Genomic DNA, 93,269 nt, shown 5'->3' on the forward strand with positions numbered 1-93,269 from the left:
CGGGGGGGGGGGGGGGGGGGGGGGGGGGGGGGGGGGGGAGGGGGGGGGGGGGAGGGAGGGGGGGGGGGGGGGGGGGGGGGGGGGGGGGGGAAAAAAACCCCCCCCCCCCACCACCCTTTGGTCGACCGCCCAAAAACTGCGTTGTACGGTGTATAGGAACCGTTCTACGGTGTAGAACATGTCGACCGCCACCCTCCCCACCACCCCCTCCATCCAAGGCCATCCCCGACGCTGGCTGATCCTCGGCGTCATCTGTCTCGCGCAACTCACCGTGCTGCTGGACAACACCGTGCTGAACGTGGCGATCCCCTCGCTCACCGAGGAGTTGGGCGCGGGAACGTCCGACATCCAGTGGATGATCAACGCGTACTCGCTCGTGCAGTCGGGTCTGCTGCTCACCGCGGGCAGCGCGGCCGACCGCTACGGCCGCAAGAGGATGCTGCTCGCGGGGCTCGCGCTGTTCGGCATCGGCTCGCTGGTGGCCGGACTCGCCCAATCGACCGGGCAGTTGATCGCCGCCCGGGCGGGGATGGGCGTCGGCGGGGCGCTGCTGCTCACCACGACCCTCGCCGTCGCCATGCAGATCTTCACGCCCGAGGAGCAGCCGAAGGCGATCGGCATCTGGAGCGCGGTCAACGCGCTCGGGTTCGCGGCCGGCCCGCTCCTCGGCGGATTCATGCTGGGCCACTTCCCGTGGGGCGCGATCTTTCTGATCAACCTGCCGGTCGCCGTGCTGGGGCTGGTCGCCGTCGTCGCCCTCGTCCCCGAGTCCAGGAACCCGCGGGGCGACCGGCCCGATCTGCTGGGCGCGCTGCTGTCGACGGTCGGGATGACCTCACTGGTCTACGCGATCATCTCGGGCCCGGAGCACGGCTGGACCTCCGGGCGGGTCCTGGCCACGGCCGCCGTCGCCGTGGTGGTGCTCGCGGCCTTCGCGTACTGGGAGAGCCGGGTCCCGTACCCGATGCTCGACCTGTACTTCTTCCGTGACCGCCGGTTCACGGGCGCCGTGGCCGGGGCGGTCCTCATCACGTTCGGCATGGGCGGGGCGCTGTTCCTGCTCACCCAGCACCTGCAGTTCGTCCTCGGGTACGACGCGCTGGAGGCCGGGCTCAGGACCGCGCCCCTCGCCCTGGTCGTCGTGGCGCTCAACTTCTCCGGGCTGTCGGCCGGATGGACGGGCCGGCTCGGTGTGCCGGCGTCGATCGTGCTGGGCATGGCGCTGATGTCGGGCGGGCTGGTCTGCATCGCGACCGGCCCCGGAGGTTACGGTGCCACGCTGGCCGGACTGATACTGATCGGCGCCGGGGCGGCGATCGCCAATCCCGCCATGGCCCACGCGATCATGAGCGCGATTCCGCCGGCCAAGGCGGGGGTGGGGGCCGGCGTCAACGGGACGCTCGCGGAGTTCGGCACGGGGTTGGGTGTGGCCGTGCTGGGCGCAGTGCTGAACTCCCGGTTCGCGGCGCTGATCCCGGTGGCGGCGACGTCGTTGCCCGCAGCGCTGGGGGCGGCGGGGTCGGGGGAGGAGAAGCGGGAGATCGTGGCCGCGTTCTCCTCCGGGTTGGAGACGAGTCTGCTGGTGGGGGCGTTGGCTGTGCTGCTAGGGGGGTTGGTGGCGGCGGGGCTGCTGCGCAGGGCGGAGAAAGGGGAGGGGGAAGGGGAGGCAGGGGGCGCCCAGTAGCTCGGCGGGTGCGGGTGCGTCTGCGGGTGCGTGGGGGTTGATCGCGCAGTTCCCCGCGCCCCTGAAGGCGCCCGCTGCCCTCCACCGGCCCCGCCGGCCCCGCAGGCCGCGCCGGGCGCGCCGCAACAACGGCGCGCGCCTAGCATCTTCACCGGGAAACGAAACCGCGTCGTCGGGTCTGGGAAGGTGCTCATGGTGGAGGCTGCCGGTCGGGCCGGAGGCCGTGGTCGGGCCAGTGTCTGGCTGGAGGACGAGGCGCGGGCGCGGCGGGGAAGGCAGCCGTCGGGGCTGGACCGGGAGCGGATCACCGAGACCGCCGTACGGCTGCTGGACGCGGAGGGCCTGGCCAAGTTCTCGATGCGGCGGCTGGCGGCCGAGCTGCAGGTGACGGCGATGTCGGTGTACTGGTACGTCGAGACCAAGGACGACCTGCTGGAGCTGGCCCTCGACCGGGCCTTCGGCGACGTGCGGCTGCCCCCGGCGGACTCCGACGAGGACTGGCGGGACCAACTCCGCACGCTCGCCGAGCAGTACCGGGCGCTGCTCGTCCGGCACCCCTGGGTGTCGCCGCTCGCCGGCACCTTTCTCAACATCGGCCCGCACGCGATGGGCTTCTCCCTGGCCGTGCAGCGCGTGATCCGCCGGACGGGGCTGCCGGCGCACGGCCAGGCCGGGGCGATCGCGGCGGTCTTCCAGTTCGTGTACGGCTTCGGCACCATCGAGGGCCACTACATCCAGCGCTGCGCGAGCGCGGGCATGACCCAGGACGAGTACTTCCGGCACGCCATGACCGCCGTGACCGTCGACCCCGAACTCCACGAGGTGGTCCGGCACTCCGCGGACCTCATGGAGGCCCGCGGTGGCGACACCGTCGAGGAGATGCGTGAACGGGACTTCGGCTACGCGCTGGACACCCTGGTCGCCGGTATCGAGGCGATGGTGGAACGCGGCTGACCGGGGCAGGGCAAGGGTCCCGGCGCCCGGTGCTCAGTCCTCCCGCGCCAGCCGCGCCGGGAAGCCGCCCGTGGCCACCGGGCCCCAGCGCTCCGGTGTGATCCGGATGATCGACTTGCCCTGCTTGACCATCGCCTCGCGGTACTCGTCCCAGTTCGGGTGCTCGCCGGCGATGTTGCGGAAGTACTCCACCAGCGGCTCCACCGACTCCGGGGAGTCGATGACCTCGGCTGTTCCGTCGATCTGGACCCAGGGGCCGTCCCAGTCGTCGCTGAGGACGACCACGCTGACCCGCTCGTCGCGCTTGGCGTTGCGGGTCTTGGCGCGCTCGGGGTACGTGGAGATCACGATGCGGCCCGAGTCGTCGACCCCGCAGGTCAGCGGTGAGGCCTGGGGACCGCCGTCGGCCCGACGGGTCAGCAGGAGCGCCCGGTGCCGGGGGCGCACGAAGTCGAGGAGCTCTTCGAGGGAGACCTTGGTGTTGGTCGCGATGTTCCGTGCCATGCGCACAGGGTAGGGCCGGGGGCGCCTACTGGCCGCCGTGCAGGCTGTCCCCCTGTACCGCCTGGACGTCCAGTTCCACCCGCAGTGTCGTACCGATGGCCGTGAGGCCCGCCTGGAGGACCTGGTTGTAGTTCATCGCGAAGTCCTCGCGGCGCAGTTCCGTCGTCGCCCGGAACGCGGCGCGGGTGCCGCCCCCCGGTCGGGGCCCGTGCCGAGGTACGCGAGGTCGAGGTCGACCGGGCGGACGACGCCGTGCATCGTCAGCTCGCCGTGGACCGTCCAGCGGTCCGGGGCGACGGGGGTGAGTCCCGTCGACACGTAGGTGATCTCCGGATGGCGTTCCACGTCCAGGAAGTCCGGGGACCGCAGATGGTCGTCCCGCATGCCGTTGCCCGTGTCGATCGAGGCGGCCCGGATCACCGCCGCCACACGGGACTTGGTGCCCTCGTCCGGTGCCGGGGCGATCTCGATCGAGCCGGAGAACTCGGTGAAGCGGCCGTGGACGCTGGAGATGCCCAGGTGCTGGGCGAGTGCCGCCACGGACGAGTGGGCCGGGTCGATGGTCCAGGGGCCGGGCGGCGGCAGTTCGGTGCCGCCGAGCCGGGCGAGGGTGACCGTGCCGACCTCCGCCCGGCCGCTCGCCGTGACGAGCGCGCTCGAGGCGACCGGCCCGTAGCCGACGGCTGTGACGATCACCGTGTACGCGCCGGGGGCGAGCGCGGTGGGATCGCGCACCACGCCTTCCGCGTCGGCCTCGGCCCGCAGTACCTGCGTACCGGCCCTGTCGGTCACCGTGACGACCGCGTGCGACACGGCCCAGCCGTCCCTCGTACGGATCCTCGCGGTCAGTCCCATGTGCGCGTCACTCCTCGGATACGACCGGTCGGCGGGGCGGCAGCCGCCCCGCCGACCGGGGTGGGAACTACTCGCCGGGGTGGGCGAGTTCGATGTCGTGGCCGTCGATTCCGGTGCCGGAGACCGTCAGGGCCGTGGCCACGGGCGGGTACCCGGTGGCGATGACCGTGTAGTCGCCGCCGTCCAGGTCGGCGAAGGCGTACGCCCCGTCCGAACCGGTGGTGGCGGTGGCGACGACGTTGCCCGCCGCGTCGACGAGCGTCACGCGGGCGTCGGCCAGCGGTCCGCCCGGCGCCCGTACCACCCCCTGGAGCCGGGCCCCGGCCTCCAGGTCGATCTCGACGCGGGTGACGCCGGTGCCGCCGACCTCGACGGGCAGGGCACGCGGGCGGAAGCCGGTGGCGTTCACCGCGACCGTGACGGGACCGGGCACGAGTTCGCCGAAGCCGAACTCGCCCTGCTCATCGGTGGTTCCGGTGGCCAGCACGTCCCCGCGCACATCGGTCACCACGACCATCGCGTCCTTTACGGCCAGCGTGGCCCCGGCGGCCCGCACCACACCGTTCAGCCCGCTCGTGCCGCTCAGCAGGATGTCGTGGCCGACCGGCTCGCCGTTCACGACGATGGTGGACGCCTGCGGCTGGAACCCGTCGGCGGCGGCGATCAGCACATACGATCCGGCGCCGGGCGCGTCCACCGCGTAGACCCCGTCAGGGCCTGCGACGGAACGGCCGAGCTGCCGGCCCCCGAGCGAGATCAGCGTGACCGCGGCCCCCGGCACGGGCGCCTCCTCGGCCCCGCGCACATGTCCCCGTACGGCCACTCCGCCCGCACCCGGCGCCGGGGCGGAGCCGGCGGTCACCGCGGCCGCAGCCTCAACCGAAGGAGCCGCAGCCGCAGTAGCCGTGGTCGAAGAGGGCGAAGCCGGGGCCGGTGCCGACGCCGCGCTCTCCGTCCCCTCCTCGGCCGCCGCCTGGGCGAGCGCGCCGTGGGTCCGCAGCGGCACCTCCTTGATGAAGACGGAGAAGATCAGCGCGAGGACGGCGAAGGGCGCGGCGTAGAGGAAGACGTCGCCTATACCGTGGCCGTAGGAGCTCTCGATGACGGTGCGGATCGGCGCGGGCAGCGCGTCCAGGTCGGGGATCTCGCCGTGGCCCATGGAGGATCCGGACACCCCGAGCCCCGCGAGGCCCTCCTTTGCGTAGTGCGTGATCCGGTGGCTGAGCACCGCGCCCAGCGCGGAGACGCCGATCGCGCCGCCGAGGGAGCGGAAGAACGTGACGACGGAGCTCGCGGCGCCCAGGTCGCCCGGAGCCACCTGGTTCTGGGTGCACAGCACCAGGTTCTGCATCATCATGCCGACGCCGAGGCCGAGCAGCGCCATGAAGACCGCCACGTGCCAGTACGGGGTGTCGTACCGGAGCGTGCCCAGCAGACCGAGGCCCGCGGTCACCAGCACACCGCCGGCGAGCAGCCAGGCCTTCCAGCGGCCGGTGCGGGTGATGACCTGACCGGATACGGTCGACGAGACGAACAGGCCGGCGATCATCGGGATGGTCAGGACGCCGGACATGGTCGGGGACTTGTCGCGGGCGAGCTGGAAGTACTGGCTGAAGAAGATGGTGCCCGCGAACATCGCGACACCGACGAAGAGCGAGGCCAGCGAGGCCAGGGCGATCGTCCGGTTGCGGAACAGCCGAAGCGGGATGATCGGCTCGCTCGCCTTCGCCTCGACGAGGACGAAGAGCGCGAGCAGCACCAGCGTGCCGCCCACCATCGCGTACGTCTGCCACGAGACCCAGTCGTACTTGTCACCGGCGAAGGTCACCCAGATCAGCAGCAGGCAGACCGCGGCGGTGATCAGGAACGCGCCCGCCCAGTCGACCTTGACCCTGCGCCGGACGACGGGCAGGTGAAGGGTCCGCTGGAGGACGATCAGGGCGATCACCGCGAAGGGCACGCCGACGTAGAAGCACCAGCGCCAGCCGAGCCAGTCGGTGTCGGTGATCACACCGCCGACCAGCGGGCCGCCGACCATGGCCGTCGCGAACGTGGCGCCGAGGTAGCCGTTGTACCGGCCGCGCTCCCGCGGGGAGATCATCGCGGCGAGGATGATCTGCGCCAGCGACGACAGCCCGCCCATGCCGATGCCCTGGACCGCGCGGAACCCGATGAGCATCCCGGCGTTCTGGGACAGTCCGGCCGCGGCCGAGCCGAGCACGAAGATGACGAGCGCCAGCTGGATCAGCAGCTTCTTGGAGAACAGGTCGGCGAGCTTGCCCCACAGCGGGGTGGACGCGGTCATCGCCAGCAGCGACGCGGTCACGACCCAGGTGTACGCGCTCTGCCCGCCGCCCAGGTCCTTGATGATGTCGGGCAGGGCGTTCGAGACGATCGTCGACGACAGGATCGCCACGAACATGCCGAGCAGCAGTCCGGTCAGCGCTTCCATGATCTGCCGGTGCGTCATCGGAGCGCCGCCGCCGTGCGAGGCCCCCCTGGCGGGGCCGTGGCCGTGCTTGGCGTGAGCCCGCACACCGGCTGGTGTGGTCGTTGCCATGGGCTTCCTTCTCTTACGTGGTCTTCGCGGGTGTACGGGTTGTGGTGGTGGTCTTTCAGGTGGCCGGAGGGGAGCCGGCGGCCGCGTCGAAGCTGTGGCGCAGCCGGCCGAGGAGCCGGACCAGTTCGCCGACCTCCGCGTCGGGCCAGTCGCTCAGCCGATGGGCCATCACCCGACTGGTTCGCCGGTGGAGTTCGGCCACCAGGGCCCGGCCCTCGGGAGTCAGGCGCAGGATGCGCGAGCGTCTGTCCGCCGGGTCGGGGAGGCGTTCGATCCAGCCCCGCTCGGCGACGTGCGCGACATGGCGGCTGGTGACCGACATGTCCACCGAGAGCAGCTCGGCGAGCCTGCTCATCCGCATCTCGCCGTTCCGGTCGAGCAGGGTGAGGACTCCCGCCGATCCGCCGGGGCAGTCGTACGGCAGCATCCGCGCGATCTCCCGCTTCACGACCCCGATGGCGCTGAGCTGGCGGGCCAGCTCCTCGTACTGCGCTCGCTCGGCCATGGGAGCCCCTCCGTGTTTGTTGCTTAGGGCAACCATAGAACTGGATGGTTGCTGCAGGCAAACGAATTCGGGCGGGCGCGGCCCAAGTCTTGGCAAAGGAGAGCGGTGCGGCCGGGGCCGCTCCGTCCCACCCCCCTTGGGTGCCACCTCGCGGATTCGCTAAGGTCTCGGGCCATGGCTGACAACCAGGGCCCCCAGGGCAACTACGACCCCGCGGGGAGCACGCAGATGTTCCGCGCGTTCGTTGACGAGACCCCGCGGGGTGGCCGTGCGGAGGCGGCGTCCTCCGGACCCCGCGTCGGTCTGATCGTCGGGATCGTCGCGGCGGTGGCGGTGGTCGCTGCGGTGGTGTGGCTGGCGCTGGGCTGAGCGGTTCCCGCCCGGTGGGCGGCGGCCACCTACGCGTTCCGCCGGTTTCTGTGATCTTGAGGCTGCGGGTCGGTCCGTGGCCGGTCGCGCGGTCCCCGCACGCCCTGACGGAATGGCGGCGCCCGGCGTCCTCAAAGGGCGCGGGGAACCGCGCGAGCAGCCACGCACCACCCGCACGCACCCACCCGGGTACTCCGCCCCCGCCACCGGCACGCACGATGACCGCCGGGATGGCCTGAACGAACAGGCATCCCGGCGGTCATCGCTCTGTCTGTGTGGTGTCCCCTGTGCCTTGACGGGGACTCAGTCGGAGATGAGGCCCTCGCGCAGCTGGGCCAGGGTGCGGGTGAGGAGGCGGGAGACGTGCATCTGGGAGATGCCGACCTCTTCGCCGATCTGGGACTGGGTCATGTTCGCGAAGAAGCGGAGCATGATGATCCGGCGCTCACGGGGCGGGAGTTTGGCGAGCAGCGGCTTGAGGGACTCGCGGTACTCGACACCTTCGAGCGCGCTGTCCTCGTAGCCGAGGCGGTCCGCCAGCGAGCCCTCGCCTCCGTCGTCCTCGGGGGCGGGTGAGTCGAGCGACGACGCCGTGTACGCGTTGCCGACGGCGAGGCCGTCGACGACGTCCTCCTCCGACACGCCCAGCACGGCGGCGAGTTCGGTGACCGTCGGGGAGCGGTCGAGCTTCTGGGAGAGCTCGTCGCTGGCCTTGGTGAGGGCCAGACGCAGCTCCTGGAGGCGGCGCGGGACCCGGACCGACCACGAGGTGTCGCGGAAGAACCGCTTGATCTCGCCCACGACCGTCGGCATCGCGAACGTCGGGAACTCCACGCCCCGTTCGCAGTCGAAGCGGTCGATCGCCTTGATCAGGCCGATGGTGCCGACCTGGACGATGTCCTCCATCGGTTCGTTGCGCGACCGGAAACGGGCGGCGGCGTAGCGCACCAGCGGGAGGTTGAGCTCGATGAGGGTGTCCCGGACGTAGGCGCGCTCGGGGCTGTTCTCGTCGAGGGCGGCGAGCCGCAGGAACAGGGAGCGGGACAGGGTGCGGGTGTCGATGTTCGCCGAGGCCGGCAAGGCCGGGAACTCAGGCGCGGGAGCCTCGGTGCCGGGAAGGTCCTCGAGCTCCTGAAGGTCCTGAGGGGCCTGGATAGCGTCGGGCGCGGTCTCGCTCTTGGCGAGCGTGAGCACCTTCGAGCTGCCCTGGTCTGCGGACATGCCACCCCCTTTGGGTCGCGGACGGTCGCGGCGGACGCTCCGTCGTAGGGAACGCAGCCTCCACCTGAATACCGGCGGCGAGGCCACGGCAAACGCGCTGGGGGAAGAATGTCACACGTCGGCAACGCGATGTAGTGACATGTCGACATGGAGAGGGGTAATTCGCCCTGTAAAAAGGCGGTCTGACGGCATTTCGGCCTACAACTGTCGGTAAGAGCATTCATGAGTGATTCGCTCTCAGCGGTGATGTCTCGACAGCGCATTCGGTTAGGCCAGATGGCCTGGGCACGTGTGCTCGTGGCCCAATCTGTGCGCCCCGCCTGCCTTCGTGCGCCCCGTGTGCCCCACGGTCCCTCCGGGGCGGAACGTGGGCCGCTTGTTACCAACGGTCACATGGCGATCCCGGTCCTGCGTGCCCGGAAGGCGGCAGCATCAGGCCCGGGGCTAGGACTCGATGCGGTTCGCGGACCGCAGCCTCGCGAAGCTCCGGGCCAGCAGCCGGGAGACATGCATCTGGGAGACACCCAGTTCCGCGCTGATCTGGGACTGCGTCAGATTGCTGTAGTAGCGGAGCAGCAGGATGCGTTGTTCGCGTTCGGGGAGCTGTACGAGGAGGTGCCGGACGAGATCGCGGTGTTCGACGCCGACGAGTTCGGGGTCCTCGTACCCGAGCCGGTCGAGGAGCCCCGGCATTCCGTCGCCCTCCTGGGCGGCCTCCAGCGAGGTCGCGTGGTAGGAGCGGCCGGCCTCGATGCAGGACAGCACCTCGTCCTCGGTGATCCGGAGCCGCTCGGCGATCTCGGCGGTCGTGGGGCTGCGGCCGAACGCTGTCGTGAGGTCCTCGGTGGCCCCGTTCACCTGGACCCAGAGCTCGTGCAGCCGGCGGGGGACGTGGACCGTGCGGACGTTGTCGCGGAAGTAGCGCTTGATCTCGCCGACGACGGTCGGCATCGCGAAGGTCGGGAACTGCACGCCCCGGTCGGGGTCGAAGCGGTCGATGGCGTTGATCAGGCCGATGGTGCCGACCTGGACGACGTCCTCCATGGGCTCGTTGCGGGAGCGGAAACGGGAGGCCGCGTATCGCACGAGCGGGAGGTTCGCCTCGATGAGCGCCCCACGTACGCGGTTGTGCTCCGGGGTGCCGGGCTCCAGGTGCTTCAGCTGGCCGAAGAGGACCTGGGTGAGGGCGCGGGTGTCGGCGCCGCGACGTTTCTCCGGAACGGAAGCCTGGGCCTCTTCCTGGGGTGGCGCAGTACTGGCCGACACGGTCAACGCCACCTCTTCATCGATCAACTCATCAATTCAACCGTCAAAAGCGGTCATAGCATCACAAGACATGTGCACTGTGATCAAGCACCGCATATCGCCGTGTTGAGGGAGAGTCGAGACCGTGACGCAATCGGGGGAACGGCGCACGGCAAAGCCCCGCACCGTTCGAGTGGCGCGGGGCGGGTCGTACGGACGTACGAGCGAGAAGTCAGTACTCGTAGTCGGCGATCACCCACGTGGCGAACTCCCGCCACAGGGCGACGCCGGCCTGGTGGTCGGGGTGCTCGACGTACCGGCGCAGGGAGTCCGCGTCGTCGAAGGCCGAGTTGATCGCGAAGTCGTACGCGATGGGCCGGTCGCTGATGTTCCAGCCCAGCTCCCAGTGGCGCAGCTCAGGGATCCTGCCGTCGAGCGCCTTGAAGGCCTTCTCGCCGGCGAGGACACGGGGATCGTCGCGCTCGACGCCCTCATTGAGCTTGAACAGGACCAGGTGGCGGATCATGAGGGTGCTCCGGGAAGTCGTACGACGCCAGGGTGCTGCTCGTCAGTCGGCCCCGTTGGCGATCCACGTGAAGAAGTCGCCGATGGACTGGGCGGCCATCGAGACGCCTTCGAACCCTATCTCGACGTAGCCGGCGGCGTTCTTCGGGTCGGTGATGATCACGTACAGCACGAAGACCACGAGCACGAACAGCACGATCTTCTTTCCCTGCACCGCCACAGCGGCCTCCCCCGCCTCATATGTCCCTGTCCACCGGCGGCGAGTGTAACCCGATCATGCGTTCGCAGGAGATGCCCGGAACGCAGGAAGGGCCCCGCCTGTCGGCGGGACCCTTCTTCAGCGGTAGCGGAGGGATTCGAACCCTCGGCGACTTGCGCCCCACTCGCTTTCGAGGTCTGTTCGTACTGGTCAGGGCATGATCCGGGGCCGTTCAGACCCGTTCATTCCCGTACTCCCGCCGTCTCGCGAACGGCCGTGAACGGCGGTGGACCATGGTGAATGAGACGGAAAGCGAGACGGGGCGGCGCACCGCCACGTGCAGCTGACGCGTAAAGAGCAGCAGGTCAGAGCGTTGCGATCGTCGTGCAGGCTGCTCGATTCGTGGGGACGGTGGGGTCAGGAAGGCTTGACCGCCGAGACCGGGGTGGCGGTCACCTTGTCGTCGCACTCGGCCCACACCCCGTCCTTCAGGGCGACCTGGTGCTTCCCGGAGCGCGGCAGCCCGATGACCATCGTCGGATACGCCTTCGGGGTCTTGCCCGACTTGCAGTAGCCGTCGCCCTCCCCCTGGACCTGGACGAAGGTCAGCTTCACCCACGCCTTGCCGTGCGGCCGGACCTTCACGGTGGTCGCCTTGCCGGTGCGGGTGACCTTGAGCGGGGTGTTGTGGGCGGGGGAGCCGTTGCCGGCGCCCGCGACCGTCGGATGGCCCTTCAGGACGCAGGTCCTCCCGGAGACGTTGGTGAACTTCACGATCGCCGCCCCGGTCCCGGTCCCGACGGGCGGGTGGGCGGCCTGCCGGGCGCTGACCTGGAGGGCGGAGGCCCGGCAGGCGGGCGGCGGGGTGGAGGTGGTGGTGCTCGCCGCCATGGCGGTGCCGGGCAGGATGCCGGTCACCGCCGCCGCGACGGCCGTGACCGCCGTCGTCGCCAGAGCCGCCCTGCGAATGCCGTTGCTGTGCCGCATGCTGTCGTCCCCCTGAGTCGTCTCGTCCGCGGGTTTCGGTCGTCGGTTGTTGCCCCGCGGTACGCGTGGTCGTCGTACGTGAGTGCAGATAGGGCGGGAGAGCGGCAGGGTTCCGTGCGGCGACTCCTGTGACGGAACGGTGACGATCAGGCTGCACCCGTGCAGATGACCGTCAGGGCAGACAGAAGCACCTCCAGCGCGCCACGGTTTTTACCACGCCCCCGGCGCGCACCGAAGGCGCGCTGAGGCTGACCTGGGGCAATCACCACTGGCAGAGGCAACGGAGGCATCGTCGCCCGACTTGTAGCGCGGCCGTCATCGCCCTGTCGGGTCCGTCGCTTCCACCTTCCGGACGGTGTCGATCAACTGGGCTGGTTGCTCGCGGCCGCGGGGGTGCTGGTCTGCCCGTCGTGATGAGAGGCCCAATGGGTTCCCCGGACCTTGTGGGCAACCGAGACGGAACAGCACGAAGGGCCCGGTCCATCGGACCGGGCCCCTCATCCACCAGCGGTAGCGGAGGGATTTGAACCCTCGGTGACTTGCGCCACACTCGCTTTCGAGGCGAGCTCCTTCGGCCGCTCGGACACGCTACCGAGGGAGACCTTACAGCAAGGTGGGGCGTGCTTTGAAATCGGTATTCGGGGATGCCCGGATGCCTGCCGCGGGCGGGTCAGCGGAGGCGGAAGAAGTCCGTGAGGAGCCGGGCGCAGTCGTCGGCGAGGACGCCGTCGATGACCTCGGGGCGGTGGTTGAGGCGGCGGTCGCGTACGACGTCCCAGAGGGAGCCGGCCGCGCCGGCCTTCTCGTCGCGGGCGCCGTAGACGACCCGGTCGACCCGGGACTGCACGATCGCGCCCGCGCACATCGTGCAGGGTTCGAGGGTGACGACCAGTGTGCAGCCGGTCAGCCGCCACTCGCCGAGGGCCGCGGCGGCCCGCCGGACGGCCAGCACCTCGGCGTGGGCTGTCGGATCGCCGGTCGCCTCGCGTTCGTTGTGCCCGGCGGCCAGTACGGTCGTACCGTCCGGGGACAGTACGACGGCACCGACCGGGACGTCTCCGCCGTCGGCGGCCCGCCCGGCCTCGTCCAGGGCGAGCCGCATCGCGGCCCGCCAGCGGTCGCGTACCGGATCGGGGCCCGGTGCCTCTGCGTCGGTTGCTTCGGTCACCCGGGGAACCTAGCGGATCGGCCGCCCGGCGGCCGACGGGTACGTCCCCCGGGGGCCTAGCGGACCGTCTCCAGGACCTCCGAGGCGCCGAGGGCCTCGGCGATGGAGCTGAGGGCGTCGTCGGCGTCGAGGGCGCGCAGTTCCTTCTCGCTCACACCCAGGTCGTCGAGGATCTCGGTGTCGCCGACCGGGCCGTGCGGCACGGTCTCGGCGGCCGTGTCGTCGTCATCGTCGTCGGGCTCACCGTCCTCCGTACCGTCGAGGTCGAGGGAGTCCAGGTCGGGACCGTCGTCTCCGGGCTCCTTTCCGAGCAGTTCGTCGGTGAGCAGGATCTCGCCGTAGCTGCTGCGGGCAGCGGCGGCGGCGTCCGAGATGTAGATACGAGGGTCGTCCTCGCCATCGATGCGGACGACGCCGAACCAGGCGTCCTCCTGCTCGATGAGCACCAGCACCGTGTCGTCGTCGGGCGAGGCGTCACGGGCCAGGTCGGCCAGATCCGACAGGGTCTCCACATCGTCGAGCTCTGTGTCGCTCGCTTCCCACCCGTCTTCGGTGCGCGCGAGCAGTGCGGCGAAGTACACCGTGACTCTCCCACTGGTCATAGGTGTGCCGGTTGGGGGTCCCCCCGGCGGAGGTCGATGGGCGGGGAGGCTGTCCGAGCCCCCACCCACTCGGAATCGTGGCAGAAACAGAGCGCCCAGGGGACGTCTTCGGCGCCCTGTGTCCGGCAGTTTTGATTGCCGGCCGGGCAAGGCGTTCACCTGCACACCTGTTGCCGCCACCTGCGGATCGTACGCGGACTTCCCCGCCGCATCAGCACGGCCACCCCGTGAGTGCCCCGCGCATGCCCCGTGAGCACCCCGCGTGGGGGGTGCGGGGCGCGTCGTACGGGGTGTCGGCGGAGCTACCAGCGGAAGGTGCGCATACGCATGGCGTGCCTGAGCCGCGCCGCCTTGGCCCGGCGCGGCTGCACCCGGTCGCGCAGTTCCCGCGCCTCCGTCAGCTCCCGCAGGAACTGGGCCCGGCGCCGCCGGCGCGCGGCATCGCCCTGCTCGTCGGCGTCGGTGTCCGCCTGGGCCGGCTCTCTCCGGTCCGTCCCGCGCGGTCGTTCGTCGGCCACCGTGCGCGGCGGCTCTCCGTCCGTCGCTCGTGGGCCTTCCCGGTTCGTCCCCCGTGACCGGGTCCCGCCCGTCCTGCGTGGACGCAGGGACTCGTCGTCCACTCCCGCCATGGGTTCACCACCGTCCGGCATCGGCTCACCACCCCCCGCCATGTCCCTCCCACTTTCCCTCCGGTGGCGGGTTTGATGCCATCGGACGGGTGAACTGCGCGGGTCGGGGTTGCTGCGCGACGGGTGGACGGTTCACCGGCCGGGGACGGGGAGCCCGGCGCTGTTGCCCCGGTTACTGTTGTGGTCATGCGTCTCCACGTCGTCGACCACCCCCTGGTCGCCCACAAGCTCACCACGCTGCGCGACCAGCGCACCGACTCCCCGACCTTCCGTCGTCTCGCGGACGAGCTGGTCACCCTGCTCGCCTACGAGGCCACCCGTGACGTGCGCACGGAGCAGGTCGACATCGAGACGCCGGTCGCCCGGACCACGGGCGTCAAGCTCTCCCACCCGCGCCCGCTGGTCGTGCCGATCCTGCGCGCCGGCCTCGGCATGCTCGACGGCATGGTCCGGCTGCTGCCGACCGCCGAGGTGGGCTTCCTGGGCATGATCCGCAACGAGGAGACGCTGGAGGCCTCCACGTACGCCACGCGGATGCCCGAGGACCTCTCGGGGCGTCAGGTGTACGTCCTCGACCCGATGCTCGCCACCGGCGGCACCCTGGTCGCCGCGATCCGCGAGCTGATCGCCCGGGGTGCCGACGACGTGACCGCCGTGGTGCTCCTCGCCGCGCCCGAGGGCGTGGAGGTCATGGAGCGGGAGCTCGCGGGCACCCCGGTGACCGTCGTGACCGCCGCGGTCGACCGGCACCTGAACGAGCACGGCTACATCGTGCCGGGCCTCGGGGACGCGGGGGACCGGCTGTACGGGGCGGCCGAGTAGGGACCGCCCGGGTCCCTCGCGGGGCTCAGCAGGTCTTCGTCGGAGTGGGCGTCGGTTCGGGCCTGGTCAGTTCGGCCAGGGCCGTGCCGGCGTCCTTCTGCTTGCTGAGGGCCTTGAACCCGGTGCCGATGATGAGGTCGACCTCGGTGGCCTTCCGGCGTCCGTCGGTCTTCAGCCGGGCCCCGGTGAGCTGGGTGTTCAGGACCGGCAGCGCCGTGTCCTCGGCCGCCTTCGCGCCGAGCAGCAGGGCGACGCCCTTGATCTTCTTGTCGTACTCCTCGGTCGCGTTGCCCACGTCCCCGATGCGGAAGCCGCGCTTCTTGAGTTCCTTTGCGGTGTCCTTGGCGAGGCCCGATCGGGGTGTCGCGTTGAGGACGTTGACGGTGATGCTGCCGGGCGCCGGGTACGACTTGGGCTTCCCGGTGGTCTTGCCGCCGGCCCCGCCCGCCGTCGGGGAAGGGCTCACCCGGCCCGAGCAGTCCGCCTTGGGGCCGGCCGCCGCGGCCTGGTCGTCGCCGGTGAAGACGTCGATGAGCTGCAGGGTCCCCCATCCGGCCAGGCCCAGCGCGGTCGTGGACGCGACGACCGCCAGCACGAGCCTGCGGCGCCTCCTCGGTCGGCGCAGCCGCGGGTACTTGTCCCCCGTGATCCGGTACTGGCCGCCCATGCCGGGAGGAGTCAGCATGCTCATGGGCGCAGCGTAGTGCCGTTGGGCGGCAATGCCTACTAGATGATCATTGGCTGTGTGGCAGTCCAACCCGAAAGGGTCAACTGGCGTCCCGGAGGGAGCGGGAGCGCCGCGTGAAGCGGCTGGGCGTGCCGCAGCGGAGCACGTGGGCACACCCGGTGCGGTCCGCGACGGCGCCCCGGAGCGTGCCGGCCATCCGGGACGTGGCGGCCACAGTGGCTGCGCCCGTGGTGGTCCGGCCGGTGGGACCGGTCAGTCCAGTTCGAGGACGCGGGCGTGCAGGACCTGGCGCTGCTGGAGGGCCGCGCGTACGGCGCGGTGGAGGCCGTCCTCCAGATACAGGTCGCCCTGCCACTTCACCACGTGCGCGAAGAGGTCGCCGTAGAACGTGGAGTCCTCGGCGAGGAGGGTTTCCAGGTCCAGCTGCCCCTTGGTCGTCACGAGCTGATCGAGGCGGACCGGGCGCGGCGCGACGTCCGCCCACTGCCGGGTGCTTTCCCGGCCGTGGTCGGGGTACGGCCGGCCGTTTCCGATGCGCTTGAAGATCACACGGAAAGCCTACCGGTCGAGACGTTCCGGGCGCAGCCATGGCGACGGAGTGCGACCCGGGAAAAGGTTCCGTGAATCGGTCAAACAGCGCATTACTTGTCGCCCGGTGGCCTGCGGCTCCTGGGTCTCCGACGGCCCGAGGGCCCTGGAACCCGCGGCTCCAGGGCCCTCGGGCCGGGGTCGGTTCAGTCGCTTTCGGGGGCCTTCGGGCGGTGCCGTTCCTGGCCTCCGGGTTCCCCGCCCCGTTCCGGGTGCTGCTGGGGGCGTGTCTTGGACGCGCTGCGCACGGCCTCCGCGCGGAGGAGGGCGCGCAGGACCGTGTACGGGTCGCTGGGCATGGCTGTGGGTCCTGTCCTGTGCTGGGTTCCTGCCGGTTTCTCGCTGGTGGGTGAGCTGCGGGAACGGCTCTCTCAGCAGCGCAGGACCACGGAGCGCAGGACGCGCGGGGCGGACGGGGGCCGGGGCCGGGCCGGTGCGGGCAGGGGGCGCGCGGTCGTGGCCGGGGGCGGGGCGCAAGCGGCAGGGTCGGCCGGGTGGGCCGCGGTGGCCGGACGGTGGCCGTGCCGGGACGGCGGCCGGGGGGCCGTCTCCAGGAGGTCGTACTCGGCGAGGGCCGTCTCGCCCGACACGGGCAGCGCGCAACGCCCGTGAGCGGTGCCGTGGGCGGCCGGGAGAGCCAGGGCGAGGGCCAGTACGAGCACACGCAGCCACATCCGTACGGCGACGGGGGCGTGCGGGGTCGTGCTCACAGGCACTGTCTGCCCGCCGAGCGCCCCTGTCGCATCGAGCCGACCGCAGAACCGCCCACTCGGCGTACGGGGCCCGAACGGGTCGGCGAAGCCCGTTCCACGGCGCGGGGACCGGACGGGCGACCGCGAACGAGCCGCAGCCGCCGCCCGCCGCACGAACCGACCCGTGCGAGATCCGGGGCGGGGCGGAGGCGCCCGCACCCCCTACTTCTTCGCCTTGGCCGCCGCCTTCATCTCCTGCTTGTGCGCCCGGACCTTGGCCAGCGACTCGGGCCCCTTGATGTCGGCCACGGAACGGAACGTGTCCGGCTCGCCGTACGCCCCCGCCGCCTCCCGCCACCCCTCCGGCCGGACGCCCAGCTGCTTGCCCAGGAGCGCGAGGAAGATCTGTGCCTTCTGGCGGCCGAAGCCGGGCAGGGCCTCCAGCCGGGCCAGGAGCTCCCGGCCGGTCCCCGCGTCCTTCCAGACCCCGCTCGCGTCACCGTCGTAGTGCTCCACGAGGTACTGGCACAGCTGCTGGATCCGCTTGGCCATGGAGCCGGGGTAGCGGTGGACCGCCGGCTTGGTGGAGAGGATCTCGGCGAACGACTCCGGGGACATCGCGGCGATCTCATGGGCGTCGAGGTCGTCCGCGCCGAGCCGCCCCGCGATGGTCGAGGGACCCTTGAACGCCCACTCCATCGGCACCTGCTGGTCCAGCAGCATGCCGACCAAGGCGGCGAGCGGACTGCGCCCGAGGAGTTCGTCCGCCTCGGGGTCCTGGGCGAGGTGAAGGGTGACGTTCATGCCCCCGATGATGGCGCGGACACCGGCCCGGCGCAGCCCGGCCCCCTTCTCCGCCCTACGGCCGCCAGTACCCCAGGGCCTGTATCCGCTGCTTCGGCAGGCCCAGCTCCTTGCGGAAGCAGGCGGTGAGCGAGCGGGTCGTGGCGGTGTCGCAGGCGATCCATACGTACGGGGCGGGGGTGTCCTCCAGCAGGGCGGGAGCGTCCGACCTCACCCGGTCGACGAGGTGGGCGCCGGCGTCCCGGCGGGGGACCGGGCGGAGGTCGTGGTGGGCGGGGTCGCGGCGGAGCGGGAGGCCGCCCACGCCGTCGGGCCCGGCCTCGGCCGGGGTCTCGAACCATATGGTCGTGGGGGTCGGGGGCAGCGCGCCCAGCAGCGAGTTGATGGCCGGGAGCGAGGCCGGGTCACCGATGGCGAGGATGCGGGAGGGGGCCGGGTCGGGGTCGGTGAAGCCCGTGCCGTGGACGGTCGCCTCGATCGTGTCGCCCGGCTGCGCGGAGCGCGCCCAGTCGCTGGCGCGGCCCTCGTGGAGGGCGAACTCCAGGCTGAGGGTCCCGGCGGCCGGGTCGGGGTCGACGAGGGTGTACGCGCGCTGGTGCGGCCGGGCGGCGGCCCCCGTCTCCCCGGTGGGGGCGAACCAGAGCCGTACCCACATCGTGGGGTGGACGCCGGTCGTCGCGAGCATGCCGCCGTCGGTGAGGTGGATCCGCCGGTAGTCGTCGGTGACCTGTTCGGCACCGGTGACGGTGAAGACGAAGTCCTTCGCGCGCAGCAGTTTGAGGACCGCGCCCTCCCAGCCGTGACCCTGCCCCATGACGCCCGCACCCTTCACGTACGCTTCCCTGACGACTGCTTAGGTGAGGCTAACCTAAATCACAGTGCACCACAGGGACAGACATGAGCACCGAGACCTACCGGGACGCCTGGGGCATCCCCCACCTCCGCACGGCCGACGCCCGTGCGCTCGCCCGCGCCCAGGGCCGGGTCACCGCACACGACCGGGCGTGGCAGCTGGAGGTCGAACGCCACCGGTCCCAGGGCACCTCGGCGGCCTTCCTCGGTGCGGACGCGCTCGGCTGGGACCTGTTCGCGAGACGGGCGCGACTCGACGACACCGCGAGACGCTGCTTCGCCCGGCTGGAGAGACGGGACCCCGAGACCGCCGACTGGATCCGCGCGTACGTCGACGGGGTCAACGAAGGGCTCGCCGAAGGGGCCCGGCGCGCACCCGAGTTCGAGCGGGCCGGGCTCGCCCCGGGGCGCTGGGGGGCCTGGCATCCGCTCGGCGTCTGGCTGGCCACGCACATCCTGTTCGCCGGGTTCCCCGCCAAGCTCTGGCGCGAGGAGGCCGTCCGGCACCTGGGTGCCGACGCGGTGGGGCTCTTCGCCACCGACGGGCCCGCCACCGCCGGGAGCAACGGCTGGCTGGTCGACGGGTCCCGTACGGCCACGGGGCACGCCGTCATCGCCGGTGACCCGCACCGGTTCATCGAGGAACCCGGCGTCTACCAGCAGATCCGCCTCTCCTGCCCCGAGTTCGACGTCGTCGGGCTCGCCGTCCCCGGCATGCCCGGCATCGCCCACTTCGGCCACACCGGGCACGTGGCCTGGGCGATCACCAACGCCATGGCCGACTACCAGGACCTCTACCGCGAGCGGCTGCGCCGCGGTGCCGGGGACATCGTCGAGGCGCTCGACCCGGACGGGCGGTGGCGGCCCGCGCACCGGCACGTCGAGACCGTCGACGTCGCCGGCGCGGAACCCGTCGAGGTGGAGATCATCGAGACCGCCCGGGGACCGGTCGTCATCGGGGGCTGCGACGGGGGCGCCGACGGCGACCGTGGTGCCGACGCCCTGGGCCCCGTCAGCCTCCGCTGCCCGCCCCGCGTCACCGAGGACCTCGGCATGAGCGCGCTGCTCCCCCTGCTCCGGGCGCGCGAGGTCGCCGACGTGGACCGGGCACTCGATCTGTGGGCCGAGCCGGTGAACGTCGTACAGGCCGCGGACACCAGGGGCGGGGTGCTGCACCGGGTGGCGGGGCGGGTGCCGGTCCGGAGCGAGGACAACCGCCGGGGAATCGTGCCCGCATGGGAGCCGGGCCACGCCTGGGAGGGCTGGCACGAGACGCCGTACGGCACCTTTGAGGACGGGGTCGCCGTCATGGCGAACCAGCGGGGCCCGGCGACCCCGCTCGGCGTGGAGTTCGCGCCCCCGCACCGGGCCGACCGCATCCGGGAGTTGCTGGCCGAGAAGCCCCTCTGGTCGGCGTCGGACATGCCGGCCCTCCACATGGACACTCATCTCGCCTCCGCGGGGCCGCTGCTGGACCGTCTCGCCGCGCTGCCCGACGGCCCGGACGGCCTCACCCCGGCCGCCGCTGGCCTGCGCGCACGGCTGCTCGGCTGGGACCGGCGGATGGCGGCCGACAGCGTCCAGGCGACGGCGTACGCGGCGGTGCGCGGCGCGGTCGTACGACGGCTCGCCGCCCACCCCGCCTTCGCGGCGCTGGCCGTACCGCCGGCGTACCCGGAGGTCTTCCGGCCATGGCTCTCGCTCACCGTCCGGATCGGCTTCGCGCTCGAACACCTGCTGCGGGCCGAGGAGTTGTACGGCATCGACCGCGCGGGGCTCGTGCGGGAGGCGGTGGAGGAGGTGGCCGGCGGCGCGTTCGGGCCGTGGGGCGACAGCCACCGGCTCGCGCCGTGGCGGGCGCTCGACCCCGCCGACCCGTCCGCCGCGGCCGTCGAGCCGGGACTCGGCGGTGACCACGACTGCGTGCTGTGCACCTCCGCCGTCCCCGGGATCACCGACCTCAGCGCGCGCGGCCCCGCCGCCCGTTACGTCTGGGACCTCGCCCGCCGCGAGGACAGCCTCTGGGTGGTGCCGTTTGGGGCGTCCGGCGTGATCGGCTCCGCCCACCACCGCGACCAGCTCCCCCTCTGGCTCCAGGGGCAGCTCGTACCGGTGGTGACCGACTGGGACCGGCTCACCAAGGACGGCGAGCACGGCGAGTACAGCGAGTACAGCGAGTACAGCGAGGGGAACGAGGAGAACGAGGAGAACGACGATGAGCGTTGAAGCGTACGGCGGTCGCGTGGCCGTCCACGAGCAGGTGATCGACGGCTTCGGGACCGTACGCGTCCTGCCGCTGGACCCGAAGGCCGACGCGGGCGTCGTCCACGGCTGGGTGAGCGAACCCCGGGCCGGGTTCTGGGGCATGAACGGGCTCACCGAGGAGCAGGTCCGGGAGATCTACGCCCATCTCGACACCCTCGACACCCACCACGCCTTCCTCGCGCTGCGCGACGGCGAGCCCGTCGGACTGCTCCAGACGTACGAGCCGGAGGCGGACCGGGTCAGCGAGTGCTACGAGGTCGAACCCGGCGACATCGGCGTCCACGTACTGCTGGCGCCCGCCGGACGGGACGGGGCACGGCCGGGGTGGTCGGCCTCGGTGCTGGCGGCCTTCACCTCGTACGTGCTGGTCGGGCTGGACCGGCGGCGGGTGGTCGTCGACCCGGACGTGCGGAACGAGAAGGCGATCGCGCGGTTCCTGCGCCAGGGCTTCGAACGCGGGCCGGTGGTCGTGCTCCCGGAGATCGATCTGCCCGGCGTGTATCTGCCAGAGAAGCGGGCGCAGCTGGCGTTCCTGCGGCGGGAGAAGGTGTTCGCGCGGCAGGGGCCGGACGTAGCGTGGGCGGGTGACTCCTGACGAGCTGATCGCGCACTACGCGTTGGAGCCCATTCCCCGGGAGGGCGGACGCTTCCGCCAGACGTGGGCGGGGCCCGAGCGGGACGACGGGCGGCCGGAGGGGACCGCGATCGTCGCCCTGCTCACCACCGAGCCGGGGGACTACTCGGCGCTGCACCGGCTGCCGACCGACGAGATCTGGCACTTCCACCTCGGCGATCCCCTCCAGCTGCTGCTCCTGCGCCCTGACGGTTCCTCGACGGTCGCCGTCCTCGGGCCGGACGTGCTCGGCGGGCAGTACGTGCAGTACGTCGTGCCCGCGGGAACCTGGATGGGCGCGCGGGTGCTGGGCGGCGGCGGGGCCTGGACGCTGTTCGGCTGCACGATGGCGCCGGGGTTCACCTATGAGGGCTATGAGCACGGCGACGCCGGGGAGTTGGCCCGGCTGTACCCCGAGCGGGCCGAGCTGATCGCCGAGCTGGGGAGGGCGTGAGAGCGGGCGCCCGGGTTGCGTGGTGAACACACGCTTCCCGGCGCCCGTACCTAAGCGGAGGAATCCGAGAGCCGGCGACAGTGGATCCGGAGCGCGACGTGGGCCGACGCAGTGACAGGGACGAGAGTCGACAGGGCGGAACGGGCGGCAGGGGCCGCCCGTATGTGCGGCGCCTGGTGCTGCTCGGCACCGTACTCGTCCTGTTCCTCCTCGGCGGGGCGGGGACCGCCTCCGCGCACGCCGCGCTCAAGGGCACCGATCCCGCCGACGGCAGCGTCCTCGACTCCGCCCCGAAGGACGTCACCCTCACCTTCACGGAACCGGTGAGCCTCCTCGAGGACTCCGTCCGCGTCATCGACCCGGAGAACCGCGCGGTCGACACGGGCAGGCCGGGGCGGTCCGGCGACCGGTCCGACACGGCCCGCGTCACCCTGCCCGAAGGGCTGGCCGACGGCACGTACACCGTCGCCTGGCGGGTGGTCTCCGCCGACAGCCACCCCATCTCCGGAGCCCTGATCTTCTCGGTCGGCGAACCCTCCGCCACCTCCGCGAACCTGCCCGCCGGTCTCACCGAGGACCCGCTCACCGCCTCCTTCTACGACATCACCCGCTACTTCGCGTACGGTGCCCTCGCCCTGCTCATCGGTGTCACCGTCTTCGTCACCGGCGTCCTCGGCCGGGCCAACGAGACGCTCCGCAGGCTGCTCCTGTCCGGCTGGCTGGCGCTGTCCCTGGCCTCGGTGGTCCTGTTGCTGCTGCGCGGACCGTACGAGCGGGGCAGCGGCATCGGGGCCGCCCTCGACCCGTCCGTCCTCGGCGGCACGGTCGCCACCAGGCCGGGCCTGGCGCTGCTGGTGAGGCTCGCGCTGCTCGCGGTGGCCCTCTTCCTCCTCCTGCGGGTCCGCCGTCAGGAGCGCTGGGAGCGGGGCGCGGCCGGTGCCGGGGCCCTGCTCGCGGTCGGGCTCGCCGGGACCTGGGCCGCAGCCGAGCACGCCTCCGCCGGTATCCAGGTGCCGGTGGCGATGACCTCCTCCGTGCTCCACCTGCTCGCCACGGCCGTCTGGCTGGGCGGCCTGACGGCCCTGCTGACCGTGCTGTACCGGGCCCCGGAGACGCTGTCGGCCGCCGTGGTGACCCGTTTCTCCCGCCTGGCCTTCGCCTCGGTGGTCGTCCTGGCCGTCACCGGTGTCTACCAGTCCTGGCGCGGCCTCGGCTCCTGGTCCGCCTTCACCACCACGGCGTACGGCCAGGTCCTCCTCGCCAAACTGGCGGCGGTCGCCCTGCTGCTGGCCGCGGCCGGTTTCTCACGGCGGTGGACGGGCCGACTGGTGACGGCGGCTGCCGAGGACGCCGGGCAGGAGCGGAAGGCCGAGACGTCCGAGGGGGGCGAGAGCGCAGAGGTCGCCGAGAACGCCGAGAACGCCGAGAACGCCGAGGTCGGCGAGAGCGTCGGGAACGCCGGGAAGGCGTCGGTCGCGGTGGGGGCTCGGGTGCCTCAACCGGTGGGGGCGGTGGCCCGGGCGGACGGGGGGCCCGCGGCCGGGGCGTCCGCGCTCACCATCGTGGGCTCCGGCACCGCCACGGACGCCGGCACCGCCACGGACGCCGGCACCGGCACCGGCACCGGCTCCGGCTCCGGCACGGACGCCGACACCGGCTCCGGCTCCGGCTCCGGCTCCGGCTCCGGCACGGACGCCGACACCGCCACGGACGCCGACACCGGCTCCGGCTCCGGCACCGACACCGGCTCCGGCTCCGGCTCCGGCACGGACGCCGACACCGCCACGGACGCCGACACCGCCACGGACGCCGACACCGGCTCGGGCACCGCTGCCGCCGTTTCCGCGGTCCCGGGCGGCGACTGCGCCGATCACGACCCCGGCACCCCTGCCGACCGGCACCGTCTCGCCCTGCGGCGCAGTGTGCTCGCCGAGTTCACCGTGGCGGTGGTGGTGCTGGTGATCACGACCGTGCTGACGGGCACCCTGCCCGGCCGTGCGGCGGCGGAGAGCGCGCTGGGGGCGGGCGCGGCCGCGCCGGGGGAGATCACGGCCTCCTCGACCGTCGTGCCGTTCGACGTGGGCACCCCGAACGGCCACGGCAAGGTGCAGATCGACCTCGGCCCGGGCAAGGTCGGCAAGAACTCCGTGCAGGCCGTGGTGTTCGGCCCCGACGACGGCATCGCGACCGTCCCCGAGCTGCGCCTCACCTTCACCCTGAAGGCGCAGAAGGTCGGCCCGATCGACGCCAAGCTGACCAACCGGGGCGGCTACTGGGCCACGGACACCCTCCAGATCCCCCTGCCGGGCACCTGGACGATGAAGCTGACGGTCCGTACGACGGACATCGACCAGGTGACGGTGGAGAAGAACGTCCGGGTCGGCTAGCACTGTGAGCCGGAAAGGTGCACCGGCTCGGCAAACCTCTCCGGTCACAGCACTGGCCGCTCACACAGCCAGCAGACCGCGCATCGTCTCCGCCGCTCGTACGGCCGCGTCGGCGCAGCAGTTGTTGAAGAGGACGTGCACCTCGTCGACCTGTTCGGCGGCCGTCCTCAACCGCGGCAGCCACTCGGTGAGTTCGGCCTCCGAGTAGTCATGGCGGAAACGGTCCTCCTTGCTGCCGGTGCCCCAGGCGGGGCTCCGGCCGTGGAACCGTACGACGGCCAGCTCCGGCGAGCTGACCGGGGCCAGGGGCGGCAGGGACGTGCCGAGGCCCTGGGCCATGTCGACGCCGACGGCGACCAGACCGAGGCGGGACAGCAGGGCCGTCGTCTCGTCCGCCTGTCCGGGGCGCCACCACGCCGGGTGCCGGAACTCGACCGAGACGGGCCAGCCCGCCGTGCGCTCCGCGCACTCGGTCAGCGTCTTCTCCGCCCGCGGACCCGGCGCCAGCCACGGAGGGAACTGGAACAGCACGGCCCCCAGCCGGTCCGCCATCCGCAACGGCTCCACGGCGTGGGCGAAGCGCTCCCATATCCGGTCGAGCAGGCCGGGCAGATGTGACGTCCGGCCGCGCAGGTCCTCGGGGAGCGCCGACGGACGGGTCGGATGGCCGGTCAGGAGCGAGAACGCCTTGACGTCGAAACGGAATCCGGGCGGTGTCCGCTCGGCCCAGAGGCCGGCGTTGCGGCGGCTGGGCAGCGCGTAGTAGCTGGAGTCGACCTCGACGACCGGGAACTGCTCGGCGTAGTACCGCAGTCGGGACTCGGCGTCGCGCCGGCCGCGCGGATACCAGCCGCCGGCCAGTAACGCGCGGTCCGTCCAGGAACAGGTACCGACCAGCAGTTCACCCATGGGGTGCCGGTTACCCGGATTCGCGCGGACGACTACTCGTCGTGCGGGTCGTGCAGCGGCGCGCCCACGAGCGACTTCGACGGGGTGCCGTCCACACCGACGGGCGGCTCCCCGGCCACCATCACCCGGTGCATGATGCGCGGGAAGCCCAGGTGGGCGGTGTCGTTGGGGGCCAGGTGGACGGTGGCCCGGTTGTCCCAGAGGGCCACGGAGCCCGGCTCCCAGCGGAAGCGGACGGTGTACTCGGGGCGGGTGATCTGCTCCACGAACATCTCGAGGAGGAGCCGGCTCTCCGCCCTGGTCACGTCGACGATGTTCTCGACGTAGTACGGGTTGACGAAGAGGACGCGTTCGCCGGTCTCGGGATGGACGCGGACGACCGGGTGCACCGAGGCGACCTGGTGGTCCTGGAGGTGGCGCAGATACGGGTCCGGCCCGGAGCGGGCGAGATAGCCGACACCGAGACGGTGCTCGGCGCGCAGACCGTCGGCGAACCGGCGTACGGGTTCGGAGAGCCCGGCGTAGGCGGTGGCGAGGTTGGCCCAGGTGGTGTCGCCGCCGTAGGGGGGCAACTGTTCGGCGCGGAGGAGGGTGAGGGCGGGCGGGTCGATGCGGGCGGTGTGGTCGCCGTGCCAGCCGCGAAGGGTCGAGTGGCGGCGGCGCTCCAGCCATTCGGCCTGGTCCATGCCGTGCTTGCGGCCCAGTTCCTGGCGGTCGGCGGTCGTCTCGATCTCGGGGTGGTCGGCGGGCGACACCGAGCCGCGGGAGCGGAGCCGGATCGGCTCCCCGAAGCGCCGTGCGAACGCGATCTGCCCGGCGTGGTCCAGCCGCTGCCCTCGGAAGAACACGACCTTCCAGCGCAGCAGCGCCGAGCGGATGCCGTCGACCGTGCGGTCGTCCAGGGGCCCTGCGAGGTCCACCCCGTGGATCTCGGCGCCGATGTGCCCCGAGGCGGGCCGTACGTCGAGCCCGTCGACGGCTCCCGTGCTGTCGCTGTTCATCGCTCGCCCTTCACCGCTCGTCACGACTGTCGTACACGTCCTACCCGCCGGGCGGGTCCTTTCAGACGGGAGTGCGAGCGGCGGCACCACCAGGGCTCCGCCGCTCCTTCCTGCCGCCGTTTCCCGTCGGCCGCGCCGTACGGGAGACGCCGGCCGGAGCGGTCGGAAAGTAGGCTCCGAAGGCAGGAAGTTGATGGGAGATCACGTCATGAGCGACAAACCGACCGTCGGCGTCCTGGGCACCGGCATCATGGGGGCCGCCATGGCCCGCAACCTCGCCCGGGCCGGACACCCCGTGCGCGCCTGGAACCGCACCCGCGAGAAGGCCGATCCGCTGGCCGCCGACGGCGCCCAGGTCGTCGGCACCCCCGCCGAGGCCGTGCGGGGCGCCGATGTCCTCCTCACGATGCTGTACGACGGGGGCAGCGTGCTGGACGTGATGCGCGAGGCGGCGTCGGCCCTGCGCGCGGGCGCCGCCTGGGTCCAGTCCACCACCGCCGGACTCGAGGCCGTCGCCGAACTGGCCGCCCTGGCGGGCGAACACGGGCTGGTCTTCTACGACGCACCCGTCCTCGGCACGAGGCAGCCCGCAGAGGCGGGGCAGCTGACGGTCCTCGCGGCCGGCCCGGTGTCCGGGCGGGAGGCGGTGACCCCCGTGTTCGACGCCGTGGGCGCCCGCACGGTGTGGACCGGCGAGGAGGGCGCGGCGGGCACCGCCACCCGGCTCAAGCTCGTGACCAACAGCTGGGTGCTCGCCGCCACCAACGCGGCCGGCGAGACCCTCGCCCTGGCCAAGGCCCTCGGCGTCGACCCGCGGTCCTTCTTCGAGGTCATCGACGGCGGCCCCCTCGACATGGGCTATCTGCGCGCCAAGTCCGCCCTCATCCTGGACGACAAGCTCTCCCCGGCGTCCTTCGCCGTGGCCACTGCAGCCAAGGACGCCCGGCTGATCGTCGAGGCCGGACAGCGGCACGGGGTCCGACTCGACGTGGCCGCCGCCGGCGCCGAACGCCTCGCCCGCGCCGCCGCCCAGGGCCACGCCGACGAGGACATGGCCGCCGCGTACTTCGCAAGCTTCGACGAGGCGGGCGAGTGAGGGCGGGGACGGGTGAGGCCGGGGACGGGTGAGGCCCAGCACGGGTTGAGGCGGTAGACGGGAGAACCCGCGCATGGGTGACCCCGCCGCACCACCGGACGCGGCCGTACGGGAGCGGCTGGACCGGGGGGCCGAACGTCTGGCTGTGCACCGTACGGCCGGACGGTTCCCCTCATGTGACGCCGGTCTGGTTCGTGTTCCTGCCGGGCGGCTGGTGGATCGGCGCGGACGGGGGCCCGGTCAAGGTCCGCAACATCGAGCAGTACCCGCGCGTGTCACTGGCGCTGGACGACGGCCGGTGGCCCATGGTGGCCGAGGGCGATGCCGTGGTGCACCGGGGGCCCGTTCCCGCTGGACGTCACGGCCGCCTTCACCGCGAAGTACGCCTGGGACGTCACCGCCCCGTACGGCCCCGGCAGCACTCGTGTGCTCCTCGAAGTTCCCGTCCGCCGGCTGCTGACCGGCACGACCCGGTAGGCGGCGCCCCGGTCACCAAGGGCCCTCTCCCGCCCTTCCGGCCTCAGGACCTCTCCGCCGTGTCCCGCTCCTCCGCTCCCAGGGCCGCGTGTGCTCCGGTCAGCGGTGAGGACGCCGGCGGCGAACCGCCGTCCGCGGCGGCCGGCGACCCGGCCGACGGCGTCCGCAGCCGCCCCGTCGCCCACAGGGCGACCGGCTCGGTCCAACGGGCGGTGAGCGGCCCGCGATGACCGGATGAGGACGTACGCGGTGGCCAGCGGCCCGAGGGAGGGTTCGATACCGGCACTCGGGACCGGAACAGCCCGCGCCGGCACGGGGTCCGGGACATGCGGCACGGGGCGCGCGGGCCGGTCGATGAGCGCCCCCCGGTGCTTTCGTGGCGCGGCCGGGCCGTGGGGCCGATCCCACGGCCCCGCTGACGCGGAGCGGGCCACTGTCGTCGACGGTGCCGCCCGGCGCGGTGAGCACCGGGACCGCCGGGGGTCAGCGGCGGTAGGCGGTGGCGGCGACGGCGGGCAGGACGGCGAGAGCGAGGACACCGCCGGTCAGGGCGAGGACGGGGTAGCCCGCGGCAGCGACGACCATGCCCGAGCTGATGCCGCCGGTGGCGCCGGCGATGGCGATGGAGACGTCGACCATGCCCTGGGTCTTGGCGCGGGTGGCGAGCGGCACGGCGTCGGTGATGATCGCCGTGCCCGACACCAGGCCGAGGTTCCAGCCGAGGCCCAGCAGGGCCAGGGCCGGCGCGAGTAGCGCCACGGAGCCGCCGGGCGCGGTGGCGGCGAGCACCCCGGAGGCGAGCAGGGTGAGGCCGGAGGCGGCGGCGATCTGCAGACGGCCGAAGCGGTCGACGAGCCAGCCCGTCAGCGGCGAGGGCAGGTACATGGCACCGATGTGGATGGCGATGACGAGGCCGGAGGCGGCGGTGCCGTGGCCGTGGTCGTGCAGGTGCACCGGGGTCATCGTCATGACCGCGACCATGACGAGCTGGGTGAGGATCATGACCAGCGCGCCCAGGACCACGCCCTCGCGGCTCCCGCGTACGGAGGTGGCGGGGGCGGTCCCGTCGGCGGCGGTGTTCTTCGGCCCGGCGGCGGCCAGGGCGCGGGCCGTGAGCAGCGGGTCGGGGCGCAGCCAGACGGCCAGGACGAGCGCGGCGAGGGCGTAGGCGGCGCCGGACAGCAGGAAGGGTCCGGCCAGTGCGGGGATGCCGAGGTTCTCGGCGAGGGTGCCGGTGGGGGCGGCGAGGTTCGGTCCGGCGACTCCGCCGAGGGTGGTGGCGACCAGGACGGTGGAGACGGCCCGGGCCCGGTGGTCGCGGGGTGCGAGGTCGGCTCCGGCGTAGCGGGCCTGGAGGTTGGTGGCGGTTCCGGCACCGTAGACGAACAGGGCGATGAACAGCAGGACGGGGTTGTCCAGGACGGCGGCGGTGATGACGCCGAGGCTGCCGATGGCTCCGGTGAGGTAGCCGGCGGCAAGTCCGGGTCGGCGGCCGCAGTGGTGGGAGATACGGCCCACGGCGACGGCCGCCAGAGCGGAACCCGCGGTGAAGAGGGCACTCGGCAACCCGGCCAGGCTGGTGGTGCCGAGCATGTCCTGGGCGAGCAGGGCCCCCACGGTGACACCGGCGGCGAGACCGGCGCCGGAGAGGACCTGGGAGGCGACCAGGACACGCAGGACACGGCGCTGTGCCGGGACGGCGTCGGATATGGAGCCGGTCGCGCCGGTCGGTGCGGTCCTGGTCATGTCGCTTTCGGATGCCTTCGTCGTAGGCCGCTCACCGTTCCCGTTGACGGGACCGGCGGGGGGAGAGGGGCGGGTGGTCAGGTGGCGTGGCATGCCTGGGTGACGTCGAGACGAGGCCGTCTGGTGTTTACCGGCCCCGACGGGAACGCAGGCGTCGTCGCGGTCGGGGCGGGGTGGGCCGGGGCCTCTGGCCGGCGGGGCGGCTGCCGCCCCGCCGGCCGGCTCCGCCGACCAGTCTCCGGTGTACGCGCACGCCGCTGTCGGTCATGCCAGATCCACGGCGTCGACGGGCAGTTCGGCCAGGCGCCATTCCAGCATCCCGTCGTTCAGACGGATCGCCCGCCGTCCGAGGCCCGTCAGCAGCCGCACCGCGTCATGGGCCAGCACGCAGTACTCGCCCCGGCAGTACACGACGATCTCCGTCTCCTCGGGCAACTCGTCGATCCGGTCGGCCAGTTCCTCGACGGGGATCGACACCGCGCCCGGGATGTGCCCGGCCCGGTACTCCTCCACCGGCCGCACGTCCAGCACGACCACCTCCCCGGCCGCCACCCGGGCGCGCAACTCCTCGTGGGTGACCTCCGCGGCGTCGTCCTCGCCGAGGTAGGCGTCCCGGGCCGCGGGTACGGCCGCCTGGTGGGCCTCGGCGACCTTGCGGAGCAGCGCGAACAGCCGGGCCACGTCGTCCCCGGCGAGCCGGTAGTGGATGCGCACGCCCTCACGGCGGGTGGTGACGAACCCGGCCTGCTTGAGCGTCTGCAGATGCGCCGACGCCGTCGTCAGATTCAGCCCCGACGCCTTGGCCAGCGCGTCCACCGTCCGCTCGCCCTGCGCCAGCAGGTCGAGCAGCTCCAGCCGCTTTCCGCTGGCCAGCGCCTTTCCGCTGGCCGCGAACGCGTCGTACAGACGCGCCTTCGGGCCGGCCCCGCTGTTTCCCGCCATGCAATCCTCCATAAATCCATGGAATATTGTAGGTGAAGGTGAGGGATGTGACCACACGCCCTCTCGCATCCGAGTCCGGGAGGACCCGATGGGCTTCACCGACGACCATCTGATTCCGCTGGTCGACGCCGGGCTGGGCAACAGTGCCTACCTCGTCGACCTCGGCGACGGCCGGGCTCTGGCCGTGGACGCGAGCCGCGATCTGCGGGCCCTGCGGGCCGCGGCCGAGCAGCGCGGGCTGCGCGTCGCCTTCGCCGCCGACACCCATCTGCACGCCGACTTCCTCACCGGCGCACTCCAGCTCGCCGCCGACGACGGCGCCACCGTCCTGGCCTCCGCCGCCGGGCACCGCGCCTTCCCCCACACCCCGCTCGCCGACGGCGACGACACCGACCTGGGCGGGCTGACCCTGCGGGCCCTGGCCACGCCCGGCCACACCGACGAGCACCTGTCCTTCCTCCTCCTGGACGGCGCACGGGAGGTGGGCGTGTTCACCGGGGGTTCGCTGATCGTCGGCTCCGCCGCACGCACCGACCTCCTCGGCGCGGAGCGCGCCGAAGAACTGGCCCGCGCCCAGTACGGCTCGCTGCGGCGGCTGGCCGCACTGCCGGACGCGACCGCGGTGTGGCCCACGCACGGCGCCGGCTCCTTCTGCTCCGCCCCGCCGGGCGACGAGCGCACCACGACCATCGGCGCCCAGAAACGGGTCAACGCCCTGCTCACCGCGCCGGACGAGGACACCTTCGTACGACAGCTGCTGGGCAGCCTCGGCTCCTACCCCGCGTACTTCGACCGCCTGGCCGAGATCAACCGGCGCGGCCCCGACGTCCTCGTCGCCGCGCCCGCGATCCCCGCGGTGTCCGCCGCCGCCGTACGCGAACTCATGGCCCGAGGAGCGCAGATCGTCGACGTACGACCCATGACCGACTTCGCCGCCGGTCACATCCCCGGCGCCGTCTCGATCCCCCTGCGCGACCAGTTCGCCACCTAGCTCGGCTGGCTGCTGCCCGACGACACCCCGCTCGTCTTCGTCACCGCACCAGGCCAGGACCTCGCCGAACTCACCTGGCAGGCCCTGAAGATCGGCTACGAGCGACTCGCCGGCCACCTGACCATGCCCGTCTGGACCGCCGACGGCGGCGACCGGGCGACCGTCGACCTGCTCACCGCGGACCGGATGGGCGACCGCCCCGTGCTCGACGTCCGCCGGCGGTCCGAGCGCGAAGCCGGTCACATCCCCGACACGATCGGCATCGAACTCGGCGAACTGGCCGACCGCGTCCACGAAGCGCCCTCGGGAACGGTCGTGCACTGCGCCCACGGCGAGCGCGCGATGACCGCCGCCAGCCTCCTCCAGCGCGCGGGACACGAGGATCTGGCCGTCCTCGAAGGCGGCCCCGCCGACTGGGCGGAGGCCACCGGCCGCAAGCTGGAGGAAGGCGGGTGACCACCACTGCCACCCCCGGTGGCATCCGGCTCGGACTGCGCGCCAACCTGGCCCAGTTCGGCCTGCTCGTCCTCGTCAACGCCTTGGTCGGCGGCATGCTCGGCCAGGAACGCACCGTCCTGCCCCTGCTCGCGGACGACGTCTTCCACCTCTCCGCCCACACCGCCGCCCTCACGTACATCCTGGCGTTCGGCGCCACCAAGGCGATCACCAACTTCTTCGCCGGCACCTGGTCCGACCGCTACGGCCGCAAGCCGGTACTCGTCGCCGGCTGGCTGATCGCCCTGCCGATACCCGCGATGCTCGCCTGGGGCCCGTCCTGGGGCTGGATCATCGCCGCGAACGTCCTGCTCGGCGTCAACCAGGGCCTGACCTGGTCCACCACCGTCATCATGAAGATCGACCTGGTCGGCCCGGAACGCCGCGGCCTGGCCATGGGCTTCAACGAGGCCGCCGGGTACGTCGCTGTCGCCGCCACAGCCATGGCCACCGGCGCCATCGCGGAACACGCCGGACTGCGCCCCGAGCCGTTCCTGCTCGGTGCCGCCTACGCCGTCCTGGCCCTGGGGCTGTCCGCCTTCGCGGTCCGCGAGACCCGCGACCACGCCCGCTCCGAGGCCGCGCTCCACCCCGTACGGATGGCCACGGAGATGACCACGGCACAGATCGTCCGCCGCACCGGTTTCACCGACAAGGCCCTGTCCGCCGCCAGTCAGGCCGGCCTGGTCAACAACCTCAACGACGCCCTCGCCTGGGGCGTCTTCCCCCTGCTCTTCGCCGCCCACGGTCTGTCCCTCGCCCGGATCGGGGTCCTCGCCGCCCTCTATCCCGCCGTGTGGGGAGCGGGCCAGATGCTCACCGGCTGGTGGTCCGACCACATCGGCCGCAAACACCTCATCACCGCGGGCATGCTGCTGCAGGCCGCCGCCATCGCCCTTGTGGCCGCCGGAACCACCTTCTCGGTCTGGGCCTGCGCCCAGGTCCTGCTCGGCATCGGCACCGCGCTGGTCTACCCGACCCTGCTCGCCGTCATCGGCGATGTCGCCCACCCCGGCTGGCGCGCACGCGCCGTCGGCGTCTACCGCCTGTGGCGCGACGGCGGTTTCGCCGTCGGCGCCCTCCTCTCCGGAATCCTCGCCGACGCCTACGGCCTCACCACCGCCGTCTGGACCGTCGCCGCCCTCACGGCCGCCTCCGGCCTGATCGTCGCCGCCCGCATGACCGAAACCCACCCGCGCCCGCGTGGCCCCGCTCCGGCGGCCCTCGAGTGAGGGAGGAAGTGCTGGTCACAGATCCGGTGGGGAACGCCGACCCCTCCACTCGAGCCCGTACCCGGCTCTCGTACGACGACTCGTGCCACTCCACTGCTCAAGGGCGCCGGTCTGCACGGACACGAGTACGCGATCGACGCCACCGTCGCGGAAGCGGCCCTGCGTCAGCCTGGCCCGGTCGCCATCCTCACGTCGGATGTCGATGACATGACCCGACTGTGCGGCAGCAAGGTCCGGATGATCGGGCTATGACCGCGGCATCGTCCCGGGACCATGGACAGACCCGCGTGGATCTGCTGAGACCAGAGTCGCACCGGGGCATCGTGTGGGTCCTGGCTGCGGGTAACCGTCGTGACGTACATGTTCGTCCGTGGGTTCGTGGGTGATCATTCGTGCTGTGGGCGATGCCGCCCGCGTCGCGCGCGATGTTGGTGAAGGTCCGCTCCCCGCTTCCGACGGCCCCCAGGACTTCCCTGCTCATCGCCTGCGGCCGAAACTCCGCGGCAAGTGACCGCTCGGCGGAGACCAGCAGGGCCGAGATCGGGTTGTCCGGCGAGTCGCGGAGAAACTCCCAGACATCCGCTCCGGCTCGCCACTCGGCACAGATCAGGGGGAGACCCCCCGTGATCAGAGCGGCGTCGAACGCGGCTGCCGGAAACAGACCGAGCATCTCGCCGATGTCAGCGGGGTTCAGCGGTCCCACGATCATTTCCCGGCCGCGCTGGTGGAAAGGGCGGTCGTATGCTCACTCGGGCATGAGGCTCATGACGCTTTGGATCCGGGAGAGGGTGAAAACGCGCTCGTCGTCGCGCAGGTGGCACCAGGCTTCGAGGTAGGGCGGGTCGAGCATGAGGCGGCTGAGGGTGCGCACCGTCCTGTTCCCCGAGGTGGCGACGTACTCGACGGTGATGGGATCACCGGTGTCGATGGCATGGGCGAGCTGACGGACGTCGCTGTACGGCAGGTGCTTCGCCCATCCTGCGACGATCTCCTCGGTGTCCGTGGCGAAGGCCGCTCCTCCGTCGAACGGCGCGGGTTCGGGAGGCGCCGGCGGTGCCTTCAGCAGCTGGGCCGCCAGGATGCCCGGATCTACCGCGGCGGCTGCCTTCGCCACGCTTGTGGCAGCGATCCGGCCACTGCCCCCTGCGCCCGTGCGGCGCGGAGCCGGCACAGGAGCGGCGGCCCGCTGAGGCCGGGTCTTCTCGATCCGTACCGTGCCCTCGGCAGTCTCGGCGACGGGGGCGTATCCCTCGGCCCGGAGCGCGGCGACAGTGGTGTCGAGCGGGCTGCGGCTGACCAGCACTGTCGGCGCCAGCTGCCGTAGCCCAAGCTTGGCGAGCTTGCGGTGGGCAGCGAGTTCCGCCAGGAGCGCGGGCTCGTCGCCGTGGAGGACGCAGGCAGCGGGGGCGACACGTACGCGTCCGTGGCCCCGTGCGGTGTCGGTGATCAGGTACGACAGCGGCTGCGGCAGGGGCCCGGCGGCGACAGCGGCCAGGTCGGCGGCGATGGCGTCGGGGACACGGCCGGCGTCCAGTGCCCGGCGGATGCTGCCGGCGCTGAACCGCCACACCGATGCCGTGCCGCTGGTCTCCCGGTCTGCGACGGAGTCCAGGAGTGAGGCCAGCCGCGCGGACGGTGTGCCGGTGACAACGGCGGTGAGGTCGGCGCCGATCCGTGCCGTCGCGGTGGCCGAGGGCAGCAGCCGTCGGCACTCGATTCCCAGCCCCTCCGTGTCGCCGGCCTGCAGGTGGATGCCGACGGCGGACAGGGCACCGCGAGCGAGTACGCCGAGGATTTCGGCCTCGCGGATCACGAGGGCGAACGGTGTTCCGTCCGGGAGCGATGAGTGGGCGAGCGGGCGGTGCCAGGCGATCAGGGGCCCCAGATCCGACGTGACCGTCGTGCCCTGCCCTGCCGGAAGCTGCGCGGCTGCGGCCAACAACCCGTGGCGAGCCTGCAGGCAGGCATGGCAGGGCGGTGCTCCCGCGAGAGCGGGAAGCGCCTTGTTGTCCCCGTCACGCGCCTGTGCCGGGGTGAGCGGCAGGTTCCGCCATGCCTGAAGCAGTACGGCGAACTGCTCCGGGGGTTCCAGTTGCGCCCAGGCGTCATACGCCTCGGTGGGCGCCACGCGATCGCCGTCCTGCGCCAGGAGCCCGGCAGCGTACGCGGTCTCCAGAGCAAGGCGCACGACGGCGTCATCCGCCTGGGCGGCCTTGCCGATCCGGGCCAGTTCACGCGCACCGATCCCGCCGGACTTCAGCCGAGCCGGCGCGGTCGCCGAGCAGGCCGACAGGACCGAGGCGGCATGGGACGCGAACGCCGTGGCTGCAGCTGATGCCTCGTGGTCCACCTCCTTCGGGGTGACGGACGTCGATCGCACGGAAGGCGGGACGGGTTCAAACGGAGCGTGCCAGCCGGGCCCGCGCAGCGCGAGCGCCACCTCGGCCGGCATACGGGCCGGACCGTAGCCGTGACGGTCTCGGATCAGGAGCCCCCGGTCCAGCGCCCACCGGGCGCCCGGTTCCAGGCCGGGACCGGGAGCGCCGACCCCGATGAACTGCGGCTGCCCTGACCCACCCTCCGCGCGGCGTTCGAGCAGCTTCCGGGCTGCCGCAGGGGCTTTCGCGACCACCGAGAGAACCTGTTCCGCGTTGCCGTGGTGTTCCACCAGTGCGGCCAGCCGCTGTGTCTTGGTGCCCGGCGGCTTGACGCCCAAGGCCACCAGCATGCCGCGCAGCTCCTCGGAGGTCGCGCCCGCGAGCAGCTGCTCCAGCGGAGCATCCAGCCCCAGGGGCGCGTCCCATGCCTGCCGCAGCGGTCCGGCCATACGGAGCTTCCCCGCGCCGTCCGGCCAGACCAGAGCGTGATCGGCCAGCACTTCCAGCACGGCGTCCAGTTCGTGGGTGGTTACGTCGTCCGCCACCCCCAGCAGCTCGGCCAGGGCTTCGCGCGCCGCGGGCGCTCCCAGCGCCGCCAGCGCCTCGGCCACCTGGAGATGCGGCAACGCGAGCCGCGGCAGGACCAACGCCACAGATCCCGGGCGCTGAAGACGGTCCGCCAGTTCCCCCAACGACCGTGGCTCCGGAGGTGACATGGCGTCCCTTCGCGCTCCGAGCACGCGTGTCAGACGAGAGCCGTCGAGGCTGCCCAGCCATGTCGCCAGCGTTGATCGGGATTTCACGCGATGTGCACCTCGTTGCGCCAGGGAGTGTCGCAGCGGGCCGGAGTCTCGGCGCCGGGTTCAAGCATGGCGTATCCCCGTGATCAGCGGGTGCCCCACGGGGTCAGGTTGCTCAGCGGGCGTTGGCGGCTTGCGGTTCACGTCAACTGCGAACGTGACCCGGCGCGAGACGCCCGGCCCGATCCCGTGCCCGGCCGGTCGGCTCATCGATGTGCTCGCCCCGGCCAGCGAGCTCCCCGCGCATCTCTGGATTACCTCGCCGAACTCCAGAAGGTCATCGACGCGGGGACATGCGACTGGGTTCGACATCAAGCCCTCCAGATCAAGCCCTCCAGGCCGGAGCGTGCGCCTTCCTGTCGCCGAGATGTCCTGATCGTCTTCTGTGAACGCAACCGGAATTGCGACCATCCACGACGAAGAGCCGAGCCACGTTCGTGGCTCGGCTCTTCGTTTCGCCTGTTCAGGCGGCTGCGGAGGATACGAGATTCGAACTCGTGAGGGGTTGCCCCCAACACGCTTTCCAACTGTGTTGGGGGTCTTGAGCACCTCGGACGGGGCCGTTCACCTGCGTTCATCGGCGGTCGCCCGTGGGATCGGCTAACGCCTTCGGTCCCGTCGGCGAGGCTGTCGTTAGTAGTCGTCACCGGTCGCCGCTGAGCGGCCTCGGACGGCCCAGAGACGGCCCCGCGGAGATCACTCGTCGGCTGCCGGCCCCTCATCAAGCCGGACCTTGGCCTGGAGGTTGTGGGCGGTGCGCCAGAGGACCTCCCCATTAACCAGGGCCTTGGCTTCTTGATCGGGTTGTCGCCGACAGAGGAAGGCCCGGGTCTCCATCAGGAGGATGCCGGTAAGCGTGAATCACACCATGTGTCCATATTCTGAATCCATGATTATCGACTACGCGTCAGTGTTCCAAGCGCTGCCGGGCGCGGTCGCTCTGCTGACGCCCGAGCTGGTCTTCGCCGACGCCAACCTCGCGTGGCTGCGCCAGGCCGGACGCAGCCGCGACCAGGTGGTGGGCCGCTACCTCTTCGACGCCTTCCCCGGCAGCCCGCGGGACCCAGCAGCCTCCGATGCCCGCCACCTGGAGGCATCCCTGCGCGAGGTCCTGGCCAACCGCAAGATCGACATGGACCTGCAGCGCTACGACGTGGAATCCGCGCAGCGCCCCGGCCATTGGGAGGAACGCTACTGGAGCGTGGTCAACGCGCCCGTCTTCGCGCCCGACGGCCAGATCGCCCTGGTGATCCACCGCGTCGAGGAAGTCACTGAACTCCTGCGCGCCAGCAGCCGGCCGGACGGCTCACTCCAGCTCGAGGCCGAGCTCTTCAGCCGGATGCGGCAGCTGCACGAAATCAACGAGCGCCTGCGTCGCGCTCACGCCCGCGAGCGTGAGGTCGCCCTCGCCCTGCAGCGCGCCATGCTCCCCGTTCCGCCCCCGATCGGCCCTCACCGGTTCGCTGTCCGCTACCGGCCCGCGGTCGGCTCCCTCAATGTCTGTGGCGATTGGTACGACCTGGTCCAACTTCAGGACGGCGACAAGATCGCCGTGGCCGTGGGCGATGTCGTCGGCCACGGCCTGGAGGCCGCAGGCATCATGGGCCAGCTCCGCAGCGCCCTGTCCGCCACCTCCCTGGTCGCCACCGGCCCCGCACAGGCCCTCGAGGTCCTCGGCCGGTACGCGCATTGCGTCACCGGCGCCGAGTCGACCACCGCGGTGACCGCCTTCATCGACTTCAGTCGCCACCTCATCACCTACTCCAGCGCCGGCCACCCCCCTCCGGTCCTTCTTCGTACCGACGGCACGGTGGAGTTGTTGGACCAGGCGACCGATCCGCCGCTGGATGCCGTCTTCGAGTCCAGTCCTCGGCCGGAAGCCACCACCGCCTTCACCGACGGCGGCACCCTCCTGCTCTACACCGACGGACTCATCGAACGCCGCCACCAGGACATCGACACCGGACTCAGCCAACTCACCGACGCCCTGATCCGCCACAAGGAACTCATCACCCCCGGAGCACTCGCCGATGCTGTGATGAACGACCTGATCCCCGCCGAAGGCGTCACAGACGACACCGCCCTGGTCGTCGTCAGCCTGTGAGGCGTCTCAGTGATCACACAACTGATCAACGGCGGCCGTGACCTGCGGCCGCCTTGGAAGCTGTTGCACGTCGCCACGAACGCCGCCGAGATCGCCAAGGCTCCCCGCCTCGAAGAGGAGGACATCGAGCCGTACACGATCGAAGAGGTTCAGAGCCTCCTCGTCGAGGCGGCCAAGCTCCGCAACAGCGCGCGTTGGGTCGTCGCCCTGGCCCTCGGCCTCCGGCAGGGTGAGGCGCTGGGGCTGCACTGGGAAGACGTCGACCTCGCCGCCGGGTATGTCCGCATCCGTGAGAACCGGCTGCGCCCGAAGTACGCGCACGGCTGCGGTGCCAATCCGTGTGGCCGGAAGGCGTGCTACTGCCCCAAGCGCGAGCAGACCCGGCGCGAGCACAAGTCCACCAAGTCGCGTGCCGGGCGGCGCACCATCGGCCTGCCCGATCCGCTGATCAAGATTCTCCGCCAGCACCAGGAGGCCCAGGAGCGGGAGCGGATCGCGGCCGGTGGGGACTGGGAGGGCAAGGGCTACGTCTTCGCCTCGCCGGTCGGTGGGCCGCTGAGCCCGAACACCGACTTCCACGTCTGGAAGCGGCTGCTTCGGGACGCGGGCGTACGGGACGGCCGACTCCATGACGCTCGCCACACCGCCGCGACTGTTCTCCTGATCCTCGGTGTCCCTGACGTCGTGATCGACTCGATCATGGGTTGGGAGCCTGGGGGAGCGGCCCGGATGCGCGCCCGGTACATGCATGTGACGGGGACCATGCTCCGCAAGGTCGCGCAGCAAGTCGGCGACGCTCTGTGGGAGCTTCCGAAGACGAACTGAGACGGAAACTGAGACGGACAACGTCGAAGGGCCCCACCGCGAACGGTGGGGCCCTTCGACAACGTGCCCGGTGAGGCACTGGCGGAGGATACGAGATTCGAACTCGTGAGGGGTTGCCCCCAACACGCTTTCCAAGCGTGCGCCCTAGGCCTCTAGGCGAATCCTCCGCCGGAAACATTACATGACGGCGGAGGGTGCTTGCGAACTCGTTCGAGGTGGGTGACGAGGGGGAGGGCGTCGAGGTGGGGAGGCGGGCGGGCGGGGTCGGGGGATCGGGTAGGCTGGGCGTAGCCCCTCACGCGGCGCTATCTGACTGAACTCCCCCAGGGCCGGAAGGCAGCAAGGGTAGGTCGGCTCTGGCGGGTGCGTGGGGGGTCTTTCGTTGCCCCGGCGAGCAGCTCCGGCAGAGGGGGCCCGAGGCGAGACCTGGGGGAGCCCCCGGGAAAGTGCCGGGGAACGTTCCGCTCGCCGTCCGGTCCGGCTTCCGCGGCGTCCGGATTGTCAGTGGGCGCCTATAACCTCGTAGGCGTGTCGTCTCTCGCGCTGTACCGCCGCTATCGCCCGGAGTCGTTCGCCGAGGTCATCGGGCAGGAGCATGTCACTGACCCGCTGCAGCAGGCGCTGCGGAACAACCGGGTCAATCACGCGTACCTGTTCAGCGGGCCGCGCGGTTGCGGCAAGACGACCAGCGCGCGCATCCTCGCGCGCTGTCTGAACTGCGAGAAGGGGCCCACGCCCACGCCGTGCGGCGAGTGCCAGTCCTGCCAGGACCTCGCGCGGAACGGCCCGGGTTCGATCGACGTGATCGAGATCGACGCCGCCTCGCACGGTGGTGTCGACGACGCCCGTGAGCTGCGCGAGAAGGCGTTCTTCGGCCCGGCGAGCAGCCGGTACAAGATCTACATCATCGACGAGGCCCACATGGTCACGTCGGCCGGTTTCAACGCGCTGCTGAAGGTGGTCGAGGAGCCGCCCGAGCACCTCAAGTTCATCTTCGCCACGACCGAGCCCGAGAAGGTCATCGGGACGATCCGTTCGCGTACCCACCACTACCCGTTCCGGCTCGTCCCGCCGGGCACGCTCCGCGACTACCTCTCCGAGGTCTGCGGCAAGGAGAAGATCGCCGTCGAGGAGGGTGTCCTCCCGCTGGTCGTGCGCGCGGGTGCCGGCTCCGTGCGTGACTCGATGTCCGTCATGGACCAGCTGCTGGCCGGCGCCACGGACGAGGGTGTGACATACGCCATGGCCACGTCCCTGCTCGGCTACACGGACGGGTCGCTGCTCGACTCGGTCGTCGAGGCCTTCGCCGCCGGGGACGGGGCCGCGGCCTTCGAGGTCGTCGACCGCGTCATCGAGGGCGGCAACGACCCGCGGAGGTTCGTCGCCGACCTGCTGGAGCGGCTGCGCGACCTGGTGATCCTGGCCGCCGTGCCCGATGCCGTCGAGAAGGGGCTCATCGACGCGCCCGCGGATGTCCTGGAGCGGATGCAGGCCCAGGCCGGCGTGTTCGGCGCCGCAGAGCTGAGCCGCGCCGCCGACCTCGTCAACGAGGGCCTCACGGAGATGCGGGGCGCCAACTCCCCCCGCCTCCAGCTCGAACTGATCTGCGCCCGCGTCCTCCTCCCCGCGACCTACGGCGACGAACGCTCCGTCATGGCCCGCCTGGACCGGCTGGAGCGCGGCGTGAACTTCTCGGCGTCCGGCCCCGGCCCCGCCATGGGGTACGTCCCCGGTCCCGACGTCCACGCGGGAGCGGCCGCGCCGATGGGCATGGCTCCGCCGGTCGCCCCGGGCCCGCCGGTGCCGCCGGGGGGCGGTCCGGCAGCGGCTCGGGCGGCGGTGCGGGGAGCCGGGGCCGGTTCCGGTGGTGGGCCGGGCGCGGGTGGTCCCGCCGGGGCCGCCCCGGCCGCTGCGGCCGCCCCGCAGGAGGCTCCGCCGACCACCCCGCCCACCGCACCCGCCCCGCCCACCGCACCCGCCCCGCCCGCCGCCTCGGCGAACGCCCACACGAACGCACCGGCTCCCGCTCCTGCCGCCGGGCCCGGTTCCTGGCCCACGCCGGCCGCCGCGGGCAGCGGGCGGCGCCCCGGCGGGTGGCCGACGGCCGCGCCCGCCGGCGGTGGAGCGGCACCCGGAGGCCCGTCCGGTTCCCCGCGGGGCCAGGCCGCACCGCCCCAGTCCGCCGCCCACGGCCAGCCGACTCCCCCCTCGGCGCCCCCGTCCGCCCCGGCCGAGGCTGCCTACAACCCCGCCCCCGGCGGGCTCGACCCCCGCATGCTGTGGCCGAACATCCTGGAGGCGGTGAAGAACCGCCGCCGGTTCACCTGGATCCTGCTGAGCCAGAACGCCCACGTCGCCGGCTTCGACGGCACGACGCTCCAGATCGGCTTCGTCAATGCGGGCGCCCGGGACAACTTCGCGAGCAGCGGCAGCGAGGACGTCCTGCGGGCGGCGCTGGCCGAGCAGTTCAACGTCCACTGGAAGATCGAGGCACTCGTCGACACGTCGGGCGGCGGCTCGGCCCCCGTCGGCGGTCACACACCCCCGGCTCCGGGAGGTTACGGCGGAAGCGGCGGCTACGGCGGTGGCTCGGGCGGCGGCTACGGCGGCTCCCCGGCCCCGGCGTCCCGTCCCGCCCCGCCCCAGGCCTCGCCTTCGGCGCCCCATCCGTCCGGCGCCTCCACCCCGGCCCCGCCCACGCCCCAGCAGCCGGGCCCGGCCGTGCCCACGGCCGCTCCGACACCACCGCCCGCCCCGGAGCCTCCGCCCGTCTCCCCCGAGGACGACATCCCCGAGGACGACGACCCCGACCTCGACGAATCAGCCCTGTCCGGCCACGAACTGATCGTCCGCGAACTGGGCGCGACGGTGGTGGAGGAAATCGCGAACGAGTAAGGGGCCGGGCACCTCCCGTCCCTCATCGCGGGCAGTCGTGCCGACGGTGTGGCGAGGGTGGGCGCGGCGGCACCCCGAAGGCGCCGGTGAGCGCCTCGCCCCGGCCCACCCTCCGGCCCACTCCCACGGAGGCGGCCGCCAAGAGGTTCCCCCCAACCGCCCAGGACGCGCCCCAGTTCGTCCGATCCCACAAACCCTCGCCGTCCCACTCTTCGGAAGCCCCCACAAACCCACCCCGCCCAGCCGGTTAGGCTGGCCCCGTGAAGGTCCTCGTCATCGGTAGCGGTGCCCGCGAGCACGCGCTGTGCCGTTCTCTGTCCCTCGACTCCGACGTCACCGCGCTCCACTGCGCCCCCGGCAACGCCGGCATCGCGGAGGTTGCCGAACTGCACGCGGTGGACGCGCTGGACGGCGCCGCCGTGACCGCGCTGGCCACCCGCCTGGAGGCCGACCTGGTGGTCGTGGGCCCGGAGGCCCCCCTGGTCGCGGGCGTCGCCGACGCCGTACGCGAGGCGGGCATCCCGGTGTTCGGCCCCTCCGGGGAGGCCGCGCAACTGGAGGGCTCCAAGGCCTTCGCCAAGGAGGTCATGGCCGGCGCGGGCGTGCCCACGGCCCGGTCGTACGTCTGCACCACCCCGGCGGAGATCGACGAGGCCCTCGACGCCTTCGGCGCCCCGTACGTCGTCAAGGACGACGGACTGGCCGCCGGCAAGGGCGTCGTCGTGACCCCGGACCTCGACAAGGCCCGCGAGCACGCGCTGGCCTGCGGCCGGGTCGTCATCGAGGAGTTCCTGGACGGCCCCGAGGTCTCCCTCTTCGCGATCACCGACGGCGCGACCGTCCTCCCGCTCCAGCCCGCCCAGGACTTCAAGCGCGCGCTGGACGGTGACGAGGGTCCCAACACCGGTGGCATGGGCGCGTACTCCCCGCTCCCGTGGGCCGACCCGAAGCTGGTCGACGAAGTGCTGCAGACCGTGCTGCAGCCGACCGTCGACGAGATGCGCCGCCGCGGCACCCCGTTCTCCGGCCTGCTCTACGCGGGCCTGGCGATCACCAGCCGGGGCGTCCGGGTCATCGAGTTCAACGCCCGCTTCGGCGACCCCGAGACGCAGGTCGTCCTGGCCCGTCTGAAGACCCCGCTGGCCGGCGTCCTGCTCGCCGCGGCGAACGGCACCCTCGGCGACCTCGAACCCCTCCGCTGGAGCGACGACGCGGCCGTCACCGTGGTGGTGGCCTCGCAGAACTACCCCGGCACCCCGCGCACCGGCGACCCCATCACCGGGCTCGACGACGTCGCCGCCCTGGACGCCCCGCACGCTTACGTGCTGCACGCCGGCACCAGGCGCGACGGCGACGCCGTGGTCAGCGCCGGCGGACGCGTCCTGTCCGTCACCGCCACCGGCAAGGACCTCACCCAGGCCCGCGACCGCGCGTACACCGCCGTCGCCCGCATCGGCCTGGACGGTTCCCAGCACCGCACGGACATCGCGTCGAAGGCGGCAGCCGAGGCGTGACGAGGGCCTGCGCGGGGTCCCGAGTCCGCTCGGCCCCGCGCACCCCACCGTCCGCACCCACCGTCCCCTCTGCCCTCCGCGGCCCCATCTCCGCAACCGCAACGCCCGCCCCCCGGCGGAAGCCCTCGGAATCCCTTCCGAGCCCCTCGCGCTGCGGAGCCGGATCCCGGCCCCGCGTCATTCACCTCTCCCCAAAGCCATTCCATCGAGTGAGCGATGGGCCATCCGGCTGACGGGCGCCGAGCCCCCAACTAGGGTGCGGCAAGTGTTCCGGCACTTGGCCCACCGGCATTGCGATGTCAGTCGTGGGTGCCACAGTGGGGGAGTGAGCAACGTCAGGGCATTCGGCGGCGACGACGCCGATGGGAAGCCGTCGCGGCGCACGTCGCACGGGACAGCAGGGGGTGACCTCGGGTCGTGAGCGGTATGGCGGGTGGTGAGGAGGCGGGTGCGCGGGCCGCGCGCTCGCGGGCCCTCGCCGTGCTGCGGGTCCGCAGCCGCGCGTTGGCCGTGGCTCTGCTGCCGGCCGCCGTTGCGGTTGTCCTGCTGGCCGGCGTTTCCACCGGCCACCTCACCGGTCAAGCCTGGTCGACGGCACGCTGGGTGGCGTCCGGTCTCGCCGCCCTCGCCCTGCTGGCCGCGGCCGGAATCGCCCTCGTCGTCGCCCGCGCCCGGCCGGCCGTGAGCCCCACCGTCTCCATCACCGAGGAAGCCGCGCCCGACCTCTACCGCCTGGTCCGCGACCTGGCCGACCGCCTGGACGTCCCCCCTCCCTCGGCGATAGCGCTCACCCCCGACTGCGACAGCTGGCTGGAGGACCGCACCCACCTGTCCCCCACCCCACCGGACAGCCACCCCTCTTCGCCATGGGCCGGAAAGGGCCCCGGCGGCGACGAGATGGCGGACGTACGAGGACCGACGTCCGGCTCCTCGTCCGCGCTGCCGTCGTCGACCGGCCGGCATCGCGCGCCCACCGCACCCGTGCTGGTCATCGGCTCGCCGTTCCTGTGGTGGATGCGGGTGGGCGAACTGCGGGCGGTACTGGCACCGGTCGTCGCGGGTACGGGTCCGTCGGCGCACCCGGACATAGCCGCGGCCCGCCGTTTCGTCCGCGGTCTGGACGCCGCCGTGGCCGTCACCGCAGCCCCGACGCACGGTCCGCCCGTCCGTACGCTGCTGGCCGGTGTCGGCTGGGTGACCCGGCTCCTCCTGCGCGGCTGCCGGGGCCACGCGGCGGAGATGGAGCGGGGAGTGGCGGCCGCGGCGGCCGAGCGTGCACAGGCTGTGGACTACGGTCTGCGGATCGTCGCCCAGGAACAGGTCGGGCTGGCCTACGCGGGCTGGGACCGGCTCCTCACACGCGTCGCGCTGCCCGCCTGGCGGATGGGCCGCTGGCCGTCCCGTCTGGACGCGGGCGTCGTCGCCGCGCTCACGGAGCTCTCCCGCCGCGACCGCCTCGCCGAGGGCTTCGCCTCCCGGCTCGGCGAGCGTCCCGCCTGCGACCTCCTCGAAGAGCCCGGCACGGTCGACGAGGCCGCGTCACTGCTCGCTGCGCGCCTCTTCCACGGCGGCCCCCCCGAGTCGGGCCCCGACTGGGCGCCGGTGGACTGGCACGAATACCCGGACGAGGTCGTCGACCGCAAATGGCGCACCGAGGCGGCCCGCCTCCACCGCGTGCTGGACGCACTGGGCGTTCACCGCACCACCGACCGGACCGGCCCGCACCAGACCGGCCCCACCCTGGCCCGTGTCCTGGACCACCTGACGGTGACGCCCGGGTGCCCCGAGGCACGGTCCGACAGGCAGGGTGTGCTCCCGGGCGCCGGCGAGCCACACGATCACCACCCGGCCCCCGCCTCGGAAGCCGACGCCGAGCCGCGGCACCGAGGCATACCCGCCACCGGCCTCACCGCCGACGCACCAGGCCCCACCGCGGCCCCCGATACTGACGCCGCCCCCGCCCCCGCCCCCGCCCCCGCCCCCGCCCCCGGCCGCGACACCAACCCGGCCTACGGCTCGGACGCCGTCCCAGCCCCGGGCTCCGATGCCGATGCCGAGGCCGACCCCGGCTCCGCCCTCGGCGTCGTAGCCGCACCCGGCCCGGCCGCCGACGCCGCCCTCGCCACATCCCCCACCCCCCACCTCGCCCCAGCCGATGAGGACGATGACGAACAAGGGCCGGCCACCGTGCAGGCCGCCGCGTTGGCCGCCGGGCTGACCGCGGAGTTGGCGAGGGAGGAGGCGGCGGCGCCCCGTCCACCGGCGCCGCCGGGCGGCGCGGAGGCACAGGGTCCGGACCGGGCGCTGTGGGAGGACGACCTGTTGCCGCTGTTCCCGATGCAGCCGCCCCGCACGGGCCGCGAGCTGCTGGCGGAACACGTCGCGGCGATGGTCTGCTGCGCGGCGATGGACACGGCCGGCGCCACTCCAGGCCTCGACTGGCTGGACGGCCCTTCTCTCCTCGTCAACGGCGAACGGGCCGCGGACCTCGGCCCCCGCGTCCTCACCCTTGTGGAGGAGGGCGACCCGACCCCTCTGCGCGACTGGCTCCGCCACCTCGGTGTCCGCCCGGAAAAGCCGGTCCGCCTGGTCTGACCCGCCGCCAACCCGCCCCGACGACGGTCTCACACCAACTCCCCATCCGGAGCCTCTCGTTCCACTCTCACCAATGGGCGACGAACGGTGACGGGGTGCGTGCGTAATGTGATGTGCTGGGACCGTTCGGGTACGAAGCAAGGGCTTGTGACCGCTCACGGGGGCACGGGAGGGGAGAACTCATGGGCACGGAGCACCGCGTCCGCCGTTGGGAATCGGGCGCACTCGCCCACGCCGTGACCGACCCCTTCGGCCAGGGCCCCGTCCCCTGGCTGCGGGGCACGGTGACGTACTTCGACGACACGGGCCAGGTCGTCCCCTGGTATGTGGACCAGGGGACGCCATTGCCGCGCGGCAAGGTCACCGACCCTCGCGTCCCGGCCCCGCGGTCGTCCCCGGGCCCCCGCTCCGCCGACGACGTGCAGCGCCAGATCAAGGGGTTCACCGCGACCGGCGCCGCCGCCCCCGGCGAGTCGATCGACTTCCACATCACCGTGGACCCGCCCCAGGAATTCGCCGTCGACATCTACCGCGTCGGCCACTACGGCGGCGACGGCGCCGCGAAGATCACCACCAGTCCCCGCCTCTCCGGCATCGTCCAGCCCACACCTCTGACCGCCGACCGTACGGTCTCCTGCCACCACTGGTGGCTGTCCTGGCGGCTGCAGATCCCGAGCTACTGGAACATCGGCGCGTATGTCGCGGTCCTGACCACCGTCGACGGCTACCGCTCCCACGTGCCGTTCACCGTCCGCGACGACCGGCCCGCCGACCTGCTGCTCCTGCTGCCCGACATCACCTGGCAGGCGTACAACCTGTACCCGGAGGACGGCCGCACGGGCGCCAGCTTCTACCACGCCTGGGACGAGAACGGCCGGCTGCTCGGCGAGTCCCACGCGGCGACCACCGTCTCCTTCGACCGCCCGTACGCCGGCGCGGGCCTCCCCCTCCATGTGGGCCACGCCTACGACTTCATCCGCTGGGCCGAGCGCTACGGCTACGACATCGCCTACGCCGACGCCCGCGACCTGCACTCCGGCCGCGTCGACCCCACCCGCTACCGGGGGCTGGTCTTCCCCGGCCACGACGAGTACTGGTCGCCGCAGATGCGCCGTACCGCCGAGACCGCCCGTGACAGCGGCATCTCCCTGGTCTTCCTCTCCTCCAACACCATGTACTGGCAGGTGGAGTTGGGACCCTCCCCGTCCGGTGTCCCCGACCGGCTCCTCACCTGCCGAAAACGCCGGGGCCCCGGGAAACCCGTGCTGTGGCGCGAAATCGACCGCCCCGAGCAGCAGTTGCTGGGCATCCAGTACGAGGGCCGGGTCCCCGAACCCCACCCCCTGGTCGTGCGTAACGCCGGCCACTGGCTCTGGGACGCGACCGGCGCCCACGAGGGCGATGAGCTGGACGGCATGGTCGCCGGCGAGGCCGACCGCTACTACCCCCGCACCGCTCTCCCCGAGCACCAGGGCCGCATCCTCCTCGCCCACTCCCCGTACCGGGACTCCGAAGGCGTCCTCCGTCACCAGGAGACCTCCCTCTATCGAGCCTCCTCCGGCGCCTGGGTCTTCGCATCCGGAACGTTCGCATGGTCCCCGGCCCTGGACCGCCCCGGCCACGTGGATTCCCGTATCCAGCGGGCCACGGCCAATCTCCTGGACCGCATCTGCAAACGGGACTGACGCCGTCAGCCGCAGCGCGCCCGAACGCCCTCACCGGCACCCCTGGCCAAGACCGGTCGCCCCGATACGGGACAATCGAGCCACTTGGACATCACCACAGGGAGGAACCGTGTCCGGATTCGTAGAAAAGCCCGAGCCGATCCAGGTTCCGGGCCTGGTGCATCTGCACACCGGCAAGGTGCGCGACCTGTACCAGAACGAGGCGGGCGACCTCGTGATGGTCGCCAGCGATCGAACGTCAGCGTTCGACTGGGTGCTGCCGACGCAGATCCCCGACAAGGGGCGCGTCCTCACGCAGCTGTCCCTCTGGTGGTTCGACCAGCTCGCCGACCTGGCCCCGAACCACGTTCTGAGCACCGAACTGCCCGAGGGTGCCCCCGCCGACTGGGCCGGCCGCACTCTGGTCTGCAAGTCCCTGCGGATGGTCCCGGTGGAGGCGGTAGCCCGCGGCTACCTCACCGGCTCGGGCCTCGCCGAGTACCGGGAGAGCCGTACGGTCTGCGGCCTCGCCCTCCCCGAGGGCCTGGTCGACGGCTCGGAGCTGCCCGCGCCGATCTTCACCCCGGCCACCAAGGCCGCCGTCGGCGAGCACGACGAGAACGTCAGCTACGAGGAGGTCGCCCGCCAGGTCGGCGCGGAGACCGCCGCCCAGCTGCGGCAGACCACCCTCGCCGTGTACAGCCGTGCCCGTGACATCGCCCGCGACCGGGGCATCATCCTCGCCGACACCAAGTTCGAGTTCGGCTACGAGGGCGACACCCTCGTCCTCGCCGACGAGGTCCTCACCCCCGACTCCTCCCGCTTCTGGCCCGCCGACCAGTGGGAGCCGGGCCACGCCCAGCCGTCCTTCGACAAGCAGTTCGTCCGCGACTGGCTGACGTCCGCCGAGTCCGGCTGGGACCGTGCGAGCGAGCAGCCTCCGCCGCCGCTCCCCGAGGAGGTCGTCGCCGCCACCCGCGCCAAGTACGTGGAGGCCTACGAGCGACTGACGGGCACGCGCTGGGCGTAACGCGAAAGGCCCCCGGGAAACCGGGGGCCTTTTCTGGAGCGGACGACGAGGCTCGAACTCGCGACCTCAACCTTGGCAAGGTTGCGCTCTACCAACTGAGCTACGTCCGCGTGCGCCGTGGCGCGAGAGCAACTATACCCAACCTCGCTCCCGTGCGAGCCGCACCGCGGCATGCCGGTTCTCCACCCCGAGCTTGGACACGGCCGACGACAGATAGTTCCGTACGGTCCCCTGGGACAGTGCGGCGCGCTCGGCGATCTCCACCACGGGCGCCCCGTCGGCGGCCAGCTCCAGCACCTCCGCCTCCCGGGCGGTCAGCGGCGAGTCCCCGGAGGAGATCGCGTCGGCGGCCAACTCGGGGTCGACGTAACGGCTTCCCGCGTGCACGGTGCGGATGATCTCCGCGAGCCGCTGGGCACTGACCGTCTTCGGTACGAACCCGCGTACACCCGCCTCAAGCGCCCGCTTCAGATGGCCCGGCCGGCCGTGACCGGTGACGATCAGCACCCGGCAGTCGGGCAGCTCCGCCCGCAGCGATGTGGCCACCCTCACACCGTCCGCCCCCGGCATCTGAAGATCGAGCACCGCGACGTCCGGCTCGTGCGCCCGGGCCATCGCCAGCGCCTCCGGTCCGCTGGCCGCCTGGGCGACCACCAGCAGGTCGTCCTCCAGGGCCAGCAGCGCGGCCAGCGCTCCCCGGATCAGATGCTCGTCGTCGGCGAGCAGCAGCCGCACCGGCCGCGCCGCCTCCGGTGCTGCCGTCACGACGCGACCTCCCGCAGCACGCCCGCCCCGGACGGGACCGCCATGCTTCCGCCGGCCGCACCGGAGGCCGCCGCCGACGCCAGCGGCACCCGGGCCACCACCCGGAACGTCTCCCCGTCCACCGGTCCCGCCTCCAGTGTTCCGTCCACGATCGCGAGCCGCTCCCGCAGTCCGGCGAGCCCGGACCCGGCACCGGCGGAACGCACGGCATCCTCCCCCGTACGCCCGCCGTCCCCGTCGGCCCGTATCCCGTCGTTCTCCACGGTCAGTACCGTCTGCCCCTCCGTCACCTTCAACACCACCGCGCACTGCCCGGCGTTCGCGTGCCGCAGCACGTTCGTCGTCCCCTCGCGCACCACCCAGGCGAGTGCGGACTGCACCTCGCCGGGCAGCCCGGCGGTGTCCGCCCCCTCGACCGAGCACGCGATGCCCGCCGCCTCCAGGACACCCTGCGCACCGGCGAGTTCGATGCCCAGGTCCGCCTCGCGATAGCCCCGCACGACGTCCCGCACCTCGCGCTGCGACTCCTGCGCGATCCGCTGGACCTCGATCATCTGGTCGACGGCCTCGGGCCGTTCACGGCGGGCCAGTTGGACGGCCAGCTCGCTCTTCAGGGAGATGACCGCGAGGTTGCGCCCGATCACATCGTGCAGATCGCGCCCGAAGCGGAGCCGTTCCTCGGCGACGGCGAGCCGGGCGCGGGTCTCGCGGGCCGCGTCGAGTTCGTAGACGGCCTTGAGGAGCCAGACGGAGAAGACGGAGGTGAAGGCGAAGAACGACGTCCCGAGCAGAACGGCGATCGTCGCGGCCAGCGCCTCGGACGCACTGCCGCCCACGACCAGGCTCAGGACCGCGGTGCTCGCCGCGCAGCCCGCGCTCAGGTACAGCGAGCTCCGCCGTCTGCGCACGCCGAGCGTGATCATGCCAATGCCGAAGACCATGACGCCGGCTAACAGCCCGCCCAGCGCGGCGTCCGTCTCGTCGTCGCCCACCCGGCCGATCATTGCGCACACGACGATCCCGACCATCCCGCTGAACACCGCGAAGGCCCACATCAGCCGGAGCGGCTGGTCACGGACGTCCCGCACCCAGTCGAGGGCCCGGGCCCCGGTCAGCGCGCCCAGCGCGCCGTGCCCGGCGAGCAGCGCGAACAGCCAGCCCGCCTGCGGCATCGGAACCTGCCCCAGCACCGGCACCCCGAACGTGGCGACCTCGATCAGCGGGAACGAGTAGAACGACCACCGGGTGTACGTCTCCACCTTCGCCGGTGTGCTCTTGCCCTGCCACCATGCCCTGGGCCCCCGCATGGCCAACTCCCCTCATCGGCGCGGTTCCCAGCGGAACCACCGTCGTACAGCAAACACCGCGAGCACGGTCCAGGCCAGCGCGGTGGCGACGGCCCCCAGCGCCTCGTACGCGGTGACGTCGCCGGTCCAGCCGCCGCGCACCAGTGTGATGACCGGGGAGAGCGGCAGCAGCTCGCAGACGGACGCCACCCGGTCGGGCAGCACTTCGAGCGGGACGGCGACCCCGGAGCCGAGCAGCGAGACGAACATCACCGGCAGGCTGGTCACCTGCGCGCTCTCGGCGGTACGGCTGAAGCTCGCCGTCACCGCGGCCAGCGCCACGCAGAGCACGATCCCCAACAGCACGCCCAGCACGGCGAGGTGCGGCGCGGGCGGCGCCCCGAGGTCCAGCAGGACCGTGCAGCCGATCGCCAGGAGCACGCACTGCGCGAACCCGATGCCGACGGCCGGCAGGGCGGCCCCGACGAGGATCTCCGGGTCCCGGACCTCCCCGGTCCGCAGCCGCTTCAGCACCAGCTCCTCGCGGCGGACGACGTAGATGTTGGTGAGGGCGGCGTAGACCGCGAACAGCAGGGAGAAGCCGACGGCGGCGGGCACCATGACCGTGCCGACGCTGAGCCCGGCCTTGTCCAGGTCCATCCCGTCGGTCGCCGACCGCACACTGAGCGGCAGCAGCAGAGGCACCAGTACCGCGGTGACCAGCGTGGCCCGGCTGCGCCCGAGCAGGGTCAGCTCGGCGCGGGCCAGCGCGGTCATCCGGCCCCTCCGGGTCGTACGGCCGCCGCTGTCGGTCATGGTGCTCATGCGCTCACCCCGTCCTTGCGGCCCTTCGTACCCGTCAGTGCCTTCTCGTCCGTACCGGCCCCCGTACCGGCCCCCGTACCGGCCCCCGTACCGGTACGGGCCGCCGTCTCCCGCGCGATCCGCAGGAACGCCTCCTCCAGCGAGGCCGACCGCACTTCGAGCCGCCGGAGCTCGACCCGGGCCCGCTCGGCCCAGACCAGCACCCCGGTGGCCGCCCGCTGAAGCTCGTTCGTGCGCAGCACCACCGCGCGTCCTTCGACGTCGTGCCCGGTGACGCCCAGCTCGCCGAGGGGCGGCAGGTCGCCGAGGAAGTAGCCGTCGGGCAGTTCGAAGGAGATCCGGGACGGCTGGGAGGCGGTCACCTCGGCCGGGGTGCCGGTCGCGGCGACGCTTCCCTCGTGGAGGATGGCGAGCCGGTCGGCGAGCCCTTCCGCCTCTTCCAGGTAGTGCGTGGTGAGGAGCACGGTCGTGCCCTGCTCGCGCAGGTCGCGGACGAGCGCCCAGGTGTCCTGGCGGCCCTCGGCGTCGAGGCCGGTGGTCGGCTCGTCGAGGAAGAGCACCTCGGGGCGACCGAGGAGCGCGAGGGCGAGGTCCAGGCGCCGCTTCTCGCCGCCGGACAGCTGCTTGACCCGGACACCGGCCCGGCGCCCGAGTCCGACGATCTCCAAGGCCTCCCCGACGGGCCGCGCGCCGCTGGTGCAGCCCGCCCACATCCTGACCGTCTCCGTGACGGTCAGCTCGGAGGGGAAGCCGCCTTCCTGGAGCATGACGCCGATCCGGGGCCGTACGGCCGCGCGTTCGGTGTACGGGTCGTGGCCGAGCACCCGTACGCGTCCGCCGGACGGCGGGGCGAGGCCCTCCAGCAGCTCGACCGTGGAGGTCTTGCCCGCGCCGTTGGTGCCCAGAAGTGCGAAGAGTTCGCCCCGGCCCACGGAGAACGTGATCCCCCGTACGGCCTCGAAACCGCCCCCGTACACGCGCCGCAGGTCGGTGACCTCGATCACGTCCTCGTGCCCGTTCGTTTCCATGCCTCCAGCGTCCCGGCGACGGGGGCCGCGGAGCAGTGCGCGCTGTCATCGGTCGGCATGACAAATGTCAGGGGAAGATCCAGGAATGCGGACCGGAGAACGCAGAAGACCCCGGTCCAGTGGACCGGGGTCTTGATTGCAAGAGCGGACGACGAGGCTCGAACTCGCGACCTCAACCTTGGCAAGGTTGCGCTCTACCAACTGAGCTACGTCCGCATTGCCTCCGACCGGCTCCCACCGATCGGCGCACAGACCACATTACCTGATCCGGAAGGATGCTCGGTAAGCGATCAGAGCGGGTGACAGGAATTGCACACTGCGCCTTCCCCCTGGAAGGGGGATGTTCTGCTACTGAACTACACCCGCGTGACTCCGGTGAGCCGGGCCTTTCGGCCTTGCCCCTCGGCGTGCTCCAGACTCTAGCTGATCCGCAGGGGTGCAGCGCAAGTCGGTTGTCGCCGGGGCCCAAGTCGGCCGCCCCCGGGGTCCGCTGACGGACACTGAGGGCCGGCCGCGACACGACTCACCCGATGTGGCTCAGCAGCCACAGCAGTACCCGGCGTGAGTCACTGGGCGTCGGCGAACGCCTCGTAGACCTTCTTGGGGATCCGGCCGCGGGCCGGGACCTCCAGCTTGTTGGCCATGGCCCAGGCGCGGACGGCCGCGGGGTCCGGGGCCACCTGGGTCTGCTTGTATGCCTTGCCCGACTTCGACCGCTTCCGGCCGGCCTCGACGTAGGGCGCGAGCGCCTTACGCAGTTTCTCGGCGTTGGCTTCGTTGAGGTCGATCTCGTACGACTTGCCGTCGAGTCCGAAGGCGATCGTCTCCGCCGCTTCCGAGCCGTCGATGTCGTCGGAGAGAGTGACCACGACACGCTGCGCCACGAATATCGGTCCCTTCGTGCGACATCTCTCCGTTGACGTGCCCTTACGTCCCGGTGATGTCGTCTGTCCGGCTGTTATTTGGGCAAAGTATCGGCTATTGCCAATTCATTTGTACAGGGCCCGGCAATGCAATGTGAAGACAGACTTAATCCGCTGGCGTGTCCGTCGCGCAATAGGGTCGGGGGATCTTTCCCTGAAGTTTTCGCGAAGAGGATCACCCGATACCGGATCGTGACCGCCATCACCTGGAATGTCTGTAGATTCCTACGAATCTACTCGCGTAGAAATTTTGTGCGGGTAGTCTGAAGGAACCTGCTCAGCACCACACACCGGGAGTGCCAGTGGCACGCGTCGTAGTCGACGTCATGCTCAAGCCGGAGATCCTCGACCCCCAGGGCCAGGCGGTGCAGCGCGCGCTGCCGCGCCTCGGTTTCGAGGGCGTCTCCGACGTACGTCAGGGAAAGCGATTCGAACTGGAAGTGGACGGACCGGTGGACGACGCCGCCCTCGCCCGCATCCACGAACTGGCGGAATCCTTCCTCGCCAACACCGTGATCGAAGACTTCACCGTGAAGGTGGAGGAAGTCGTGGAGGCAGGAAAGTGACCGCACGTATTGGCGTCGTCACTTTTCCCGGCAGCCTCGACGACCGGGACACCCAGCGCGCGATCCGGCTGGCGGGCGCCGAGCCCGTCGCCCTGTGGCACAAGGACAAGGACCTCCACCAGGTCGACGCCGTGGTGCTGTGCGGCGGTTTCTCCTACGGCGACTATCTGCGCGCCGGAGCCATCGCGCGCTTCTCGCCCGTGATGGAGACGCTCATCGAGCAGGCGAAGGCCGGGCTGCCGGTCCTCGGCATCTGCAACGGCTTCCAGATCCTCACCGAGGCCCACCTCCTGCCCGGCACGATGCTGCGCAACGACCACCTGCACTTCATCTGCCGCGACCAGAAGCTGCGGGTGGAGAACGCGGACACCGCCTGGACCACCGACTACACGGCCGGCCAGGAGATCCACATCCCGCTGAAGAACAACGACGGGCAGTACGTCGCCGACGAGTACACCCTCGACAAGCTGGAGGCCGAGGGCCGGGTCGCGTTCCGCTACCTCGACTTCAACCCCAACGGCTCCCAGCGGGACATCGCCGGCGTCACCAACGAGGCCGGCAACGTCGTGGGCCTGATGCCGCACCCGGAGCACGCCGTGGAGCCGCTCATCGGCACCGGCCGCACCGACGGCCTCCCCTTCTTCACCTCGATCCTCAAGAAGCTGGTCAACGCATGAGCCGGACGCCTCTGGACACGGTCGAGCACGCGGCCGCGACCCCCGACGTCGAGCTGCCCTGGGCCGAACTGGGCCTGAAGAAGGACGAGTACGAGAGGGTCGTCGAGATCCTCGGCCGCCGCCCCACCGGCGCGGAGCTGGCCATGTACTCCGTCATGTGGTCCGAGCACTGCTCGTACAAGTCGTCGAAGGTGCACCTGCGCCAGTTCGGCGAGAAGGCGCCCCAGTCGGACGCCCTGCTCGTCGGCATCGGTGAGAACGCCGGCGTCGTGGACGTCGGCCAGGGCTACGCGGTCACCTTCAAGGTCGAGTCGCACAACCACCCCTCCTACGTCGAGCCCTACCAGGGCGCGGCCACGGGTGTCGGCGGCATCGTGCGCGACATCATCGCGATGGGCGCCCGACCGGTCGCCGTCGTGGACCCCCTGCGCTTCGGCGCCGCGGACCACCCGGACACCAAGCGCGTCCTGCCCGGCGTCGTCGCCGGCATCGGCGGCTACGGCAACTGCCTGGGCCTGCCGAACATCGGCGGCGAGGTCGTCTTCGACGCCTGCTACCAGGGCAACCCGCTGGTCAACGCCGGTGCCATCGGCGTCATGCGACACGAGGACATCCACCTCGCGAAGGCCTCCGGCGCCGGCAACAAGGTCATCCTCTACGGGGCCCGCACGGGCGGCGACGGCATCGGCGGCGCCTCCATCCTGGCCTCCGAGACCTTCGACGACGCCAAGCCCTCCAAGCGCCCCGCCGTCCAGGTCGGCGACCCCTTCCAGGAGAAGCTCCTCATCGAGTGCACCCTGGAGGCGTTCAAGGAGAAGCTGGTCGTCGGCATCCAGGACCTCGGCGCGGCGGGCCTGTCCTGCGCGACGAGCGAGCTGGCGTCGAACGGCTCCGGCGGCATGCGCGTCACCCTCGACGACGTCCCCCTGCGCGACTCGACGCTCTCCCCCGAGGAGATCCTGATGAGCGAGTCCCAGGAAAGGATGTGCGCGGTCGTCGAGCCCGACAAGGTCGACCGCTTCCTGGAGATCTGCGACAAGTGGGATGTCATCGCCACCGTCATCGGTGAGGTGACCGACGGCGACCGCCTGGAGATCTTCTGGCACGGCGGCAAGATCGTCGACGTCGACCCCCGCACGGTCGCGCACGACGGCCCGGTCTACGAGCGCCCCTACGCCCGCCCGGACTGGCAGGACGCGCTCCAGGCGGACGACGCGAACAAGCTGCCCCGGCCGGAGACCAGCGAGGAGCTGCGCGAGCAGGTCCTCAAGCTGGTCGCCTCCCCGAACCAGGCGTCCAAGTCCTGGATCACCTCCCAGTACGACCACTTCGTGCAGGGCAACACGGTCCTCGCTCAGCCCGAGGACTCCGGGATGATCCGGGTCGACGAGGAGAGCGGCCTCGGTGTCGCCATCGCGACCGACGGCAACGGCCGCTACGCCAAGCTGGACCCGTACCACGGCGCCCAGCTGGCCCTGGCGGAGGCGTACCGCAATGTCGCCACCACCGGTGCCAAGCCGCTCGCCGTCTCCGACTGCCTGAACTTCGGCTCGCCCGAGGACCCGGCGGTGATGTGGCAGTTCGCGGAGGCCGTCCGTGGTCTCGCGGACGCCTGCCAGCAGCTGGGCACCCCGGTGACGGGCGGCAACGTCTCGCTCTACAACCAGACGGGCGAGGTCGCCATCCACCCGACCCCGGTCGTGGCCGTCCTCGGCGTCATCGACGACGTGGCCCGCCGCACGCCGGTCGCCTTCCAGGAGGAGGGGCAGCTGCTCTACCTCCTCGGCGACACCCGTGAGGAGTTCGGCGGTTCGGCCTGGTCCCAGGTCGTCCACGACCACCTCGGCGGTCTGCCCCCGCAGGTCGACCTGGAGCGTGAGCGCCTGCTGGCCGAGATCCTGATCTCCGCCTCCCGCGACGGGATGATCGACTCCGCGCACGACCTCTCCGACGGCGGCCTCATCCAGGCGGTCGTGGAGTCGGCCCTGCTGGGCGGCAAGGGCGCCCGCCTGATCGTCCCCGACGGTCTGGACGCCTTCACCTTCCTCCTCTCGGAGTCGGCCGGCCGCGCCGTCGTGGCCGTCCCCCGCTCGGAGGAGGTCCGCTTCAACGACATGTGCGGCGCCCGCGGCCTGCCCGCCACCCGCATCGGCGTCGTCGACGGCGACTGCGTGGACATCCAGGGCGAGTTCACCCTCACCCTGGAGGAGCTGCGCACCGCCCACGAGGGCACCATCCCGGCACTGCTGGCGTAGGCCCCGCCGCGTACGGCACTTCGGCCCCGCCCGGTTGTCCGGGCGGGGCCTTCGTACTGGGCTGTCAGAGGCCGCTGCTGGCGTCGGAGTACCTGGGATTCACGGGGAACCAGGTGCGGGACGTCGGTACCGGGAAGCGGTGGGAGCACCTGACGGCGCACGGAAGCCGGTGAGGTTCCCCGACCGGGGCAGCCGCCGGCCCCGCCTCCGGGCCCTCTTCCGGGCCTGCGTCGACCAGATCACCGCCCGCCGGGACTGCGAGGACATCACGTTCCCCACCCCCTCCGACCTCCCCTCCGCATAGGCTCGCGACCATGCCCCCGGCCAGGAAACGCCCCCGCGCCTACGACCCCGCCAAGACCCGCAGGGCCGTGCTGGCCCAGTTCGCGACCGTACGCGAGGCTGTGAGCGGCCTCGCCCCCGAGCAACTCGCGCTGCCGACCCGGCTCGGGGAGTGGACCGTACGGGACCTGGCCGCGCACATCACCATGACCGTGGAGAGCGTGAGCCGCGCCCTGGACCGGCCCGAACCGGCGAAGGCGGAGTTCGGGCCGCTCGACTACGGCGCGGCCACCGCCCCGTTCGCCGACGCCATCGCGGAAGGCAGCCACGCCCTGGCCGAGGCCACCCCCGACCTCGGTGCCCTCTACGCCGAGACCGAGCGCCGGATCAGCGAGCGGCTCGCCGCCACCCCGCACGACCGGATCGTCGACACCCGCGCCGGCGCCATGACGCTCGGCGACCACCTGGTCACCCGCACCGTCGAACTCGTCGTCCACACCGACGACCTGAACGCCGCCGTCCCCGGCCTCGACCTCCCGTACGACCGCCACGCCCTGGCCACCTGCGTCCGGCTGCTCGCCGACACCCTCGCCGTCCGGGCCCCCGGCGGCGCGACGGAGGTGCGGATCCCGCCGTACGCCGTCGTGCAGTGCGTGGAGGGGCCCAGGCACACCCGCGGCACCCCGCCGAACGTCGTCGAGACCGACCCGCTGACCTGGGTCCGCCTGGCCACCGGTCGCCTCGACTGGGCCACCGCCGTGGACGAGTCCAAGGTCAGTGCCAGCGGCGAACGGGCCGACCTGAGCGCGCTGCTCCCCCTCCTGAGCTGAGCCGCCCGCGCCGAACCGGGTGGAACCGCCCACGCACCCCACCCGTCCCACCGGCATGGACAAGCAGCGACTGACCCGCACCGCCCTGCCCCTCGCGGCCCTGACCCTGTTCCCGCTCCTCGCGGCCTGCGGCACCGAGTCCGGTACCGGTGCCGGCAGCGACACCGTGGGACCGGGCGCCAAGGCGTCGGTCACCGGGGTCCGCTGGACCGTCGACAGCCTCACCGTGGACGGGAAGACCGCGAAGGCCCCCGACGGCGCCTATCTGAAGATCGACGACAACGGCGAGGTCAACGGCAACTACGGCTGCAACACCTTCGGCTCCACCGCCGCCTTCAAGGACGACTCCATCGACTTCGAGATCGCCCGGTCCACCGAGATGGCCTGCGGCGACGCCTCGATGAAGTTCGAGAAGAGCTTCTCCCGCACCCTGGACGCCGGGACGTTCAAGGCCAGGACCACCGACGGCGAACTGACCCTCACCACGGCCGACGGCGACACCGTCCGGCTCAGCGAGGAAAAGCCCGCCGAGCTGTACGGCACCAAGTGGCGCGTCGACTCGCTCATGGACCACGACGTCGCCCAGTCCCTCCCCGAAGAGGCCGTCGGCAAGGCATGGTTCACCTTCGACGAGAAGAAGGGCACCCTCAGCGGCAGCCTCGGCTGCAACGAGGTCTCCGCCAAGGCGACGGTGAGCGAGGGCGAGATCACCCTCGGCCACCCGCGCACCACCCGCAAGATGTGCTCCGACTCACTCATGGCCGCCGAGCGGACCCTCCTCGGGCTCTTCAAGGGCACGGTGGAATATCGGATCGATCACCGCAGCATCACGCTGACCAGCGAAAACGACCTGGGTGTCGGCGCGGTGGCCGACAAGTGACATGCGGCGGCGCGCAGTCGGCCACGGCGGTGGGCGAGATCAGCGGATTCGGACCGGTGCGCGATCTCGCCTACACTCGGTTGCGTGCCACGTGGTGACGGACGACTCAACCACGACCTTCTCCCCGGCGAGAAAGGCCCCCAGGACGCGTGTGGCGTCTTCGGTGTCTGGGCCCCGGGCGAAGAGGTCGCCAAGCTCACGTACTTCGGGCTCTACGCCCTCCAGCATCGGGGCCAGGAATCCGCGGGTATCGCGGTCAGCAACGGCTCCCAGATCCTCGTCTTCAAGGACATGGGCCTCGTTTCCCAGGTCTTCGACGAGACCTCGCTCGGTTCCCTCCAGGGTCACATCGCGGTCGGTCACGCCCGCTACTCGACCACCGGCGCCTCCGTCTGGGAGAACGCCCAGCCCACATTCCGTGCCACCGCGCACGGCTCCATCGCCCTCGGCCACAACGGCAACCTGGTCAACACGGCCCAGCTCGCCGAGATGGTCGCCGACCTGCCCAAGCAGGAGGGCCGTACGCCGCGTGTCGCGGCCACCAACGACACCGATCTGCTCACCGCGCTGCTGGCGGCCCAGGTCGACGAGGAGGGCAAGCCGCTGACCATCGAGGAGGCCGCCCACGCGATCCTCCCGCAGGTCCGTGGCGCCTTCTCCCTCGTCTTCATGGACGAGCACACCCTCTACGCCGCGCGTGACCCGCAGGGCATCCGCCCGCTGGTCCTCGGCCGTCTGGAGCGCGGCTGGGTCGTCGCCTCCGAGACCGCGGCCCTCGACATCACGGGCGCCAGCTTCGTCCGTGAGATCGAGCCGGGCGAGTTCGTCGCCATCGACGAGAACGGCCTGCGCACCTCTCGCTTCGCGGAAGCGAAGCCCAAGGGCTGTGTCTTCGAGTATGTGTACCTGGCCCGCCCGGACACCGACATCGCCGGCCGGAACGTGTACCTCTCCCGGGTGGAGATGGGCCGAAAGCTGGCCAAGGAAGCCCCCGTCGAGGCGGATCTGGTCATAGCGACCCCGGAGTCCGGCACCCCGGCCGCCATCGGTTACGCGGAGGCCTCGGGCATCCCGTTCGGTGCGGGTCTGGTGAAGAACGCGTACGTCGGTCGTACGTTCATCCAGCCTTCGCAGACGATCCGCCAGCTCGGCATCCGGTTGAAGCTGAACCCGCTGAAGGAAGTCATCAAGGGCAAGCGCCTGGTGGTCGTGGACGACTCGATCGTCCGCGGCAACACCCAGCGCGCGCTGGTCCGGATGCTCCGCGAGGCCGGGGCGGCCGAGGTCCACATCCGGATCTCCTCGCCGCCCGTGAAGTGGCCCTGCTTCTTCGGTATCGACTTCGCCACCCGCGCCGAGCTCATCGCCAACGGCATGACGATCGACGAGATCGGCACCTCGCTGGGCGCCGACTCCCTGGCGTACATCTCCATCGACGGCATGATCGAGGCGACCACCATCGCCAAGCCGAACCTCTGCCGTGCCTGCTTCGACGGCGAGTACCCGATGGAGCTGCCGGACCCCGAGCTCCTCGGCAAGCAGCTCCTGGAGACCGAGCTGGCCGCCGGGCCCGCCGCCACGGCCGCGGCCGACGCGATCCGTCGCCCGTAGTCCGCTCACCCGCAGTACGACACGAAGGTTCTCATCAGCCATGTCTGAGACCCCCATCGCCGAGGGCGGCGCCAGCTACGCAGCCGCGGGCGTCGACATCGAGGCGGGCGACCGCGCCGTCGAGCTCATGAAGGAGTGGGTCAAGAAGACGCAGCGCCCCGAGGTCCTCGGTGGCCTCGGCGGCTTCGCCGGCCTCTTCGACGCCTCCGCCCTCAAGCGCTACGAGCGCCCCCTGCTCGCCTCCGCCACGGACGGCGTCGGCACCAAGGTGGACATCGCCCGCCAGCTGGGCGTCTACGACACCATCGGCCACGACCTGGTCGCGATGGTGATGGACGACATCGTGGTCTGCGGCGCCGAACCCCTGTTCATGACCGACTACATCTGTGTCGGCAAGGTCCACCCCGAGCGGGTCGCCGCCATCGTCAAGGGCATCGCCGAGGGCTGTGTCCTCGCCGGCTGCGCCCTCGTCGGCGGCGAGACGGCCGAGCACCCGGGCCTCCTCGGTCCGGACGACTTCGACGTCGCCGGCGCCGGTACGGGCGTGGTCGAGGCGGAGCACCTGCTCGGCCTGGATCGCATCCGTAAGGGTGACGCGGTGATCGCCATGGCGTCCTCCGGCCTTCACTCGAACGGGTACTCGCTCGTCCGGCACGTCCTGCTGAACCAGGCAGGGCTCTCCCTGGACGCCCGGATCGCCGAGTTCGACCGCACCCTCGGCGAGGAGCTCCTGGAGCCCACCAAGATCTACTCGCTGGACTGCCTGGCCCTGACCCGCACCACCGAGGTCCACGCCTTCAGCCATGTCACGGGCGGCGGTCTCGCGGCCAACCTGGCCCGCGTCATCCCCGACCACCTCCACGCCACGGTGGACCGCTCCACCTGGACCCCGGCTCCCGTCTTCGACCTCGTCGGCAAAACCGGTCAGGTGGAACGCCTGGAGCTGGAGAAGACCCTGAACATGGGCGTGGGCATGATCGCCATCGTCCCCCAGGAGTCGGCGGACGTGGCCCTGAACACCCTGGCGGACCGAGGCGTCGAGGCATGGCTGGCCGGCGAGATCACCGACCGAGGCGCCCACACGACGGGCGCGGAACTGGTGAACGACTACGCCCGAGGCTGACGCCGACCGCGCCCCCGACGGCGGCGAAGCCGCCAAAAGGGGCGCGGGCAACTGCGCGCCCAGCACAACCAACCCGCAGTCGCCTACGAACAGTGACCCCCGAGCTACAAGGCGCACGACCCCTCAAGCGGAGCGCAACCGCACAAAACCCGGTCCGGCGAATCCGCTCGGACCGGGTGAAGCGCAGCTGGACGGTCAAGCCCCGCGGCGATGGGACGCAGGACCGGACTCGTCGTCCTCATCCTCGTCATCGTCGGAGTTGTACAACTCCGCATACCGCGCGTACGGGTCGTCGTCGTCCTCGTCGTCCTCGAACGGTTCGCCGTTCGGAGGCTGGCTCGAAGTCGATGCGCCCAGCTCGCTGGCCAGACGCGACAGGTCAGTCCCACCGCTGTTGTACTTCAGCTGGCGGGCGACCTTCGTCTGCTTGGCCTTGGCCCGGCCGCGCCCCATGGCTCGACCCCCTCGGTGACGGGGCTCGACGGCCCCAGAGTCTTGACACGCGTTCATGATCTGGAACGGGCTCTCCGTGGAGAGACCGGTCCGTAGGGCTTCCACGGTACCTGAGCCCGCGCCCATACGGTACGTCGCCCGCAGGACGTGCCTGTACCCAGAACCCGCGAGGAGCCCTGTCCTCGCTGGTCAACCGCGATTTTAACCGTTTCTTGGCGGACGACCCGCCGACGGAAGTGAGAGTTGTCTCTAAAGCCGTCGGCGGGTACCGGGCCCTGTCGTGCGACCCTCGCGCGGGCGTACCCGCGGAACGTCAGCGTCCGCGCGCTGCGGCCGCCTCCTGCATCCGCTGCTCGGCGATCCTGTCGGCCGCGGCGGCTGGCGGAATACCATCCGTCTTCGCACGTGCGAATATTGCCAGCGTGGTGTCGAAGATCTTCGCGGCCTTCGCCTTGCACCGCTCGAAGTCGAACCCGTGGAGTTCGTCGGCGACCTGGATGACGCCGCCGGCGTTCACCACGTAGTCCGGCGCGTAGAGGATCCCGCGGTCCGCGATGTCCTTCTCCACGCCGGGGTGGGCGAGCTGGTTGTTGGCCGCGCCGCACACCACCTTGGCGGTGAGCACGGGCACGGAGTCGTCGTCGAGCGCTCCGCCGAGCGCGCAGGGGGCGTAGATGTCGAGCCCCTCCACGCGGATCAGCTCCTCGGTGTCCGCGACGGCTGTGACCCCCTCCGGGTGGCGGTCGAGGATCCGGCGCACGGCGTCCTCGCGCACATCTGTGATGATCACTTCGGCGCCCTCGGCCCGCAGGTGCTCCACGAGGTGGTGGCCGACCTTGCCGACACCCGCGATGCCGACTCTGCGGTCGCGCAGCGTGGGGTCGCCCCACAGGTGCTGGGCGGAGGCCCGCATCCCCTGGTAGACCCCGAAGGCGGTGAGGACGGAGGAGTCGCCGGCGCCGCCGTTCTCGGGGGAGCGGCCCGTGGTCCAGCGGCATTCGCGGGCCACGACGTCCATGTCGGCGACATAGGTGCCGACATCGCACGCGGTGACGTACCGGCCGCCGAGCGAGGCCACGAACCGCCCGTAGGCCAGCAGCAGCTCCTCGCTCTTGATCCGGTCGGGGTCACCGATGATCACGGCCTTGCCGCCGCCGTGGTCGAGCCCGGCCATGGCGTTCTTGTAGGACATCCCGCGCGCGAGGTTCAGGGCGTCGGCGACGGCCTCGGCCTCGGTGGCGTAGGGGTAGAAGCGGGTGCCGCCGAGGGCGGGACCCAGTGCGGTGGAGTGGATGGCGATGACGGCCTTGAGGCCGCTGGCCTGGTCCTGGCAGAGCACGACTTGCTCGTGACCGCCCTGGTCCGAGTGGAACAGGGTGTGCAGGACGCCGTCAGATACTTCGGTCACTGTGGTGACTCCTGGGTAAGAAGCGGCGGTTGGTGACAGGCTTCCCGTACGGGTGGCGGGGCCTGTGAGCATGAGATTAGAGCCTCCGGCCGCCCTGGAGCGGCGGAGCTTCAGGATCACCCACTCCTGGAGTACCGCCGTGGTGTGAACCGCACAGTTTTCCGACCTGCTGATGTGCGGGTTCCGCAGGTTTCCCCGGTGGTCCGCGGGGGAGGGAGCAGGCGTGCCCAAGGTGTCCTCGGTGATCGTCCCGTACGCGTCCTACCTCCGCGTGTACGAGCCGCTGGCCGCTTTCCCGGAGCCCGAGCGCACCCACTGGACCCGGTACGCGCGCCGCGCCGACCGCCCCTCCTACCAGGACGAGCTGCGGCGTTCGCTGGCCGATCTGCTGCCCACCCCGCCGATCCCGGTTCCGGTGCACGAGAGCGGCGACGCCTTCGTGCTGGAGGTGGACGGGGTGGTCTGCGTCTGCCCCTGGCGCACCCGGCTGCGCGGCTGGCAGGCGCTGGGTGATCTCGCCGAGGAGCTGCCCGCGCCGCTGTTGGACGCGGCGCTGCCGCCGCTGGTGCGCCGGCAGGCCGGCCAGGACTACGAGCGCTGGATGGCCCGCAACCCCGACGCCCGTCCGTGGATCCGCACCTCGACCTGGCATGTGCCGCTGAACTGGTTCGTCCTCGTCTCGGACGAGGAGCGGACCTATGAGAAGGGTTCGGCCGAGAACTCACCCGTGCTTCGCTATCGCACGCCCATGGTGCAGGCCCGTCGGCGGGTGGCGCGGGGACTCAGGGCGCTGCGGGAGACCCTCGACGAGGGGCCGCTGATCGACGGCCTGATCGACGTGGGCCGCTGGCTGGAGGAGTTCCACCCGCGCTCGCTCGTGGAGCTGGACTACGGCGGGCTCGTGCACGTCCTGCCGGCGGAGGAGCTGGACGGCGACCACTCCGCGGCGGATGTCGCCGAGGGCATCGAGGCCCTGCGCAACGGGGACGGCCTGGCCGCAGGTGAGGCGTACGGGCGGCTGGTCGAGCGGTGGCGGGCGGTGCGGGACCGGCGCTCGGCCAACTGAACCGCCGTTCGGTGAGCCGTACCGGGCCGAACCGCTTGAACCGGATCAACGTCCCAGCCGTACCTGTGACTTGTGGGGCCGACGGGAAAAGGCTTTCCACGACGGCCGAAGCATGGTGAACTGTCCACCCTTGGCCCAGGCTTGACGCACCGAAGCTCCGTTCGGGTGTCATCGTGGGACGTAGGTCCCCGATCCGGGCTTTTGTAACTTGCAGGCGCCAAGCGTGACGGATTGCACTTACGCGGGCCTTGCCTCTTACGCACCTCCTCATGCCAAAATAGGACAAGGAGTCCGGGGGAGGCTCCTTCTGCCCGCCTTTGGGTGGAATCTCAGCATTGCACGCTATTGGGGGGTCTCGTGACTCCTGCGCGCCACTGTGACTGATCGTCACAGTGGCGTGACTGTCCGCTATGGCATGGTCCATCGGCATCCGTCGCTGATGAACACCTGGGAGGGCAATTCCATCGGTTTGGCCGACGCGGCTGGACAGATGGTGTAGTTGTAGTGCCGAGGACAAGCCGTTCGTCCTATAACCGACTCGACTCGCGTCCGCCATTTCGGGCAACGCGGGTCAAGGTGCAGAATTTAGAGGAAAGAACCGAGAAGGTTCGGTTCTCCCGAGGAGGCCGCTCATGACCGCTCGCACCCCTGATGCCGAGCCGCTGCTGACCCCGGCTGAGGTCGCCACCATGTTCCGTGTGGACCCGAAGACGGTCACGCGGTGGGCGAAGGCCGGCAAGCTCACGTCCATCCGTACGCTCGGCGGACACCGCCGTTACCGCGAGGCTGAGGTCCGCGCACTGCTCGCGGGTATTCCGCAGCAGCGCAGCGAGGCCTGAACCGCCGCAGAACAGGGCATTTCGGCTGGTCCCCCAATCGGCCGAGCCGCCTGAAAGCGCAGCTCAACCGCTCACACAGCGCCAAGCGACGCGGGTTCTGCCCCAACAGGTCCCACGCCCGAGCCACACACAGCTTTCCAGAGCTTTCCATCTGTTCTGGGTTTCGCCAGGCAAGCAACAAGGGTGCGTCGTCAGATCGCGCTGGACTCCGCCGGGTCCAGCGCGATCTTTTTTGTGTGCCCGGCCGGACGGCCGGGCCCCCGGGTCCGGTCTCCCCCCTGTCCGGCGCGCCGACTTGTGCGCGCACGTGGCCGTCTGTGCGCGGGCCTGTCGGACTCTGGGGAGGGCTGTCGGATCTCCTGTGTGGGCCTCCGGAGACTGGTGCAATTGCACATATTAAATTGACCAGTTGTAGGAGACCGGTAAGAACGCATGTTCCGAAAACTTATACAGTGACACCCGTCACATGCCCGGGCGCTTGTTACCCGTGAGTCATGTGCGGTAGAGGGGGCGGGAGTTGAGGCGGGCCCGCCGCCCTGCGGAATGTGTTCCCCGCCGGACGGTCCTCACGCCATCGTCACGCCGTGGAAGGGCTCTCGTCCTCCAGGGGGCCCTCGGCGCGGTCCTCGCCGGCCGTCGGGGCGTCCGTCGCCAGGATGTCCGGCGTCAGGGCGTCCGTCGTCAGGCGCAGCAGCCGGTGGCAGACGGGACAGCGGCGGGTGGAGTGGCGGTAGGAGGAGGCGGCCGACAGATGGGCGCGGAGCAGAGCGCGGGTCTCGTGCCGTGCGGACGCCGCCATACGCCACCTCCGGGGTCTTGGGGCCCTGTTTCCGAGGTACCGACGGAATGTGACTCCGTCAAGCCCCGGCGCGTCCGCTGAGGTCCGGGTGCCCAGTGGGTCGGGAGTGCGCGGTTCGTTGGCGGGTCCGGGTCCGGGTCCGGGTGCGGGTGCGGGTGCGTTGTGGTTTCTCGCGCGGTTCCCCGCGCCCCTGAAGAGCGACCGGGGCTGCGCCCTGTGCTTTCAGGCTGAAGGGCGGGCCGCAGGCCCGTTTCCTTCAGGGGCGCGGGGAACTACGCGCACAACCCCCCGCCCACCCGCACCCGCCAACAAACCCCCGGGCCCCCACCCTGCCGCGGCGGGCGCAGCAAATAGGCCCGCATCCTCGGCGGATGCGGGCCTCTTCGGCAGATCGTGCGGTCCTGACGGGATTTGAACCCGCGGCCTCCACCTTGACAGGGTGGCGAGCACTCCAAACTGCTCCACAGGACCAGGTTTCGCAGTCAGCGTGTGTGCGCTGGCCTGCGAGAAGAGACTGTACAGGAGGGGGAGCCCACTGGTCGAACTCACCCAACGTGCAGTGCTCGTCACAGCATGACAGCTAGGGCACCGCCGCGTCGATCGCTTTCACGATGCGCTTGTCGGAGACGGGATACGCCGTGCCCAGGGCGTGCGCGAAGTAGCTGACGCGGAGTTCCTCGATCATCCAGCGGATGTCCAGGACCGAGGACGGGACGGGCCGCCCCTGGGGGAGCTGTTCCAGCAGCCAGGCGTACTCGTCCCGCATCTCGTGGACCTTCTCCATGCGGGAGGTGTCCCGCTGGACGCTCGTCGGCATCTGCTGGAGCCGGCGGTCCGCGGCCACCAGATAGCGCATCAGATCGGGGAGGCGGCGCAGACCCGTCTCCGTGACGAAGCCCGGTTTCACCAGGGCGTCCAGCTGCCCGCGTACGTCCGCGAGGTTGGGCAGCAGTGCGGGGCTCCGCGTGGCCTTCAGACGGCGCTCACAGGCCTGCCAGGCGGCGAGGACCTGCTGGACCTGGCCCACCGTGCGGACGGTGGTGTCGACGATCTCCGCGCGGACCTTGTCGTAGAGCTTGCGGTACGACTCCTCGTCCCAGGCCGGCCCTCCGAAGTCGGCGATGAGTCTGTCGGCTGCGGCCATCGCGCAGTCGTCGAACAGGGCTTGGATCGAACCGTGCGGGTTCGCCGACAGCGCGAGCTTCTGTGCGTTGGTCAGCTTTTCGCTCGCGAACTTCGCAGGGTTGACCGGAATGTTTCGCAGGATGAGCCTGCGAGTGCCCTTCCACATCGCTTCCGACTGTTCCGCCTCCGTGTCGAAGAGGCGTACGGAGACGGTGTCGCCGTCGTCCACGAGTGCCGGGTAGGCCTTCACGGGCTGGCCGGCGCGGCGGGTCTCGAAGACGCGGGTGAGGGAGCCGATCGTCCAGTCCGTCAGGCCCGTGCGCTCCAGGGACTCGCCGCCCTGGCGTTCGGCGGTCGCCGCGGCGGCCTGGGAGAGCGCCTTGCGGGCCTTCGGCTTCATCCGGAGCCGCAGGGACTCCAGGTCCTTGTCCTCGGCCAGCTTCCGGCGCCGCTCGTCGACGATACGGAAGGTGATCTTCAGATGCTCCGGGACACGTGACCAGTCGAAGTCGTCCGCCGTCACCGGTACGCCCACCATGCGCTTGAGTTCGCGGGCGAGCGTGACGGTCAGCGGCTCCTGGAGGGGCACCGCCTGGTCCAGGAAGCGCTTGGCGTAGTTGGGGGCCGGGACGTAGTTACGACGGATGGGCTTGGGGAGGGAGCGGATCAGTTCCGTCACCACGTCCTCGCGCAGGCCCGGGATCTGCCAGTCGAAGCCCTGGTCGGTGACCTGGTTGAGGACCTGGAGGGGGATGTGGACGGTGACGCCGTCCGCGTCCGCGCCCGGCTCGAACTGGTAGGTGACGCGGAACTTGAGCTGCCCCTGGCGCCAGGAGTCCGGGTAGTCCGCCTTGGTGACGGCCTCCGCCGACTCCCGGATGAGCATCTCGCGCTCGAAGTCCAGGTAGTCGGGCTGCTCGTGGCGCTTTCGCTTCCACCAGGAGTCGAAGTGGGCGCCCGACACCACGTGTTCGGGGACCCGCTGGTCGTAGAAGTCGAAGAGGGTGTCGTCGTCGACCACGATGTCCCGGCGCCGGGCGCGGTGCTCCAGTTCCTCGACCTCGCTGAGGAGCTTGCGGTTGTCGGCGAAGAACTTGTGGTGCGTACGCCAGTCGCCCTCGACCAGCGCGTTGCGGATGAAGAGCTCGCGGCTGGCCTCGGGGTCGATACGGCCGTAGTTCACCTTCCGCTGGGCGACGATCGGTACGCCGTACAGCGTGACCTTCTCGTACGCCATCACGGCCGCCTGGTCCTTCTCCCAGTGCGGTTCGCTGTAGGTGCGCTTCAGCAGGTGCTCGGCGAGCGGCTCGACCCACTCGGGCTCGATCCTCGCGTTGACGCGGGCCCAGAGGCGGGAGGTCTCCACCAGCTCGGCCGACATCACGAAGCGCGGGGGCTTCTTGAAGAGGGCCGAGCCGGGGAAGACCGCGAACTTGGCGCTGCGCGCACCGAGGTACTCGTTCTTGGCGCCGTCCTTGATGTCCTTCATGCCGATGTGGGACAGCAGGCCGGCGAGCAGCGAGATGTGGACCTGCTGCTCGGGGGCGTCCTCCTCGTTGAGGTGGATGCCCATCTGCTTGGCGACCGTGCGGAGCTGACTGTAGATGTCCTGCCACTCGCGGATGCGCAGGAAGTTGAGGTACTCCTGCTTGCACATCCGGCGGAACGACGACGAGCCGCGTTCCTTCTGCTGCTCGCGGACGTACCGCCAGAGGTTGAGGAAGGCGAGGAAGTCGGAGGACTCGTCCTTGAAGCGGGCGTGGTGCTGGTCGGCCTGGGCCTGCTTGTCGGCGGGGCGTTCGCGCGGGTCCTGGATGGACAGCGCGGCGGCGATGACCATCACCTCGCGGGCGCAGCCGTTCTTGTCGGCCTCGACGACCATCCGGGCCAGACGCGGGTCGACGGGCAGCTGGGAAAGCTTGCGGCCCATCGGGGTCAGCCGCTTGCGGACGTCCTTCTGCGTCGGGTCGAGCGCGCCGAGCTCCTGGAGGAGCTGGACGCCGTCGCGGATGTTGCGGTGGTCCGGCGGGTCGATGAAGGGGAACTTCTCGATGTCGCCGAGGCCGGCCGCGGTCATCTGGAGGATGACGGAGGCGAGGTTCGTCCGCAGGATCTCGGCGTCCGTGAACTCCGGGCGGGCGTTGAAGTCGTCCTCGGTGTACAGGCGGATGCAGATGCCGTCGGACGTACGGCCGCAGCGGCCCTTGCGCTGGTTGGCGCTGGCCTGGGAGATCGGCTCGATCGGCAGCCGCTGGACCTTGGTGCGGTGGCTGTAGCGGCTGATGCGGGCGAAGCCAGGGTCGATGACGTACTTGATCCCGGGGACGGTCAGCGAGGTCTCGGCGACGTTGGTGGCCAGAACGATCCTGCGGCCGGTGTGCGGCTGGAAGACGCGGTGCTGCTCGGCGTGCGAGAGCCGGGCGTAGAGGGGGAGAACCTCGGTGAAGCGGTACTGCTTCTTGATCAGTGCGTCCGCCGTGTCCCGGATCTCCCGCTCACCGGAGAGGAAGACGAGGATGTCGCCCTTGCCCTCGGCCATCAGCTCCTCGACGGCGTCCGTGATCGCGGTGATCTGATCGCGGTCGGCGTCCTCGGAGTCCTCTTCGAGGAGCGGCCGGTACCGCACCTCGACGGGATAGGTGCGGCCACTGACCTCGACGATCGGGGCGTCGCCGAAGTGGCGGGAGAAGCGCTCGGGGTCGATGGTCGCGGAGGTGATCACGACCTTGAGGTCCGGGCGCTTCGGCAGCAGCTGGGCGAGGTAGCCCAGCAGGAAGTCGATGTTCAGGGACCGCTCGTGCGCCTCGTCGATGATGATCGTGTCATAGGCGCGCAGCTCGCGGTCCGTCTGGATCTCGGCGAGCAGGATGCCGTCCGTCATCAGCTTGACGAAGGTCGAGTCCTGGTTGACCTGGTCGGTGAAGCGGACCTTCCAGCCGACGGCCTCGCCCAGCGGGGTGTTGAGCTCCTCCGCCACCCGCTCGGCGACCGTGCGGGCGGCGATCCGGCGGGGCTGGGTGTGCCCGATCATGCCGCGGACACCGCGCCCCAGCTCCATGCAGATCTTCGGGATCTGGGTCGTCTTGCCGGAGCCGGTCTCACCGGCCACGATGACCACCTGGTGGTCGCGGATGGCGGCCGCGATCTCGTCCTTCTTCTGGCTGACGGGCAGCTGTTCGGGGTACGAGACGGCCGGTACGCGGGCCGCGCGCTCGGCCATGCGGGCCTCGCCCTTGGCGACCTCGGCCTCGATCTCGGCGAGGACGGCGGCCCGGGCCTCGGGCTTACGGATCTTGCGTGCGCCTTCGAGCCTGCGCCCGAGCCGGTGCGCGTCGCGCAGGGACAGCTCGGCCAGGCGGGGGGCGAGGGCGCCGAGGGCGGGGGCAGGTGGCGTAGACATACGCCGTCCAGGATCTCACCTCGACGAAACGAGGGGCGAACGCTTTTGCGTCCGCCCCTCGTCGTGAGCCTGTGATGCGCGTTACCGCCCGCGGTATGCGCCACGGGGTTCACCGCACGTCGACGTAGTCCTCTGTGCCGCTGCCGACGAAGTGCTTGCTGTCGGGCTCCAGGAACACGGGCACCCACGTGCCGTCCTGCTGGGCCCTGAAGCCCTTGCTGAAGGCGCCGCTGGACTTCGAGGTGACGGTCGTCATCAGGTACCAGGTCTTCTTGCCCTTGGGGCGGAAGAGGATCTGGACCTTCTTGGAGCCGTACGCCTTCCAGGTCGAGGTGCCCGCCTTGCGCTCCTGGAGGACGCCCTTGACGGTGATGGTCCGGCCCTTGCGGACCGGCTCGGGCGAGGCGTCGGCGTTCTTGATCCGGGTGAGGGCCCGGTTCTTGCGCAGGACGCTGCTGGTGGTGCCCTTGACGTCGTATGTGGTGGAGCCGGCGTACTTCAGTCGCCAGTAGCCGTCCGTGTACCCCGGGAGGGTGGTGTGGAACTGGGAGTCGAAGCTCGTTTTGACGGTCTTCTCGGTGGTCCACCCGGTCTTGCCGTCGGGTGAGTACTGGACGGCCACACCGACCCGCTCGCTGTGGTCGTCCCCGCTGATCCCGAGGATGCCCGAGACGCTGAGCTCGGCGTACTCGTCCAGCGAGGCCGTGAACTCACGGAACCTGGTCGTCGCGGTGACCGACACCTTGACGTCGGCGGTCGCCGTGCGCTGGATCCACTGGTTCTTCGGGTAGGGCGGGAAGGCCACCTCGTAGACGGTCTTCTGGTAAGGGCTCGCGACGAAGCTGAAGCGGCCGTCCGCGTCGGTGGTCGCCTCGATGGGGTTGGAGGTGCTGCTGCCCTTGTGGTCCATCTCCAGCGGGATACCGGACAGCGGCTTCCACTCGACGCCGCTCTGGTACTCCAGCGTCCCGGCGACGGTGATCTTGTCGCCGGCGGTGGGGTGGAAGCTCGTCCGATCGAGAACGAGGCGGGTGGGCGCGGCCTTCGGGTCGATGCTCACCCAGGGGACGGTGGCGTAGCCCAGGTCACCCTTGTAGGTGGCCCAGGCCCAGCCGCCTTCCTCCAGCTGCCGGGAGACGGCGAAGTGGCCCTTCTCGTCGGAGGTGGTGGTCGTCTCGATCCGCTGCCCGATCCTCAGGTCCACGGAGGCGCCGGGCAGCGGTTCGGTGGCGCGGGTGCTCGGGTCGCGGACGACCATGTCCCCGCTGACCGTGACCGTCCTGTCGTCGATGGTCGGCTGGGTGGGCGTGACGGTGAAGTCCTGGATGACGGGCTGCTTGCGGTACCGCAGCGTCCCGGCGTCCTTCCGGACGGTGGTCTCGCCGCCGCTGGTCGTGGCCTCGACGTCGATCGTGTAGTCGCCGAGGGTGTCCAGGTGGACGGGCGGGGAGGACCAGACGCCTTCCCAGCTGCTCACCCAGTAGGTCTGCTTGAACTCGGTGACCGTGGCCACCGGGGTCTGCGACTCGGAGCTGCCGACCGGGCGGAGCGTCGCGGTGATCTTCTCGACGTCCTCGCCGAGGGCGCTGCCGTGGTTGAGCCGTACGTCGATGATCGACCAGTCGGCCGAGTCGCTCGTCGCTTCCTTGACCGTCGGCGCGGCGGCGTGCGCCGTGCCGGGTATCGCGAATGTGGAGAACAGAACGGCACCGGCCGTCACGATCCCCCTGGTGATGCGTCTCAAGAACCCCCCATGGCTCTCGGTGAGCGCGATGGCTCGCTATGAGCGACGAAGACCCCCTCCGGTCACCCGGAGGGGGTCTTCGTACTGTGTGGCTGGGGCCGGGGTCGAACCGGCGACCTTCCGCTTTTCAGGCGGACGCTCGTACCAACTGAGCTACCCAGCCACGATGTTTCACGTGAAACATCGAGCGGTCCTGACGGGATTTGAACCCGCGGCCTCCACCTTGACAGGGTGGCGAGCACTCCAAACTGCTCCACAGGACCAAGGTTGCGTACGACAGTGTCGCACACGTTCTTGCGTGCCCCCAACGGGATTCGAACCCGTGCTACCGCCTTGAAAGGGCGGCGTCCTAGGCCGCTAGACGATGAGGGCTATCGGCCCGCCGTGGGCGCTTCATCAGCGCGTCGGGGACGTGAGAAGCATATGGGATGGCGGGAGGTATCGCCAAAACGGTTTACGGACGGCTTGGGGAGCGGGTGGTCGCTCCGCTGGATGGCGTGCCTGGTGACGTGCCGGGAGAAGGGCTTTCGGAGGGGGAGGGGGACTGGGGCACGCCGGGCTGGTTCTCCTTCGGAAGATGGCGGCTGACCTCGGCCGTTGTCAGTCCCAGGCCGCCGAGTTTGATCTCGTCCCAGGCCTGGAGGCGGTGCGTGTCGCGGTCGAAGTAGAGGACCGAGGTCTCGATCGGATCCGGGTAGTCGCCCTCCAGGGCGCGCAGCCCGCTGCCGCCCGTCGACCCCTCCAAACGCAGGCGTGTGCCCTTGTCCAGGATCTCCATCTCCGGGTGGTGGAGGTGACCGGCGAGGACGAGCGGGACCTGTCCGTCCGTCTCGCGGGCGGCGTCCGGGTTGTGGGCGATCGCGATGTCCACGGGTGTGCCGGCCGCCTTCTGGGCGCGCAGCGCCTGCGCCAGCCGCTGTCCGGCGGTCTCCTCCGAGGGCAGGCCCGACTTGTCCGTGGAGCGGTCCGGGGTGAACTGCGGGTCGCCGATCCCCGCGAAGCGCAGCCCGCCCACGTTGACCGCTTTCCCCTCGTCGAGGACATGCGTGTTCTCGACGCCTTCCAGATACCGCTGGGTCGCCTTGGAGTCGTGGTTGCCGCGCACCCAGACGTACGGCGCCCCGAGGTCGGCGATCGGGTCCAGGAAGGCGTTCTCGGCGGTGGTGCCGTGGTCCATCGTGTCGCCGGAGTCGACGATGACGTTGATCTCGTACTGGTCCACCAGCGAGGCGATGATCTTCCAGCTCGCGGGGTTGAGGTGGATGTCGGAGACGTGCAGGACGCGGATGGTGGTGGGGTCCGGCTGGTACGCGGGGAGGGTGGACGTGACGTCGTACAGCTTGGTCACGTTCGTCACCAGGCGTGCCAGTTCCTTCTGGTAGACGTCGAACTCCGTGACGATGCTGCGCGCGTTGCCGACGAGGGAGGGCGCGGAGGACAGCAGGCCCGAGAACTTGGGCTCCAGGACCGAGTTCGGGTTCCACGTGGCGGCGGCGGTGCCCCCGGACGCGGCGAGCAGCCCGAGGGCGAGGCCGCCGGCGGCCAGGGCGCGGCGGGGGCGGCGGTACACCGCGAGCCCGAGCGCCGTCGCCCCGGTGACGACGGCGACGCTCGACCGCAGGGCCAGGTCCAGCGTGCCGCGCAGCACGTCCGACGCGATCTCGTCCTGGAGGCCCGAGATCCGCTCGGGGTGGTCGACCAGGGCCTGCGCGCGGTCCGGGTCCAGCTGGTCGACGTTCACGTCCAGGCGTACGGGCGCGTGGTGGCTGCTCAACTCCAGGGCGCCCAGGGGCGAGACATTGATCTTCGTGCCGCCGGTGAGCGACGGACGCAGCGTCATCGTGGTGTTCATGGGGCCTACGGGCGTCCGTACGTTGCCCACGATCAGCAGGCCGAGCCAGGCGCCGACCACCACGACGGTGACCAGGCCGAGCGCACGGGCCCACCGGCGGCCGCGGCTCACCGGCTCGGCGGCCGCGTGCGGGCCGCGCGAGCGGTGCCGGCTGGTCGCGGCCCGGGGGGCCTGCGGCAGCGCCTGGCGGATGCGGCGCAGTCTCGTACGGATGGCGGTCACGGTGGTGGCTGTTGCGGCGGGGACGCGTGCCATTGGGGCCGTATGCCCAGGGGGGTGAGGGGATATGCGGGGGTTGGTAACTTGCTCGGAGGCCGGGTGGAGTGGGTGTCGGGCCGCCGGGAGGTCAGCCCCAGCCCAGTTCGTGGAGCCGAGCGTCCTCGATGCCGAAGTGGTGCGCCACCTCGTGGACGACCGTCACGGCCACTTCGTGGACCACGTCCTCCGCCGTCTCGCAGTAGCGCAGGGTCGGGCCCATGTAGATCGTGATGCGGTCCGGAAGGACTCCGGCGTACCACTCGCCGCGTTCCGTGAGTGGGGTCCCCTCGTACAGCCCCAGCAGCTCCGGGTCATCGGCGGGTGGCTCGTCCTCCACGAACACAGCCACGTTGTCCATGACCCGCGTCAATTCCGGCGGGATCTGGTCCAGGGCCTCACTCACCAGTTCTTCGAACCTGTCGCGTGTCATCTCCAGCACAGGGCCCATTGTCCGTTAGACGTCGCGTCTTGGGAGGAGACGCGGAGGCCCCTTCCTCGCGCCACGGCGGCGAGCAGGTGACGGATCTCCGGTGCGGTCGGCGCCAGGGCGACCTCCCGGCGGCGCGCCCTGGGGCACGGCCGGAGCGGCCACTCCGGCGCGGTGCGGCCGCCGCCCGGCGTGTCTTCTTGCGCGCGACGGGAGTTGAGCAGGGGGACTCCTCTTCCCGCCCCCCACGGAGGTGGCCGCCGTGCGCGCTCTGTACGTACCTGTTCGTCTGGCCGCCACGGTCATGGCCGTCGCCGCGGTCGCCGGCTGCATGAACGTGGGGGACGAGGCACGGGACCCCAGTTCCTCGTCCTCCGCCGGACAGCGCGGCGGCGAGAAGCCGGACGGGGGTGCCGCCGTGACGGGCGGAGGCGGCACGGGGCACCAGGTCGGGCGGGGAAAGCCGCACCCGTCGGCCTCGGCCGACCCCTCCGCGTCCCGGTCGGCCTCCGCTTCGGCGCCGGCCTCCGGGGCCGCCAAGCCGCCCAAGAAGGCGAAGCCGCCGAAGAACGGGAAAGGCGGGAAAGGCGGGAAGGGCCACGGCGGCGGTGAGCGGCCGCCCGCGTCGGGGCCGACGAAGGAGGAGCCGACGCCCGGGCCCTCCACGGCCCCGCCGGAGCCGCCCGAGCCGTCGAATCCGACGGAGTCGCCGGCGCCCGAACCTTCGGCCGAGCCGTCGTCGTCCGCGCACGAGCAGGGGACACAGCTGGTGGAGCGCGAGCCGGCGCCGGAGGCGGGGGATGCGGCGTAGGCGGGGATGGCGGAGGGCGGAGTGCCGTGAGGTCTCCGGGCCCCAGTGGTGCGTGGACGGGCCCTCGGTGGTGTGGACGGTCCCCCGGTGGTGAGTGGACGTGCCGTGGTGGTGGATGGCGGGGCCCTCGGTGCGAGGGGCGGGGCCTTCGCGAGGAGTGGGCGACGTCACGGGTGGGACAGGACACAGGCACTGGCTTCGTCTTCCGGTCCCCGCCGGGGTGTCGCAGCCCGGTGGCCGTGCCATCCCTTCGTGGGCCAGGTATCGGAGCTGGCTTTCCCAGCCTCGCTCGGCTGATCACCTTCTGACCTGCTGGTATCGACTCGGTTTGCCTTTAGGGGTGGAGGGTGCGTATGGTGGTAGATCGTTTGATCCCATTTGCCCGGCGCCAACGCAGAGCGCGCCGTGTGGCGCGTACTCTCCTTTGCCGTGTCGGACCGCATAGAGGCGGTCGTGTGCGAATCACGGAGTTGACGGGCGCGTGCCGATGAGACTCCGGAAGGTTTCGCATACGCATGTCCATTTCCAGTACTGATCACGTCGTCGTGCCCGAGAACGGCGAGAACGAGGTCGTCGAGGAGACCCCCACGGTCACCTTCGCGGACCTGGGTCTCCCCGAGGGCGTCGTGCGCAAGCTCGCGCAGAACGGCGTGACCACCCCCTTCCCGATCCAGGCCGCGACCATCCCGGACGCCCTGGTCGGCAAGGACATCCTCGGCCGTGGCCGCACCGGCTCCGGCAAGACCCTCTCCTTCGGTCTGCCGACGCTGGCCACGCTGGCCGGCGGGCACACCCAGAAGCACAAGCCGCGCGCCGTCATCCTGACGCCGACCCGTGAGCTCGCCATGCAGGTCGCCGACGCGCTGCAGCCCTACGGCGATGTCCTCGGCCTGAAGATGAAGGTCGTCTGCGGCGGTACGTCCATGGGCAACCAGATCTACGCCCTGGAGCGCGGCGTCGACGTCCTCGTCGCCACCCCGGGCCGTCTGCGCGACATCATCAACCGCGGCGCCTGCTCCCTGGAGGACGTGCAGATCGCCGTCCTCGACGAGGCCGACCAGATGTCCGACCTGGGCTTCCTGCCCGAGGTCACCGAGCTGCTCGACCAGGTCCCGGCCGGCGGTCAGCGGATGCTCTTCTCCGCGACCATGGAGAACGAGATCAAGACCCTCGTCGACCGGTACCTGAACAACCCGGTCAGCCACGAGGTGGACGCGGCGCAGGGCGCGGTGACGACCATGTCGCACCACATCCTCGTCGTGAAGCCGAAGGACAAGGCGCCGGTCACCGCCGCGATCGCCTCCCGCAAGGGCCGCACGATCATCTTCGTCCGCACGCAGCTGGGCGCCGACCGCGTCGCCGAGCAGCTCCGGGACGCCGGTGTGAAGGCCGACGCGCTGCACGGCGGCATGACGCAGGGCGCGCGGACCCGGACCCTCGCCGACTTCAAGGACGGGTACGTCAACGTCCTCGTGGCGACGGACGTCGCGGCGCGCGGCATCCACGTCGACGGCATCGACCTGGTGCTGAACGTGGACCCGGCGGGCGACCACAAGGACTACCTGCACCGGGCCGGCCGTACGGCGCGTGCCGGGCGTACGGGCACCGTGGTGTCCCTCTCGCTCCCGCACCAGCGGCGGCAGATCTTCCGGCTGATGGAGGACGCGGGCGTCGACGCCTCGCGCCACATCATCCAGGGCGGTGCCGCCTTCGACCCGGAGGTCGCCGAGATCACCGGCGCCCGGTCGATGACCGAGGTCCAGGCCGAGTCCGCCGGCAACGCCGCGCAGCAGGCCGAGCGTGAAGTCGCTCACCTCACCAAGCAGTTGGAGCGGGCCACGCGCCGCGCCGCCGAGCTGCGCGAGGAGGCAGACCGGCTGACCGCGCGCGCCGCGCGGGAGCGGGGCGAGGACCCGGAGGCGGCGCTCGCCCAGGTGCGCGCCGAGGAGACGGGCGAGGGCGCCGCCGTCGTCGAGGCGGCCGCCGCCGCTGTCGACGCCGCGGTGCTGGAGGTGTCCGTGCCGGAGCAGCCGGCCGCCCAGGACATCGAGCGCGTCGAGAAGGCCGAGCGGTTCGAGCGCACCGACCGGGCCGAGCGCGGCGGGCGGTTCGAGCGCGAGGAGCGGTCCGGCGCGGGTTCGTCGTCGTACGGGCGTTCCTCGTCGTATGAGCGTCGCGACGACCGGGGCGGCTTCCGCCGGGACGACCGTGACAACCGTGGTGAGCGTCGGGACGACCGGGGCGGCTTCCGCCGGGACAACGAGCGCGGCTTCGACCGTGACCGTGGGCGCTCCTTCGAGCGTCGGGACGACCGTGGCGGTTTCAACCGCGACAACCGTGACAACCGCGGTGAGCGTCGGGACGACCGGGGCGGCTTCCGCCGGGACGACCGTGGTGGGCGCTCCTTCGAGCGCCGCGATGACCGTGGCGGTTTCAACCGCGACAACCGCGACAACCGTGACAACCGCGGTGAGCGTCGGGACGACCGGGGCGGCTTCCGCCGGGACGACCGTGGTGCGCGCTCCTTCGAGCGCCGCGATGACCGGGGCGGTTTCAACCGCGACAACCGTGACCGCGGATTCGACCGTGGTGGCCGTTCCTTCGAGCGCCGGGACGACCGTGGTGGGCACCGGGGCAGCGACCGGCCGTTCAACCGCGACCGCCAGGGCGACCGTCCGGGCTTCCGCTCCGGCGGCCACGAGCGTCCGTACGGCCGCCGTGACGACCACCGTGGCTCCGGCTCCTTCGGCCGCCGCGAGGACAAGCCGCGCTGGAAGCGCAACGGCTGACCGAAGCCGAGCGCCCAGTTTGTGAGCGCCGTGGCCCCCACCTTCCGGGTGGGGGCCACGGCGCTTTCGCGTGGCCCCCCGGCGCGGTGGCGGTGGCGGTGGCGGCGGGCGGGCGCCGAAGCACGGACGGGACGCTGGGCGAGGCTGGGCCGATTTTCGGCCACCGTGTGGCGCATGTCACGCCCTTCGCGAGGGAATTTCTGGGGGCATGACAGATGACGACATAGCCCGTGGGGCGCCCGGGGCTTCGGCCCCGGACTCGGTGTCGGTCGCGGTGTCGGACGAGGAACGCCTGGCCCAACTGGGTTACACACAGGTTCTCGCACGCCGTATGTCCGCGTTCTCGAACTACGCGGTCTCCTTCACGATCATCTCCGTCCTGTCCGGCTGCATGACCCTGTACCTGTTCGGCATGAACACCGGCGGCCCCGCGGTGATCACGTGGGGCTGGGTCGGGGTCGGGCTGATGACGCTGTTCGTCGGCCTCGCCATGGCCGAGATCTGTTCGGCGTACCCGACCTCCGCGGGCCTGTACTTCTGGTCGCACCGGCTCGCGCCGGCGCGGAGCGCGGCGGCCTGGGCCTGGTTCACGGGCTGGTTCAACGTCCTCGGCCAGGTCGCGGTGACCGCCGGCATCGACTTCGGCGCGGCGTCGTTCCTGGCCGCGTATCTGAACCTCGAGTTCGGCTTCGAGGTGACGCCCGGCCGCACGATCCTGCTGTTCGCGGCGATCCTGCTGCTGCACGGTCTGCTGAACACCTTCGGCGTACGCATCGTCGGCCTGCTGAACAGCATCAGCGTGTGGTGGCACGTCCTCGGCGTCGTGGTGATCGTCGGCGCCCTCGCGATCGTCCCCGACGACCACCGCTCGGCGTCGTTCGTGTTCACCGAGTTCGTCAACAACACGGGCTGGGGCAGCGCGTTCTACGTCGTCCTCCTGGGCCTGCTCATGGCGCAGTACACCTTCACCGGATACGACGCCTCCGCGCACATGACCGAGGAGACCCACGACGCGTCCACGGCCGGCCCCAAGGGCATCGTCCGCTCCATCTGGACGTCCTGGGTGGCGGGGCTCGTCCTGCTGCTCGGCTTCACCTTCGCCATCCAGTCGTACGACGGCGCGCTGAAGTCCGCGACCGGCGTGCCGCCCGCCCAGATCCTCATGGACGCGCTCGGCGCCACGGCAGGCAAGCTGCTCCTCCTCGTCATCATCGGCGCGCAGCTCTTCTGCGGCATGGCGTCCGTGACGGCTAACAGCCGCATGATCTACGCCTTTTCGCGCGACGGCGCGCTGCCGTTCTCGCACGTCTGGCACACGGTCAGCCCACGCACCCGGACCCCCGTCGCGGCGGTGTGGCTGGCAGCGGGCGGCGCGCTCGTCCTGGGCCTGCCGTATCTGATCAATGTGACGGCGTACGCGGCCGTGACCTCCATCGCGGTCATCGGCCTCTACATCGCCTACGTCATCCCGACGCTCCTGCGGCTCCGCAAGGGCGACGCGTTCGAACGGGGGCCGTGGCACCTGGGCCGCTGGTCACGGACGGTCGGCGTGATCTCGGTGACCTGGGTCTTCGTCATCACCGTCCTCTTCATGCTCCCCCAGATCTCCCCCGTCACCTGGGAGAACTTCAACTACGCCCCCATCGCCGTCCTGGTGGTCCTCGGCTTCGCCGCGATCTGGTGGACCGCCTCGGCCAGGCACTGGTTCCTCAAGCCCGAGCACGAGCGGAACGTGGCGCGGACGAAGGAGAGGGAGGGAGCACCGGAACCGGTGGATCCGTAGGGCGGGGGTGTCGCCGGGCCGCGTGCGGGTGCCGCCGAGAACCAGCGTCCCTGCCGGGCCCGGCCCCGTCATTTCGCTCCGCCTCCGCCGATCTTCCGCCCGTTCTGTTCTGCCGCGAACCTTTTTGCGGCGTCCCGACGCGGCCGGGTCACCGATACCCGATCGGAGTCCCGGCCTCGTCCGGCTATGCTCGGGTAGGCAACATCGCCTGGGCCCTTAGCTCAATTGGCAGAGCAGTGGACTTTTAATCCATTGGTTGTGGGTTCGAGTCCCACAGGGCCTACCGGTGGCGGGGGAAGGCAATGCCCTCTGACCTGCTACGAAGCGCCCGGGCCGACTTCGGTCGGCTCGGGCGCTGCTTCGTTTTCCGGCCCGTGCGTGAGCGGATGCGGCCCGAGCCTGCCGGATCGGCTGCGGCCGGGCGGAGCCTTCGGTGGCTGCCGGGCGAGACGGGGGACGAGTTCCGCCGCCTTCTTGGGGCAGGTACCGCAGGGTGATGGGCGGCAGGTCGTCGTGGTGAGGATGTGGCGACCTTGCGAGAGTGCGTTCCTCTCCGTGGCGTCAGGGCGTCCATGATGAGCACACCGCCGGTCAGCACACCGCCGGTCAGCACGCCGCTGGTGGTACCCCGAACCGTGCCGACCGGCTTTTAGGCGATCTTCGGGGCTTTCATCGCCGCCTCCTGGCACGACGAACGAGCAGCAACGCGAGGAACGCGCCGGCCGCAGCGAACAGTGGCTTGCGGTTGGCTCGCGCCATCCGCATGCCCTGGTCGGCCTTCTCGCGCACCGGTTCCGGAGCCTTCTCACGGGCCCGCTCTCCCATCTGCGCGGCCTTGTCGCGGACCTGCTCGGTGGCTGCGGCGGCCTTGGCCCGCACCGGCTCCGGAGTCCTGTCCTGCACCACGTGGGCCGCGTGCGCCGCCTTGTCCCGCAGCTGAGCCCTGACCTGTGTGGTCTTCTCTGCGACCTGCTGCCTGACGGCCGTCGTCTTCTCGTGGGCGCGGGTCTTCACCTGGGCCTTTGCCGCGAGTGCTTCAACGGTTTCGCCGAGTTTCTGGCGGGTCGCCTCGGCCCGTCCGCGTATTTCCTCCGTGGAAGGCGCTGTCTCATCACCCGTGTGAGGCTTGTCCTGGGTCATCGCTGTGTCTTCTCCTTGATCTCGGCTACCTCGGCCTTGACGCTGTCCACCGTCCGGTCCGGCGTCGGTGGGGACGCCTTGCTGGTCCGCTGCTTGCCGGGAGCCGCCATCAGCGCGGTGACGCCGGCCAGCACGGTGTGGCCGGCGGCGCTACCGCTGCCCTTGGCGAACTGCTCGCCCTTCCCGGTCATCTCCGCCTGTGCCAGGCGCATCTGGTCGCGGATCAGCTGTGGCAGTACTGCCACGCACGCTGGGCCAGTTCCCCTATCGGGTCCTGTGCTCCGCCGCCGGTGGAGGGGAATCGTCTGCTGTCGTGTTGCTCTCACCTGCCTTCGTCGGCGTTGCGGGGTTGGGTGACGTACGCCAGTGAACTGCCCGTCGATGACGACGGAGCAGCGATTCCTCCCCCGCGAACTCTGTCCGCGTGCCCGAGTAACCCGGCGGCGACACGTCACGCCCGTGGGGCACACGCTGCCGCAGAAGATGTGGTGTCGCCCGTATCAGGGCGGCAACGGCCAGCCCGATGACGCGCCGGTGGACCAGCCGACTTCCCGTCCAGAGCCCTTTCACGTCTGCGCCATGCCGCTCCGACTCCTCGCGCAGGCGGGGCCCTGCGGTCTGGTCGAGGCCACTGGCGCCGCGTGCGGGCTGCAGAGCCCTTGGTGGACGGTTTTCACGCCGAGCACGTCCCGCGCTCTTCTCGAGACGTTGAGGTCCGGGTGAATCAACCCTCAGCCGGCGCGGTCACGACGATGGAGCATCACCTACTGCATGTCCACGGCGCCGACAAGCACATGGCCATCACCGAGATCGCCGCACGCGACGGCATCGTGTCCGGGACAGCTCCGGATACACGGACTGGATCTGCCTGCGTGACATCGCCGACGGCATGGGGTCCTTCCCTCGCCGCTGACCATGAGGACCGAAGCCGAGGACGCGATGCCTTGCGGGCGGCTCGGCCCCTGTCGTGGTCGGCGTGGTCGACGAACACGGCAGCGTCCTCGGGGTCCTCGTCCTCTCCCGCCGAACCGCTTCACAGCGGTCGGCCCGATCTCCCCTTCTCCCCGTGAGGCATCATGCGCTGTGTCATCGCCTGCTTCCCGTTCGACCTGACCGGGAGCGGAGTGCTGGAATCGATGAAGGGCGTCAGGCCCGAGCCGGTCACCGGCGAGTACGTGATCATCGGACGACGTCAGTACCCGCTCAAGCAGGTCGGCCAGGTCATCACCCGCCAGGGCCGCCGCGATCTCGGCGCGGATGAAGTCCTCCGGGGCATGGCCCGGCTCGGCTTCACCTGCCGCACCCTCCCCCGAGGCCGCACCCGCGCGCGTCGAAAGCCCGTTCCAGCGGGCCTCCGTGATGCTGGGCACCCCCCGGTCCGTCCGACGGGACAGGCGCGAGCCGAACAGAGCCAGTGAGGGCCCGACCGGCGCGCGCCGGTCGGGCCCTCAGTGCGTGCCGTGCCGCTCCCGGTGCGCCGGTGGGTCAGTGGTCGGAGTAGCTGAAGTCGCCCATGGTCCAGGCATTGACGTCCTCGATCGCGACGCGGTACATCCCGCCCGTCTCCGGGATCCCCACCGTCCCCTGCAGGATTCGGGCGACATGGAAGTGCAGATGGGTGGGTGGCCCGTCCTTTTTCGCGGGGGTGTCGAAGACGGCGGAGAACTCACCGAGGTGAGTGGAATCCGTCAGCACCTCCGACACCCTCTGCCTCCACATGGCTTCGGGAGCCAGTCGACCGGTGATGACAGCACCACCGGTGACCACGGTCAGGGACATCTGATTACTCTGCCCGGACTCCACAAGGGTGGCGATTTCAACGATCAGCTCGTCAGGCTTCGGCATGAGACCGGATTCTATGCACCGGCCCGTCCGGGCGGCTTGGGCGGTGGCTCCACCGGGCAGGACGACGACGGGCGCTCAACGAGGCGGGGATCGTCGCGGCGAGGAGTCGGCGACGCAGCGTCGGTTTGATCGGCTCGACCAGGTCGGCGGCCCACTCGACGAGGTCGGCAACCAGCGCCTACCACCCCATGGCACGGTCACCGCCCCGGCCTGCGACACAGCGGCCTGGGCCGGCTTCGGCCGGCTCGGGCGCTGCTGCGATTCTCTCGGTATCGGCCCGGCCGGCAGGGAACCGTCGACCACCCGCGTCGCCGCGCCGGAGCCGTACAAAGACCCGGGGCCGGAACCCTTTCGGATTCCGGCCCCGGGCCATTCAGTAGCGGGGACAGGATTTGAACCTGCGACCTCTGGGTTATGAGCCCAGCGAGCTACCGAGCTGCTCCACCCCGCGTCGGTGAAACCAGTGTACGTCATGCGGGGGACCCGAAGCACACGCCTTTGTCGAGACCCCGCGCACACGCTCCTCACCCCACCAGATGCCGGTTCGGCTCCTTCGCCCGCTCCTGGTACTCCGGCAGGACGACGACCTCCGCCCCTTCCTCCGACAGCACCGCGTTGCCCACCGTCGCGTCCGGTACGAACGTGTCCGGCTCGCGCCAGGCCGTGACGACGCGCCGTACTCCGGCGTCGAGGATGAGGCGGGCGCAGGGGGCCGGCCGGGAGGCGCGGCGGGCGCAGGGTTCCAGGCTGCTGTAGACCGTGGCGGAGGCGAGGCGCGGGTCGGTGGGGTCGAGCTTGGCGAGGGCCGCCTCCTCGGCGTGGGCGACGGGGTCGCCGGCCTCGCGGGAGTGGCCGCGGGCCAGCTCCGTACCGTCCGCGGCGACCACCACCGCGCCCACGCTGAACGCCGTCCCGGAGGGCGGGCACTCGGCGGCCAGTTCGCAGGCCAGAGCCAGCCAGTGGCGGTCGGCTGCCGAGACGGCCGGGCCGGTGCCGGGGACCGTGGGGAGGTAGCGGATGAGGACGACGTCGCCGACCGGCCGCGTCTCCAGCAGCCGCAGCCGGCTCTTCGGGCCACCGGGGTACGCGCCCGTCCCGAACATCCGCGGGGCCTCGGACTCCCCCACGAACACCGGCGCGACGGCCAGCTGCAGTTCGTCCGCAAGGCCCTGCTGGAGCAGTTGGGTGTGAACGCGTCCGCCGCCCTCGACCATCAGGCGTCCCACGCCGCGTACGTCGCCGAGGTGGTCGAGGACGGCGGGCCACTCCAGGTCCGGGCCGAGGGAGACGACGTCCACGCCGGCAGGGCCGGCCGGCAGGCCCAGTGTGCGCAGCCGTTCCGCGCCCTTGTCCGTCGTGTACACCACCTTCTCGCCTCCCGTGTGCCAGAACTGGGCCTCCGGGTCCAGATCGCCGGACGCGCTGACCGTGACCTTCAGCGGGTACTCCGGGAGCCCGGCGGCGACGCGGGTGGCGCGGCGTTCGGGGGAGTTGACCAGCAGCCGGGGGTTGTCGGTGCGCAGGGTGCCGGCGCCGATCAGGATGGCGTCGCTGGCCGCCCGCACCTCGTCGACCCGGTCGAAGTCGGCCGGGCCCGAGAGGAGCAGCCGTTCGGGCCCGGTGTCGTCCAGGTAGCCGTCGAGGGAGACGGCGGCGGACAACAGGACGTAGGGCTGGGGCATGGAGACGCTCCCTGACTGGCTGGCCGGCGCTGACCGACACCGATGGACTGACTGACCGGCTGGGCTTGGTTCAAGTTTTAAACAATAACTACACTGTACGTATGACGACCCGCTGGCTCACCCCCGAGGAACAGCGTGCCTGGCGCGCGTACCTCGCCGCGAGCACCCTCCTGGAGGACGCGCTCGACCGGCAGCTCCAGCAGGAGGCCGGCATGCCGCACCTCTACTACGCCGTGCTGGCCGTGCTCTCCGAAGCGCCGGACCGTCGGATGCGGATGACCGATCTCGCCGAGCACGCGAAGATCACGCGCAGCCGGCTGACCTACGTCGTGACCCGGCTGGAGAAGGACGGGGTGGTCCGGCGCGAGAACTGCAAGTGGGACAAGCGGGGGAGCATCGCCGCCCTCACCGATGAGGGTGCGGCCCTGCTGGAGCGGCTGGCGCCGGGCCATGTGGAGGCGGTCCGCAAGGCGGTCTTCGATCACCTCACCCCCGAGCAGGTCGGCCAGTTCGAGGAGATCTGCTCGACCATCGCGGCGGCGATCGAGGGTGAGGACGCCCGGCAGAACGGCCCCGACGACCTGCCCTGGCGCCGCCGGTCCTGCTCATCGGGCCAGTGACCCCGGCTGCCGACCGGTCCCGGCCCGCCGCCGGTCCCGTGTCCGTCCGCACCTCGCTCTCGCCCCCGCCCCGCCGTTCGGTCGCGGGCGGCGTTCGCTGTTCCCCCGCACCCCCGAATGTGACGCATCCCAAAACTGGTTGCTTGAAATTTGAAGCAGGGGATAGAGTCGCGGCGAGCGCTGTGATTCAAAACTGAAGCACAGCGGCAGTCGATCCAGGACCGGAGAACCCGCATGCCCGACTTCCCCGCTGCCACCCCGCGTGCCCGCGTCCGGGTACCGCTGCGCTTCCAGGACGGCTACGGCGTCGACGCCGAGATGGTCACCTTCCACGGCCTCGTCGACGGCCGCGAGCACCTGGCGATCGTGCTCGGCGATCCCGCCCCCGGCACGGCCCCGCTGGTCCGGATGCACTCCGAGTGCCTGACCGGCGACGTCTTCGGCTCGGCGCGCTGCGACTGCGGTCCGCAGCTGCGGGAGGCGGTGGAGCGGATCGCGGACCGGGGCGGGGTGCTCCTCTACCTCCGCCAGGAGGGCCGCGGTATCGGCCTCTACAACAAGCTCGACGCGTACGCCCTCCAGGACCAGGGCCTCGACACCTACGAGGCGAACACGGCCCTCGGGCTGCCGGAGGACGCCCGCGACTACACGGCCGCGGCCCAGATGCTGGGCGCCCTCGGCATCGACGAGCTGGACCTGCTCTCCAACAACCCCGACAAGGCGCAGCAGCTGCGCGACCTCGGCGTCGGTGTCCGGCACCGCGTCCCGACCGGCGTCTTCACCACCGCCCACAACGTCCGCTACCTCCGGGCGAAGGTCCTCACCACCCAGCACACCCTGCCGCTGGCGGAACTGACCGCGGGCTGACGGCCGACGCGTGGTCAACCGGTGCCGCAGGCCGCCCGGACACCCACTCGGCCCCTCCGGCTGGCCCTCCGCCGACCGCCCCGCGAATCTGGGACGGGTGGGGCAGCCAGAGGGTGTGAAGAGGCCGGACGGCCGGCGGTTCTTCTATGCCGGCGCCCTCGTACGGGCGCTGCCCGCCCTCCTCGTCGTCGGCGGCCTCTGCTACGACCACTTCATGCCGCGGGAGTTCACGGCCGTCCCCTTCTTCACCGCCGCGCCCCTGGTGGCCGCGCCGCTGCTGTCCCTGGAGGGCACGGTGGTGACCGGCGCCGCCTCGCTCGCCGGCATCGTCACCGTACGCCTGCGGTACGGGGACTCGGGGCGGGCGGACGCGCTCACGGAGATCGCCACCGTGGCCGTCGTCGCCGTACTGGCCGTGGCCATCAACCGGCTCGTCCGGCGCAGCGACGCCCGCCTCGCCACCGCCCGCGAGATCGCGGAGGCCGCGCAGCGGGCCGTACTGCCGAGGCCCCAGGAGCGGCTCGGCGGGCTGGAGATCGCGGCGCGGTACGAGGCCGCGCAGGCCGACGCCTCGATCGGCGGCGATCTGTACGCGGTGCAGGACTCGCCGCACGGCGTACGGCTGATCGTGGGGGACGTACGCGGCAAGGGGCTGGGCGCGGTGGCGGCCGTGGCGGTGCTGATCGGCGCGTTCCGGGAGGCGGCCGAGCAGGAGACGACCCTGGAGGCCGTGGCCCAGCGGCTGGAGCGGGCGCTCGCGAGGGAGGTGATCCGGCGGGACGCCGCACGGAGGGACCCCACCGTGCCGTACGAGGGGTTCGTCACGGCCGTCCTCGCTGAGGTCCCGCACGGCGCCGGGCTGGCCCGCATCGTCAACCGGGGTCATCCGGCCCCGCTGCTGCTCCACGCCGACGGCGGTCTGCGCACCCTCGACAGCCCCTGGGCCGCGCTGCCGCTCGGTCTCGGCGAGCTGGGAACCTGGCCGGACCGGGCGGAGGAGACCGTGTTCCCGGCTGGTTCGACCCTGCTCTTCTACACGGACGGGCTGTCCGAGGCGCGCAACTCGGACGGCGTCTTCTACGATCCGGCCGCTCGGCTCAGCGGCCGTACCTTCCCCGGCCCGCGCGCCCTGGTGACGACGCTCGCCGAAGAGGTCCGCGAGCACACCGGCGGCGGGACGACGGACGACATGGCGCTCCTCGCCGTACACCGTCCCTGAAGGGAATCTCACTCAGCGTGCACAGTCAACCTCCCTCCGCATAGAATCTGACACTCAGTCAGGAAGGTCGGGGCTCCCGAGGCGAGGTCAACTCGCCCGATTTCCACCCCTCATGACCCGTTGGTCCAGTGCAAAAAGCCGAACGATCATCTAGAACCGCTTGGAATGCCGCCCTCGCGTCTATTAACGTTCGATAACGCAGCGCGGTCGTCCCAGCCGTCACAAGAGGCGGCTCCGTGCTCACGCGCCGAATCCCGTAGGGAACCGGGGAACCACCACCCTGGGGTGAATCGCGCGGAAACCGTCGTGCAAGCACGTGTGGTTTACGCGCGTAGGAGACCTTCCGCTCCGAACCCGTCAGCTAACCCGGTAGGCCAGAAGGAAGGAAAGGAGTACGCCCACGTGGCGTCCAACCGGTCCGCGACCGAAGCCCCGTTCGTGCCAAGCCAGCGCAGCAGTGAGTCCGAGACCTTCGGTTTCGGCAGCTACGACAGCGACAACGAGGGCCCCTTCCAGGAGTGGAACCCCACCGCGGAGTCCCTCCGCCCCGTCCGCGGCCGGCACCGTGTGGCCAAGACCAAGCAGCGCGGTGGGTTCGCCCGTAGCTCCACGGTTCTCGGCGTCGGCGTCATAGCCGCCGTCAGCGGCGCCGGCATGGCCAGCGCCCAGAGCGGCAAGGCCCCGGTGGCCATCTCCCTGCCGGACCTGCCGAACGTGGGCTCGGTCTTCGAGGAGGACGACGCCGCCGACGAGCCCGAGAGCTCCACCGCCCCGCTCAGCAGCGCCGGCCTCATCGCCGCGGACACCCAGCAGGGCGCCACCGACGCCGGCGAGGCGCTGCGCGCGCGCATCATGCAGCAGGCCGAGTCCCAGCAGGACGCGTTCGACCTGAAGACAGCCGAGGCCGCCCAGACCGCCGCCGCGAAGAAGGCCGCCGAAGAGGCCGCCGAGGAGAAGAAGGAAGCCGAGGCCAAGGAAGCCGCCGCCAAGAAGAAGGCGGAGCAGGAGGCCGCGGAGAAGGAGGAAGCCGAGCGCCTCGCCGCCCTGGCCAAGCAGTTCACGCTTCCGACCTCCTCGTACACCATCACCTCCACCTTCGGCCAGGCCGGCCCCTACTGGTCCTCCGGCTACCACACCGGTCTCGACTTCGCCGCCCCCACGGGCACCCTCATCAAGGCCGTCCACAGCGGCACGATCACGCAGGCGGGCTGGGACGGCTCGTACGGCTACAAGACCGTGCTCACCCTCGATGACGGCACCGAGATCTGGTACGCCCACCAGTCCTCCATCGGCGTCAGCGTCGGCCAGAAGGTCGCCACCGGCGACGTCATCGGCCGTGTCGGCGCCACGGGCAACGTCACCGGTGCCCACCTCCACATGGAGGTCCACCCCGACGGCTCGACCACCGGCATCGACCCGGCGGCGTGGCTGCGCAGCAAGGGCCTGAGCATCTAGCGTGTCGCCCCCCTGAACAGATGTGACGCCGCGTGAGGCCGAGAGGCCTGACGCGGCGTTCGTCATGCCAGGCCCGCCGCCCCGCGTCGCTGCCGAGAGAATCCCACCCGTGTCACCCGGCGTTCACACGACGCGGAATGCCACGGTCCGGACCGGTGGTTGAAACAGGACATGACTTCTCTTCGCAAGCTGGGCACGTCCGACCTCGAGGTCTTCCCGCTCTCCCTCGGCGGCAACGTCTTCGGCTGGACGGCGGACGAGACACAGTCCTTCGCCGTCCTCGACGCCTACGCTGCCGCAGGCGGCAACTTCATCGACACCGCGGACTCCTACTCCGCGTGGGTCGAGGGCAACCAGGGCGGTGAGTCCGAGACGATCATCGGCAAGTGGGTGAAGGCCCGGGGCAACCGCGCCGACGTGGTGATCGCGACGAAGGTGAGCCAGCACCCCGAGTACCAGGGCCTCTCCGCCGCCAACATCAAGGCCGCCGCGGACGCCTCGCTGGCCCGCCTGGGCACCGACTACATCGACCTCTACTACACGCACTTCGACAAGCCCGAGGTGCCGGTCGAGGAGATCATCACCGCCCTGGACGACCTGGTGAAGGCCGGCAAGGTCCGCGCGATCGCGGCGTCCAACATCACCCCGGAGCGTCTCAGGGCCTCCCTGGACTTCTCGGCCCGCGAGGGCCTGGCCCGCTATGTGGCGCTCCAGCCCCACTACAACCTGGTCTCCCGCGACACCTACGAGGGCGCCCTCCAGTCGGTGGCCGCCGACGCGGGCCTCTCCGCCGTCCCCTACTTCGCCCTCGCCAAGGGGTTCCTCACCGGCAAGTACCGCCCCGGCACGACCGTCGACAGCCCCCGCGCCGCGGGCGCCGGCGCCTACCTCGACACCCCGAGGGGCGCCCGCGTCCTCACCGCCCTGGACGAGATCGCCCAGTCCAGGAACACGGAGATCGCCACGATCGCCCTGGCCTGGCTCACCGCCCAGCCGACGGTCACCGCCCCCATCGCATCGGCCCGCACCACGTCCCAACTCCCGGCGCTCCTGGCGGTGGCCGACGTAACCCTCACCGCCGAGGAGCTGAAGAGCCTCACGGAGGCGTCCGCGTAGCCACCAGCCCGTTTCCTCCCCAGCCCTCGGCGGCACGACTGTGCCATGGGGACGGCGGGGGAGCCGCGTACGGACGTAAGGGGGTGTGTCGGGGGGGGGGGGTGTCCGCCCGCAGCGGTTGGCGCGTCAACTGGTCCAGCTTCCCGGGCGACCGATTCCGCGCCGTTCCGAGGACGGACACCCCCCCGGCGCGCCCCCGACCCACCCCGCACCCGGACGCGTTTCAGCCGCACCCCCACAGCGCGAAAGCCATCCACGAACCGCTACGACCAATACGGCCGGTACGGCACCTGTGTCACCACCGGGTTCCCTCCGTACACGGGCCCGTAGCCCTGCCAGGGCATCGGCGGAAGCGGCGCGGCCACACCCACCGGCGTCATCCCCCGCCCCGCGTAGGCCAACGCCGGCCGAGCCAGCTCCCGCCGCCGCCACAGTTCGAACAGCAGCTGCCGCTCGCGCAGCACGAAGTCACCCCCGGCCCGCCCCAACCGCCCCCGCCGCCGCAGAAACGCCAATGAGGTCGCGTACGCCTCGTACTCCGCGACGACCCGGGCCCCACCCTTCCCGAAGTGGTACGCCGCGTAGTCCCGCGCCACCCGCCGAGCCCGCATCGATCCCAGCACGAACGGCTCCGGCGGCGTCAGCCACCCCGCCGCCGCATACACCGGCAACTCCTCCCGCACGGCCCGCAGCTCCCGCTGCCGCGTCCAGATCGCCAACCACGTCAGCAAGCCGAACATCGGCACCATGAACACCGCGTAGACCGCGAAGAACCCGTACTCCCCGAACGCCGCCGACCCGTTCCAGACCGCGTGCATGCCCATCGCGAGCAGCAGCCCGCCCACCGGGACCAGCATCCGCCGCACCGGCTGCCGTTCCCCGGCCATCGCCGCGAACCCGAACCCGATGCCCGTCAGCACGGTGAACAGCGGATGCGCGAACGGCGACATGATCACCCGCACGAAGAACGTCGCCGCCGTGACCGACGCCAGCCCACTCCCCCCGCTGAGCTGGTCCGTCCCGAACGCGGTCCCCAGGTACAGGATGTTCTCGGTGAACGCGAACCCGGTCGCCGTGACGCCCCCGATCACCACCCCGTCCACGATTCCCGTGAAGTTCCGCCTCCGGAACAGGAAGATCAACAGCACGGCCGCGGCCTTCGCGGTCTCCTCCACGACGGGCGCTATGACGGTGGCGCCCAACGTGTCCGCATGCGACGGATCGGCCGTGGCGGTGGCTATCCACTGCGTCGCGAAACTGTTCGCCACGATCGCTATCAGCGCCGCCGCACACGCCCCCCAGGCGAACGCGAACAGCATGTTCCTCCATGGCCCGGGCTCCACCCGGTCCAGCCACCGGAACGCCGCCACGAGCAACGGCACGGGCAGCACCGCGAGCCCAAGCCCTACCAGAAAACCCTCCGTGCCGGTCTGCTCGCGGACGAGCGCGAGGATGACGAGCCCGGACAGCGCGAGCAGTGCGATGAGAGAGCCGTACTTGACGCTTTTCCGCTGCCACCAGCGCACGGGCCTGAACACACCTCCGCCGGCGGGGCCGCTGGGGTGCGTCGGGTAGAGGGGACTGGTGGTCATTGCGTTGACCCTAACGAGCGATGGGCGCTACCCGCGACGTCGTACCGTACGACCGGTCGCGGGTGTGTGTGGGGGGGGGGACTGTTCGTGCGCCTATGGGGGGTTGAAGCGGTTCCTACTGATCTACGCGACGGAAGAGCAGATCGTTCACCACATGACCCTTGTCCAGTCCCTGTGCCTCGAAACGGGTCAGCGGCCGGAAGTCGGGACGTGGCGAGAACCCGCCGTCGGGCCGGGTGTTCTCGAAGCCGGGGTGGGCTGTCAACACGTCCAGCATCTGCTCGGCGTACGGTTCCCAGTCCGTAGCGCAGTGCACGATCGCGCCGGGCCTGAGCCGTGACGCGACGAGCGTCAGGAACTCCGGCTGGATCAGCCGCCGCTTGTGGTGCCGCTTCTTCGGCCAGGGGTCGGGGAAGTAGACGCGCAGCCCGTTCAGCGAGTCGGGCGCGAGCATCTCCCGCAGCAGGATGATCGCGTCACCGTTCGCCACCCGGATGTTGGACAGCCCGCTCCGGTCGGCGAGATTGAGCAGGTTGCCCTGGCCGGGGGTGTGCACATCGACGGCGAGGACATTGGTGCCGGGATCCGCGGCGGCCATCTCCGCCGTCGCCTCTCCCATCCCGAACCCGATCTCCAGCACCACGGGCTTCTCGTCCCCGAACAGCTCGGCGAGGTCCAGCTTCCGCCCGTCGATGTCGAGCCCCCACTTGGGCCACAGCCGTTGCAGGGCGTCCGCCTGCCCGGCCGTCACCCGGCTCCGCCGGGGCTGGAAACTCCTGATCCGCCGCTCGAAATGCGCCCCGGCGGGATCGGCCTTGGGCCCGTCCGGAAAGCGGGGCTCGCCCTTGGCACGAGTACGGCGAAGGGAGGCACCGGAGGTGCGGGACTCGGGGGCATTGGCAGACTCAGACACAGTGCCCCCAATTTTACGACCGCCGCAGTGGGCCCCCCTCCGAAGCCGAAGCCGCAGTGGGCCCCCCTCCGAAGCCGAAGCCGCAGTGGGCCCCCCTCCGAAGCCGAAGCCGCAGTGGGCCCCCCTCCGAAGCCGAAGCCGCAGTGGAC

77 protein-coding genes, 11 tRNA genes, 1 other RNA gene, 7 pseudogenes and 1 riboswitch are annotated in these 93,269 nt (G+C 71.3%); of the genes and pseudogenes, 44 read left to right on the plus strand and 52 right to left on the minus strand.

Annotated elements, in window-relative coordinates; translation table 11 throughout:
• Positions 1 to 178: 178 nt before the first annotated feature.
• Positions 179 to 1,684: an MFS transporter gene (locus ACZ43N_RS34405; RefSeq protein ID WP_468102983.1), complete on the plus strand. Its 1,506-nt coding sequence runs from the start codon at positions 179 to 181 to the stop codon at positions 1,682 to 1,684.
• A 192-nt stretch (positions 1,685 to 1,876) separates the two neighbouring features.
• Positions 1,877 to 2,638 carry a TetR/AcrR family transcriptional regulator gene (locus tag ACZ43N_RS34410; RefSeq protein ID WP_468102984.1) on the plus strand — a complete coding sequence of 254 codons (762 nt, stop codon included), beginning with the start codon at positions 1,877 to 1,879 and terminating at the stop codon, positions 2,636 to 2,638.
• A 33-nt stretch (positions 2,639 to 2,671) separates the two neighbouring features.
• Here the strand turns inward: ACZ43N_RS34410 and ACZ43N_RS34415 are convergent, their stop codons facing one another.
• The 4 genes and pseudogenes from ACZ43N_RS34415 to ACZ43N_RS34430 all read right to left on the minus strand — a co-directional run bounded on the left by ACZ43N_RS34415 (position 2,672) and on the right by ACZ43N_RS34430 (position 7,062).
• A complete protein-coding gene (locus ACZ43N_RS34415) occupies positions 2,672 to 3,142 on the minus strand; it encodes a PPOX class F420-dependent oxidoreductase (protein WP_468102985.1) in 471 nt (156 codons plus the stop codon).
• A gap of 25 nt (positions 3,143 to 3,167) precedes the next feature.
• Positions 3,168 to 3,997 (minus strand): annotated as a pseudogene (locus ACZ43N_RS34420) (YceI family protein).
• Between the two features lie 67 nt (positions 3,998 to 4,064).
• Complete coding sequence (locus ACZ43N_RS34425; RefSeq protein WP_468103054.1) at positions 4,065 to 6,467, minus strand: MFS transporter; 2,403 nt, start codon at positions 6,465 to 6,467, stop codon at positions 4,065 to 4,067.
• Positions 6,468 to 6,612: 145 nt separating this feature from the next.
• Positions 6,613 to 7,062 (minus strand): MarR family winged helix-turn-helix transcriptional regulator, encoded by a 450-nt coding sequence (locus ACZ43N_RS34430; RefSeq protein WP_468102986.1) that lies wholly within the window; start codon positions 7,060 to 7,062, stop codon positions 6,613 to 6,615.
• A gap of 174 nt (positions 7,063 to 7,236) precedes the next feature.
• Here ACZ43N_RS34430 and ACZ43N_RS34435 point away from each other — a divergent pair, with 174 nt between their 5' ends.
• The gene (locus ACZ43N_RS34435) at positions 7,237 to 7,431 is read left to right on the plus strand and encodes a hypothetical protein (protein ID WP_468074023.1); all 195 of its coding nucleotides are present in this window, start codon (positions 7,237 to 7,239) and stop codon (positions 7,429 to 7,431) included.
• A gap of 303 nt (positions 7,432 to 7,734) precedes the next feature.
• On the opposite strand, the gene ACZ43N_RS34440 is transcribed toward ACZ43N_RS34435, so the two are convergent.
• The 9 genes from ACZ43N_RS34440 to ACZ43N_RS34480 form a co-directional block, all read right to left on the minus strand.
• The gene (locus tag ACZ43N_RS34440; RefSeq protein ID WP_468102987.1) at positions 7,735 to 8,652 is read right to left on the minus strand and encodes an RNA polymerase sigma factor SigF; all 918 of its coding nucleotides are present in this window, start codon (positions 8,650 to 8,652) and stop codon (positions 7,735 to 7,737) included.
• Positions 8,653 to 9,096: 444 nt separating this feature from the next.
• On the minus strand, positions 9,097 to 9,942 hold the full coding sequence (locus ACZ43N_RS34445; protein ID WP_468103055.1) for an RNA polymerase sigma factor SigF: 846 nt from the start codon (positions 9,940 to 9,942) through the stop codon (positions 9,097 to 9,099).
• A 187-nt stretch (positions 9,943 to 10,129) separates the two neighbouring features.
• On the minus strand, positions 10,130 to 10,423 hold the full coding sequence (locus ACZ43N_RS34450) for a Dabb family protein (RefSeq protein ID WP_468102988.1): 294 nt from the start codon (positions 10,421 to 10,423) through the stop codon (positions 10,130 to 10,132).
• 42 nt (positions 10,424 to 10,465) lie between these two features.
• Positions 10,466 to 10,642 (minus strand): hypothetical protein, encoded by a 177-nt coding sequence (locus ACZ43N_RS34455; RefSeq protein WP_468102989.1) that lies wholly within the window; start codon positions 10,640 to 10,642, stop codon positions 10,466 to 10,468.
• 396 nt (positions 10,643 to 11,038) lie between these two features.
• Positions 11,039 to 11,608 (minus strand): DUF4232 domain-containing protein, encoded by a 570-nt coding sequence (locus ACZ43N_RS34460; RefSeq protein WP_468102990.1) that lies wholly within the window; start codon positions 11,606 to 11,608, stop codon positions 11,039 to 11,041.
• Positions 11,609 to 12,116: 508 nt separating this feature from the next.
• Positions 12,117 to 12,201 (minus strand) — tRNA-Ser (locus ACZ43N_RS34465).
• Between the two features lie 77 nt (positions 12,202 to 12,278).
• Entirely contained in the window at positions 12,279 to 12,710 is a 432-nt protein-coding gene (gene tadA / locus ACZ43N_RS34470; protein WP_468103056.1) for a tRNA adenosine(34) deaminase TadA, read from the minus strand.
• 122 nt (positions 12,711 to 12,832) lie between these two features.
• Positions 12,833 to 13,357 (minus strand): tRNA adenosine deaminase-associated protein, encoded by a 525-nt coding sequence (locus ACZ43N_RS34475; RefSeq protein WP_468103057.1) that lies wholly within the window; start codon positions 13,355 to 13,357, stop codon positions 12,833 to 12,835.
• A gap of 323 nt (positions 13,358 to 13,680) precedes the next feature.
• Positions 13,681 to 13,896: a hypothetical protein gene (locus ACZ43N_RS34480; RefSeq protein WP_468102991.1), complete on the minus strand. Its 216-nt coding sequence runs from the start codon at positions 13,894 to 13,896 to the stop codon at positions 13,681 to 13,683.
• Positions 13,897 to 14,193: 297 nt separating this feature from the next.
• On the opposite strand from ACZ43N_RS34480, the gene upp reads away from it, so the two are divergent.
• On the plus strand, positions 14,194 to 14,829 hold the full coding sequence (gene upp / locus ACZ43N_RS34485) for a uracil phosphoribosyltransferase (RefSeq protein WP_468102992.1): 636 nt from the start codon (positions 14,194 to 14,196) through the stop codon (positions 14,827 to 14,829).
• Positions 14,830 to 14,854: 25 nt separating this feature from the next.
• Here the strand turns inward: upp and ACZ43N_RS34490 are convergent, their stop codons facing one another.
• The 6 genes from ACZ43N_RS34490 to ACZ43N_RS34515 form a co-directional block, all read right to left on the minus strand.
• Positions 14,855 to 15,496, minus strand: a complete 642-nt coding sequence (locus tag ACZ43N_RS34490) for a LytR C-terminal domain-containing protein (RefSeq protein WP_468103058.1) — start codon at positions 15,494 to 15,496, stop codon at positions 14,855 to 14,857.
• Between the two features lie 273 nt (positions 15,497 to 15,769).
• Entirely contained in the window at positions 15,770 to 16,066 is a 297-nt protein-coding gene (locus ACZ43N_RS34495; RefSeq protein ID WP_003999914.1) for a type II toxin-antitoxin system VapB family antitoxin, read from the minus strand.
• 185 nt (positions 16,067 to 16,251) lie between these two features.
• The gene (locus ACZ43N_RS34500; protein ID WP_468102993.1) at positions 16,252 to 16,404 is read right to left on the minus strand and encodes a hypothetical protein; all 153 of its coding nucleotides are present in this window, start codon (positions 16,402 to 16,404) and stop codon (positions 16,252 to 16,254) included.
• Between the two features lie 72 nt (positions 16,405 to 16,476).
• Positions 16,477 to 16,815, minus strand: a complete 339-nt coding sequence (locus ACZ43N_RS34505; RefSeq protein WP_468102994.1) for a hypothetical protein — start codon at positions 16,813 to 16,815, stop codon at positions 16,477 to 16,479.
• Positions 16,816 to 17,019: 204 nt separating this feature from the next.
• Positions 17,020 to 17,601: an HhH-GPD-type base excision DNA repair protein gene (locus ACZ43N_RS34510; protein WP_468102995.1), complete on the minus strand. Its 582-nt coding sequence runs from the start codon at positions 17,599 to 17,601 to the stop codon at positions 17,020 to 17,022.
• Positions 17,602 to 17,656: 55 nt separating this feature from the next.
• Positions 17,657 to 18,415 (minus strand): siderophore-interacting protein, encoded by a 759-nt coding sequence (locus ACZ43N_RS34515; protein ID WP_468102996.1) that lies wholly within the window; start codon positions 18,413 to 18,415, stop codon positions 17,657 to 17,659.
• 83 nt (positions 18,416 to 18,498) lie between these two features.
• On the opposite strand from ACZ43N_RS34515, the gene ACZ43N_RS34520 reads away from it, so the two are divergent.
• The 4 genes from ACZ43N_RS34520 (at position 18,499) to ACZ43N_RS34535 (ending at position 24,172) form a co-directional block, all read left to right on the plus strand.
• Complete coding sequence (locus ACZ43N_RS34520) at positions 18,499 to 20,679, plus strand: penicillin acylase family protein (protein WP_468102997.1); 2,181 nt, start codon at positions 18,499 to 18,501, stop codon at positions 20,677 to 20,679.
• Complete coding sequence (locus ACZ43N_RS34525) at positions 20,669 to 21,313, plus strand: GNAT family N-acetyltransferase (RefSeq protein ID WP_468102998.1); 645 nt, start codon at positions 20,669 to 20,671, stop codon at positions 21,311 to 21,313. Before ACZ43N_RS34520 ends, ACZ43N_RS34525 begins: the two co-directional genes overlap by 11 nt.
• Positions 21,303 to 21,785, plus strand: a complete 483-nt coding sequence (locus ACZ43N_RS34530; protein WP_468102999.1) for a cupin domain-containing protein — start codon at positions 21,303 to 21,305, stop codon at positions 21,783 to 21,785. Before ACZ43N_RS34525 ends, ACZ43N_RS34530 begins: the two co-directional genes overlap by 11 nt.
• A gap of 98 nt (positions 21,786 to 21,883) precedes the next feature.
• Positions 21,884 to 24,172, plus strand: coding sequence for a copper resistance CopC/CopD family protein (locus ACZ43N_RS34535; protein ID WP_468103000.1), 2,289 nt, complete (start codon positions 21,884 to 21,886; stop codon positions 24,170 to 24,172).
• A 60-nt stretch (positions 24,173 to 24,232) separates the two neighbouring features.
• Here ACZ43N_RS34535 and ACZ43N_RS34540 read toward each other — a convergent pair whose 3' ends face one another.
• Together ACZ43N_RS34540 and ACZ43N_RS34545 are read right to left on the minus strand one after the other, a co-directional pair.
• Positions 24,233 to 25,081: a DUF72 domain-containing protein gene (locus tag ACZ43N_RS34540; protein ID WP_468103001.1), complete on the minus strand. Its 849-nt coding sequence runs from the start codon at positions 25,079 to 25,081 to the stop codon at positions 24,233 to 24,235.
• A 32-nt stretch (positions 25,082 to 25,113) separates the two neighbouring features.
• The gene (locus ACZ43N_RS34545; RefSeq protein WP_468103002.1) at positions 25,114 to 26,082 is read right to left on the minus strand and encodes a TauD/TfdA dioxygenase family protein; all 969 of its coding nucleotides are present in this window, start codon (positions 26,080 to 26,082) and stop codon (positions 25,114 to 25,116) included.
• 208 nt (positions 26,083 to 26,290) lie between these two features.
• On the opposite strand from ACZ43N_RS34545, the gene ACZ43N_RS34550 reads away from it, so the two are divergent.
• From ACZ43N_RS34550 to ACZ43N_RS34560, 3 genes and pseudogenes are all read left to right on the plus strand, one after another.
• Positions 26,291 to 27,178: an NAD(P)-dependent oxidoreductase gene (locus ACZ43N_RS34550; protein WP_468103003.1), complete on the plus strand. Its 888-nt coding sequence runs from the start codon at positions 26,291 to 26,293 to the stop codon at positions 27,176 to 27,178.
• Positions 27,179 to 27,372: 194 nt separating this feature from the next.
• Positions 27,373 to 27,453, plus strand: a pseudogene (locus ACZ43N_RS34555) (pyridoxamine 5'-phosphate oxidase); the annotation flags it as partial.
• Positions 27,454 to 27,499: 46 nt separating this feature from the next.
• Positions 27,500 to 27,655 carry a hypothetical protein gene (locus ACZ43N_RS34560; protein WP_468103062.1) on the plus strand — a complete coding sequence of 52 codons (156 nt, stop codon included), beginning with the start codon at positions 27,500 to 27,502 and terminating at the stop codon, positions 27,653 to 27,655.
• Positions 27,656 to 28,138: 483 nt separating this feature from the next.
• Here ACZ43N_RS34560 and ACZ43N_RS34565 read toward each other — a convergent pair whose 3' ends face one another.
• Both ACZ43N_RS34565 and ACZ43N_RS34570 read right to left on the minus strand, forming a co-directional pair.
• The gene (locus tag ACZ43N_RS34565) at positions 28,139 to 29,401 is read right to left on the minus strand and encodes an MFS transporter (protein ID WP_468103004.1); all 1,263 of its coding nucleotides are present in this window, start codon (positions 29,399 to 29,401) and stop codon (positions 28,139 to 28,141) included.
• Between the two features lie 264 nt (positions 29,402 to 29,665).
• Positions 29,666 to 30,343, minus strand: a complete 678-nt coding sequence (locus ACZ43N_RS34570; protein ID WP_468103005.1) for an ArsR/SmtB family transcription factor — start codon at positions 30,341 to 30,343, stop codon at positions 29,666 to 29,668.
• An 88-nt stretch (positions 30,344 to 30,431) separates the two neighbouring features.
• Between ACZ43N_RS34570 and ACZ43N_RS34575 the strand changes: the two genes are divergently transcribed.
• The 4 genes and pseudogenes from ACZ43N_RS34575 to ACZ43N_RS34590 all read left to right on the plus strand — a co-directional run.
• Positions 30,432 to 31,334, plus strand: a complete 903-nt coding sequence (locus ACZ43N_RS34575; RefSeq protein WP_468103006.1) for an MBL fold metallo-hydrolase — start codon at positions 30,432 to 30,434, stop codon at positions 31,332 to 31,334.
• A 123-nt stretch (positions 31,335 to 31,457) separates the two neighbouring features.
• Positions 31,458 to 31,790: a rhodanese-like domain-containing protein gene (locus ACZ43N_RS34580; protein WP_468103007.1), complete on the plus strand. Its 333-nt coding sequence runs from the start codon at positions 31,458 to 31,460 to the stop codon at positions 31,788 to 31,790.
• Complete coding sequence (locus tag ACZ43N_RS34585; RefSeq protein WP_468103008.1) at positions 31,787 to 33,061, plus strand: MFS transporter; 1,275 nt, start codon at positions 31,787 to 31,789, stop codon at positions 33,059 to 33,061. Before ACZ43N_RS34580 ends, ACZ43N_RS34585 begins: the two co-directional genes overlap by 4 nt.
• 84 nt (positions 33,062 to 33,145) lie before the next feature.
• A pseudogene (locus ACZ43N_RS34590) lies at positions 33,146 to 33,313 on the plus strand (DNA-binding protein); the annotation flags it as partial.
• Positions 33,314 to 33,452: 139 nt separating this feature from the next.
• On the opposite strand, the pseudogene ACZ43N_RS34595 reads toward ACZ43N_RS34590, so the two are convergent.
• Positions 33,453 to 33,806: pseudogene (locus ACZ43N_RS34595) on the minus strand (ATP-binding protein); the annotation flags it as partial.
• On the minus strand, positions 33,807 to 36,242 hold the full coding sequence (locus ACZ43N_RS34600) for a helicase-associated domain-containing protein (RefSeq protein WP_468103009.1): 2,436 nt from the start codon (positions 36,240 to 36,242) through the stop codon (positions 33,807 to 33,809).
• Positions 36,243 to 37,128: 886 nt separating this feature from the next.
• On the opposite strand from ACZ43N_RS34600, the gene ACZ43N_RS34605 reads away from it, so the two are divergent.
• Positions 37,129 to 38,343, plus strand: a complete 1,215-nt coding sequence (locus ACZ43N_RS34605) for a PP2C family protein-serine/threonine phosphatase (RefSeq protein WP_468103010.1) — start codon at positions 37,129 to 37,131, stop codon at positions 38,341 to 38,343.
• A gap of 66 nt (positions 38,344 to 38,409) precedes the next feature.
• A pseudogene (locus ACZ43N_RS34610) lies at positions 38,410 to 39,168 on the plus strand (tyrosine-type recombinase/integrase); the annotation flags it as partial.
• A 79-nt stretch (positions 39,169 to 39,247) separates the two neighbouring features.
• Here ACZ43N_RS34610 and ACZ43N_RS34615 read toward each other — a convergent pair.
• Positions 39,248 to 39,335 (minus strand) — tRNA-Ser (locus ACZ43N_RS34615).
• A 119-nt stretch (positions 39,336 to 39,454) separates the two neighbouring features.
• Here ACZ43N_RS34615 and ffs point away from each other — a divergent pair.
• From ffs to ACZ43N_RS34645, 6 genes are all read left to right on the plus strand, one after another.
• Positions 39,455 to 39,551, plus strand: an RNA gene (gene ffs / locus ACZ43N_RS34620) — signal recognition particle sRNA small type.
• A 145-nt stretch (positions 39,552 to 39,696) separates the two neighbouring features.
• The gene (locus ACZ43N_RS34625) at positions 39,697 to 42,063 is read left to right on the plus strand and encodes a DNA polymerase III subunit gamma and tau (RefSeq protein ID WP_468103011.1); all 2,367 of its coding nucleotides are present in this window, start codon (positions 39,697 to 39,699) and stop codon (positions 42,061 to 42,063) included.
• Between the two features lie 260 nt (positions 42,064 to 42,323).
• Positions 42,324 to 43,577: a phosphoribosylamine--glycine ligase gene (gene purD, locus ACZ43N_RS34630; RefSeq protein ID WP_468103012.1), complete on the plus strand. Its 1,254-nt coding sequence runs from the start codon at positions 42,324 to 42,326 to the stop codon at positions 43,575 to 43,577.
• Between the two features lie 426 nt (positions 43,578 to 44,003).
• Entirely contained in the window at positions 44,004 to 46,172 is a 2,169-nt protein-coding gene (locus tag ACZ43N_RS34635; protein WP_468103059.1) for a hypothetical protein, read from the plus strand.
• A 182-nt stretch (positions 46,173 to 46,354) separates the two neighbouring features.
• Positions 46,355 to 47,857, plus strand: a complete 1,503-nt coding sequence (locus tag ACZ43N_RS34640) for a N,N-dimethylformamidase beta subunit family domain-containing protein (RefSeq protein ID WP_468103013.1) — start codon at positions 46,355 to 46,357, stop codon at positions 47,855 to 47,857.
• A gap of 109 nt (positions 47,858 to 47,966) precedes the next feature.
• Entirely contained in the window at positions 47,967 to 48,866 is a 900-nt protein-coding gene (locus ACZ43N_RS34645; protein WP_468103014.1) for a phosphoribosylaminoimidazolesuccinocarboxamide synthase, read from the plus strand.
• 34 nt (positions 48,867 to 48,900) lie between these two features.
• Here ACZ43N_RS34645 and ACZ43N_RS34650 read toward each other — a convergent pair.
• From ACZ43N_RS34650 to ACZ43N_RS34685, 8 genes are all read right to left on the minus strand, one after another.
• A tRNA-Gly gene (locus tag ACZ43N_RS34650) sits at positions 48,901 to 48,976 on the minus strand.
• Between the two features lie 22 nt (positions 48,977 to 48,998).
• On the minus strand, positions 48,999 to 49,601 hold the full coding sequence (locus tag ACZ43N_RS34655) for a response regulator (protein WP_468103060.1): 603 nt from the start codon (positions 49,599 to 49,601) through the stop codon (positions 48,999 to 49,001).
• Between the two features lie 26 nt (positions 49,602 to 49,627).
• Positions 49,628 to 50,938: a sensor histidine kinase gene (locus ACZ43N_RS34660; RefSeq protein ID WP_468103015.1), complete on the minus strand. Its 1,311-nt coding sequence runs from the start codon at positions 50,936 to 50,938 to the stop codon at positions 49,628 to 49,630.
• 12 nt (positions 50,939 to 50,950) lie between these two features.
• On the minus strand, positions 50,951 to 51,742 hold the full coding sequence (locus ACZ43N_RS34665; protein WP_468103016.1) for an ABC transporter permease: 792 nt from the start codon (positions 51,740 to 51,742) through the stop codon (positions 50,951 to 50,953).
• On the minus strand, positions 51,739 to 52,770 hold the full coding sequence (locus ACZ43N_RS34670) for an ABC transporter ATP-binding protein (protein ID WP_468103017.1): 1,032 nt from the start codon (positions 52,768 to 52,770) through the stop codon (positions 51,739 to 51,741). The genes ACZ43N_RS34665 and ACZ43N_RS34670 overlap by 4 nt, the downstream gene beginning before the upstream one ends.
• A 143-nt stretch (positions 52,771 to 52,913) precedes the next feature.
• Positions 52,914 to 52,986 (minus strand) — tRNA-Gly (locus ACZ43N_RS34675).
• Positions 52,987 to 53,064: 78 nt separating this feature from the next.
• Positions 53,065 to 53,136: transfer RNA gene (locus tag ACZ43N_RS34680), tRNA-Gly, on the minus strand.
• A 200-nt stretch (positions 53,137 to 53,336) separates the two neighbouring features.
• Complete coding sequence (locus tag ACZ43N_RS34685; protein ID WP_468074071.1) at positions 53,337 to 53,654, minus strand: histone-like nucleoid-structuring protein Lsr2; 318 nt, start codon at positions 53,652 to 53,654, stop codon at positions 53,337 to 53,339.
• 341 nt (positions 53,655 to 53,995) lie between these two features.
• On the opposite strand from ACZ43N_RS34685, the gene purS reads away from it, so the two are divergent.
• The 8 genes from purS to purM all read left to right on the plus strand — a co-directional run bounded on the left by purS (position 53,996) and on the right by purM (position 61,917).
• A complete protein-coding gene (gene purS, locus ACZ43N_RS34690; protein ID WP_055514060.1) occupies positions 53,996 to 54,259 on the plus strand; it encodes a phosphoribosylformylglycinamidine synthase subunit PurS in 264 nt (87 codons plus the stop codon).
• Positions 54,256 to 54,936 (plus strand): phosphoribosylformylglycinamidine synthase subunit PurQ, encoded by a 681-nt coding sequence (gene purQ, locus ACZ43N_RS34695; protein ID WP_468103018.1) that lies wholly within the window; start codon positions 54,256 to 54,258, stop codon positions 54,934 to 54,936. Before purS ends, purQ begins: the two co-directional genes overlap by 4 nt.
• A complete protein-coding gene (gene purL, locus ACZ43N_RS34700) occupies positions 54,933 to 57,191 on the plus strand; it encodes a phosphoribosylformylglycinamidine synthase subunit PurL (RefSeq protein WP_468103019.1) in 2,259 nt (752 codons plus the stop codon). Before purQ ends, purL begins: the two co-directional genes overlap by 4 nt.
• A 139-nt stretch (positions 57,192 to 57,330) precedes the next feature.
• Positions 57,331 to 57,495 carry a hypothetical protein gene (locus ACZ43N_RS34705; RefSeq protein ID WP_468103020.1) on the plus strand — a complete coding sequence of 55 codons (165 nt, stop codon included), beginning with the start codon at positions 57,331 to 57,333 and terminating at the stop codon, positions 57,493 to 57,495.
• Between the two features lie 10 nt (positions 57,496 to 57,505).
• The gene (locus tag ACZ43N_RS34710; RefSeq protein ID WP_468103021.1) at positions 57,506 to 58,303 is read left to right on the plus strand and encodes a maleylpyruvate isomerase family mycothiol-dependent enzyme; all 798 of its coding nucleotides are present in this window, start codon (positions 57,506 to 57,508) and stop codon (positions 58,301 to 58,303) included.
• A 55-nt stretch (positions 58,304 to 58,358) separates the two neighbouring features.
• Positions 58,359 to 59,183, plus strand: a complete 825-nt coding sequence (locus ACZ43N_RS34715; RefSeq protein WP_468103022.1) for an META domain-containing protein — start codon at positions 58,359 to 58,361, stop codon at positions 59,181 to 59,183.
• An 84-nt stretch (positions 59,184 to 59,267) separates the two neighbouring features.
• Positions 59,268 to 60,794: an amidophosphoribosyltransferase gene (gene purF, locus ACZ43N_RS34720; RefSeq protein WP_468103023.1), complete on the plus strand. Its 1,527-nt coding sequence runs from the start codon at positions 59,268 to 59,270 to the stop codon at positions 60,792 to 60,794.
• A 40-nt stretch (positions 60,795 to 60,834) separates the two neighbouring features.
• Positions 60,835 to 61,917: a phosphoribosylformylglycinamidine cyclo-ligase gene (gene purM / locus ACZ43N_RS34725; RefSeq protein ID WP_468103024.1), complete on the plus strand. Its 1,083-nt coding sequence runs from the start codon at positions 60,835 to 60,837 to the stop codon at positions 61,915 to 61,917.
• Between the two features lie 195 nt (positions 61,918 to 62,112).
• On the opposite strand, the gene ACZ43N_RS34730 is transcribed toward purM, so the two are convergent.
• Together ACZ43N_RS34730 and ACZ43N_RS34735 are read right to left on the minus strand one after the other, a co-directional pair.
• The gene (locus tag ACZ43N_RS34730) at positions 62,113 to 62,370 is read right to left on the minus strand and encodes a DUF3073 domain-containing protein (RefSeq protein ID WP_055536678.1); all 258 of its coding nucleotides are present in this window, start codon (positions 62,368 to 62,370) and stop codon (positions 62,113 to 62,115) included.
• 313 nt (positions 62,371 to 62,683) lie between these two features.
• On the minus strand, positions 62,684 to 63,778 hold the full coding sequence (locus tag ACZ43N_RS34735) for a Leu/Phe/Val dehydrogenase (RefSeq protein ID WP_468103025.1): 1,095 nt from the start codon (positions 63,776 to 63,778) through the stop codon (positions 62,684 to 62,686).
• A gap of 223 nt (positions 63,779 to 64,001) precedes the next feature.
• On the opposite strand from ACZ43N_RS34735, the gene ACZ43N_RS34740 reads away from it, so the two are divergent.
• The gene (locus ACZ43N_RS34740; protein ID WP_468103026.1) at positions 64,002 to 64,844 is read left to right on the plus strand and encodes a DUF8083 family protein; all 843 of its coding nucleotides are present in this window, start codon (positions 64,002 to 64,004) and stop codon (positions 64,842 to 64,844) included.
• A gap of 632 nt (positions 64,845 to 65,476) precedes the next feature.
• Positions 65,477 to 65,683 (plus strand): developmental transcriptional regulator BldC, encoded by a 207-nt coding sequence (bldC, locus tag ACZ43N_RS34745; RefSeq protein WP_003949541.1) that lies wholly within the window; start codon positions 65,477 to 65,479, stop codon positions 65,681 to 65,683.
• Positions 65,684 to 66,260: 577 nt separating this feature from the next.
• Here bldC and ACZ43N_RS34750 read toward each other — a convergent pair.
• From ACZ43N_RS34750 to ACZ43N_RS34790, 9 genes are all read right to left on the minus strand, one after another.
• Positions 66,261 to 66,482 (minus strand): DUF6274 family protein, encoded by a 222-nt coding sequence (locus tag ACZ43N_RS34750; protein ID WP_468103027.1) that lies wholly within the window; start codon positions 66,480 to 66,482, stop codon positions 66,261 to 66,263.
• Positions 66,483 to 66,878: 396 nt separating this feature from the next.
• Positions 66,879 to 66,953, minus strand: a tRNA-Asp gene (locus ACZ43N_RS34755).
• A gap of 109 nt (positions 66,954 to 67,062) precedes the next feature.
• Entirely contained in the window at positions 67,063 to 71,007 is a 3,945-nt protein-coding gene (gene hrpA, locus ACZ43N_RS34760) for an ATP-dependent RNA helicase HrpA (RefSeq protein WP_468103028.1), read from the minus strand.
• A 109-nt stretch (positions 71,008 to 71,116) separates the two neighbouring features.
• Positions 71,117 to 72,751, minus strand: coding sequence for a hypothetical protein (locus ACZ43N_RS34765; protein ID WP_468103029.1), 1,635 nt, complete (start codon positions 72,749 to 72,751; stop codon positions 71,117 to 71,119).
• An 89-nt stretch (positions 72,752 to 72,840) separates the two neighbouring features.
• A tRNA-Phe gene (locus tag ACZ43N_RS34770) sits at positions 72,841 to 72,914 on the minus strand.
• A gap of 25 nt (positions 72,915 to 72,939) precedes the next feature.
• Positions 72,940 to 73,014 (minus strand) — tRNA-Asp (locus tag ACZ43N_RS34775).
• A gap of 36 nt (positions 73,015 to 73,050) precedes the next feature.
• Positions 73,051 to 73,123 (minus strand) — tRNA-Glu (locus ACZ43N_RS34780).
• Positions 73,124 to 73,205: 82 nt separating this feature from the next.
• The gene (locus ACZ43N_RS34785; protein ID WP_468103030.1) at positions 73,206 to 74,858 is read right to left on the minus strand and encodes a metallophosphoesterase family protein; all 1,653 of its coding nucleotides are present in this window, start codon (positions 74,856 to 74,858) and stop codon (positions 73,206 to 73,208) included.
• A 91-nt stretch (positions 74,859 to 74,949) separates the two neighbouring features.
• Positions 74,950 to 75,300, minus strand: a complete 351-nt coding sequence (locus tag ACZ43N_RS34790) for a metallopeptidase family protein (protein WP_468103031.1) — start codon at positions 75,298 to 75,300, stop codon at positions 74,950 to 74,952.
• A 250-nt stretch (positions 75,301 to 75,550) separates the two neighbouring features.
• Between ACZ43N_RS34790 and ACZ43N_RS34795 the strand changes: the two genes are divergently transcribed.
• The 4 genes from ACZ43N_RS34795 to ACZ43N_RS34810 all read left to right on the plus strand — a co-directional run bounded on the left by ACZ43N_RS34795 (position 75,551) and on the right by ACZ43N_RS34810 (position 80,954).
• Complete coding sequence (locus ACZ43N_RS34795; protein ID WP_468103032.1) at positions 75,551 to 76,099, plus strand: hypothetical protein; 549 nt, start codon at positions 75,551 to 75,553, stop codon at positions 76,097 to 76,099.
• Positions 76,100 to 76,614: 515 nt separating this feature from the next.
• Entirely contained in the window at positions 76,615 to 78,888 is a 2,274-nt protein-coding gene (locus tag ACZ43N_RS34800) for a DEAD/DEAH box helicase (protein ID WP_468103033.1), read from the plus strand.
• Between the two features lie 208 nt (positions 78,889 to 79,096).
• Positions 79,097 to 80,671 (plus strand): amino acid permease, encoded by a 1,575-nt coding sequence (locus tag ACZ43N_RS34805; RefSeq protein ID WP_468103034.1) that lies wholly within the window; start codon positions 79,097 to 79,099, stop codon positions 80,669 to 80,671.
• 210 nt (positions 80,672 to 80,881) lie between these two features.
• Positions 80,882 to 80,954: transfer RNA gene (locus tag ACZ43N_RS34810), tRNA-Lys, on the plus strand.
• A gap of 386 nt (positions 80,955 to 81,340) precedes the next feature.
• Here ACZ43N_RS34810 and ACZ43N_RS34815 read toward each other — a convergent pair.
• A complete protein-coding gene (locus ACZ43N_RS34815; protein WP_468103035.1) occupies positions 81,341 to 81,811 on the minus strand; it encodes a DUF3618 domain-containing protein in 471 nt (156 codons plus the stop codon).
• Positions 81,808 to 82,056 carry a phage holin family protein gene (locus ACZ43N_RS34820; protein WP_468103036.1) on the minus strand — a complete coding sequence of 83 codons (249 nt, stop codon included), beginning with the start codon at positions 82,054 to 82,056 and terminating at the stop codon, positions 81,808 to 81,810. The genes ACZ43N_RS34815 and ACZ43N_RS34820 overlap by 4 nt, the downstream gene beginning before the upstream one ends.
• Positions 82,057 to 82,533: 477 nt before the next feature.
• Between ACZ43N_RS34820 and ACZ43N_RS34825 the strand changes: the two are divergent.
• Together ACZ43N_RS34825 and ACZ43N_RS34830 are read left to right on the plus strand one after the other, a co-directional pair.
• Positions 82,534 to 82,644, plus strand: a pseudogene (locus ACZ43N_RS34825) (DEAD/DEAH box helicase); the annotation flags it as partial.
• A gap of 243 nt (positions 82,645 to 82,887) precedes the next feature.
• Positions 82,888 to 83,185, plus strand: a pseudogene (locus tag ACZ43N_RS34830) (SCO5918 family protein); the annotation flags it as partial.
• A gap of 111 nt (positions 83,186 to 83,296) precedes the next feature.
• On the opposite strand, the gene ACZ43N_RS34835 reads toward ACZ43N_RS34830, so the two are convergent.
• The 3 genes from ACZ43N_RS34835 to ACZ43N_RS34845 form a co-directional block, all read right to left on the minus strand.
• Entirely contained in the window at positions 83,297 to 83,656 is a 360-nt protein-coding gene (locus ACZ43N_RS34835; RefSeq protein ID WP_468103037.1) for a hypothetical protein, read from the minus strand.
• A 377-nt stretch (positions 83,657 to 84,033) separates the two neighbouring features.
• Positions 84,034 to 84,107 (minus strand) — tRNA-Met (locus ACZ43N_RS34840).
• A 73-nt stretch (positions 84,108 to 84,180) separates the two neighbouring features.
• Positions 84,181 to 85,338 (minus strand): dihydrofolate reductase family protein, encoded by a 1,158-nt coding sequence (locus ACZ43N_RS34845; RefSeq protein ID WP_468103038.1) that lies wholly within the window; start codon positions 85,336 to 85,338, stop codon positions 84,181 to 84,183.
• Between the two features lie 101 nt (positions 85,339 to 85,439).
• Between ACZ43N_RS34845 and ACZ43N_RS34850 the strand changes: the two genes are divergently transcribed.
• The 5 genes from ACZ43N_RS34850 (at position 85,440) to ACZ43N_RS34870 (ending at position 90,615) form a co-directional block, all read left to right on the plus strand.
• Positions 85,440 to 85,958: a MarR family winged helix-turn-helix transcriptional regulator gene (locus tag ACZ43N_RS34850; protein WP_468103039.1), complete on the plus strand. Its 519-nt coding sequence runs from the start codon at positions 85,440 to 85,442 to the stop codon at positions 85,956 to 85,958.
• Positions 85,959 to 86,192: 234 nt separating this feature from the next.
• Positions 86,193 to 86,825, plus strand: a complete 633-nt coding sequence (locus ACZ43N_RS34855; RefSeq protein ID WP_107463180.1) for a GTP cyclohydrolase II — start codon at positions 86,193 to 86,195, stop codon at positions 86,823 to 86,825.
• A 115-nt stretch (positions 86,826 to 86,940) separates the two neighbouring features.
• Positions 86,941 to 88,044, plus strand: coding sequence for a PP2C family protein-serine/threonine phosphatase (locus ACZ43N_RS34860; protein WP_468103040.1), 1,104 nt, complete (start codon positions 86,941 to 86,943; stop codon positions 88,042 to 88,044).
• Between the two features lie 235 nt (positions 88,045 to 88,279).
• A riboswitch (cyclic di-AMP (ydaO/yuaA leader) is annotated at positions 88,280 to 88,435 on the plus strand.
• Positions 88,436 to 88,446: 11 nt separating this feature from the next.
• Positions 88,447 to 89,499, plus strand: coding sequence for a M23 family metallopeptidase (locus ACZ43N_RS34865; protein ID WP_468103041.1), 1,053 nt, complete (start codon positions 88,447 to 88,449; stop codon positions 89,497 to 89,499).
• Positions 89,500 to 89,670: 171 nt separating this feature from the next.
• Complete coding sequence (locus ACZ43N_RS34870) at positions 89,671 to 90,615, plus strand: aldo/keto reductase (RefSeq protein WP_468103042.1); 945 nt, start codon at positions 89,671 to 89,673, stop codon at positions 90,613 to 90,615.
• A gap of 263 nt (positions 90,616 to 90,878) precedes the next feature.
• Here ACZ43N_RS34870 and ACZ43N_RS34875 read toward each other — a convergent pair whose 3' ends face one another.
• Positions 90,879 to 92,207, minus strand: coding sequence for a PrsW family intramembrane metalloprotease (locus ACZ43N_RS34875; RefSeq protein WP_468103043.1), 1,329 nt, complete (start codon positions 92,205 to 92,207; stop codon positions 90,879 to 90,881).
• A 115-nt stretch (positions 92,208 to 92,322) separates the two neighbouring features.
• Positions 92,323 to 93,120, minus strand: a complete 798-nt coding sequence (gene trmB / locus ACZ43N_RS34880; RefSeq protein WP_468103044.1) for a tRNA (guanosine(46)-N7)-methyltransferase TrmB — start codon at positions 93,118 to 93,120, stop codon at positions 92,323 to 92,325.
• Between the last annotated feature and the right edge of the window lie 149 nt (positions 93,121 to 93,269).

Source organism: Streptomyces sp. NPDC030814 (assembly GCF_055572155.1).

Coding starts and splice junctions, on each gene's coding strand:
- ACZ43N_RS34405 (WP_468102983.1), top strand. CDS start 179: ATGTCGACCGCCACCCTCCCCACCACCCCCTCCATCCAAGGCCATCCC.
- ACZ43N_RS34410 (WP_468102984.1), top strand. CDS start 1,877: ATGGTGGAGGCTGCCGGTCGGGCCGGAGGCCGTGGTCGGGCCAGTGTC.
- ACZ43N_RS34415 (WP_468102985.1), bottom strand. CDS start 3,142: ATGGCACGGAACATCGCGACCAACACCAAGGTCTCCCTCGAAGAGCTC.
- ACZ43N_RS34425 (WP_468103054.1), bottom strand. CDS start 6,467: ATGACGCACCGGCAGATCATGGAAGCGCTGACCGGACTGCTGCTCGGC.
- ACZ43N_RS34430 (WP_468102986.1), bottom strand. CDS start 7,062: ATGGCCGAGCGAGCGCAGTACGAGGAGCTGGCCCGCCAGCTCAGCGCC.
- ACZ43N_RS34435 (WP_468074023.1), top strand. CDS start 7,237: ATGGCTGACAACCAGGGCCCCCAGGGCAACTACGACCCCGCGGGGAGC.
- ACZ43N_RS34440 (WP_468102987.1), bottom strand. CDS start 8,652: ATGTCCGCAGACCAGGGCAGCTCGAAGGTGCTCACGCTCGCCAAGAGC.
- ACZ43N_RS34450 (WP_468102988.1), bottom strand. CDS start 10,423: ATGATCCGCCACCTGGTCCTGTTCAAGCTCAATGAGGGCGTCGAGCGC.
- ACZ43N_RS34460 (WP_468102990.1), bottom strand. CDS start 11,608: ATGCGGCACAGCAACGGCATTCGCAGGGCGGCTCTGGCGACGACGGCG.
- tadA (WP_468103056.1), bottom strand. CDS start 12,710: ATGCGGCTCGCCCTGGACGAGGCCGGGCGGGCCGCCGACGGCGGAGAC.
- upp (WP_468102992.1), top strand. CDS start 14,194: ATGCGTCTCCACGTCGTCGACCACCCCCTGGTCGCCCACAAGCTCACC.
- ACZ43N_RS34490 (WP_468103058.1), bottom strand. CDS start 15,496: ATGGGCGGCCAGTACCGGATCACGGGGGACAAGTACCCGCGGCTGCGC.
- ACZ43N_RS34500 (WP_468102993.1), bottom strand. CDS start 16,404: ATGCCCAGCGACCCGTACACGGTCCTGCGCGCCCTCCTCCGCGCGGAG.
- ACZ43N_RS34510 (WP_468102995.1), bottom strand. CDS start 17,601: ATGAACGTCACCCTTCACCTCGCCCAGGACCCCGAGGCGGACGAACTC.
- ACZ43N_RS34515 (WP_468102996.1), bottom strand. CDS start 18,415: ATGGGGCAGGGTCACGGCTGGGAGGGCGCGGTCCTCAAACTGCTGCGC.
- ACZ43N_RS34520 (WP_468102997.1), top strand. CDS start 18,499: ATGAGCACCGAGACCTACCGGGACGCCTGGGGCATCCCCCACCTCCGC.
- ACZ43N_RS34525 (WP_468102998.1), top strand. CDS start 20,669: ATGAGCGTTGAAGCGTACGGCGGTCGCGTGGCCGTCCACGAGCAGGTG.
- ACZ43N_RS34540 (WP_468103001.1), bottom strand. CDS start 25,081: ATGGGTGAACTGCTGGTCGGTACCTGTTCCTGGACGGACCGCGCGTTA.
- ACZ43N_RS34545 (WP_468103002.1), bottom strand. CDS start 26,082: ATGAACAGCGACAGCACGGGAGCCGTCGACGGGCTCGACGTACGGCCC.
- ACZ43N_RS34550 (WP_468103003.1), top strand. CDS start 26,291: ATGAGCGACAAACCGACCGTCGGCGTCCTGGGCACCGGCATCATGGGG.
- ACZ43N_RS34560 (WP_468103062.1), top strand. CDS start 27,500: ATGCCGTGGTGCACCGGGGGCCCGTTCCCGCTGGACGTCACGGCCGCC.
- ACZ43N_RS34565 (WP_468103004.1), bottom strand. CDS start 29,401: ATGACCAGGACCGCACCGACCGGCGCGACCGGCTCCATATCCGACGCC.
- ACZ43N_RS34570 (WP_468103005.1), bottom strand. CDS start 30,343: ATGGCGGGAAACAGCGGGGCCGGCCCGAAGGCGCGTCTGTACGACGCG.
- ACZ43N_RS34575 (WP_468103006.1), top strand. CDS start 30,432: ATGGGCTTCACCGACGACCATCTGATTCCGCTGGTCGACGCCGGGCTG.
- ACZ43N_RS34580 (WP_468103007.1), top strand. CDS start 31,458: ATGCCCGTCTGGACCGCCGACGGCGGCGACCGGGCGACCGTCGACCTG.
- ACZ43N_RS34605 (WP_468103010.1), top strand. CDS start 37,129: ATGATTATCGACTACGCGTCAGTGTTCCAAGCGCTGCCGGGCGCGGTC.
- ACZ43N_RS34635 (WP_468103059.1), top strand. CDS start 44,004: ATGGCGGGTGGTGAGGAGGCGGGTGCGCGGGCCGCGCGCTCGCGGGCC.
- ACZ43N_RS34640 (WP_468103013.1), top strand. CDS start 46,355: ATGGGCACGGAGCACCGCGTCCGCCGTTGGGAATCGGGCGCACTCGCC.
- ACZ43N_RS34660 (WP_468103015.1), bottom strand. CDS start 50,938: ATGCGGGGGCCCAGGGCATGGTGGCAGGGCAAGAGCACACCGGCGAAG.
- ACZ43N_RS34665 (WP_468103016.1), bottom strand. CDS start 51,742: ATGAGCACCATGACCGACAGCGGCGGCCGTACGACCCGGAGGGGCCGG.
- ACZ43N_RS34670 (WP_468103017.1), bottom strand. CDS start 52,770: ATGGAAACGAACGGGCACGAGGACGTGATCGAGGTCACCGACCTGCGG.
- purL (WP_468103019.1), top strand. CDS start 54,933: ATGAGCCGGACGCCTCTGGACACGGTCGAGCACGCGGCCGCGACCCCC.
- ACZ43N_RS34710 (WP_468103021.1), top strand. CDS start 57,506: ATGCCCCCGGCCAGGAAACGCCCCCGCGCCTACGACCCCGCCAAGACC.
- ACZ43N_RS34715 (WP_468103022.1), top strand. CDS start 58,359: ATGGACAAGCAGCGACTGACCCGCACCGCCCTGCCCCTCGCGGCCCTG.
- purM (WP_468103024.1), top strand. CDS start 60,835: ATGTCTGAGACCCCCATCGCCGAGGGCGGCGCCAGCTACGCAGCCGCG.
- ACZ43N_RS34730 (WP_055536678.1), bottom strand. CDS start 62,370: ATGGGGCGCGGCCGGGCCAAGGCCAAGCAGACGAAGGTCGCCCGCCAG.
- bldC (WP_003949541.1), top strand. CDS start 65,477: ATGACCGCTCGCACCCCTGATGCCGAGCCGCTGCTGACCCCGGCTGAG.
- ACZ43N_RS34750 (WP_468103027.1), bottom strand. CDS start 66,482: ATGGCGGCGTCCGCACGGCACGAGACCCGCGCTCTGCTCCGCGCCCAT.
- hrpA (WP_468103028.1), bottom strand. CDS start 71,007: ATGTCTACGCCACCTGCCCCCGCCCTCGGCGCCCTCGCCCCCCGCCTG.
- ACZ43N_RS34785 (WP_468103030.1), bottom strand. CDS start 74,858: ATGGCACGCGTCCCCGCCGCAACAGCCACCACCGTGACCGCCATCCGT.
- ACZ43N_RS34800 (WP_468103033.1), top strand. CDS start 76,615: ATGTCCATTTCCAGTACTGATCACGTCGTCGTGCCCGAGAACGGCGAG.
- ACZ43N_RS34805 (WP_468103034.1), top strand. CDS start 79,097: ATGACAGATGACGACATAGCCCGTGGGGCGCCCGGGGCTTCGGCCCCG.
- ACZ43N_RS34815 (WP_468103035.1), bottom strand. CDS start 81,811: ATGACCCAGGACAAGCCTCACACGGGTGATGAGACAGCGCCTTCCACG.
- ACZ43N_RS34835 (WP_468103037.1), bottom strand. CDS start 83,656: ATGCCGAAGCCTGACGAGCTGATCGTTGAAATCGCCACCCTTGTGGAG.
- ACZ43N_RS34845 (WP_468103038.1), bottom strand. CDS start 85,338: ATGCCCCAGCCCTACGTCCTGTTGTCCGCCGCCGTCTCCCTCGACGGC.
- ACZ43N_RS34850 (WP_468103039.1), top strand. CDS start 85,440: ATGACGACCCGCTGGCTCACCCCCGAGGAACAGCGTGCCTGGCGCGCG.
- ACZ43N_RS34855 (WP_107463180.1), top strand. CDS start 86,193: ATGCCCGACTTCCCCGCTGCCACCCCGCGTGCCCGCGTCCGGGTACCG.
- ACZ43N_RS34870 (WP_468103042.1), top strand. CDS start 89,671: ATGACTTCTCTTCGCAAGCTGGGCACGTCCGACCTCGAGGTCTTCCCG.
- ACZ43N_RS34875 (WP_468103043.1), bottom strand. CDS start 92,207: ATGACCACCAGTCCCCTCTACCCGACGCACCCCAGCGGCCCCGCCGGC.